Source organism: Rhizobium leguminosarum (genome assembly GCF_002953715.1).
Classification (GTDB): Bacteria; Pseudomonadota; Alphaproteobacteria; order Rhizobiales; family Rhizobiaceae; genus Rhizobium; species Rhizobium leguminosarum_V.
In genome coordinates, this window is sequence record NZ_CP025012.1 from 1,397,270 (window position 1) to 1,508,140 (window position 110,871).

114 protein-coding genes, 4 tRNA genes and 3 pseudogenes (2 of these 121 only partly in view) are annotated in these 110,871 nt (G+C 60.4%); 84 read left to right on the top strand and 37 right to left on the bottom strand.

The genetic code is table 11. The features are described from left to right. Positions 1-1,546, top strand: partial view of an acyl-CoA dehydrogenase family protein gene (locus CUJ84_RS07100; protein ID WP_027685117.1) — the 3' portion only. Its footprint begins 113 nt before the window's first position; only the last 1,546 of its 1,659 coding nucleotides appear in the window; its start codon lies beyond the left edge, outside the window; it ends in the stop codon at positions 1,544-1,546. 54 nt (positions 1,547-1,600) lie between these two features. On the opposite strand, the pseudogene CUJ84_RS07105 reads toward CUJ84_RS07100, so the two are convergent. Both CUJ84_RS07105 and CUJ84_RS07110 read right to left on the bottom strand, forming a co-directional pair. Next, positions 1,601-1,814 (bottom strand): annotated as a pseudogene (locus CUJ84_RS07105) (type II toxin-antitoxin system VapB family antitoxin). Between the two features lie 145 nt (positions 1,815-1,959). After that, positions 1,960-4,821, bottom strand: coding sequence for an Rne/Rng family ribonuclease (locus tag CUJ84_RS07110; RefSeq protein ID WP_105005701.1), 2,862 nt, complete (start codon positions 4,819-4,821; stop codon positions 1,960-1,962). 624 nt (positions 4,822-5,445) lie between these two features. Between CUJ84_RS07110 and CUJ84_RS07115 the strand changes: the two genes are divergently transcribed. The 3 genes from CUJ84_RS07115 to prfB all read left to right on the top strand — a co-directional run bounded on the left by CUJ84_RS07115 (position 5,446) and on the right by prfB (position 10,756). Further along, positions 5,446-6,702, top strand: a complete 1,257-nt coding sequence (locus CUJ84_RS07115) for an N-acetylmuramoyl-L-alanine amidase (RefSeq protein ID WP_105005702.1) — start codon at positions 5,446-5,448, stop codon at positions 6,700-6,702. A 360-nt stretch (positions 6,703-7,062) separates the two neighbouring features. Beyond that, entirely contained in the window at positions 7,063-9,522 is a 2,460-nt protein-coding gene (locus CUJ84_RS07120; protein WP_027685114.1) for a penicillin-binding protein 1A, read from the top strand. 102 nt (positions 9,523-9,624) lie between these two features. Further along, positions 9,625-10,756 (top strand): peptide chain release factor 2 gene (prfB, locus tag CUJ84_RS07125; protein WP_105005703.1). Its coding sequence is split into 2 segments (ribosomal slippage): positions 9,625-9,693 and positions 9,695-10,756, totalling 1,131 coding nucleotides; the frame shifts between segments, so codons are not numbered across the junction. A gap of 55 nt (positions 10,757-10,811) precedes the next feature. Here the strand turns inward: prfB and CUJ84_RS07130 are convergent. The 3 genes from CUJ84_RS07130 to CUJ84_RS07140 are packed head-to-tail and all read right to left on the bottom strand — an operon-like array spanning position 10,812 to position 13,159. Then, the gene (locus CUJ84_RS07130) at positions 10,812-11,831 is read right to left on the bottom strand and encodes an alpha/beta hydrolase family protein (protein ID WP_105005704.1); all 1,020 of its coding nucleotides are present in this window, start codon (positions 11,829-11,831) and stop codon (positions 10,812-10,814) included. Positions 11,832-11,865: 34 nt separating this feature from the next. After that, positions 11,866-12,381, bottom strand: a complete 516-nt coding sequence (locus CUJ84_RS07135; protein ID WP_105005705.1) for a hypothetical protein — start codon at positions 12,379-12,381, stop codon at positions 11,866-11,868. Positions 12,382-12,385: 4 nt separating this feature from the next. After that, the gene (locus CUJ84_RS07140; protein WP_027685110.1) at positions 12,386-13,159 is read right to left on the bottom strand and encodes an NAD kinase; all 774 of its coding nucleotides are present in this window, start codon (positions 13,157-13,159) and stop codon (positions 12,386-12,388) included. A 158-nt stretch (positions 13,160-13,317) separates the two neighbouring features. On the opposite strand from CUJ84_RS07140, the gene CUJ84_RS07145 reads away from it, so the two are divergent. Then, positions 13,318-13,393: transfer RNA gene (locus tag CUJ84_RS07145), tRNA-Thr, on the top strand. A 202-nt stretch (positions 13,394-13,595) separates the two neighbouring features. Continuing rightward, positions 13,596-14,015 (top strand): hypothetical protein, encoded by a 420-nt coding sequence (locus tag CUJ84_RS07150; protein ID WP_199788817.1) that lies wholly within the window; start codon positions 13,596-13,598, stop codon positions 14,013-14,015. A gap of 32 nt (positions 14,016-14,047) precedes the next feature. On the opposite strand, the gene CUJ84_RS38260 is transcribed toward CUJ84_RS07150, so the two are convergent. The 4 genes from CUJ84_RS38260 to rlmB form a co-directional block, all read right to left on the bottom strand. Then, positions 14,048-14,185 carry a hypothetical protein gene (locus CUJ84_RS38260; protein ID WP_199788785.1) on the bottom strand — a complete coding sequence of 46 codons (138 nt, stop codon included), beginning with the start codon at positions 14,183-14,185 and terminating at the stop codon, positions 14,048-14,050. 64 nt (positions 14,186-14,249) lie between these two features. Beyond that, positions 14,250-14,408, bottom strand: coding sequence for a hypothetical protein (locus CUJ84_RS38265; RefSeq protein ID WP_003558513.1), 159 nt, complete (start codon positions 14,406-14,408; stop codon positions 14,250-14,252). A 122-nt stretch (positions 14,409-14,530) separates the two neighbouring features. Beyond that, a complete protein-coding gene (locus CUJ84_RS07155; protein WP_105005707.1) occupies positions 14,531-15,223 on the bottom strand; it encodes an AprI/Inh family metalloprotease inhibitor in 693 nt (230 codons plus the stop codon). Between the two features lie 26 nt (positions 15,224-15,249). Then, a complete protein-coding gene (gene rlmB, locus CUJ84_RS07160; RefSeq protein ID WP_105005708.1) occupies positions 15,250-16,140 on the bottom strand; it encodes a 23S rRNA (guanosine(2251)-2'-O)-methyltransferase RlmB in 891 nt (296 codons plus the stop codon). 202 nt (positions 16,141-16,342) lie between these two features. On the opposite strand from rlmB, the gene CUJ84_RS07165 reads away from it, so the two are divergent. The 13 genes from CUJ84_RS07165 (at position 16,343) to rpoC (ending at position 32,036) form a co-directional block, all read left to right on the top strand. Next, positions 16,343-16,427: transfer RNA gene (locus CUJ84_RS07165), tRNA-Tyr, on the top strand. Positions 16,428-16,451: 24 nt separating this feature from the next. Then, positions 16,452-16,525 (top strand) — tRNA-Gly (locus CUJ84_RS07170). Positions 16,526-16,872: 347 nt separating this feature from the next. Then, complete coding sequence (gene tuf, locus CUJ84_RS07175; protein WP_012757012.1) at positions 16,873-18,048, top strand: elongation factor Tu; 1,176 nt, start codon at positions 16,873-16,875, stop codon at positions 18,046-18,048. A 508-nt stretch (positions 18,049-18,556) separates the two neighbouring features. Then, positions 18,557-19,450, top strand: coding sequence for an NAD-dependent epimerase/dehydratase family protein (locus CUJ84_RS07180; protein ID WP_027685043.1), 894 nt, complete (start codon positions 18,557-18,559; stop codon positions 19,448-19,450). A gap of 168 nt (positions 19,451-19,618) precedes the next feature. Further along, positions 19,619-19,694, top strand: a tRNA-Trp gene (locus CUJ84_RS07185). A gap of 195 nt (positions 19,695-19,889) precedes the next feature. Further along, positions 19,890-20,090 carry a preprotein translocase subunit SecE gene (secE, locus tag CUJ84_RS07190; RefSeq protein ID WP_003547514.1) on the top strand — a complete coding sequence of 67 codons (201 nt, stop codon included), beginning with the start codon at positions 19,890-19,892 and terminating at the stop codon, positions 20,088-20,090. 17 nt (positions 20,091-20,107) lie between these two features. Then, positions 20,108-20,638, top strand: a complete 531-nt coding sequence (gene nusG, locus CUJ84_RS07195) for a transcription termination/antitermination protein NusG (protein ID WP_003547516.1) — start codon at positions 20,108-20,110, stop codon at positions 20,636-20,638. 176 nt (positions 20,639-20,814) lie between these two features. Continuing rightward, on the top strand, positions 20,815-21,246 hold the full coding sequence (rplK, locus tag CUJ84_RS07200; RefSeq protein ID WP_003547518.1) for a 50S ribosomal protein L11: 432 nt from the start codon (positions 20,815-20,817) through the stop codon (positions 21,244-21,246). Between the two features lie 4 nt (positions 21,247-21,250). Beyond that, complete coding sequence (gene rplA / locus CUJ84_RS07205; protein WP_012757015.1) at positions 21,251-21,952, top strand: 50S ribosomal protein L1; 702 nt, start codon at positions 21,251-21,253, stop codon at positions 21,950-21,952. A gap of 328 nt (positions 21,953-22,280) precedes the next feature. Continuing rightward, the gene (rplJ, locus tag CUJ84_RS07210) at positions 22,281-22,799 is read left to right on the top strand and encodes a 50S ribosomal protein L10 (protein WP_003547522.1); all 519 of its coding nucleotides are present in this window, start codon (positions 22,281-22,283) and stop codon (positions 22,797-22,799) included. Between the two features lie 58 nt (positions 22,800-22,857). Next, entirely contained in the window at positions 22,858-23,235 is a 378-nt protein-coding gene (gene rplL, locus CUJ84_RS07215) for a 50S ribosomal protein L7/L12 (RefSeq protein ID WP_003547523.1), read from the top strand. 262 nt (positions 23,236-23,497) lie between these two features. After that, positions 23,498-27,637: a DNA-directed RNA polymerase subunit beta gene (rpoB, locus tag CUJ84_RS07220; protein WP_105005709.1), complete on the top strand. Its 4,140-nt coding sequence runs from the start codon at positions 23,498-23,500 to the stop codon at positions 27,635-27,637. A gap of 190 nt (positions 27,638-27,827) precedes the next feature. Beyond that, entirely contained in the window at positions 27,828-32,036 is a 4,209-nt protein-coding gene (gene rpoC, locus CUJ84_RS07225) for a DNA-directed RNA polymerase subunit beta' (protein WP_105005710.1), read from the top strand. 139 nt (positions 32,037-32,175) lie between these two features. Here the strand turns inward: rpoC and CUJ84_RS07230 are convergent, their stop codons facing one another. Next, a complete protein-coding gene (locus CUJ84_RS07230) occupies positions 32,176-32,469 on the bottom strand; it encodes a hypothetical protein (RefSeq protein WP_003547528.1) in 294 nt (97 codons plus the stop codon). A 493-nt stretch (positions 32,470-32,962) separates the two neighbouring features. Between CUJ84_RS07230 and rpsL the strand changes: the two genes are divergently transcribed. The 32 genes from rpsL (at position 32,963) to CUJ84_RS07390 (ending at position 52,617) form a co-directional block, all read left to right on the top strand. After that, positions 32,963-33,334 carry a 30S ribosomal protein S12 gene (gene rpsL / locus CUJ84_RS07235; protein WP_003547537.1) on the top strand — a complete coding sequence of 124 codons (372 nt, stop codon included), beginning with the start codon at positions 32,963-32,965 and terminating at the stop codon, positions 33,332-33,334. Positions 33,335-33,411: 77 nt separating this feature from the next. Continuing rightward, positions 33,412-33,882, top strand: a complete 471-nt coding sequence (gene rpsG, locus CUJ84_RS07240; protein ID WP_003547538.1) for a 30S ribosomal protein S7 — start codon at positions 33,412-33,414, stop codon at positions 33,880-33,882. A 29-nt stretch (positions 33,883-33,911) separates the two neighbouring features. After that, positions 33,912-36,011, top strand: coding sequence for an elongation factor G (fusA, locus tag CUJ84_RS07245; protein ID WP_027685041.1), 2,100 nt, complete (start codon positions 33,912-33,914; stop codon positions 36,009-36,011). A 68-nt stretch (positions 36,012-36,079) separates the two neighbouring features. Then, the gene (tuf, locus tag CUJ84_RS07250; protein ID WP_012757012.1) at positions 36,080-37,255 is read left to right on the top strand and encodes an elongation factor Tu; all 1,176 of its coding nucleotides are present in this window, start codon (positions 36,080-36,082) and stop codon (positions 37,253-37,255) included. Positions 37,256-37,409: 154 nt separating this feature from the next. Further along, the gene (gene rpsJ / locus CUJ84_RS07255) at positions 37,410-37,718 is read left to right on the top strand and encodes a 30S ribosomal protein S10 (protein WP_003547547.1); all 309 of its coding nucleotides are present in this window, start codon (positions 37,410-37,412) and stop codon (positions 37,716-37,718) included. Between the two features lie 39 nt (positions 37,719-37,757). Then, positions 37,758-38,399, top strand: coding sequence for a 50S ribosomal protein L3 (rplC, locus tag CUJ84_RS07260; RefSeq protein ID WP_003558542.1), 642 nt, complete (start codon positions 37,758-37,760; stop codon positions 38,397-38,399). Between the two features lie 13 nt (positions 38,400-38,412). After that, positions 38,413-39,033 (top strand): 50S ribosomal protein L4, encoded by a 621-nt coding sequence (rplD, locus tag CUJ84_RS07265; RefSeq protein WP_012757020.1) that lies wholly within the window; start codon positions 38,413-38,415, stop codon positions 39,031-39,033. Then, positions 39,030-39,323 carry a 50S ribosomal protein L23 gene (locus tag CUJ84_RS07270; RefSeq protein WP_003547550.1) on the top strand — a complete coding sequence of 98 codons (294 nt, stop codon included), beginning with the start codon at positions 39,030-39,032 and terminating at the stop codon, positions 39,321-39,323. Before rplD ends, CUJ84_RS07270 begins: the two co-directional genes overlap by 4 nt. 11 nt (positions 39,324-39,334) lie before the next feature. After that, positions 39,335-40,171 carry a 50S ribosomal protein L2 gene (gene rplB, locus CUJ84_RS07275; protein WP_003547551.1) on the top strand — a complete coding sequence of 279 codons (837 nt, stop codon included), beginning with the start codon at positions 39,335-39,337 and terminating at the stop codon, positions 40,169-40,171. Positions 40,172-40,186: 15 nt separating this feature from the next. Continuing rightward, positions 40,187-40,465, top strand: coding sequence for a 30S ribosomal protein S19 (gene rpsS, locus CUJ84_RS07280; RefSeq protein ID WP_003547552.1), 279 nt, complete (start codon positions 40,187-40,189; stop codon positions 40,463-40,465). 2 nt (positions 40,466-40,467) lie between these two features. Then, positions 40,468-40,857 (top strand): 50S ribosomal protein L22, encoded by a 390-nt coding sequence (rplV, locus tag CUJ84_RS07285; RefSeq protein WP_003547553.1) that lies wholly within the window; start codon positions 40,468-40,470, stop codon positions 40,855-40,857. Then, a complete protein-coding gene (gene rpsC, locus CUJ84_RS07290) occupies positions 40,857-41,588 on the top strand; it encodes a 30S ribosomal protein S3 (RefSeq protein WP_003547554.1) in 732 nt (243 codons plus the stop codon). The genes rplV and rpsC overlap by 1 nt, the downstream gene beginning before the upstream one ends. Before the next feature lie 36 nt (positions 41,589-41,624). Then, the gene (gene rplP / locus CUJ84_RS07295) at positions 41,625-42,038 is read left to right on the top strand and encodes a 50S ribosomal protein L16 (protein ID WP_003547555.1); all 414 of its coding nucleotides are present in this window, start codon (positions 41,625-41,627) and stop codon (positions 42,036-42,038) included. 12 nt (positions 42,039-42,050) lie between these two features. Continuing rightward, the gene (rpmC, locus tag CUJ84_RS07300) at positions 42,051-42,251 is read left to right on the top strand and encodes a 50S ribosomal protein L29 (protein WP_003558545.1); all 201 of its coding nucleotides are present in this window, start codon (positions 42,051-42,053) and stop codon (positions 42,249-42,251) included. 12 nt (positions 42,252-42,263) lie between these two features. After that, complete coding sequence (gene rpsQ, locus CUJ84_RS07305; RefSeq protein WP_003547557.1) at positions 42,264-42,503, top strand: 30S ribosomal protein S17; 240 nt, start codon at positions 42,264-42,266, stop codon at positions 42,501-42,503. 259 nt (positions 42,504-42,762) lie between these two features. Beyond that, positions 42,763-43,131, top strand: coding sequence for a 50S ribosomal protein L14 (rplN, locus tag CUJ84_RS07310; RefSeq protein ID WP_003573790.1), 369 nt, complete (start codon positions 42,763-42,765; stop codon positions 43,129-43,131). Positions 43,132-43,142: 11 nt separating this feature from the next. Further along, positions 43,143-43,451, top strand: a complete 309-nt coding sequence (gene rplX, locus CUJ84_RS07315) for a 50S ribosomal protein L24 (RefSeq protein ID WP_003547559.1) — start codon at positions 43,143-43,145, stop codon at positions 43,449-43,451. Continuing rightward, positions 43,444-44,001, top strand: coding sequence for a 50S ribosomal protein L5 (gene rplE / locus CUJ84_RS07320; protein ID WP_018067987.1), 558 nt, complete (start codon positions 43,444-43,446; stop codon positions 43,999-44,001). The genes rplX and rplE overlap by 8 nt, the downstream gene beginning before the upstream one ends. Before the next feature lie 32 nt (positions 44,002-44,033). Continuing rightward, positions 44,034-44,339, top strand: a complete 306-nt coding sequence (gene rpsN, locus CUJ84_RS07325) for a 30S ribosomal protein S14 (protein WP_003547561.1) — start codon at positions 44,034-44,036, stop codon at positions 44,337-44,339. 12 nt (positions 44,340-44,351) lie between these two features. Next, positions 44,352-44,750, top strand: a complete 399-nt coding sequence (gene rpsH, locus CUJ84_RS07330; RefSeq protein ID WP_018067986.1) for a 30S ribosomal protein S8 — start codon at positions 44,352-44,354, stop codon at positions 44,748-44,750. A gap of 42 nt (positions 44,751-44,792) precedes the next feature. Continuing rightward, the gene (rplF, locus tag CUJ84_RS07335) at positions 44,793-45,326 is read left to right on the top strand and encodes a 50S ribosomal protein L6 (RefSeq protein WP_003547563.1); all 534 of its coding nucleotides are present in this window, start codon (positions 44,793-44,795) and stop codon (positions 45,324-45,326) included. 12 nt (positions 45,327-45,338) lie between these two features. Continuing rightward, entirely contained in the window at positions 45,339-45,701 is a 363-nt protein-coding gene (gene rplR, locus CUJ84_RS07340) for a 50S ribosomal protein L18 (protein WP_003547564.1), read from the top strand. Positions 45,702-45,832: 131 nt separating this feature from the next. After that, complete coding sequence (rpsE, locus tag CUJ84_RS07345) at positions 45,833-46,405, top strand: 30S ribosomal protein S5 (protein WP_105005711.1); 573 nt, start codon at positions 45,833-45,835, stop codon at positions 46,403-46,405. 14 nt (positions 46,406-46,419) lie between these two features. Next, positions 46,420-46,629: a 50S ribosomal protein L30 gene (rpmD, locus tag CUJ84_RS07350; protein WP_003547566.1), complete on the top strand. Its 210-nt coding sequence runs from the start codon at positions 46,420-46,422 to the stop codon at positions 46,627-46,629. A 16-nt stretch (positions 46,630-46,645) separates the two neighbouring features. Next, the gene (gene rplO, locus CUJ84_RS07355; protein WP_003547567.1) at positions 46,646-47,122 is read left to right on the top strand and encodes a 50S ribosomal protein L15; all 477 of its coding nucleotides are present in this window, start codon (positions 46,646-46,648) and stop codon (positions 47,120-47,122) included. A 235-nt stretch (positions 47,123-47,357) separates the two neighbouring features. After that, on the top strand, positions 47,358-48,698 hold the full coding sequence (gene secY / locus CUJ84_RS07360) for a preprotein translocase subunit SecY (RefSeq protein ID WP_027685039.1): 1,341 nt from the start codon (positions 47,358-47,360) through the stop codon (positions 48,696-48,698). Beyond that, on the top strand, positions 48,695-49,345 hold the full coding sequence (locus CUJ84_RS07365; protein WP_033179506.1) for an adenylate kinase: 651 nt from the start codon (positions 48,695-48,697) through the stop codon (positions 49,343-49,345). Before secY ends, CUJ84_RS07365 begins: the two co-directional genes overlap by 4 nt. Positions 49,346-49,567: 222 nt before the next feature. Then, positions 49,568-49,936, top strand: coding sequence for a 30S ribosomal protein S13 (gene rpsM, locus CUJ84_RS07370; RefSeq protein WP_003573772.1), 369 nt, complete (start codon positions 49,568-49,570; stop codon positions 49,934-49,936). Between the two features lie 133 nt (positions 49,937-50,069). Beyond that, positions 50,070-50,459, top strand: coding sequence for a 30S ribosomal protein S11 (gene rpsK, locus CUJ84_RS07375; RefSeq protein WP_003547577.1), 390 nt, complete (start codon positions 50,070-50,072; stop codon positions 50,457-50,459). 97 nt (positions 50,460-50,556) lie between these two features. After that, on the top strand, positions 50,557-51,567 hold the full coding sequence (locus CUJ84_RS07380) for a DNA-directed RNA polymerase subunit alpha (RefSeq protein WP_003547579.1): 1,011 nt from the start codon (positions 50,557-50,559) through the stop codon (positions 51,565-51,567). A 123-nt stretch (positions 51,568-51,690) separates the two neighbouring features. Beyond that, entirely contained in the window at positions 51,691-52,113 is a 423-nt protein-coding gene (gene rplQ, locus CUJ84_RS07385) for a 50S ribosomal protein L17 (RefSeq protein ID WP_003558556.1), read from the top strand. 84 nt (positions 52,114-52,197) lie between these two features. Next, positions 52,198-52,617 carry a DUF2809 domain-containing protein gene (locus CUJ84_RS07390; protein WP_105005712.1) on the top strand — a complete coding sequence of 140 codons (420 nt, stop codon included), beginning with the start codon at positions 52,198-52,200 and terminating at the stop codon, positions 52,615-52,617. Positions 52,618-52,730: 113 nt separating this feature from the next. Here CUJ84_RS07390 and msrQ read toward each other — a convergent pair whose 3' ends face one another. Both msrQ and msrP read right to left on the bottom strand, forming a co-directional pair. Then, on the bottom strand, positions 52,731-53,387 hold the full coding sequence (gene msrQ / locus CUJ84_RS07395; RefSeq protein WP_105005713.1) for a protein-methionine-sulfoxide reductase heme-binding subunit MsrQ: 657 nt from the start codon (positions 53,385-53,387) through the stop codon (positions 52,731-52,733). Continuing rightward, positions 53,387-54,334: a protein-methionine-sulfoxide reductase catalytic subunit MsrP gene (gene msrP, locus CUJ84_RS07400; RefSeq protein WP_105005714.1), complete on the bottom strand. Its 948-nt coding sequence runs from the start codon at positions 54,332-54,334 to the stop codon at positions 53,387-53,389. Before msrP ends, msrQ begins: the two co-directional genes overlap by 1 nt. Before the next feature lie 334 nt (positions 54,335-54,668). Between msrP and ilvD the strand changes: the two genes are divergently transcribed. Then, positions 54,669-56,507: a dihydroxy-acid dehydratase gene (ilvD, locus tag CUJ84_RS07405; protein WP_105005715.1), complete on the top strand. Its 1,839-nt coding sequence runs from the start codon at positions 54,669-54,671 to the stop codon at positions 56,505-56,507. A gap of 170 nt (positions 56,508-56,677) precedes the next feature. On the opposite strand, the gene CUJ84_RS07410 is transcribed toward ilvD, so the two are convergent. Then, positions 56,678-57,031, bottom strand: coding sequence for a lysozyme inhibitor LprI family protein (locus tag CUJ84_RS07410; RefSeq protein WP_105005716.1), 354 nt, complete (start codon positions 57,029-57,031; stop codon positions 56,678-56,680). Between the two features lie 23 nt (positions 57,032-57,054). After that, on the bottom strand, positions 57,055-57,435 hold the full coding sequence (locus tag CUJ84_RS07415; protein WP_105005717.1) for a YkvA family protein: 381 nt from the start codon (positions 57,433-57,435) through the stop codon (positions 57,055-57,057). 257 nt (positions 57,436-57,692) lie between these two features. On the opposite strand from CUJ84_RS07415, the gene CUJ84_RS07420 reads away from it, so the two are divergent. Beyond that, positions 57,693-59,096: a DegQ family serine endoprotease gene (locus CUJ84_RS07420; RefSeq protein WP_105005718.1), complete on the top strand. Its 1,404-nt coding sequence runs from the start codon at positions 57,693-57,695 to the stop codon at positions 59,094-59,096. Then, on the top strand, positions 59,093-60,409 hold the full coding sequence (locus CUJ84_RS07425) for a replication-associated recombination protein A (RefSeq protein ID WP_105005719.1): 1,317 nt from the start codon (positions 59,093-59,095) through the stop codon (positions 60,407-60,409). The genes CUJ84_RS07420 and CUJ84_RS07425 overlap by 4 nt, the downstream gene beginning before the upstream one ends. Positions 60,410-60,422: 13 nt before the next feature. On the opposite strand, the gene CUJ84_RS07430 is transcribed toward CUJ84_RS07425, so the two are convergent. Together CUJ84_RS07430 and CUJ84_RS37865 are read right to left on the bottom strand one after the other, a co-directional pair. Further along, the gene (locus tag CUJ84_RS07430) at positions 60,423-60,731 is read right to left on the bottom strand and encodes a DUF1883 domain-containing protein (RefSeq protein WP_017963919.1); all 309 of its coding nucleotides are present in this window, start codon (positions 60,729-60,731) and stop codon (positions 60,423-60,425) included. 102 nt (positions 60,732-60,833) lie between these two features. Further along, complete coding sequence (locus tag CUJ84_RS37865) at positions 60,834-60,992, bottom strand: hypothetical protein (protein ID WP_158686908.1); 159 nt, start codon at positions 60,990-60,992, stop codon at positions 60,834-60,836. Positions 60,993-61,127: 135 nt separating this feature from the next. Here CUJ84_RS37865 and CUJ84_RS07435 point away from each other — a divergent pair, with 135 nt between their 5' ends. Further along, the gene (locus tag CUJ84_RS07435) at positions 61,128-62,123 is read left to right on the top strand and encodes an alpha/beta fold hydrolase (protein ID WP_199788786.1); all 996 of its coding nucleotides are present in this window, start codon (positions 61,128-61,130) and stop codon (positions 62,121-62,123) included. A gap of 42 nt (positions 62,124-62,165) precedes the next feature. On the opposite strand, the gene CUJ84_RS07440 is transcribed toward CUJ84_RS07435, so the two are convergent. Both CUJ84_RS07440 and CUJ84_RS07445 read right to left on the bottom strand, forming a co-directional pair. Continuing rightward, a complete protein-coding gene (locus CUJ84_RS07440; protein WP_105005720.1) occupies positions 62,166-63,170 on the bottom strand; it encodes a ketopantoate reductase family protein in 1,005 nt (334 codons plus the stop codon). Between the two features lie 148 nt (positions 63,171-63,318). Continuing rightward, complete coding sequence (locus CUJ84_RS07445) at positions 63,319-64,170, bottom strand: oxidoreductase (protein WP_105005721.1); 852 nt, start codon at positions 64,168-64,170, stop codon at positions 63,319-63,321. Between the two features lie 125 nt (positions 64,171-64,295). On the opposite strand from CUJ84_RS07445, the gene CUJ84_RS07450 reads away from it, so the two are divergent. Continuing rightward, positions 64,296-65,183, top strand: a complete 888-nt coding sequence (locus CUJ84_RS07450) for a LysR family transcriptional regulator (protein ID WP_105005722.1) — start codon at positions 64,296-64,298, stop codon at positions 65,181-65,183. A gap of 169 nt (positions 65,184-65,352) precedes the next feature. After that, on the top strand, positions 65,353-66,327 hold the full coding sequence (locus CUJ84_RS07455; protein WP_199788818.1) for an alpha/beta hydrolase: 975 nt from the start codon (positions 65,353-65,355) through the stop codon (positions 66,325-66,327). 40 nt (positions 66,328-66,367) lie between these two features. Here CUJ84_RS07455 and CUJ84_RS07460 read toward each other — a convergent pair whose 3' ends face one another. The 3 genes from CUJ84_RS07460 to CUJ84_RS07470 form a co-directional block, all read right to left on the bottom strand. Then, positions 66,368-66,985, bottom strand: a complete 618-nt coding sequence (locus tag CUJ84_RS07460; RefSeq protein ID WP_105005724.1) for a carboxymuconolactone decarboxylase family protein — start codon at positions 66,983-66,985, stop codon at positions 66,368-66,370. 63 nt (positions 66,986-67,048) lie between these two features. Beyond that, entirely contained in the window at positions 67,049-68,584 is a 1,536-nt protein-coding gene (locus CUJ84_RS07465; RefSeq protein WP_105005725.1) for a sensor histidine kinase, read from the bottom strand. A 133-nt stretch (positions 68,585-68,717) separates the two neighbouring features. Continuing rightward, a complete protein-coding gene (locus CUJ84_RS07470; RefSeq protein ID WP_105005726.1) occupies positions 68,718-69,122 on the bottom strand; it encodes an Imm6 family immunity protein in 405 nt (134 codons plus the stop codon). Between the two features lie 393 nt (positions 69,123-69,515). Here CUJ84_RS07470 and CUJ84_RS07475 point away from each other — a divergent pair, with 393 nt between their 5' ends. The 12 genes from CUJ84_RS07475 to CUJ84_RS07530 all read left to right on the top strand — a co-directional run bounded on the left by CUJ84_RS07475 (position 69,516) and on the right by CUJ84_RS07530 (position 85,475). Continuing rightward, on the top strand, positions 69,516-70,562 hold the full coding sequence (locus CUJ84_RS07475; RefSeq protein WP_105008115.1) for a LacI family DNA-binding transcriptional regulator: 1,047 nt from the start codon (positions 69,516-69,518) through the stop codon (positions 70,560-70,562). 9 nt (positions 70,563-70,571) lie between these two features. Next, positions 70,572-72,185, top strand: a complete 1,614-nt coding sequence (locus CUJ84_RS07480) for an acyl CoA:acetate/3-ketoacid CoA transferase (protein ID WP_105005727.1) — start codon at positions 70,572-70,574, stop codon at positions 72,183-72,185. Beyond that, on the top strand, positions 72,178-72,957 hold the full coding sequence (locus CUJ84_RS07485) for an enoyl-CoA hydratase/isomerase family protein (RefSeq protein ID WP_105005728.1): 780 nt from the start codon (positions 72,178-72,180) through the stop codon (positions 72,955-72,957). The genes CUJ84_RS07480 and CUJ84_RS07485 overlap by 8 nt, the downstream gene beginning before the upstream one ends. After that, positions 72,957-74,477: an aldehyde dehydrogenase family protein gene (locus tag CUJ84_RS07490; protein ID WP_105005729.1), complete on the top strand. Its 1,521-nt coding sequence runs from the start codon at positions 72,957-72,959 to the stop codon at positions 74,475-74,477. The genes CUJ84_RS07485 and CUJ84_RS07490 overlap by 1 nt, the downstream gene beginning before the upstream one ends. 88 nt (positions 74,478-74,565) lie before the next feature. After that, the gene (locus CUJ84_RS07495) at positions 74,566-75,828 is read left to right on the top strand and encodes an ABC transporter substrate-binding protein (RefSeq protein ID WP_018241678.1); all 1,263 of its coding nucleotides are present in this window, start codon (positions 74,566-74,568) and stop codon (positions 75,826-75,828) included. 125 nt (positions 75,829-75,953) lie between these two features. Further along, the gene (locus CUJ84_RS07500; RefSeq protein WP_105005730.1) at positions 75,954-76,907 is read left to right on the top strand and encodes a carbohydrate ABC transporter permease; all 954 of its coding nucleotides are present in this window, start codon (positions 75,954-75,956) and stop codon (positions 76,905-76,907) included. Continuing rightward, positions 76,904-77,848: a carbohydrate ABC transporter permease gene (locus tag CUJ84_RS07505; RefSeq protein ID WP_105005731.1), complete on the top strand. Its 945-nt coding sequence runs from the start codon at positions 76,904-76,906 to the stop codon at positions 77,846-77,848. Before CUJ84_RS07500 ends, CUJ84_RS07505 begins: the two co-directional genes overlap by 4 nt. Positions 77,849-77,851: 3 nt before the next feature. Beyond that, a complete protein-coding gene (locus CUJ84_RS07510; RefSeq protein ID WP_105005732.1) occupies positions 77,852-78,967 on the top strand; it encodes an ABC transporter ATP-binding protein in 1,116 nt (371 codons plus the stop codon). Between the two features lie 15 nt (positions 78,968-78,982). Next, positions 78,983-80,533 carry a GMC oxidoreductase gene (locus CUJ84_RS07515; RefSeq protein WP_105005733.1) on the top strand — a complete coding sequence of 517 codons (1,551 nt, stop codon included), beginning with the start codon at positions 78,983-78,985 and terminating at the stop codon, positions 80,531-80,533. 1 nt (position 80,534) lies between these two features. Beyond that, on the top strand, positions 80,535-82,190 hold the full coding sequence (locus CUJ84_RS07520; protein WP_105005734.1) for a GMC family oxidoreductase: 1,656 nt from the start codon (positions 80,535-80,537) through the stop codon (positions 82,188-82,190). Between the two features lie 24 nt (positions 82,191-82,214). Next, positions 82,215-83,384: a Gfo/Idh/MocA family protein gene (locus tag CUJ84_RS07525; protein ID WP_105005735.1), complete on the top strand. Its 1,170-nt coding sequence runs from the start codon at positions 82,215-82,217 to the stop codon at positions 83,382-83,384. Positions 83,385-83,390: 6 nt separating this feature from the next. Then, a complete protein-coding gene (locus CUJ84_RS07530) occupies positions 83,391-85,475 on the top strand; it encodes an FAD-dependent oxidoreductase (RefSeq protein WP_105005736.1) in 2,085 nt (694 codons plus the stop codon). Positions 85,476-85,522: 47 nt separating this feature from the next. On the opposite strand, the gene CUJ84_RS07535 is transcribed toward CUJ84_RS07530, so the two are convergent. The 3 genes from CUJ84_RS07535 to CUJ84_RS07545 form a co-directional block, all read right to left on the bottom strand. After that, positions 85,523-85,705: a hypothetical protein gene (locus CUJ84_RS07535; RefSeq protein WP_105008116.1), complete on the bottom strand. Its 183-nt coding sequence runs from the start codon at positions 85,703-85,705 to the stop codon at positions 85,523-85,525. 97 nt (positions 85,706-85,802) lie between these two features. Beyond that, positions 85,803-86,597, bottom strand: coding sequence for an exodeoxyribonuclease III (gene xth / locus CUJ84_RS07540; RefSeq protein ID WP_105005737.1), 795 nt, complete (start codon positions 86,595-86,597; stop codon positions 85,803-85,805). A 79-nt stretch (positions 86,598-86,676) separates the two neighbouring features. Further along, the gene (locus CUJ84_RS07545) at positions 86,677-87,174 is read right to left on the bottom strand and encodes a hypothetical protein (RefSeq protein WP_105005738.1); all 498 of its coding nucleotides are present in this window, start codon (positions 87,172-87,174) and stop codon (positions 86,677-86,679) included. Between the two features lie 270 nt (positions 87,175-87,444). On the opposite strand from CUJ84_RS07545, the gene CUJ84_RS07550 reads away from it, so the two are divergent. After that, positions 87,445-87,978 (top strand): hypothetical protein, encoded by a 534-nt coding sequence (locus CUJ84_RS07550; RefSeq protein WP_105005739.1) that lies wholly within the window; start codon positions 87,445-87,447, stop codon positions 87,976-87,978. 26 nt (positions 87,979-88,004) lie between these two features. Here the strand turns inward: CUJ84_RS07550 and CUJ84_RS07555 are convergent, their stop codons facing one another. From CUJ84_RS07555 to CUJ84_RS38270, 3 genes are all read right to left on the bottom strand, one after another. Beyond that, entirely contained in the window at positions 88,005-88,628 is a 624-nt protein-coding gene (locus tag CUJ84_RS07555) for a response regulator (RefSeq protein WP_105005740.1), read from the bottom strand. A 2-nt stretch (positions 88,629-88,630) separates the two neighbouring features. Further along, entirely contained in the window at positions 88,631-89,992 is a 1,362-nt protein-coding gene (locus CUJ84_RS07560; RefSeq protein ID WP_105005741.1) for a sensor histidine kinase, read from the bottom strand. A gap of 62 nt (positions 89,993-90,054) precedes the next feature. Further along, positions 90,055-90,231: a hypothetical protein gene (locus CUJ84_RS38270; RefSeq protein WP_165403638.1), complete on the bottom strand. Its 177-nt coding sequence runs from the start codon at positions 90,229-90,231 to the stop codon at positions 90,055-90,057. Between the two features lie 174 nt (positions 90,232-90,405). Here CUJ84_RS38270 and CUJ84_RS39170 point away from each other — a divergent pair. Continuing rightward, positions 90,406-90,522 (top strand): annotated as a pseudogene (locus tag CUJ84_RS39170) (ubiquinone biosynthesis methyltransferase UbiE); the annotation flags it as partial. 100 nt (positions 90,523-90,622) lie between these two features. On the opposite strand, the gene CUJ84_RS07570 reads toward CUJ84_RS39170, so the two are convergent. After that, on the bottom strand, positions 90,623-90,889 hold the full coding sequence (locus tag CUJ84_RS07570; protein ID WP_105005742.1) for a hypothetical protein: 267 nt from the start codon (positions 90,887-90,889) through the stop codon (positions 90,623-90,625). Positions 90,890-91,187: 298 nt separating this feature from the next. Here CUJ84_RS07570 and CUJ84_RS07575 point away from each other — a divergent pair, with 298 nt between their 5' ends. From CUJ84_RS07575 to CUJ84_RS07590, 5 genes are all read left to right on the top strand, one after another. Further along, positions 91,188-91,586 carry a DUF1236 domain-containing protein gene (locus CUJ84_RS07575; RefSeq protein ID WP_027685001.1) on the top strand — a complete coding sequence of 133 codons (399 nt, stop codon included), beginning with the start codon at positions 91,188-91,190 and terminating at the stop codon, positions 91,584-91,586. A gap of 161 nt (positions 91,587-91,747) precedes the next feature. Then, the gene (locus CUJ84_RS38275; RefSeq protein WP_199788787.1) at positions 91,748-91,915 is read left to right on the top strand and encodes a hypothetical protein; all 168 of its coding nucleotides are present in this window, start codon (positions 91,748-91,750) and stop codon (positions 91,913-91,915) included. After that, positions 91,912-92,493, top strand: a complete 582-nt coding sequence (locus tag CUJ84_RS07580; protein ID WP_105005743.1) for a BA14K family protein — start codon at positions 91,912-91,914, stop codon at positions 92,491-92,493. The genes CUJ84_RS38275 and CUJ84_RS07580 overlap by 4 nt, the downstream gene beginning before the upstream one ends. A gap of 121 nt (positions 92,494-92,614) precedes the next feature. Beyond that, on the top strand, positions 92,615-92,929 hold the full coding sequence (locus CUJ84_RS07585; RefSeq protein ID WP_027684999.1) for a hypothetical protein: 315 nt from the start codon (positions 92,615-92,617) through the stop codon (positions 92,927-92,929). Between the two features lie 72 nt (positions 92,930-93,001). Then, the gene (locus CUJ84_RS07590; RefSeq protein WP_105005744.1) at positions 93,002-93,886 is read left to right on the top strand and encodes a hypothetical protein; all 885 of its coding nucleotides are present in this window, start codon (positions 93,002-93,004) and stop codon (positions 93,884-93,886) included. 49 nt (positions 93,887-93,935) lie between these two features. Here CUJ84_RS07590 and CUJ84_RS07595 read toward each other — a convergent pair whose 3' ends face one another. Then, positions 93,936-94,829: a LysR family transcriptional regulator gene (locus CUJ84_RS07595; RefSeq protein WP_105005745.1), complete on the bottom strand. Its 894-nt coding sequence runs from the start codon at positions 94,827-94,829 to the stop codon at positions 93,936-93,938. A 160-nt stretch (positions 94,830-94,989) separates the two neighbouring features. Between CUJ84_RS07595 and CUJ84_RS07600 the strand changes: the two genes are divergently transcribed. After that, positions 94,990-96,003, top strand: coding sequence for a L,D-transpeptidase family protein (locus tag CUJ84_RS07600; RefSeq protein ID WP_105005746.1), 1,014 nt, complete (start codon positions 94,990-94,992; stop codon positions 96,001-96,003). 31 nt (positions 96,004-96,034) lie between these two features. Here CUJ84_RS07600 and CUJ84_RS07605 read toward each other — a convergent pair whose 3' ends face one another. Beyond that, the gene (locus CUJ84_RS07605; RefSeq protein ID WP_105005747.1) at positions 96,035-96,826 is read right to left on the bottom strand and encodes a phenylalanine 4-monooxygenase; all 792 of its coding nucleotides are present in this window, start codon (positions 96,824-96,826) and stop codon (positions 96,035-96,037) included. Between the two features lie 123 nt (positions 96,827-96,949). Here CUJ84_RS07605 and CUJ84_RS07610 point away from each other — a divergent pair, with 123 nt between their 5' ends. Beyond that, a complete protein-coding gene (locus CUJ84_RS07610; protein ID WP_105008117.1) occupies positions 96,950-97,411 on the top strand; it encodes an Lrp/AsnC family transcriptional regulator in 462 nt (153 codons plus the stop codon). 108 nt (positions 97,412-97,519) lie between these two features. Here CUJ84_RS07610 and CUJ84_RS07615 read toward each other — a convergent pair whose 3' ends face one another. Beyond that, on the bottom strand, positions 97,520-97,999 hold the full coding sequence (locus CUJ84_RS07615) for an Lrp/AsnC family transcriptional regulator (RefSeq protein WP_105005748.1): 480 nt from the start codon (positions 97,997-97,999) through the stop codon (positions 97,520-97,522). A gap of 129 nt (positions 98,000-98,128) precedes the next feature. Between CUJ84_RS07615 and hppD the strand changes: the two genes are divergently transcribed. The 5 genes and pseudogenes from hppD to CUJ84_RS07640 all read left to right on the top strand — a co-directional run. Beyond that, the gene (gene hppD / locus CUJ84_RS07620; protein WP_105005749.1) at positions 98,129-99,238 is read left to right on the top strand and encodes a 4-hydroxyphenylpyruvate dioxygenase; all 1,110 of its coding nucleotides are present in this window, start codon (positions 98,129-98,131) and stop codon (positions 99,236-99,238) included. Positions 99,239-99,299: 61 nt separating this feature from the next. Next, positions 99,300-100,661 carry a homogentisate 1,2-dioxygenase gene (hmgA, locus tag CUJ84_RS07625; protein ID WP_105005750.1) on the top strand — a complete coding sequence of 454 codons (1,362 nt, stop codon included), beginning with the start codon at positions 99,300-99,302 and terminating at the stop codon, positions 100,659-100,661. A gap of 40 nt (positions 100,662-100,701) precedes the next feature. Beyond that, complete coding sequence (locus CUJ84_RS07630) at positions 100,702-101,727, top strand: fumarylacetoacetate hydrolase family protein (RefSeq protein ID WP_105005751.1); 1,026 nt, start codon at positions 100,702-100,704, stop codon at positions 101,725-101,727. Then, positions 101,724-102,356: a maleylacetoacetate isomerase gene (gene maiA, locus CUJ84_RS07635; protein WP_105005752.1), complete on the top strand. Its 633-nt coding sequence runs from the start codon at positions 101,724-101,726 to the stop codon at positions 102,354-102,356. The genes CUJ84_RS07630 and maiA overlap by 4 nt, the downstream gene beginning before the upstream one ends. 93 nt (positions 102,357-102,449) lie before the next feature. Then, positions 102,450-102,796 (top strand): annotated as a pseudogene (locus tag CUJ84_RS07640) (hypothetical protein); the annotation flags it as partial. Here CUJ84_RS07640 and CUJ84_RS07645 read toward each other — a convergent pair. The 3 genes from CUJ84_RS07645 to CUJ84_RS07655 all read right to left on the bottom strand — a co-directional run bounded on the left by CUJ84_RS07645 (position 102,724) and on the right by CUJ84_RS07655 (position 108,312). After that, complete coding sequence (locus CUJ84_RS07645; RefSeq protein WP_245457536.1) at positions 102,724-103,368, bottom strand: hypothetical protein; 645 nt, start codon at positions 103,366-103,368, stop codon at positions 102,724-102,726. The pseudogene CUJ84_RS07640 and the gene CUJ84_RS07645 overlap by 73 nt on opposite strands. 223 nt (positions 103,369-103,591) lie before the next feature. Next, positions 103,592-104,293, bottom strand: a complete 702-nt coding sequence (locus CUJ84_RS07650) for a DUF1353 domain-containing protein (RefSeq protein ID WP_245457537.1) — start codon at positions 104,291-104,293, stop codon at positions 103,592-103,594. Positions 104,294-104,496: 203 nt separating this feature from the next. Next, positions 104,497-108,312, bottom strand: a complete 3,816-nt coding sequence (locus CUJ84_RS07655) for a vitamin B12-dependent ribonucleotide reductase (protein WP_105005754.1) — start codon at positions 108,310-108,312, stop codon at positions 104,497-104,499. A 121-nt stretch (positions 108,313-108,433) separates the two neighbouring features. Between CUJ84_RS07655 and CUJ84_RS37870 the strand changes: the two genes are divergently transcribed. Further along, entirely contained in the window at positions 108,434-108,715 is a 282-nt protein-coding gene (locus CUJ84_RS37870; protein WP_155257504.1) for a hypothetical protein, read from the top strand. A 186-nt stretch (positions 108,716-108,901) separates the two neighbouring features. Here the strand turns inward: CUJ84_RS37870 and CUJ84_RS07660 are convergent, their stop codons facing one another. From CUJ84_RS07660 to CUJ84_RS07670, 3 genes are all read right to left on the bottom strand, one after another. After that, the gene (locus tag CUJ84_RS07660) at positions 108,902-109,492 is read right to left on the bottom strand and encodes a hypothetical protein (RefSeq protein ID WP_105005755.1); all 591 of its coding nucleotides are present in this window, start codon (positions 109,490-109,492) and stop codon (positions 108,902-108,904) included. A 296-nt stretch (positions 109,493-109,788) separates the two neighbouring features. Continuing rightward, positions 109,789-110,283 carry a xanthine phosphoribosyltransferase gene (gene gpt / locus CUJ84_RS07665; protein ID WP_105005756.1) on the bottom strand — a complete coding sequence of 165 codons (495 nt, stop codon included), beginning with the start codon at positions 110,281-110,283 and terminating at the stop codon, positions 109,789-109,791. Positions 110,284-110,463: 180 nt separating this feature from the next. Further along, positions 110,464-110,871, bottom strand: the end of a protein-coding gene (locus tag CUJ84_RS07670; protein ID WP_105005757.1) for a universal stress protein. The gene runs 435 nt beyond the window's last position; 408 of the gene's 843 nt are visible here — the last part of the coding sequence; its start codon lies off the right edge, out of view; it ends in the stop codon at positions 110,464-110,466.

Below are 110,871 nucleotides of genomic sequence, written 5' to 3' on the forward strand. Positions count from 1 at the left end.
CCTGCCGCGCGGCATCCGCGAAGACCTGGAAAACATGGGCCGCTACGTCACCTCGCCGGAGGCGCAGGAGATGGCGCGCATGGCGAACCAGGGCGCGCCGCAGCTGCGCACCCACGGTCCGCGCGGTGAGCGCGTCGACGTCGTCGAGTTTCACCCCGCCTGGCATGCCCTGATGCGCCGCTCCATGTCGGTCGGCCTGCATTCCTCCGTCTGGGATCCCCAGGCCGATACCGAGGCCAAGGACGAGGCCCATAAGGTTCGCGCCGCGCGGTTTTATCTGACGTCTCAGCTGGAATCCGGCCATCTCTGCCCCCTGACGATGACGAGCGCCTCCGTTGCGGCGCTCTCGGCCTCGCCCGCGGTCCAGAAGGACTGGGCGCCCAAAATTCTCTCGCGCAAATATGATTCGTCGAACAAGCCCGCCATGCAGAAATCCGCCGTGACCATCGGCATGGGCATGACGGAAAAGCAGGGTGGCACGGATGTGCGCGCCAACAGGAGTGCTGCCGAAAAGGTCAGCGAGGGCATCTACCGGCTGTCCGGGCACAAGTGGTTCATGTCCGCGCCGATGAGCGATGCCTTCATCATGCTGGCGCAGACGAAGGAGGGCATGGGCTGCTTTCTCGTGCCGCGCCTTCTGGAGGATGGTTCCGCCAATGGGCTGCAGTTCCAGCGGCTGAAGGACAAGGTCGGCAACCGCTCCAACGCCTCTTCCGAGGTCGAGTTTACAGACACGTTCGGTTTCCTGCTCGGTGGTCCGGATGCCGGCATCCGCACGATCCTCGACATGGTGACGCTGACCCGGCTCGACTGCGCGCTGGCCTCGTCAGGCATCATGCGCGCCTCGCTCGCCGAAGCCGTGCACCACACCCGCGGCCGCAGCGTCTTCGGCAAGATGCTCGTCAACCAACCGATCATGACGCGCGTGCTCGCCGACATGGCGCTCGATGTCGCCGCCGCGACGGCACTGTCCTTCCGTCTAGCCGGCGCCTTCGACAAGGCGCGCGGCAATGCCGAGGAAGCGGCCTATGCCCGCGTCATGACGCCGGTCGCCAAATACTGGTGCTGCAAGATCGCGCCCGCGCTGATCTACGAGGCAATGGAATGCATCGGCGGCAATGGCTACATCGAAGAACGGCCGATCGCCCGCCATTACCGCGAGGCTCCCGTCAACGCCATCTGGGAAGGCTCCGGCAACGTTATGGCGCTCGACGTGCTGCGCGTGCTCAACCGCGGCAAGGATCTGTTCGAAACGGTCTTCGCCGGCCTAGCCCGCGATCTCGGCCCCGCCGGCAAGAAGACGATCGACGTGCTGCGCGCCGCAATCGCGCTGTGTGAACAGGATGAGGGCGCGGCGCGCCTGCTCGTCGAGCAGCTGGCGCTCGCTGCCGGTGCCGCCGAACTCTATCGGCTGGGCGCTGGGCGCATTGCCGATGCCTTCATCGAGACGCGTCTTGCCGGCGGCTGGCGCTCTACCTACGGCATGCTCGATTCCCGCTTCGACGCCAGCTACATCGTCGACCTGCTCTATCCGCCGGCGGCCTGATCGCCGCGGGGTCAGACGATCCCTGAGGCCGAGACGCTCGGCCATCGGATTGTCCTACGACGATCGCCGTTTATCGTCCGGCCGGTCACGGCGTATCGCGCCGAGGTCGCCTTCCCATCCCTGCGAGATCTGCGATCGCATTTTTCCGGCGGTGCCTCTCAACGAGGCGTCGCAAGGCCTGGTCGACGGTGGCCTTTTTTGTCGCCAATCCCGTGGCGGTCATTGCCGCGTCGAGCAAGGCATCATCGATACCGATATTCGTCCGCATGATCGCGCGCCATGGGTATGATTATCATAGAGATACACATCCACGTCACGGCGGTTCAAGCTCGGCGACGATGTCATCGCCATAAACGAAAATCCGGCCGCGTCGCCGCGGCCGGATTTCAGTCTTTACGTCCGAAAATCAGCGTTCAGAAGAAGCCACGGCGCTGCCACCAACCGGCTTTCTTCGGCTTGCCGTCATCGCCTTCGCCATTCTCGACGCGGGTGGATTTCACCGTCGGCTCGGAGGAAGAGATGTTGGATTCGCGGTTGGCGCGAACCGGCTTTGCCTCTTCCTGAACTGATGTTTCGAGATCGGCGGAGGCTTCAACCAACTCCGGCTCGGCCTCGGCCACAGGTGTCGTCTCCGCTGCCGGTTCCTCGACCGGCGCTGCGGCCGGTTTGCGGCGGCCGCGGCTGCGAGCGGGCTTCACATCTTCGGTTATGACGGTTGCGCTCTCGACGGCCGCCATCGCGGCCTGGCCTTCGTCGGCCTGTTCGGCAATCGCCTCGACCGCTACGGCTTCGCTCGGAGCGCCCTCGTTCGAAGCGTCGTCGCCTTCGTCCTCGTCGCCGCCATTGTCTTCACCGGCTTCGCCGGCCGTCAGTTCGGAGCCATCTTCGGCGCGATTGCGACGACCGCCACGCTTGCCGCGACGGCGCCGCTTGCGGCGCTGCGATTCCTCGCTTTCAGCGCGTGTCTCAGGCGTAGCTTCGGTGTTTTCATCACCTTCGCCGCCCTCGTCGTCACCGTCCTCATCCTCGTCACCGGCTTCGCCTGCTGCCGATGCCGGCTGCTCGGCATTGCCGTTGCGTCCACGGCGGCGCCTGCGGCGCTTGCGCTTGCGGTTGCCATCAGCTTCACCTTCCGAGCGTGCTGCGACGGGCCGTTCGGCAACGGCCGGCTTTTCCTCGAGTTCCTCGTCTTCCTCCTCATCCACTTCGATGACGATATCGTCGTCGTCATCCTCAGGAATGGCTGCGAAGTTGAAGAGCGTTTCGATCTTGACCGGGTTTTCCACCGGGTCGCCGCGATCGATCGCGAAATGCTGTGCGCCGACCGAACCATCCGCATCGATGACGATAGCGACGCCGAAACGGCTTTCGTAATCGATGATCGTCTGGCGCTTGTGGTTGAGCAGATAGAGCGCGATGTCATGCGTGGTGCGCACGGTGATGTTGTGCGTGGTGTTCTTCAGCAGATATTCCTCGATACCGCGCAGGACATGCAGCGCGACGGAGGACTGCGAGCGCACATGGCCGGTGCCGCCGCAATGCGAGCAGACCTGCGTGGTCGATTCGAGAACCGACGCGCGGATGCGCTGTCGCGACATTTCGAGCAGGCCGAAATGCGAGATCCGGCCGACCTGGATGCGGGCGCGGTCGTTCTTCAGGCATTCCTTCAGCTTCTTCTCGACAGCGCGGTTGTTGCGCTTCTCTTCCATGTCGATGAAGTCGATAACGATCAGGCCGGCAAGGTCGCGAAGGCGAAGCTGGCGGGCGACTTCGTCTGCAGCCTCGAGATTCGTCTGCAGCGCTGTGTCTTCGATCGAATGTTCGCGGGTCGAGCGGCCAGAGTTGACGTCGATCGAGACCAGCGCCTCGGTCTGGTTCATGATCAGGTAGCCGCCGGACTTCAGCGTCACCTGCGGCTGCGGCATGCGGTCGAGCTGAGCCTCGATGCCGGAACGCGAAAAGATCGGATGGATGTCGCGGTAGGGCTGAACCACCTTGGCATGGCTCGGCATCAGCATCTTCATGAAGTCTTTCGCTTCACGATAGCCTTCTTCACCGGAAACGATGACTTCGCTGATATCCTTGTTGTAGAGGTCGCGAATCGAGCGCTTGATCAGCGAGCCTTCCTCATAGACGAGGCAGGGAGCGGTGGACGCCAGCGTCAGCGTGCGCACATTCTCCCACAGGCGCATAAGATATTCAAAGTCACGCTTGACCTCGACCTTGGTGCGGTTGGCACCGGCGGTGCGAAGGATGACGCCCATGCCCTGCGGCACCTCGAGCAGGCGCGCGATTTCCTTCAGGCGCTTGCGGTCGGCAGGATTGGTGATCTTGCGGGAAATGCCGCCGCCGCGCGCCGTGTTCGGCATCAGGACGGAATAGCGGCCGGCGAGCGAGAGATAAGTGGTAAGGGCTGCACCCTTGTTGCCGCGCTCTTCCTTGGCGACCTGCACGAGCAGAATCTGGCGGCGCTTGATGACTTCCTGGATGCGGTACTGCTTGCGCGGCTTGCGCTGCACGCGGTCCGGCACTTCTTCCATCGCGTCTTCGGCGCCGACGGATTCAATGACTTCCTCTTCGCCGTGATCGTCATCATCGTCGTCATCATCGTGGCGACGCTTGCTGGTATCGACGTCTTCGGAGATCGAGTCGGTTTCCACCATCGCGGCCATCGCGCCGCCCGTCGAGCCGTCATCCTCGTTGTCGACAGTCGAAGCGCCTTCGGCTTCAACGTCTGTGGGAACAGCATCTTCGGTCGCGGTCGTTTCGGCGGCCGGTTCTACGACCTTCTTGCGGCTGCGACGCGGCCTTGCCTTCTTCACCGGCGCTTCCTCGGCGGCCGCGGTCTCTACCGCTGCCGTCTCTTCCGTCACGGCAGCCGTTTCCGGCGCCTCTGCCGGCACGATGCCGACATCCGGCTGATCCTGCTTGGAAAGATCGACCATCGGTGCGGTTTCGACATGCTCGACGTCCTCGTCGCGGCGATGCTCCTCGGCTTCGGCCCGAAGCAATGCCTGACGGTCGGCAAGCGGTATCTGATAATAGTCGGGATGGATTTCGGCGAAGGCCAGGAAGCCGTGCCGGTTGCCGCCGTAATCGACGAAGGCGGCTTGCAGCGAGGGCTCGACCCTCGTTACCTTTGCAAGATAGATGTTGCCGCGGATCTGCTTCTTGTGCTGGGACTCGAAGTCAAATTCTTCTATGCGGTTCCCGCGAACGACAACGACGCGCGTCTCTTCCTCGTGAGACGCATCGATAAGCATTTTGTCTGCCATGTAAGCTGTGCTCCTCGGCGTGGCCGCGAGAGCGCATTCCCGACTGCTGTTGAAACAGAAAGAATGCGGTCCGCAGTGGCCGCGCCGGATAATGAAAGTCGCGCCTGATGCGAGGGGGAGGGCAGCAGCCAGACCGCAGCCGGAACCATTTCGGTCCGGGGCCTGTACACTTCAGATAAAACCTGCTGCGAAACCATCAACAACCAAGCGTGATCGACAAATACGAAGACCCGTTCGGGTCCGATGAGTTTGCTCCCTGAGAGCGTGGTGGCTGATCCACCAATGAATTCCGGCAATAAGCCGGAAAATCAGGATCCAGTTCTAGGGATTAAGCGCATGAGACGGCGGACGATGACCGGTGTGGCGCCAGGTCCTGATCTGGCTGGCAGCCTTTGCGGCGACTCTATCCCGTCAACACTTTACCCTGAAATTCGTTGTATGTTTTCTGTGTCACAATAGCAAGGGAAAAGCCAAATGTGCCATAATATTGATGGATTTCGCAACGCATAGAAACTGGGGATAAAGTGATCGCGATTCGGCAGGCTGCAGCGGGTGTTTCGTCACAGGGACGCTGGCCGCAGCGGCGTTGGGTCCATCGCAATGCAAATAGGGTGTGGCAGTTTATTGTTTAAGAGGGCTCGGAGCGCGGCGAAATCCGCAACGCGGCGATCGACAATCGCAAGGCGGGTTCTGGCGGCACTTTTGGCCGCTAGTCTCTTGCCGGTCGTTGCCAACTCTGTCGAGGCCGGGGATCCGCTGCTTGCCTATGGCGCGCGCATCGTCGGCGACGATGCAAGGACGCGCATCGTCATCGATTTCGATCGCGAGCCGCGCTTCTCGGTCCACTATATCGCCAATCCGGAACGCATCGTCGTCGACCTTCCGGCGACCGCCTTCGGTTTTCCGGCGAAGGATCTTGCCGCCCGCGGCCTGTTCAAGGATATCCGCTACGGCAAGATGGACGAGGAGAGCGCCCGTATCGTGCTGACGACGACTGGACCGGTGAAGCTGGCGCTTGCCAAAGTGCAGGCCGACGAGGCCGGCAAGGGGCATCGCCTCGTGCTCGATGCCGAGATGATCGACAAGCGAGCCTTTGCCGAACTGGTGAAGACACAATCCTGGAGCGATCGGACTGAGGCGGCTCAGACGACGAGCGCCATTCCAGCACCGGAAAAAGCCGCCCCCGGCGATTTCGTCATCGCCGTCGATGCAGGCCATGGCGGCATCGACACCGGCGCGATCGGCGTCGACACCAAGACCGAAGAAAAGCAGGTGACGCTTGCCTTTGCCAAGGCTTTGACCGACCGGCTGAACAAGGAGCCGGGCATCAAGGCTTTCCTGACGCGTGAGGATGACGAGTTCCTGTCGCTTTCGCAGCGTGTGCTGATTGCCCGCCAGAACCATGCCGGCCTTTTCATTTCGCTGCATGCCGACACGTTGAAGCAGAAGGATATCCGCGGCGCCACCGTCTACACGATCTCCGACAAGGCATCCGACAAGCTCGCCGCCGACCTTGCCGAACGGGAAAACCTCTCCGACCAGATCGCCGGCAAGGAGACGGTCGCCGAGCCCCCCGAGGTCGCCGACATCCTGCTCGATCTGACACGGCGCGAGACGCAGGCCTTCTCGATCTCGCTGGCCGAGAGCGTGCTGAATTCTTTCAAGGATCAGGTCGGCACCATCAACAATCCGCACCGTCACGCCGGCTTCCGCGTGCTGCAGGCCCCTGACGTGCCCTCGATCCTTCTCGAGATCGGGTTCCTCTCAAATGCCGAGGACGAGAAACTGCTGCTCGACGAGGCCTGGCGCGGGAAGATCGTCGGTCTCTTGACCGACGCAGTCAAGCGATACCGCGCCGCCGTCATGGCGAATGGCGGCTAATCCACGCGCCCCAAATTCTGTAGTGGTTGCAGCTCGACGACATGCATAAAAACAAAGACTTGAAGTGCGCCTCCTGAATCAAGTTCTGAGCAAGATGCCTCAGATTGGCGGCGGGCGCGGGCGTGGCTTGGATGTGACAGTTCTAATGAAACGCGGCGGCAGCGGTGAATGCGGCGCAGACAGCCCTATTTTGCTCACATTCGCGCCGTTACTCCGGCTTATGTTTCGCAGCCTGAGGCGCGGAATCGGCTTGTGGCGATAGCGCTCATAGAGTAAGTCGCGCAACGTGCAAATTGCCTTGATCTGTGCAATCGTTGCGGCTGCGCCGATTGAAGATCGAAGAGACCGGTAGCTGAAAATATGGTTAGACTTTTTGGATATTTCTTCGGAATGGCCTGCGTCCTGTTTCTGGTCGCGGCGGCGGGTATTGCCATCTATCTCGCCAATGTCGCGAAGGATCTCCCGGACTATGCCGTTCTGAACAGCTATGCGCCGCCGGTGACGACCCGCGTCCATGCCGGAAACGGCGCTCTGATGGCCGAGTACGCCAAGGAAAAGCGTCTCTTCCTGCCGATTCAGGCTATTCCCGACCGCGTGAAGGCCGCTTTCCTGTCGGCCGAAGACAAGAATTTCTACAATCATCCGGGCGTTGATCTCACAGGCCTCGGCCGCGCAATTCTCGTCAACCTGCAGAATTTCGGTTCCGGCCGCCGCCCGGTCGGTGCCTCCACAATCACCCAGCAGGTGGCCAAGAACTTCCTTTTGAGCTCGGACCAGACGATCGACCGCAAGATCAAGGAAGCGATCCTTTCCTTCCGTATCGAGCAGGCCTACAGCAAGGACAAGATCCTCGAACTCTACCTGAACGAGATATTCTTCGGTCTGAATTCCTATGGCATCGCCGGCGCAGCACTCACCTATTTCAACAAATCCGTCACCGAACTGACCGTCGCCGAAGCCGCTTATCTGGCATCGCTGCCGAAAGGCCCGGCCAATTATCATCCGTTCCGCCATCCGGAAGCTGCGCTCGAGCGCCGTAACTGGGTGATCGACCGGATGGTCGAGAACGGCTATGTCAGCCAGAGCGACGGCGAGGAAGCCAAGAAGCAGCCGCTCGGCGTCACCGCCCGCACCACCGGCCCCTCGCTCTTCGCGTCGGATTATTTCGCCGAAGCTGTGCGCCGTCAGCTGATCGACCAGTACGGCGAAAAGGTTCTCTATGAGGGCGGCCTTTCGGTGCGCACGTCGCTCGATCCGCAGATGCAGCTCGCTGCCCGCAAGGCGCTGCAGGACGGTCTGGTCACTTACGACGAGCGCCGCGGTTTCCACGGCCCGATCAAGCAGATCGATGCGAGCGGTGATTGGGGCAAGGCGCTTGCCGATATTCCCACACTGTCCGACGTGCCGGAATGGCGGCTTGCCGTCGTGCTCGCCGTATCCGACTCGACCGTCGACATCGGCCTGCAGCCGGCCAAGGATGGCAGCGGCAAGGTTGCGGCCGACCGTCAACGCGGCACGATCGACGCTAAGAACATGCAATGGGCCTTCCGTTCGGCCGACGGCGCCCGCAAGACCACGAAATCGCCGGTCGGCGCCGTGTCCCCTGGTGACGTCGTTTATGTCGCAAAGCTCGGTGACGACGCGTCGACCTCCTATCGCCTGCAGCAGCCGCCGAAGGTGCAAGGTGGCCTGGTCGCGATGGACCCGAAGACCGGCCGCGTACTCGCCATGGTCGGCGGCTTCTCCTACGCCCAGTCCGAATTCAACCGCGCCACCCAGGCGATGCGCCAGCCGGGCTCCTCGTTCAAGCCTTTCGTCTACGCGGCGGCGATGGACAATGGTTATACGCCGGCTTCGGTCATCATGGACGCGCCGATCGAAATCGTCTCGGGCGGCCAGGTCTGGAGGCCGGAAAACTACGGCGGCGAATCCGGCGGCCCGTCGACGCTGCGTTCGGGCATCGAGCATTCGCGCAATCTGATGACGGTGCGCCTCGCCAACGATCTCGGCATGAACATCGTCGCGGAATATGCCGAGCGCTTCGGCATCTATGATCACATGCTGCCGGTTCTCTCCATGTCGCTCGGCGCCGGCGACACGACGGTATTGCGCATGGTCTCGGCCTATTCGGTCATCGCCAATGGCGGCAAGCAGATCAAGCCGACATTGATCGACCGCATCCAGGACCGCTACGGCAAGACGATCTTCAAGCATGAGGAGCGTCTGTGCGAGGGCTGCAATGCCGGTGACTGGCAGAACCAGGAAGAACCGAATGTCGTCGACAATCGCGAAACCGTTCTCGACCCGATGACCGCCTACCAGATCACCTCGATGATGCAGGGCGTCATCCAGCGCGGCACCGCCGCCGGCAAGATCGATCTCGGTGGCCGCGACGTCGCCGGAAAGACCGGCACCACCAACGACGAGAAGGATGCCTGGTTCGTCGGCTTCACGCCGGATCTGGTTGCAGGCCTCTATATGGGCTTCGATACGCCGGCCCCGCTCGGCCGCGGCGGCACCGGTGGCGTCTTGTCCGCCCCGATCTTCAACGAATTCATGCAGGCTGCCGTCAAGGACACGCCGGAATCGAAGTTCGTCATTCCATCAGGCATGAACCTGATTTCGATCGACCGTAAGACCGGCATGGCGGCTGGCGACGGCAATCCGAACACCATCATCGAGGCCTTCAAGCCCGGCACCGGCCCAGCCGACAGCTTCTCCGTGATCGGCATGGACAGCACCATGGCGCCGGAGGAAATCCTGAAGACCTCGCCACAGGCGAACCAGGCCGTCCAGACCGGCACGCCCGGCCTGTTCTGACCGAGGCCTGAATTTTGCCCGCCCGCCGCGGCCCTTTACATCCGCGGCGGGCGTCTCTATGTCACCAGCACCTGAAGAAGACCGAGACAGAGAAGCAGGAAAATGCGAGCGGAAATCGAAAACGTGGTCGATGAAACCAAGCAGGCTATCACCCTGCTGAGGAGGCATCTTTGACTGGGACCAGGCGATAAGACGGCTGGACTGGTTGAACAACAAGGCAGAGGATCCGAACCTCTGGAACGACGCTTCCGAAGCGCAGAAACTGATGCGCGAACGGCAGCAGCTCGATGACGGCATCAACGGCGTCAAACAGCTCGAACAGCAGCTGAACGACAATATCGAGCTGATCGAACTTGGCGAGGAAGAGGGCGACCAGAGCATCGTCAAAGAAGCCGAAGACACGCTGAAGGCCCTGAAGGCCGAGGCCGCGCGCCGCCAGGTGGAAGCCATGCTCTCCGGCGAAGCCGATGGCAACGACACCTATCTCGAAGTCCATTCCGGCGCTGGCGGCACCGAAAGCCAGGACTGGGCGAACATGCTGTTGCGCATGTACACCCGCTGGGCCGAACGCCAACGTTTCAAGGTCGAGCTTCTCGAAGTCCATGATGGCGAAGAGGCGGGCATCAAGTCCGCGACCCTGCTCGTCAAGGGTCACAATGCCTATGGCTGGCTGAAGACGGAATCGGGCGTGCACCGGCTGGTGCGCATCTCGCCCTACGACAGCAATGCGCGTCGCCACACCTCCTTCTCGTCGATTTGGGTCTATCCGGTTGTCGACGACTCGATCCAGATTGAGATCAACGAAAGCGACTGCCGCATCGATACCTACCGTTCGTCGGGTGCCGGCGGCCAGCACGTCAACACCACCGATTCGGCCGTGCGCATCACGCATATCCCAACGGGCATCGTCGTGCAGTGCCAGCAGGAGCGTTCGCAGCACAAGAACCGCGCCAAGGCCTGGGACATGCTGCGTGCCCGCATGTATGAAGCCGAACTGAAGAAGCGCGAGGACGCTGCCAGCGCCGAAGCCGCTTCCAAGACGGAGATCGGCTGGGGCCACCAGATCCGCTCCTACGTGCTGCAGCCCTATCAGATGGTCAAGGACCTGCGCACCGGCGTTGCCAGCAGCGCGCCGGACGACGTTCTCGACGGCGACCTCAACGAGTTCATGGAGGCAGCACTTGCCCACCGCATCAGCGGCGCCGCCGACGCGGTCGTCGATGATGTCGACTAATAGGCTTTAGTCAGATCGAGACGCGAAAGCCCCGGAAACGGGGCTTTTCCATTGCTCAAGCCATCGCGCTGATGTCGTTGTCTTGAAACAGCGCCGCCGACAGATCGGCGATCTCGTCATGAACGACTGCGCGCTCGATGCCCGGGGGATCGGTAAAGAGTTCTGCCGCAAAGGCAAGGCCGAGCGCCGTGCCCTCTGGCACGAAGACATAATGTCCAAGGCCGCCGCTGAAGATTTTAAGGGCGCTGCGCCGGAGCCGCGCATGCAGCCACGACGAACATTCTTCGGCCGGTGCCGCCTTGTCGGCATCACCGACGAGGATAAGGGCGGGCGCATCGACAGTTTTCAGGCTTTCCTCGCTGAAACCGAGAACGGACCGACCCGGCGCGCAAACGAGTGCGGCCTTGATTCTGTCGTCTCGGTAGGACTTCGACATCCGGGACCACGAATCGCGAAACACATCGCTGGTGCGCAGCAATGCCGGGATATGATCGGCAAGGTCGGGAAATTCCCTGGGTCCACGCGCGCCACCCGGCTTCATCCTCGATGGTTCGAACTGCGAGAACTGGGCGACGGCTCCAAGAAGCAGCATCACGCTATAGGCTCCGGCCGAAAATCCCGCTGCGAAGACACTATTCGTATCGATATGGCCAGCGAGATCGCTGAGCCACTCGTCGCAGTGGTCGAGCATGTAGCTTAGGTCAGGCGCCCGCTCCCAAAGGCAGGCAAAGCCTTCAGCGCGATAGGGCTCGATGCCAGTATTGCCGTGATGGCTGACGCCGAGCGCTGCAAATCCGCGATCGACCAGGCGTCGCGCCAGCCACTCCAGCCCGGCCGCGGATCCGCCGGTACCATGCGACAACAGCACGAGGGGATAGGGCACGGCTTCCGGCCGGATGGGTGCATCACGGGCGACGGCCGCTTTCTGGAACCAGCTTCTTTCCGGTATCTCGCTTTCCCGCGTGTCATCGGCAGCGGGATACCAGAGGGACCAACTGATGGGCCTGGGGCCGGCTGCGTCCCAGTTCGACCTTTTCTTGTCGTAGAGGACGCCGTCGCGAAAGCCGAGTTTCATCTCTCGGATGCCTCTCTGAACGATTCCTCGCCGTTCAATTCGTCGCCTTCTCCACGGTGATGTCGCCGAATTCGTCGATCAGCACGGTCCAGCCATCCGGCTCCGCGGCAGGGTCGGTCTTCAGATAGACCGTGGCGAAGAGCCCCGGTTCCTTGATGATGCCGTTCGAATTCTCGGGGCGTATATCGGTAACGTAAGGCTTCAGGTCGCTGAACTCCTGCAGCTCGATGGTCGAGGCGATCGCCGGGCCGGTCTCGGTCTGGGCAATCTGCTGCAGGTAGACCTTTGAGGTCCTGTCCGGCTGGCGGACGGCAAAGAGCTTGTAGTAGCCGTGGCGCTGCACGGCCTTTCCCTCGGGATTAGCGACGCTCTCGGCGCCCGTCGGCACCCGCTCGACATCAGGTGCGTTGCCGTCGTCCTCCCAGTAGCCGGTGCTGGTCGCGAAAATCACCGATGCCGGTAGGATGGCATCCTGCACCGGCGCGGCCTCCGCTGCAATGCTCCATCCCGCAAGCAGGAGGCTGGTCATCAATATCCGTCGCATTGCCATCCTCTCAATCCTTGAACTGCTCTGCGAGAATACGGTCGGACCAGGTTCGGTCGGGATCAGAAAGGATGCGCGCCGTCACATGTTCCGACTGGGCGATGCGGATATGCAGCACCGACTTGACCTCGGTATTGTCGGCCACTGCGTTCACCGGTCGCTTCTCCGGCTCGAGAATGTCGATATCGACGGTCACCTTGTTCGGAAGCAGAGCGCCCCTCCAGCGCCGAGGCCTGAAAGCGCTGACCGGCGTCATGGCGAGCAGCGGCGCCTCGAGCGGCAGGATCGGGCCATGGGCGGAAAGATTATACGCCGTCGATCCGGCAGGTGTCGCCACCATCAGCCCGTCGCAGATCAGTTCTTCCAGACGGACGCGCCCATCCACCATCACCCTCAGATTCGCGGCCTGATAGGACTGGCGAAAAAGATAGACCTCGTTGATGGCGAGCGCCGTCGAGTTGGTGCCGTCGGCGTTGGCCGTCGTCATCTGCAATGGCCGGAAGACGTTTTCGACGGCGACGCAGATTCGCTCCTGAAGCTCTTCGGTGCGATAGTCGTTCATCAGGAAGCCGACCGAGCCGCGATTCATGCCGTAAACCAGTTTGCCGGAGTTCATGGTGCTGTGCAGCGTCTGCAGCATGAAACCGTCGCCGCCGAGCGCGACAATGACATCGGCTTCGTCAGCCGGGACGTCACCATAGATGCGAATCAACTCCTCGCGCGCGGCAAGCGCCTCCGTCGTTGGTGAGGCGAGAAAGGAAAGCGTCTGAAATGAACGGCCCATGCAATGCCCTTTATGATGCTGCCCTAGCTAAAGGATAAAGGCCTTGCGCGACAAGGACGTTTTCTATCGCAAAGCGTTTTGAACTGCTGCCGAACTGTCCGCGCGGCCGCGGATTTTCCCTTTACAGAATTACAGAATCTGCTAGTTGGGCAACTATTGCCCTTGTAGCTCAGTTGGTAGAGCACCTGATTTGTAATCAGGGGGTCCCGGGTTCGAACCCTGGCGGGGGCACCAGCCTACGCTCTGTGAGCTTCGGCTCGGCGAGCCGAAGAGAGCAGCTAAGCGAAGGCGGATTGGTTCGAGAACGCTCCGGTTAGCTACACCATCTTTCCCCAGAATACCGCCGTTCTAAACCATAGCCTGGGTTCGACGTTGCTTCGCTCGATCGCACCGGCAGATTTTTTCAAATTAGCTCGTATCGCTTGATGAACCGCGTCTGAAGGGCTGCTTCACCGCCAATTCAGCCGGGCCTGCTTATCTTCGCCTCATCATCAATGAGGAAACAGCCATGAAGCTCGCACATCTCTTTCTCGCCGCAACCATTTCCGTCGGTGCGGCTTTCGCGTCCGTCGCACCGGCGGCCGCCATGCCGGCCGAGCGGCCGGCGGTGACTGCGCAGGGCGATATCGTTCAAATTCGTGATGGCTGGCGAGGTGATCGCGACCGCGACGACCGTGGCTGGCGAGGTGATCGCGGCCGTGACGACCGTGGCTGGCGCGATGAGCGCGACTGGCGCCGGTCCGACTGGCGCGATAATCGCCGTCACTGGCGGCGGTGGCGTGCAGAGCGTTGGCAGGAGCGCCGCGAGTGGCGCGATCGCGATCGCGGTATGCCGTTCTGGCTCTACCGCAGCTGACAATAACGGCCCGGATCACCCGGGTCGTTATTTTAATGAGTGACGGGTTCGTTGACGCTCGCCTCGATCCTGTCGCTATTGCCAGTCTGTCCGGCGCCGGAGGGCGACATCATTGCGATGCTGAGCACGGAGACAATCATGAAGGCGACGACGGCGATCATTATACGCATAAGCGTTCAATCCTCGTTCGATTCCGGGATTAACGCATGATCGCCGTCCGCGTTCCTGCCAGTATTATTGTACCTGTCCCGGCGTCGCGGGGCCGGGCGCCGTCGGCGACAGAGGATCGGGCTGGTGGATGGGGTGCGACGTGTCTACCCAGATGATGCTGATGATAATCACGACGAAGACCGCGATGAAGAGGATACCGAAAATCAGCGGTCGAATGGCCATGATGGGGATCGTTCCTTCTTACTTCTGAGCCGGTCGCTGCAACCGATCATTGCCCGATCATAGTGCTCCGGGGCGTCATTCCAAGGCAAAAGTGGATTTTTCTGGAGCCGACTGACTGCGGGTTAGCGGCGAACGAGCGAAAGCGGCTTGCCGCCTTCCTCCTTCGATTTGTCGAAATTGCCGTCAGCGCGCATGTCGAAGCCAAGCGACGAACCGTCTGGGCCCATCAGCGTCAGCCCGAAACCCTCGATATGCCAGACTGCAAGTTTCAGTCTGGCGACATTAGCGGCGCAGTCCCCCGAAAGTGACAGCGGCACGTTGCCGTCCGCATCGACACGGCCGTTGAGCGTCAAGCCGCAAAGCCTTTCGCCGTTCGGTCTTTGCATCGTCCATATCCCGGCAAGGCTGGTGAAACGCGGCAGGCGATCGACGCCGTCAGCTGCGGCGATCAGCAATAGCGGCGCACCATCCTCCGTCTTCATCGGCGAACCTTCGTTCTCGACGAAGCGAGCGAGCACCTTGCGCGTCGCGTCGATCAGGATGACGCCGCCACTGCCGTCGAAATTCCAGGAATAGGCTTCGGCAAGTGCCGGCAGCGGCTTGATGCAGGAGTCCTGACCGGAGACCGAATAGCCGCCGATCGCTTCACCGGTTTCCAGCGTCAACTGGCAACCGGCCGCACCGTCTTCCGGCGCGACGAGATAGGTTCCGGCCTGCGCTTTGAGAATATCGGGATCGATATCCTGTCCATATGCCAGTCCATAGACAAGCAGCACCGCTGCCGGAGCCACCAGTCTAGGGATGAAACGGACCATGACAACTACCCTTTGCCGCAGCCAGCCTATGCCTTCAAGTGGAGCCGCGCCGCATAAAGCGCGATCGCCGCCGCATTCGAGACGTTGAGCGATTTGATCGCGCCCGGCATGTCGAGACGGGCAAGTGCGTTGACGGTTTCCCGCGTCTTCTGCCGAAGCCCCTTGCCCTCCGAGCCGAGCACCAGCGCCACCTTCTCGCCGGAGAAGGTGCCTTCGAGCGGCGCCGGACCTTCCGAATCGAGGCCGATGGTGGAGAAGCCGAGCTTGTGCAATTCGCCGAGCGCATCGGCGAGATTGGTAACCTGTATATAAGGTATCAGTTCCAGCGCGCCGGAGGCAGACTTGGCGAGCACGCCCGATTCGGTCGGGCTATGTCGCTGTGTGGTGATCACCGCACCCGCATTGAAGGCGACGGCCGAGCGCATGATCGCGCCGACATTGTGCGGATCCGTGACTTGGTCGAGGACGAGCAGGAGGGGGCTGTCCTTCAGCGCTTCGAGCCGGCGTACCGGAAGCGGCCTTGTTTCCAACATCACGCCCTGATGGATCGCCTCAGGGCCGAGCACCTTGTCGATCTCCTGCGGCGAGACGATCTCGAAGGGAATGCCGAGCGCCTCGACGTCGACTTCGAGGCGCGCGAGTGCGTTCTGCGTCACGAACAGCTTGATCTTCTTGCGCTCGGGATTGTCGAGCGCCGCGCGCACCGTATGCAGGCCATAGAGATGCACCTGGTCGGGCGCAAGCGCCGGCGGCTTCCAGTCTTCGCCGCCGCGCTTTCGCTTCTGCGGCTGAGGCGTCGGAATCTCCCCGCGTTCGCGCTTGGCGTCACGGTGGGCGCGCCGCAGAGTGGCGTAATGCGTATCCTTGGCGGATGGGTCTGTCGCGGTCTTGCCGCCGGATTTGTTGTCTTTGCTCATGCAGCTTTATAGCCATGGCGCTCGCTGCCGCATAGGCTTTCTTTCATATGCCGGCTTTCGGTGGCGAATGAAATTTTTCGTGTTTTTTCCGTTGTCATCGTGTTGACAGACTGAAATGCTCCGGTCATATACGCGGCGCAGACGACGGGCGGCAATGCTTCGAAGTCTGACGAACTTGGTCTTGCGATCCGGACGAAAAACTGGAGAGATGCCCGAGTGGTTAAAGGGGACGGACTGTAAATCCGTTGGCTCAGCCTACGTTGGTTCAAATCCAACTCTCTCCACCATTCGTCATCGGATCGGACCACCCCGCGGGTATAGCTCAATGGTAGAGCAGCAGCCTTCCAAGCTGAATACGCGGGTTCGATTCCCGCTACCCGCTCCAGTTTCCGTTAAGCCACCTTATACGACCGCTGCCGCGGTCGTCCCGAGATGTCTCCGGCGCTGGCGGAGAAGCTGACGATTGCGGTTATCGGCTGGCAGGGAAGGGCGCTCGACGCCGAACGTCTATGGCGTGTCTCAGGCGGTTCATGCGATTTTCTCTAAGATTTCAGCGATTTTCGAGGGGGCTTTGGCGAATCGCCTTGCAGGCGGCGAATTGTCTCCCATATGCGCTGTCAGGCCAAGTTTGGCGTCTGCAATTAAGTCTTGCGCAATGTCGCCGAAAGCCTTAAACGGCGGCACTAAACCGGTTCGCCGGGGCCACCATTTTCGTTCACAGGAAGCATTCAAATGGGAAAGAGTAAGTTTGAGCGCAACAAGCCGCACGTCAACATTGGCACGATTGGCCACGTTGACCACGGTAAGACGTCTCTGACGGCAGCGATCACGAAGTACTTCGGTGAGTACAAGGCGTACGATCAGATCGACGCGGCTCCGGAAGAAAAGGCCCGTGGCATCACCATCTCGACGGCGCACGTTGAGTATGAGACGCCGGCCCGCCACTACGCGCACGTTGACTGCCCCGGCCACGCCGACTACGTCAAGAACATGATCACCGGTGCTGCCCAGATGGACGGCGCGATCCTGGTGTGCTCGGCTGCTGACGGCCCGATGCCGCAGACGCGCGAACACATCCTGCTGGCTCGTCAGGTCGGCGTTCCGGCAATCGTGGTGTTCCTGAACAAGGTCGACCAGGTTGACGACGCCGAGCTTCTCGAACTGGTCGAGCTCGAAGTTCGCGAACTGCTGTCGTCCTACGACTTCCCGGGCGACGATATCCCGATCGTCAAGGGTTCGGCGCTTGCTGCTCTCGAAGATTCGGACAAGAAGATCGGCGAGGATTCGATCCGCGAACTGATGGCCGCTGTCGACGCCTACATCCCGACGCCTGAGCGTCCGATCAACCTGCCGTTCTTGCTGCCGATCGAAGACGTGTTCTCGATCTCGGGCCGCGGCACGGTTGTGACCGGCCGCGTCGAGCGTGGCATTGTCAAGGTTGGCGAAGAAGTCGAGATCGTCGGCATCCGCCCGACGACGAAGACGACGGTGACCGGCGTTGAAATGTTCCGCAAGCTGCTCGATCAGGGCCAGGCCGGCGACAACATCGGCGCGCTGATCCGCGGCGTTACCCGTGATGGCGTTGAGCGTGGCCAGATTCTGTGCAAGCCGGGTTCGGTCAAGCCGCACAAGAAGTTCATGGCTGAAGCCTACATCCTGACGAAGGAAGAGGGTGGCCGTCATACGCCGTTCTTCACCAACTACCGTCCGCAGTTCTACTTCCGCACGACCGACGTGACGGGCATTGTGACGCTGCCGGAAGGCACCGAGATGGTGATGCCGGGCGACAACGTCACGGTATCGGTCGAGCTGATCGTTCCGATCGCGATGGAAGAAAAGCTGCGCTTCGCCATCCGCGAAGGCGGCCGCACCGTCGGCGCCGGTATCGTCGCGTCGATCGTCGAGTAACTTTCGAGTTATCCGCAATTATGAAGACCCCGCTGGAAACAGCGGGGTTTTTCATTTTCATGGCTTCCTGTAGGTTTAACAGGTGTTGTAAAAATATCGTTAAATTGGCCTGTCACAGTATTTTGTTCATCTCACGTTCAGAAACCGGTTTGTGATTGGACCATTGTAGTCCAGACTCCTTCTTGCAAAGAGGAGAGCCCGGATGATTCCAAAGGCCACATTCGCTGCGACGATATTCGCGATGTATGTTTTCACGATGTTTTTCATCGCTGCAATACCGCAAGAAGTTGTTCAGTCTGCCGTAGTGCAGATTGGCGAGGTAAGTGTCGTCAAGTGACGACCTTTGCCGAACATCGCAGGGTTCTGCGATGTTCGGAAATGATCGGCCAGGTGCTCCCGGATAGGATGCTCCTGGCGACGCGGGGGTGAACCCTTGCATGACGCTCGCTTGCTCTTCGCGCGGAAGCGTCTATCTATGCCTCCGATTTCATGACGCGGAGGATATTCCATGAAGAGACGTATTCTATTCACCGGCGGTTCGGGCAAGGCAGGTCGCCATGCGGTGCCGTGGCTCGTCAATGCCGGCTACGAGGTTCACAACCTCGATCTCGTGCCGCTGGATAGCCCCGGCGTCACCAATCTCATCGCCGACATCACCGATAGCGGTCAGGTCTTCAACGCGCTTTCGATGCATCGCGATTTTCCCGATCTCGATGCGGGCAGGGGCGTGCAGCCCTTCGACGCCGTCGTGCATTTCGCCGCCATCCCGCGCATTCTGATCAAGCCCGATAACGAAACCTTCCGCATCAACACGATGGGCACCTATAATGTCATCGAGGCGGCGGTGAAGCTCGGCATCAGGAAGATTATCGTCGCATCGAGCGAGACGACCTACGGCGTCTGCTTCGCCGAAGGCCATCGCGATTTCCACCAGTTCCCGCTGGAGGAGGACTACGACGTCAATCCGATGGATTCCTACGGCCTTTCCAAGGTCGTCAACGAAAAGACGGCGCGCGCCTTTGCCGAACGTTCCGGCTTCGACATCTATGCGCTGCGCATAGGCAACGTCATCGAGCCGCACGAATACGAGAGGTTTCCGACCTTTTTCGCCAATCCCGAGATGCGCAAGCGCATCGCCTGGAGCTATATCGACGCCCGCGACCTCGGGCAGATCTGTCATCTCTGCATTGAGAAGGACGGCCTCGGCTATCAGGTCTTCAACGCCGCCAACGACACCGTCTCGGCCAATACGCCGTCGAAGGAGCTCGCGAAGCGATTCTTTCCGAACGTGCCCTTCACCCGCGAGATCGGCGAATATGAGGGCCTGCTCTCCAACCGCAAGATCCGCGAGGTGCTGGGCTTTAAGGAAGAACACGATTGGCGGAAATATGTGAAGGTCTGAACGGACCTTGGTCAGGCGATTGAAAAGCCGATCGTTCGCATATCCAGAGAATGGCTTTGAAAATCGAAAATCGTGCTTGCCAATCCCGTGCCGTCGTCTTAAAGGGAGCGCCATGCTTTTCAGCAGCGATTTGCGGGCCTTGGCCCAGGCGCTGAATGATCGGTATGAAGGGGTATAGCTCAGTTGGTAGAGCGGCGGTCTCCAAAACCGCAGGTCGTAGGTTCGAGCCCTACTGCCCCTGCCATTTTCCTGGATGCGGGACAGCGCGCACATGCTCGCGGCATTTCCGGCCGGGGATTGTTTGGTGGTAAGTAATTTCGTTAAACTTCGGTTTCCCTCTTGTGTATTCGGAAATCGGTGTTTATTTAGGGTTCAACAGACACGCGGTGCGTGGGGCTGATAGTTTCAGCTTTACGCGCCGTAATTGCGTGGGCAGTCGATGGCATCCAAATCCAATCCGTTTGCGTTTCTGCAGCAGGTTCGCTCCGAGACGTCCAAAGTTACATGGCCGTCGCGCCGCGAGACCATGATCTCGACGGTCATGGTGCTGGTGATGGTGGTTTTCGCCGCGCTGTTTTTCTTTGCCGCTGACCAGCTGATCGGCTGGGCTCTGAGCTTCGTGCTGAATACCGGCAACTGATACGGGTGGAAATGAAAATGGCGGCACGTTGGTACATCGTCCACGCATATTCCAATTTTGAAAAGAAGGTGGCTGAAGATATCGAGAACAAGGCTCGCCAGAAGGGGCTTGAGCACCTGTTCGAGAAGATCCTCGTCCCGACCGAAAAGGTGGTGGAAGTGCGTCGCGGACGCAAGGTCGATTCGGAGCGCAAGTTTTTCCCGGGCTATGTCATGGTCCGTGCCAACCTGACGGACGAAGCCTACCATCTGATCAAGAATACGCCGAAGGTCACAGGTTTCCTCGGCTCCGACAATAAGCCTGTTCCGATTCCGGACTACGAAGCCGAGCGCATTCTCGGTCAGGTCCAGGAAGGTGTCGAGCGGCCGAAGGCCTCCATTACCTTCGAGATCGGCGAGCAGGTCCGCGTTTCCGACGGCCCATTCGCGTCGTTCAATGGCACGGTTCAGGATGTGGACGAAGAGCGTTCGCGCCTGAAGGTGGAAGTGTCGATCTTCGGCCGCGCAACGCCGGTCGAGCTGGAATACGCTCAGGTCGAGAAGGTCTGATCGCAGAAACTGGAGGCTGGCCCTTGCGGCCTGTTTCCTGCGGACCTTGTCCGCACCCGCGTGGAAGGTGAGGGGTCTTAGCCGGACCCTAATGATCCGCACCACGCAACCGCAGCCGCCGGAGAGATCCGGCATCACGGGCCGGGCGACCGGTCGTTCATGAAAGGCAGAGAGATATGGCTAAGAAAGTTGCAGGCCAGCTCAAGCTTCAGGTCAAGGCAGGATCGGCAAACCCGTCCCCGCCGATTGGTCCGGCGCTTGGTCAGCGTGGCATTAACATCATGGAATTCTGCAAGGCGTTCAATGCCGCCACGCAGGAAATGGAAAAGGGCATGCCGATCCCGGTCGTCATTACCTATTACCAGGACAAGTCCTTCACCTTCGCAATGAAGCAGCCGCCGGTCAGCTACTGGCTGAAGAAGGAAGCGAAGATCACATCCGGTTCCAAGACGCCCGGCAAGGGCGCCAAGGCCGGCTCCCTCACCAAGGCTCAGATCAAGTCGATCGCAGAAGCCAAGATGAAGGATCTGAACGCAGCGGATATCGAAGGTGCAATGGCGATGATCGAGGGCTCTGCCCGCGCCATGGGCCTGGAAGTGGTGGGTTAAGATCATGGCTGGTAAGCGCACGCAGAAGATCAATGAAGGTGTTGATCCCACCAAGCTCTACGCTCTGACCCTGGCCATCGGCATGGTCAAGGAACGGGCTGTCGCCAAGTTCGACGAAACCATCGAAGTCTCGATGAACCTCGGCGTTGACCCGCGCCATGCGGACCAGATGGTTCGCGGCGTCGTCAATCTGCCGAACGGCACCGGCCGTACGGTTCGCGTTGCCGTCTTCGCTCGTGGCGCCAAGGCTGACGAAGCCAAGGCTGCTGGTGCCGATATCGTCGGCGCCGAAGAGCTCGTCGAAATCGTCCAGGGCGGCAAGATCGAATTCGATCGCTGCATCGCCACCCCCGACATGATGCCGCTCGTCGGCCGTCTCGGTAAGGTTCTCGGCCCCCGCGGCATGATGCCGAACCCGAAGGTCGGCACCGTCACCATGGACGTCGCCGGAGCTGTCAAGGCTTCCAAGGGCGGCGCTGTCGAGTTCCGCGTCGAGAAGGCTGGCATCGTCCATGCCGGCATCGGCAAGGCCTCTTTCGACGCCAAGGCTCTGGAAGAAAACATCCGTGCCTTTGCGGACGCCGTCATCAAGGCGAAGCCGGCGGGCGCCAAGGGCAACTACGTCAAGCGCGTGGCGATTTCCTCGACCATGGGTCCGGGCGTCAAGATCGAGCCCGGCTCGGTCACCGGTGCGCCGGCTGCATAAGTTTATTGCCGGGCTTTAAGTCCGGCGACTGAATTTCCGGCCTCGCAAGGGGCCGGAATATTCCGGAGAAATCCGGAATCCTGTCCGAGATTGCAGGTGGTTTTCCCTTAATCACTTTGCCTGCATGAGACGGGTAAGACCCGAATTGCATGAAGTTCGCTTCTAGGAACTCGGTTCGAGCCTTGGATGCCTTGTGCCTCTTTAGCCTTGATGGGGCGAGAGCGCGGGGGGACAGGATCCTCAAGCGTCGCTTGGGATCTCGCATGATCCCAGGAGGCAAAAGGCAACCGGCGGGCCCGTTTTTGGTCCCGCCAACTGGAGATAGGCAGTGGAAAGAGCGGAAAAACGCGAATTCGTCACGGAACTGAACGAAGTCTTCAAGGCTTCGGGCTCAGTTGTCGTGGCCCACTATGCTGGTGCTACAGTCGCGCAAATGAACGATTTTCGTTCGAAGATGCGCGCAGCTGGCGGCACCGTCAAAGTCGCGAAGAACCGCCTGGCCAAGATCGCCCTTCAGGGTACGGAAGCGGAAGGGATGTCCAATCTCTTCAAGGGTCAGACGCTGATTGCATACAGCACCGATCCCATCACCGCTCCGAAAGTCGTCATGGATTTCGCCAAGACCAATGACAAGATCATTGTTCTGGGCGGCGCCATGGGAACAACCACGCTCAACGCCGATGCAGTCAAGTCGCTTGCGACCCTGCCTTCGCTCGATGAGCTGCGTGCGAAGCTGCTGGGCATGATCCAGACACCGGCTACCCGCATCGCTGGGGTTGTTGCAGCACCGGCAAGCCAGCTTGCCCGCGTGTTTGCGGCCTACGCCAAGAAGGACGAAGCCGCGTAAGGCGGTTTTTCGCTGTTTATAATCAACCGGTTCGAACCGAACAAAAGGAACTAGTAAAATGGCTGATCTCGCAAAGATCGTTGACGACCTCTCCTCGCTGACCGTTCTGGAAGCTGCAGAACTGTCGAAGCTTCTTGAAGAAAAGTGGGGCGTTTCCGCTGCTGCTCCGGTAGCTGTTGCTGCCGCTGCCGGTGGTGCCGCTGCTGCTGTCGTTGAAGAAGAAAAGACCGAATTCGACGTCATCCTCGTCGAAGCTGGTGCCAACAAGATCAACGTCATCAAGGAAGTCCGCGCCATCACGGGTCTCGGCCTCAAGGAAGCCAAGGACCTCGTTGAAGCCGCTCCGAAGGCTGTCAAGGAAGGCGTCAACAAGGCTGAAGCCGCTGACATCAAGAAGAAGCTTGAAGACGCTGGCGCCAAGGCCGACGTCAAGTAATCTTAAACTGCTTTGGGAGGCAGTATTTCTACTGCCTCCCATTTGCCGTTTTTCTGAACGAATTACCCAAAAGCCGCGTCGAAACGGCTTTTGGGTAATGGGTTCTTCAAAAGGATGGTCTCGCACCGAGGGCAGCACAGCAATCCGAGCTGAGCGTTTTCTGGGGTCGGACGAGATTGAACTACTCATTGATTGACGGGATCGACTGGCCATCGGTTCCCGTCCGTTGCAGGCCCGGGTGCAAGATTTTGAAGGAGCGACGATGGCTCAGACCCTTTCGTTCAACGGTCGCAGGCGCGTACGCAAGTTTTTTGGTAAGATCCCCGAAGTCGCAGAAATGCCGAACCTCATCGAGGTTCAGAAGGCGTCCTACGACCAGTTTCTAATGGTTGAAGAGCCGAAGGGCGGCCGACCCGACGAAGGTCTTCAGGCCGTTTTCAAGTCGGTTTTCCCGATCACCGATTTCTCCGGCGCATCGATGCTGGAATTCGTGTCCTACGAGTTCGAACCGCCGAAGTTCGACGTTGACGAATGCCGTCAGCGCGACCTGACCTATGCCGCGCCGCTGAAGGTGACTCTGCGCCTCATCGTGTTCGATATCGACGAAGATACCGGCGCGAAGTCGATCAAGGACATCAAGGAGCAGTCCGTTTACATGGGCGACATGCCGCTCATGACCAACAACGGCACGTTCATCGTCAACGGCACCGAGCGCGTGATCGTCTCCCAGATGCACCGTTCGCCGGGCGTCTTCTTCGACCATGACAAGGGTAAGAGCCATTCTTCTGGCAAGCTGCTCTTTGCTGCGCGCGTCATCCCCTATCGCGGTTCCTGGCTCGATATCGAATTCGACGCCAAGGACATCGTCTACGCCCGTATCGACCGCCGCCGCAAGATCCCCGTGACGTCGCTGCTGATGGCGCTCGGCATGGACGGCGAGGAAATCCTCGACACCTTCTACACGAAGTCGCTCTACAAGCGCGACGGCGAAGGCTGGCGCATTCCCTTCAAGCCGGAAACGCTGAAGGGTGCCAAGGCGATCACCGAGATGGTCGACGCCGATACCGGCGAAGTCGTCGTCGAAGCCGGCAAGAAGCTGACCCCGCGCCTGCTGCGCACGCTGTCCGACAAGGGCCTGAAGGCACTCAAGGCCGCCGACGACGATCTTTACGGCAATTACCTTGCCGGCGACATCGTCAACTACTCGACGGGTGAGATCTACCTCGAGGCCGGCGACGAAATCGACGAGAAGACACTTGGCATCATCCTGGCGAACGGTTTCGACGAGATCCCGGTTCTCGGCATCGATCACATCAATGTCGGCGCCTATATCCGCAACACGCTGACAGCCGACAAGAACGAGAACCGTCAGGACGCTCTGTTCGACATCTACCGCGTCATGCGTCCGGGTGAGCCGCCGACCATGGAATCGGCCGAAGCCATGTTCAACTCGCTGTTCTTCGATGCGGAGCGTTACGACCTCTCCGCCGTCGGCCGCGTCAAGATGAACATGCGCCTCGACCTGACCGTCGAAGACACCGTCCGTATCCTGCGCAAGGACGACATTCTGGCCGTGGTCCGGATGCTGGTCGAACTGCGCGATGGCAAGGGCGAGATCGACGACATCGACAACCTCGGCAACCGCCGCGTCCGTTCGGTCGGCGAGCTGATGGAAAACCAGTACCGTCTCGGCCTGCTGCGCATGGAGCGCGCGATCAAGGAACGCATGTCCTCGATCGAGATCGACACGGTCATGCCGCAGGACCTGATCAACGCCAAGCCGGCCGCCGCTGCCGTTCGCGAATTCTTCGGTTCCTCGCAGCTCTCGCTGTTCATGGACCAGGTCAACCCGCTCTCGGAAATCACCCACAAGCGCCGTCTTTCGGCTCTTGGCCCGGGCGGTCTGACCCGCGAGCGCGCCGGCTTCGAAGTCCGCGACGTGCATCCGACCCACTATGGCCGCATCTGCCCGATTGAAACGCCGGAAGGCCCGAACATCGGTCTCATCAACTCGCTTGCGACCTTTGCCCGCGTCAACAAGTACGGCTTCATCGAAAGCCCGTACCGCCGCATCGTCGACGGCAAGGTGACGAACGACGTGCTCTACCTCTCCGCCATGGAAGAGGCGAAGTACTATGTCGCCCAGGCCAATGCCGAGATGAATGCTGACGGTTCCTTCGTCGACGAATTCGTCGTCTGCCGTCACGCCGGTGAAGTTATGCTCGCCCCGCGCGACAGCATGAACCTGATGGACGTCTCGCCGAAGCAGGTCGTTTCGGTCGCAGCCGCGCTCATCCCGTTCCTGGAAAACGACGACGCCAACCGCGCGCTCATGGGCTCGAACATGCAGCGTCAGGCAGTGCCGCTGCTGCGTGCCGAAGCTCCGTTCGTCGGTACCGGCATGGAGCCGGTGGTCGCCCGTGACTCCGGCGCCGCCATCGGCGCCCGTCGCGGCGGCGTGGTCGACCAGGTCGACGCGACGCGTATCGTTATCCGCGCCACGGAAGACCTCGAAGCCGGCAAATCCGGCGTCGATATCTACCGCCTGCAGAAGTTCCAGCGTTCGAACCAGAACACCTGCGTCAACCAGCGCCCGCTGGTCACCGTCGGTGACGAGGTCAACCGCGGCGACATCCTCGCCGACGGCCCGTCGACCGATCTCGGCGACCTGGCGCTCGGCCGCAACGCGCTCGTCGCGTTCATGCCCTGGAACGGCTACAACTACGAAGACTCGATCCTGCTCTCCGAGCGTATCGTTGCCGACGATGTGTTCACCTCCATCCACATCGAGGAATTCGAAGTGATGGCGCGCGACACCAAGCTTGGTCCTGAGGAAATCACCCGCGATATTCCGAACGTTTCGGAAGAAGCGCTGAAGAACCTCGACGAAGCCGGCATCGTCTATATCGGCGCCGAAGTTCAGCCGGGCGATATCCTCGTCGGCAAGATCACACCGAAGGGCGAGAGCCCGATGACGCCGGAAGAAAAGCTTCTGCGCGCCATCTTCGGCGAAAAGGCCTCCGACGTGCGCGACACCTCGATGCGCATGCCGCCCGGCACTTACGGCACGATCGTCGAAGTTCGCGTCTTCAACCGCCACGGCGTTGAAAAGGACGAGCGCGCGATGGCGATCGAGCGCGAGGAAATCGAGCGTCTGGCAAAGGACCGTGACGACGAGCAGGCGATCCTCGACCGTAACGTCTACGGCCGTCTGATCGAGATGCTGCGCGGCCAGGCTTCCATTGCCGGCCCGAAGGGCTTCAAGAAGGGCAGCGAGCTTTCCAACGCCGTCGTCTCCGAATATCCCCGCTCGCAGTGGTGGATGTTCGCGGTCGAAGACGAAAAGGTCCAGAGCGAGCTCGAAGCGCTCCGCGGTCAGTACGACGAATCCAAGTCGCGCCTCGAACAGCGCTTCATGGACAAGGTCGAAAAGGTCCAGCGCGGCGATGAAATGCCTCCTGGCGTCATGAAAATGGTCAAGGTCTTCGTCGCCGTAAAGCGCAAGATCCAGCCGGGCGACAAGATGGCCGGCCGTCACGGGAACAAGGGCGTGGTCTCGCGCATTGTGCCGGTGGAAGACATGCCGTTCCTCGAAGACGGCACGCATGTCGACGTCGTTCTGAACCCGCTCGGCGTGCCTTCGCGCATGAACGTCGGCCAGATCCTCGAGACGCATCTGGGTTGGGCTTGCGCCGGCATGGGTCGCCAGATCGGCGAACTGATCGATGCATACAAGGCCAATGGCAACATTGAGCCGCTGCGCAAGACCATCGGCGATGTCGTCGGTACCGGCCCGAAGGCCGAACAGGTGCATGAGTTTGACGATGACTCGGTTCTGCGTCTCGCTGACCAGTGGAAGCGCGGCGTTTCGATTGCGACGCCTGTTTTCGACGGTGCGAACGAAGCCGACGTCAACGACATGCTGCGTCTGGCAGGTCTCAAGGATAGCGGTCAGTCGACGCTCTATGACGGCCGTACCGGCGAGCAGTTCGACCGCCAGGTGACCGTGGGCTACATCTACATGCTGAAGCTCAACCACTTGGTCGACGATAAGATCCATGCTCGTTCGATCGGTCCTTACTCGCTCGTGACCCAGCAGCCGCTGGGCGGCAAGGCGCAGTTCGGCGGTCAGCGCTTCGGCGAAATGGAAGTCTGGGCGCTCGAAGCATACGGCGCGGCCTACACGCTGCAGGAAATGCTGACGGTGAAGTCGGACGACGTCGCCGGCCGCACCAAGGTCTACGAAGCCATTGTCCGCGGAGACGACACGTTCGAAGCCGGTATTCCGGAAAGCTTCAACGTTCTCGTCAAGGAAATGCGCTCGCTGGGCCTCAGCGTCGAGCTCGAGAACACCAAGCTTGACGAGGCGCAGGCAGCTCAGCTGCCCGACGCGGCCGAGTAAGCACTTGATAGGGCGTGCGCTGCCAATGCAGCGCACGCCGGTCCCGCCGGGCGCCGTATCCGTGTCGGCCCGGAAGGGAAGTTTCGCCGCATCTAGCGGTTATTCTCGTTTAAGCGAGGGAGGCGGCTCCCGGGAATTTGCCGCCGACCATCGCATTTTAAGGGCGCTTTAGCCCATGAAGGAGACAGGCATGAACCAAGAGGTCATGAATCTTTTCAATCCGCAGGTGCCTGCACAGAATTTCGATTCTATTCGGATTTCGATCGCGTCTCCGGAGAAGATCCTCTCCTGGTCTTACGGTGAGATCAAGAAGCCGGAAACCATCAACTACCGTACGTTCAAGCCGGAACGCGACGGTCTGTTCTGCGCGCGCATTTTCGGGCCGATCAAGGACTACGAATGCCTGTGCGGCAAGTACAAGCGCATGAAGTACAAGGGCATCATCTGCGAAAAGTGCGGCGTCGAAGTCACGCTGTCGCGTGTTCGCCGTGAGCGCATGGGCCATATCGAGCTCGCCGCTCCCGTTGCCCACATCTGGTTCCTGAAGTCGCTGCCGAGCCGCATTTCGACGCTGCTCGACATGACGCTGAAGGATGTCGAGCGCGTCCTTTACTTCGAAAACTACATCGTCACCGAGCCGGGCTTGACCGCCCTGAAGGAGCACCAGCTCCTCTCGGAAGAAGAGTACATGCTCGCCGTCGACGAATACGGCGAAGACCAGTTCACCGCGATGATCGGCGCCGAAGCGATCTACGAGATGCTGGCCTCGATGAACCTCGAGAAGATCGCTGGCGATCTACGCGCCGAGCTTGCCGACACCACGTCGGATCTCAAGCAGAAGAAGCTGATGAAGCGCCTGAAGATCGTCGAGAACTTCATGGAGTCGGGTAATCGTCCGGAATGGATGATCATGAAGGTCGTTCCGGTCATCCCGCCGGACCTGCGTCCGCTGGTTCCGCTCGACGGCGGCCGTTTCGCGACGTCGGATCTGAACGATCTCTACCGCCGCGTCATCAACCGTAACAACCGTCTGAAGCGCCTGATCGAGCTTCGTGCGCCTGGTATCATCATCCGCAACGAAAAGCGCATGCTGCAGGAATCCGTTGACGCGCTGTTCGACAACGGCCGTCGCGGCCGTGTCATCACCGGCGCCAACAAGCGTCCGCTGAAGTCGCTCTCCGACATGCTGAAGGGCAAGCAGGGCCGCTTCCGCCAGAACCTTCTCGGCAAGCGCGTCGACTATTCCGGCCGTTCGGTCATCGTCACCGGTCCGGAACTGAAGCTGCACCAGTGCGGCCTGCCGAAGAAGATGGCGCTCGAGCTCTTCAAGCCGTTCATCTATGCCCGCCTCGACGCCAAGGGTTACTCCTCGACCGTCAAGCAGGCCAAGAAGCTGGTCGAAAAGGAAAAGCCGGAAGTCTGGGATATCCTCGACGAGGTCATCCGCGAGCATCCGGTTCTCTTGAACCGCGCACCGACGTTGCACCGCCTGGGCATCCAGGCCTTCGAACCTATCCTGGTCGAAGGCAAGGCGATCCAGCTGCATCCGCTCGTCTGCACGGCCTTCAACGCCGACTTCGACGGCGACCAGATGGCCGTTCACGTGCCGCTGTCGCTCGAAGCCCAGCTCGAAGCCCGCGTGCTGATGATGTCGACCAACAACATCCTGCATCCGGCCAACGGCGCGCCGATCATCGTTCCCTCGCAGGACATGGTTCTCGGCCTCTACTATCTGTCGATCCTCAACCAGAACGAGCCGGGCGAAGGCATGGCTTTCTCCGATCTCGGCGAGCTGCATCACGCTCTCGAAAGCAAGGTCGTGACGCTGCACACCAAGATCCGCGGCCGCTTCAAGTCGGTCGACGAGGATGGCAAGCCTTACTCGAAGATCTATGAGACGACGCCTGGCCGTCTGCTCATCGGTGAACTGCTGCCGAAGAATGGCAAGGTGCCCTTCGATATCTGCAACCAGGAAATGACCAAGAAGAACATCTCGAAGATGATCGACACGGTCTATCGCCATTGCGGCCAGAAGGACACGGTCATTTTCTGCGACCGCATCATGCAGCTCGGCTTCGCCCACGCCTGCCGCGCCGGCATTTCGTTCGGCAAGGACGACATGGTCATTCCGGATGCCAAGGCCAAGATCGTTGCCGACACCGAAAATCTGGTGAAGGAATACGAGCAGCAGTACAATGACGGCCTCATCACCCAGGGCGAGAAGTACAACAAGGTTGTCGACGCCTGGGGTAAGGCGACCGAAAAGGTCGCTGAAGAGATGATGGCACGCATCAAGGCGGTCGAATTCGATGAGAAGACCGGTCGCCAGAAGCCGATGAACTCGATCTACATGATGAGCCACTCCGGTGCCCGCGGTTCTCCGAACCAGATGCGCCAGCTGGGCGGCATGCGTGGCCTCATGGCCAAGCCGTCGGGCGAAATCATCGAGACCCCGATCATCTCGAACTTCAAGGAAGGCCTGACCGTCAACGAGTACTTCAACTCGACCCACGGCGCCCGTAAGGGTCTGGCAGACACCGCCCTGAAGACCGCCAACTCCGGCTACCTGACCCGCCGTCTCGTCGACGTCGCGCAGGATTGCATCGTCACGCACGTCGATTGCGGAACGCAGACGGGCCTCACCATGACCGCCATCGTCGATGCCGGCCAGGTGGTTGCCTCGATCGGCGTCCGTATCCTCGGCCGCACGGCGCTCGACGACATCGATCATCCGGTCACGGGTGAGCGCATCGTCGATGCCGGCAGGATGATCCTCGAGCCCGACGTCGTCGAAATCGAGAAGGCCGGCATCCAGTCGATCCGCATCCGCTCGGCACTGACCTGCGAAATCCAGACGGGCGTCTGCTCGGTCTGCTACGGCCGCGACCTCGCGCGCGGTACGCCGGTCAATATGGGCGAAGCCGTCGGCGTTATCGCTGCTCAGTCGATCGGCGAGCCGGGTACCCAGCTCACCATGCGTACCTTCCACCTTGGCGGTACGGCAACCGTGGTCGACCAGTCGTTCCTCGAAGCCTCGTACGAAGGTACGGTGCAGATCAAGAACCGCAACATCCTGCGCAACTCCGATGGCAACCTCGTTGCCATGGGCCGCAACATGACCGTCCAGATCTTGGACGAACGTGGTGTCGAGCGGTCGTCGCAGCGTGTGGCCTACGGTTCGAAGCTGCATGTCGACGAAGGCGACAAGGTCAAGCGCGGCCAGCGTCTGGCAGAGTGGGACCCCTACACCCGTCCGATGATGACGGAAGTGGCTGGTACCGTTCAGTTTGAAGATCTGGTCGACGGTCTCTCCGTTCTGGAAGCGACCGACGAATCGACCGGCATCACCAAGCGTCAGGTTATCGACTGGCGTTCGACCCCGCGCGGCTCGGACCTCAAGCCGGCGATCGTCATCAAGGATGCCAGCGGCAATATCGCGAAGCTCTCCCGTGGTGGTGACGCCCGCTTCTTCCTCTCGGTCGATGCGATCCTGTCGGTCGAACCGGGCACGAAGGTCTCCCAGGGTGACGTTCTCGCCCGTTCGCCGCTCGAAAGCGCCAAGACCAAGGACATCACCGGCGGTCTGCCGCGTGTTGCCGAGCTGTTCGAAGCCCGTCGTCCGAAGGACCACGCCATCATCGCAGAGATCGATGGTACGATCCGTCTCGGCCGCGACTACAAGAACAAGCGTCGCGTCATCATCGAGCCGGCGGAAGACGGTGTCGAGCCTGTCGAATACCTGATCCCGAAGGGCAAGCCCTTCCACCTTCAGGAAGGCGACTATATCGAAAAGGGTGACTACATCCTCGACGGTAACCCGGCTCCGCACGACATCCTGGCGATCAAGGGCGTGGAGGCTCTGGCCTCCTACCTCGTCAACGAGATCCAGGAAGTCTACCGCCTGCAGGGCGTCGTCATCAACGACAAGCACATCGAGGTGATTGTCCGTCAGATGCTGCAGAAGGTGGAAATCACCGATGCAGGCGACTCGACCTATATTGTCGGCGACAATGTCGACCGGATCGAGCTCGAAGACGTCAACGATCACCTGATCGAGCAGGGCAAGAAGCCAGCCTACGGCGATCCGGTTCTTCTCGGCATCACCAAGGCGTCGCTGCAGACCCCGTCCTTCATCTCGGCCGCGTCGTTCCAGGAAACGACCAAGGTGCTGACGGAAGCTGCAATCGCCGGCAAGACCGACGGCCTGCAGGGTCTGAAGGAAAACGTCATCGTCGGCCGCCTCATCCCGGCCGGTACCGGCGGCACCATGACCCAGATCCGCCGCATCGCTACGTCGCGCGACGAGATGATCCTCGAAGAGCGCCGCAAGGGCTCCGGCGCAGCCGTTGCCACGCCGATGCTGCAGGACATGGCCGAAAAGGCTCCGGCTGCGGAATAATCCGCGGCTGAAGTCGACGAATTGAAAAACCGCCCGGAGCGATCCGGGCGGTTTTTGTTTTATCTGCTTGATTGGTCTGGCGGGGAGGGAGGCGCTGCTTCCGCTTATGCTGCCTTGACAGCGTCAGCGGCGGCTCCCTTCAGTTGAACCGGATGATCGCGACTTCGCCTTCGACGGCGCCCTGATAGGCAGATGCGTGCGGCTCTTCGGCCGGGACCTCGGTCAGCATGCCGATCTGGTCGAGATCGGCCTCGATGAAGCCTTCCTCGGCGAGGGCGTTCAAGGCTTCGCGTACGGCAGTGTCGTCGTCAGGCGCCTTCAGCATGATATGCAGGTCGATGCCTTCGCTGGCGTCGGACTCGTAGCCCTTGCCGATGATGATGAAGATCATCGGGCCGTCGAAATTATTGTCGTTATCAGGTGTCGTGATCATCGCCTGTCCTTCGGCTCTTTGACGATTCGGTCGCTCGAATCCTGCTGTGAGGGCCGAACGCCGCAATTGCTGATTCCTTAACTGCTTTTGCTGCAATGCCCAAGTTTTTATCTTGGTGCATAGCCGTGAATTCGTCTAGAAGGATGAAACAGGGCGTTCGGTCGCCATATCAAGGCGATACGGCGAGTTTATTTCTTAACCGGCCTTGACGAGACGGGTGGAAACCAGTAGTACCCCGGCCATCAGATCCCATGTGAGGCTTGGCTGTTCGGGGCGACGCGCCCTGAAGTTCACCTCAAACAAGGTTCTAAACGCACGTTGAAGTCATGATGCTGCACGCACGACGCATATTTTGCGTCCTCTGCTCCTTGTGGTCCATCTGCGGAAGCGGATCGGGCCATATTTTGCGCATTGACGGAAAGTGCGTCACTGCCGGAGACGGCGCGAGTTCAAGCCCGCAAGGGTACTGAGATAAAACGTAAGGGATGGTTGAATGCCTACCGTAAACCAGCTGATCCGCAAGCCTCGCCAGGCGAACGTAAAGCGTAACAAGGTTCCCGCACTCCAGGAGAACCCGCAGAAGCGCGGCGTTTGCACGCGCGTCTACACGACGACGCCGAAGAAGCCGAACTCGGCTCTGCGTAAGGTCGCAAAGATCCGCCTGACCAACGGCTTCGAAGTCATTGGTTACATCCCCGGCGAAGGTCACAACCTTCAGGAACACTCCGTCGTCATGATCCGTGGCGGCCGCGTTAAGGACCTTCCGGGTGTCCGTTATCACATCATCCGCGGCGTTCTCGATACCCAGGGTGTCAAGAACCGCAAGCAGCGCCGCTCCAAGTACGGTGCGAAGCGTCCGAAGTAATTCGGTTTTTGAATAATCCGGCGCTGCGCGAGGTCCTCCGCGTCATGAAGCGCCTTAACGGTTGAAGAGACAAAACTATGTCCAGACGTCATAAAGCAGAAAAGCGCGAGATCAATCCGGACCCGAAGTTCGGCGATCTCGTCGTCACCAAGTTCATGAATGCCATCATGCTCGACGGCAAGAAGTCCGTCGCTGAAAACATCGTCTACGGTGCGTTCGACGTTGTCCACGGCAAGTCCAAGCAGGAGCCGCTCACGGTTTTCCATTCTGCGCTTGAGAACATTGCCCCGCACGTTGAAGTTCGCTCGCGTCGTGTCGGTGGTGCGACCTATCAGGTCCCCGTCGATGTTCGTCCGGAGCGCCGTCAGGCTCTTGCCATTCGCTGGCTGATCGCTGCTGCCCGCAAGCGCAATGAAACGACTATGGTTGACCGCCTTTCCGGCGAACTGCTCGATGCGTCCAACAACCGCGGCTCCGCCGTCAAGAAGCGCGAAGACACGCACAAGATGGCTGACGCCAACCGCGCGTTCTCGCACTATCGCTGGTAATTCCGAACGGTATCGAAAGGCAGTCCACAATGGCTCGCGAATATAAGATCGAAGACTACCGTAATTTCGGTATCATGGCGCATATCGACGCCGGCAAGACCACGACCACCGAGCGTATTCTTTATTACACCGGCAAGTCGCACAAGATCGGCGAAGTCCACGACGGCGCAGCCACCATGGACTGGATGGAGCAGGAGCAGGAGCGTGGCATCACGATCACCTCTGCTGCCACCACGACCTATTGGAAGGGCCGTGACGGCAAAATGCGCCGCTTCAACATCATCGACACTCCCGGCCACGTCGACTTCACCATTGAAGTCGAGCGTTCGCTGCGCGTTCTTGATGGCGCCATCGCGCTGCTCGACGCCAACGCCGGTGTTGAGCCGCAGACGGAAACCGTCTGGCGCCAGGCCGAAAAGTACAATGTCCCGCGGATGATCTTCTGCAACAAGATGGACAAGACCGGTGCGGACTTCTACCGCTCCGTCGAGATGATCAAGACCCGTCTCGGTGCAACGGCTGTCGTCATGCAGCTGCCGATCGGTGCAGAAACCGAATTCAAGGGCGTCATCGACCTGGTCGAGATGAACGCACTCATCTGGCGCGACGAGTCGCTTGGCGCCCAGTGGGATGTCGTCGAGATCCCCGAGGACATGAAGGCCAAGGCTGAAGAATATCGCGAAAAGCTGATCGAGACGGTCGTCGACATCGACGAAGCCGCCACCGAAGCTTACCTCGAAGGCATTCTGCCCGACAACGATCAGATCCGTGCGCTGGTTCGCCGCGGCACGATCGACGTCAAGTTCCACCCGATGTTCTGCGGCACTGCCTTCAAGAACAAGGGCGTGCAGCCGCTGCTCGACGCCGTTGTCGACTACCTGCCGTCGCCGATGGACATCCCAGCGATCAAGGGCATCGACTTCAAGACGGAAGCCGAAATCGAGCGTCATGCCGACGACAGCGAGCCGCTTTCCATGCTCGCCTTCAAGATCATGAACGACCCCTTCGTCGGTTCGCTGACCTTCGCCCGCATCTACTCCGGCAAGCTCGAAAAGGGCACGTCGGTCATCAACACGGTCAAGGACAAGCGCGAGCGCGTCGGCCGTATGCTGCAGATGCACTCCAACTCGCGTGAAGACATCGAAGAAGCCTTCGCAGGCGACATCGTCGCTCTCGCCGGCCTCAAGGAAACCACGACGGGCGACACGCTCTGCGATCCGCTGAAGCCGGTTATCCTCGAGCGCATGGAGTTCCCGGAGCCGGTCATCCAGATCGCCATCGAGCCGAAGACCAAGGGCGACCAGGAAAAGATGGGCCTCGCACTCAACCGCCTGGCTGCTGAAGATCCGTCCTTCCGCGTCAAGACCGACCAGGAATCAGGCCAGACCATCATCGCCGGCATGGGCGAACTGCATCTCGACATCATCGTCGACCGCATGCGTCGTGAGTTCAAGGTCGAAGCAACCGTCGGCGCGCCGCAGGTTGCCTACCGCGAAACTATCACCCGGACGCATGAAGAAGACTACACGCACAAGAAGCAGTCCGGCGGTACCGGCCAGTTCGCGCGCGTCAAGATCGTCTTCGAACCGAACCCGGATGGCGACGAATTCAAGTTCGAATCGAAGATCGTCGGCGGTTCCGTTCCGAAGGAATACATCCCCGGCGTCCAGAAGGGCATTGAAAGCGTTCTGTCTTCGGGTCCGCTCGCGGGCTTCCCGATGCTCGGCGTCAAGGCGACCCTCATCGACGGCGCCTTCCACGACGTCGACTCCTCGGTTCTCGCCTTCGAAATCGCATCGCGTGCCTGCTTCCGTGAAGCAGCCAGGAAGGCCGGCGCTCAGCTGCTCGAGCCGATGATGAAGGTCGAAGTCGTCACCCCGGAAGATTATGTCGGCGACGTTATCGGCGACCTGAACTCCCGTCGCGGTCAGATCCAGGGCCAGGAAAGCCGTGGTATCGCCGTCGTCATCAACGCGAACGTCCCGCTCGCGAACATGTTCAAGTACGTCGACAACCTGCGCTCCATGTCCCAGGGCCGCGCCCAGTACACGATGACCTTCGATCACTATTCGCCGGTCCCGTCGAACGTCGCAACTGAAATCCAGGCAAAGTATTCCGGTCAGAAGTGACCGGAATACCAATTGACCGATAACAAGAATTAGATCCCTTCGGGGACTAGCAAAACGGAGACCCGAAAATGGGAAAGAGTAAGTTTGAGCGCAACAAGCCGCACGTCAACATTGGCACGATTGGCCACGTTGACCACGGTAAGACGTCTCTGACGGCAGCGATCACGAAGTACTTCGGTGAGTACAAGGCGTACGATCAGATCGACGCGGCTCCGGAAGAAAAGGCCCGTGGCATCACCATCTCGACGGCGCACGTTGAGTATGAGACGCCGGCCCGCCACTACGCGCACGTTGACTGCCCCGGCCACGCCGACTACGTCAAGAACATGATCACCGGTGCTGCCCAGATGGACGGCGCGATCCTGGTGTGCTCGGCTGCTGACGGCCCGATGCCGCAGACGCGCGAACACATCCTGCTGGCTCGTCAGGTCGGCGTTCCGGCAATCGTGGTGTTCCTGAACAAGGTCGACCAGGTTGACGACGCCGAGCTTCTCGAACTGGTCGAGCTCGAAGTTCGCGAACTGCTGTCGTCCTACGACTTCCCGGGCGACGATATCCCGATCGTCAAGGGTTCGGCGCTTGCTGCTCTCGAAGATTCGGACAAGAAGATCGGCGAGGATTCGATCCGCGAACTGATGGCCGCTGTCGACGCCTACATCCCGACGCCTGAGCGTCCGATCAACCTGCCGTTCTTGCTGCCGATCGAAGACGTGTTCTCGATCTCGGGCCGCGGCACGGTTGTGACCGGCCGCGTCGAGCGTGGCATTGTCAAGGTTGGCGAAGAAGTCGAGATCGTCGGCATCCGCCCGACGACGAAGACGACGGTGACCGGCGTTGAAATGTTCCGCAAGCTGCTCGATCAGGGCCAGGCCGGCGACAACATCGGCGCGCTGATCCGCGGCGTTACCCGTGATGGCGTTGAGCGTGGCCAGATTCTGTGCAAGCCGGGTTCGGTCAAGCCGCACAAGAAGTTCATGGCTGAAGCCTACATCCTGACGAAGGAAGAGGGTGGCCGTCATACGCCGTTCTTCACCAACTACCGTCCGCAGTTCTACTTCCGCACGACCGACGTGACGGGCATTGTGACGCTGCCGGAAGGCACCGAGATGGTGATGCCGGGCGACAACGTCACGGTATCGGTCGAGCTGATCGTTCCGATCGCGATGGAAGAAAAGCTGCGCTTCGCCATCCGCGAAGGCGGCCGCACCGTCGGCGCCGGTATCGTCGCGTCGATCGTCGAGTAATTAGCGGCTGGGCCACCTGGCCCAAGGAAAGGATAGGGACGCCGATCTCGGTGTCCCTCTCGATCTTTGAAACCGGTGGCCCGCTAACGTAACTGAAGGTAAGTCGTGTCCCTAAGTGGTGACACGCGGATAACAGACACAAGGATAAAGTCGAATGAACGGCCAGAATATCCGCATCCGCCTGAAGGCGTTCGATCACCGGATTCTCGACGCCTCCACGCGTGAGATCGTATCGACGGCTAAGCGCACCGGTGCAAGCGTCCGGGGCCCCGTTCCGCTTCCGACCCGCATCGAGAAGTTTACGGTCAACCGGTCCCCGCATATCGACAAGAAGAGCCGCGAACAGTTCGAGATGCGCACGCATAAGCGCCTTCTCGATATCGTTGACCCGACCCCGCAGACGGTAGACGCGCTGATGAAGCTCGATCTCGCCGCCGGTGTCGATGTTGAGATCAAGCTCTGAGACCTCGGGTCTTCGGGCTGAGTGAGAAGGATTGAACCGATGCGTTCAGGTGTGATTGCACAGAAGGTGGGAATGACCCGCGTCTATAACGACGCCGGCGAGCATGTCCCGGTAACGGTACTGCGTATGGAGGCCGTCCAGGTCGTTGCCACGCGCACTGTCGAAAAGAATGGCTATACCGCAGTTCAGCTCGGTGCCGGCCAGGCGAAGGTAAAGAACACGTCGAAGGCGATGCGCGGCAACTTTGCCATTGCCAACGTCGAGCCGAAGGCCAAGGTCACGGAATTCCGCGTTTCGGAAGACAACCTGCTGGAGATCGGCACGGAGATCAAGGCGGGCCACTTCGCAGCTGGCCAGCTGGTCGACGTGACGGGTACGACGATCGGCAAGGGTTTTGCCGGCGCCATGAAGCGTCACGGCTTCGGCGGTTTGCGCGCCACGCACGGTGTGTCGGTTTCGCACCGCTCGCACGGTTCGACTGGCTCGCGCCAGGATCCGGGCAAGGTTTTCAAGAACAAGAAGATGGCTGGTCACATGGGCCAGACGCGCGTCACGACGCAGAACCTGGAAGTGGTTTCGACCGATGAAGATCGCGGTCTGATCCTGATCAAGGGTGCTGTCCCTGGTTCCAAGGGTGCCTGGATCATCGTGCGCGACGCCGTCAAGTCGGCCGCGAAGTAAGGGAGCCAGATCAATGGAATTCAACGTCAAGACCCTCGAGGGAAAAGACGCCGGGAAGGTTTCCCTTTCGGACGCGATTTTCGGCCTCGAGCCCCGCGAAGACATTCTCGCCCGCGTCATCCGCTGGCAGCTTGCCAAGAAGCAGCAGGGCACTCACAAGGCAAAAGGCCGCGCTGAAATTTCGCGCACCGGCGCCAAGATGTACAAGCAGAAGGGTACGGGCCGCGCCCGCCACCATTCGGCTCGCGCTCCGCAGTTCCGCGGCGGCGGCAAGGCTCACGGCCCGGTCGTGCGCAGCCATGAGCATGACCTTCCCAAGAAGGTTCGCGCGCTCGGCCTTCGCCACGCCCTTTCGGCCAAGATCAAGGCCGATGACGTCATTGTCATCGACAACCTGGTTGCCGCTGAAGCCAAGACCAAGTCGCTCGCGTCCGTTTTCGAGACGCTCGGCCTGACCAACGCCCTCTTCATCGGCGGCGCAGAGCTTGACGGCAACTTCAAGCTCGCAGCTCAGAACATCCCCAACATCGATGTTCTGCCGATCCAGGGCATCAACGTTTACGACATCGTGCGCCGCGGCAAGCTCGTGCTTTCCAAGGCTGCGGTTGAAGCGCTAGAGGAGCGATTCAAGTGACCGATCTTCGCCACTACGATGTGATCGTCTCTCCGGCGATCACCGAAAAGTCCACGCTGGTATCCGAAAACAACCAGGTTGTTTTCAATGTCGCCAAGCAGGCGACTAAGCCGGAAATCAAGGCTGCGGTCGAGGCGCTGTTCGGCGTCAAGGTCACGGCTGTCAACACTCTGCTGCGCAAGGGCAAGACCAAGCGGTTCCGCGGTTTCGTCGGCAAGCAGAAGGACGTGAAGAAGGCTGTTGTGACGCTGGCTGAAGGCCAGACGATCGACGTCTCCACCGGTCTCTGAGGTATAAGAAAATGGCATTGAAAACATTCAATCCGATCACCCCGAGCCAGCGCCAGCTGGTCATCGTCGACCGTTCGGCCCTCTACAAGGGCAAGCCGGTCAAGGCGCTGACGGAAGGTCTGACCAAGAGCGGCGGTCGTAACAACCTCGGTCGCATCACTGCCCGCTTCATCGGCGGTGGTCACAAGCGCACCTATCGTCTGATCGACTTCAAGCGTCGCAAGTTCGACGTCGAAGGCACGGTCGAGCGTATCGAATACGATCCGAACCGCACGGCTTTCATCGCGCTGGTGAACTATGCCGACGGCGAAAAGGCTTATATCCTCGCTCCTCAGCGCCTCGCTGCCGGTGACAAGGTTATCGCTTCCGAGAAGGCTGTCGACGTCAAGCCCGGCAACACCATGCCGCTGCAGTTCATCCCGGTCGGCTCCATCATCCACAACGTGGAAATGAAGCCGGGTAAGGGTGGGCAGATCGCTCGCTCCGCCGGTGGCTACGCACAGCTCGTCGGCCGCGACCAGGGCATGGCGATCCTTCGCCTGAACTCCGGTGAACAGCGTCTCGTTCATGGCTCCTGCCTTGCTTCGATCGGCGCCGTCTCCAACCCTGACCACGCCAACATCAACGACGGCAAAGCCGGTCGTACCGTTTGGCGCGGCAAGCGTCCGCATAACCGCGGTGTTGTCATGAACCCGGTCGACCATCCGCACGGCGGTGGTGAAGGCCGCACCTCCGGTGGTCGCCATCCGGTGACACCGTGGGGCAAGCCGACCAAGGGCAAGCGCACCCGGTCGAACAAGTCGACCGACAAGATGATCATGCGCTCGCGTCATCAGCGTAAGAAGTAAGAGAGGAAGTCTCCAATGGCTCGTTCAGTATGGAAAGGTCCGTTCGTTGACGGCTATCTTCTCAAGAAGGCTGAGAAGGTTCGTGAAGGCGGTCGTAGTGAAGTGATCAAGATCTGGAGCCGTCGCTCCACGATCCTGCCGCAGTTCGTCGGTCTCACCTTCGGCGTCTACAACGGCAGCAAGCATATCCCGGTCAGCGTCAATGAAGACATGGTCGGTCACAAGTTCGGTGAATTCTCTCCGACCCGCACCTACTACGGTCACGGCGCGGACAAGAAGGCGAAGAGGAAGTAACAATGGGCAAGGCAAAAGCCGAACGCCGGCTGAAGGACAACGAGGCGCAAGCAGTCGCCCGCACGCTCCGCGTCAGCCCCCAGAAGCTCAACCTGGTTGCTGCGGCTATCCGCGGCAAGAAGGTCGAGCGCGCACTCGCTGAGCTGGAGTTCTCCCGCAAGCGCATCGCAGGCGCCGTCAAGAAGACGCTCGAATCTGCGATCGCCAACGCTGAGAACAACCACGATCTCGACGTCGACTCGCTGGTCGTCGCCGAGGCCTATGTCGGCAAGTCGATCGTCATGAAGCGTTTTCACGCTCGTGGCCGCGGTCGCGCGTCGCGCATTGAAAAGCCCTTCGCGCATTTGACGATCGTCGTTCGTGAAGTGCAGGCAGCAGAGGAGGCCGCATAATGGGTCAGAAAATCAATCCAATCGGTTTCCGCCTCGGCATCAACCGTACCTGGGATAGCCGCTGGTTTGCGGACAATGCCGAGTACGGCCAGCTGCTGCACGAAGACCTGAAGATGCGCAAGTTCGTCATGAGCGAACTGAAGCAGGCCGGGATCTCCAAGGTGGTCATCGAGCGTCCGCACAAGAAGTGCCGCGTCACGATCCACTCGGCACGTCCGGGCCTGATCATCGGCCGCAAGGGCGCAGACATCGACAAGCTCCGCAAGAAGCTGTCGGAGATGACGAATTCGGAAACGCACCTCAACATCGTCGAAGTGCGCAAGCCCGAAGTCGATGCGACGCTGGTCGCTCAGTCGATCGCCCAGCAGCTCGAGCGTCGCGTGGCTTTCCGCCGCGCCATGAAGCGCGCCGTTCAGTCCGCGATGCGTCTTGGCGCCGAAGGCATCAAGATCACCTGCGCTGGCCGTCTCGGCGGCGCTGAAATCGCCCGTACGGAATGGTACCGCGAAGGTCGTGTGCCGTTGCACACGCTGCGCGCCGACATCGACTACGGCACGGCTGAAGCAGAAACCGCGTTCGGCATCTGCGGCATCAAGGTCTGGATCTTCAAGGGCGAAATCCTTGAGCATGATCCGATGGCTTCCGAGCGCCGCGCGATGGAAGGTGACGCCCAGGGTCCGGCAAGCCGTGATCGTGACCGCGACAGAGACCGTCGCCGCGACAACGCTTGATAGCGCGCGTGGCAGAGAAGTTCGGAGAATAAGAAAATGTTGCAGCCAAAGCGTACCAAGTACCGCAAGCAGTTCAAGGGCCGCATCAAGGGCGTCGCCAAGGGCGGTTCTGACCTGGCATTCGGCGAATTCGGCCTGAAGGCACAGGAACCCAACCGCGTCAACGCGCGCGAGATCGAAGCGGCCCGCCGCGCGATCACGCGTTATATGAAGCGCGCCGGCCGTGTATGGATCCGCGTGTTCCCGGACGTTCCGGTAACCAAAAAGCCGACCGAAGTCCGTATGGGTAAGGGTAAGGGCTCCGTTGAATACTGGGCATGCAAGGTCAAGCCCGGCCGTATGATGTTCGAGATCGACGGTGTCAGCGAAGAAATCGCCCGTGAGGCGCTTCGCCTCGGCTCTGCCAAGCTCTCGGTCAAGACGCGCTTCGTTCAGCGCATTGCAGAGTAAGGGATTGAGCTCATGAAAGCCTCAGACGTTCGCGCGTTCACCGCCGACCAACTCAAGGACGAGCTTGCCAAGCTGAAGAAGGAGCAGTTCAACCTGCGCTTCCAGAAGGCGACCGGCCAGCTCGAAAAATCCTCGCGCATCAACGAAGTCCGCAAGGACATCGCCCGCGTGAAAACCATTGCCCGCCAGAAGGCGGCAGAAGTTAAGGCCTAAAGGAAGAAAAATATGCCGAAGCGCATCCTGCAGGGCGTCGTCGTTGGCGACAAGAACGAGAAGACGGTAGTGGTTCGTGTCGAGCGTCGTTTCGCTCACCCGCTGCTCCAGAAGACCGTTCGTCGTTCCAAGAAGTACAAGGCCCACGACGAGAACAACCAGTACAAGATTGGCGATACCGTATCCATCGAGGAATGCGCGCCGATCTCCAAGGACAAGCGCTGGACGGTGATTTCCGCCCAGGGCAAGTAACAGAATTTTGCGCGAGGCCTTGCGTCTCGCCGAAATATCTGTATGAAGCAGCGTCAGAACGCTCGAAAGCCGGGCGTTCTTTTGCTTTGAGCGCACGGAAGGTCCCGTTCGGGAAACCACCCTGGCACGATCGATCCCGCGCTATTCAGCTATTGCCGCGTCTGTGCTGCCGTCATGGCAGCTCGGCCGGCGAAAATTTTCATAAGCCGGAGTAGGGGGCTAGCCCAACCATTCCGGTAAACCAAGAAGGCGACCTGATATGATTCAGATGCAAACAAACCTCGACGTCGCGGATAATTCCGGCGCACGTCGTGTCATGTGCATCAAGGTGCTGGGCGGCTCGAAGCGCAAGTATGCCTCGATCGGCGACGTCATCGTCGTTTCGATCAAGGAAGCGATCCCGCGCGGCCGTGTGAAGAAGGGTGACGTGATGAAGGCGGTTGTCGTTCGCACCGCCAAGGACATCCGTCGTCCGGATGGCTCCGTCATCCGCTTCGACACCAACGCAGCAGTCCTCATCGACAACAAGAAAGAGCCGATCGGCACCCGTATCTTCGGACCGGTTCCGCGCGAACTTCGCGCCAAGAACCACATGAAGATCATCTCGCTGGCTCCCGAAGTACTGTAAGGAGCGAAGCGATGCAGAAGATTCGTAAGGGCGACAAGGTCGTCATGCTCGCTGGCAAGGACAAGGGCCGTACCGGCGAAGTTGTCCAGGTCATGCCGAAGGAAGATCGTGCCGTTGTTCGTGGCGTCAACGTCGTCAAGCGCCATCAGCGCCAGACGCAGACCCAGGAAGCCGGCATCATCAACAAGGAAGCCCCGGTTCACCTGTCCAACGTTGCAATCATCGACAAGGACGGCAAGCCGACCCGCGTCGGTTTCAAGGTTGTTGACGGCAAGAAGGTCCGTGTGGCCAAGCGTTCTGGAGAAGTGATCGATGGCTGAGGCAAAATATGAGCCGCGGCTCAAGAAGGAATATGTCGAGCGCATCCGCAAGGCGATGCAGGAGCAGTTCTCCTACGCCAACGAGATGATGATCCCGAAGCTCGACAAGATCGTGATCAACATGGGTGTCGGCGAAGCGACCGCTGACTCGAAGAAGCCGACGGTAGCTGCCGCCGACCTCGCAGCGATCGCCGGCCAGAAGCCGGTCATCACCCGCGCACGTAACTCTATCGCAGGCTTCAAGGTCCGCGAACAGATGCCGATCGGCGCGAAGGTCACCCTGCGCGGCGCCCGCATGTACGAGTTCATGGACCGTCTCGTGAACATCGCGCTCCCGCGCGTTCGCGACTTCCGCGGCCTGAACCCGAAGAGCTTTGACGGCCGTGGCAACTTCGCCATGGGCATCAAGGAGCACATTGTGTTCCCTGAGATCAACTACGACAAGGTTGATCAGATGTGGGGCATGGACATCATCGTTTGCACGACGGCGACGACCGACGACGAAGCACGGGCTCTTCTGAAAGAGTTCAGCTTCCCGTTCCGTCAATAACCGTAACGACGAGCGTAGAAAAGGAACCTGACATGGCGAAGACAAGCGCAGTTGAAAAGAACAAGCGCCGCCGTACTACGGTCGCCAACCAGGCCGCTAAGCGGGCTGGTTTGAAGGCGATCATCATGAACCAGGCTCTTCCGATCGAAGAGCGGTTCAAGGCCTCGATCAAGCTGGCATCCCTGCCGCGTGATGGATCGAAGACCCGTATTCGCAACCGTTGCGAAGTTTCGGGGCGTCCGCGCGCATATTACCGCAAACTGCGCATGTCGCGTATTGCGCTGCGTGAACTCGGCAATCTCGGCAAGGTGCCGGGTATCGTCAAGTCGAGCTGGTAAGGAGCAGGTTACATGACAATGACTGATCCGTTGGGCGATATGCTCACTCGCATCCGTAACGGCGCTTCCCGCCGCAAGTCGTCGGTCTCGACGCCTGCTTCGAAGCTCCGTGCACGTGTTCTCGATGTTCTGCAGTCCGAAGGCTACATCCGTGGCTATTCCCTTGTCGATTTCGGCAATGGCAAGTCGGAACTCAGCATCGAGCTGAAATATTATGAAGGCGCATCGGTGATCCGTGAGATCGGCCGTGTGTCCAAGCCGGGCCGCCGGGTCTATGTCTCGGTCAAGTCCATTCCGCAGGTTGCGAACGGTCTCGGCATCACCATCCTTTCGACTCCGAAGGGTGTGATGGCCGATCACCAGGCTCGCGAACAGAACGTTGGTGGCGAGGTTCTTTGCTCGGTCTTCTAAGATCGGGCATGGATCTCCATAGCGAACAGACAGGATTGAAACATGTCTCGTATCGGTAAAAAGCCCGTTCAGGTGCCTGCTGGGATCACGGCTACGGTCGATGGCCAGAAGGTGACTGCAAAGGGCCCGAAGGGCGAGCTGTTTTTCGTTGCTAACGACGAAATCAGCCTCAAGCTTGAAAATAACGCCGTCGTCGTGACGCCGGTGAACCAGACCAAGGATGCGCGCTCAAAGTGGGGCATGTCCCGCACGATGATCGAAGGCATCTTCAAGGGCGTCAAGGACGGTTTCGAGCGCAAGCTTGAAATCAACGGCGTCGGTTACCGCGCCGCCATGCAGGGCAAGAACCTGCAGCTGGCCCTCGGTTTCAGCCACGACGTGATCTACGAGCCGCCGGTCGGTATCTCGATCGTTGTTCCGAAGCCGACGGAAATCGTCGTCAGCGGCATCAACAAGCAGCAGGTCGGTCAGGTTGCCGCCGAAATCCGCGAATATCGCGGTCCCGAGCCCTACAAGGGCAAGGGCGTCAAGTACGCTGACGAGCGGATCGTCCGCAAAGAAGGCAAGAAGAAGTAAGGATCACGCGAAATGGCTAGCAGGAAAGAAGCACTTGCACGTCGTGCCAACCGCGTGCGCCGTCATCTCAAGTCGGTGGCCAATGGCCGTCCGCGCCTGTCGGTTCATCGCTCCTCGAAGAACATCTACGCCCAGGTCATCGATGACGTGGCCGGCAAGACGCTTGCGTCTGCCTCCACCCTCGAGAAGGATCTGCGCGGTTCTCTGAAGACCGGTGCCGATACCGCCGCCGCAACCGTTGTGGGCAAGCTCCTCGCAGAGCGCGCCTCCAAGGCCGGTGTTACGGAAGTCGTGTTCGACCGTGGCGCCTTCATCTATCACGGCCGCATCAAGGCTCTCGCCGAAGCGGCCCGCGAAGGCGGTCTCACCTTCTGATCAGTTTCCGGCCGGACGCCTCAAGCGCCGGCCGGATTTTCGCCGGACCGCAGGCACTCTCCGAAAGGGGAGGCTGATGCGGTCCACATTTGTTTGCCGATTGCACCCGGAAAAGAAAAAGGAAGAGGACAATGGCACAGGAAAGAAGGCCGCAGCGGGACGACCGCCAGAGCCGTGAAGAGCGCGATAGCGAATTCGTCGACAAGCTTGTCGCGATCAACCGCGTCGCCAAGGTCGTCAAGGGCGGCCGTCGTTTCGGTTTCGCAGCACTCGTCGTCGTCGTCGGCGACCAGAAGGGCCGCGTCGGCTTCGGCCATGGCAAGGCACGTGAAGTGCCGGAAGCCATCCGCAAGGCAACCGAAGCCGCCAAGCGCGAACTGATCTTCGTACCGCTGCGTGACGGCCGTACGCTGCATCACGACGTTCATGGCCGCCATGGCGCCGGCAAGGTTCTGCTGCGCTCGGCCAAGGTCGGTACCGGCATCATCGCCGGCGGCCCGATGCGCGCCGTATTCGAAACACTCGGCATGCACGACGTCGTCGCCAAGTCGACCGGTTCGTCGAACCCCTACAACATGGTTCGCGCCACCTTCGACGCTCTGAAGCACCAGGTTCACCCGAAGGACATCGCAGCTCAGCGCGGCATCAAGTATGCAACGCTGCAGGCTCGTCGTGGCGCCTCCGGCAACGCCTCTGAAGAATAAGAGGAGTTTGACAGATGGCCAAGGCTACCAAGAAGGCTGAAGCGAAGACTGTCACGATCGAACAGATCGGCAGCCCGATCCGCCGTCCGGACGTCCAGCAGCGCACGCTGATCGGTCTCGGACTGAACAAGATGCACCGTCGCCGCACGCTGGAGGATACTCCTTCGGTTCGTGGCATGATCCGTGCTGTCCAGCATCTCGTTCGCGTCGTCGACGAGAAGTGAGACGGAGGAAACGCTCATGAAACTCAATGAAATCAAGGACAACGAAGGCTCGACCCACAGCCGCAAGCGCCTCGGCCGCGGTATCGGTTCGGGCTCGGGCAAGACAGGTGGTCGCGGCGTAAAGGGTCAGAAGTCCCGTTCGGGCGTCGCCATCAACGGCTTCGAAGGCGGCCAGATGCCGATCTATCGTCGCCTGCCGAAGCGCGGCTTCAACAACATTTTCGCTTCCGATTTTGTTGTCGTATCGCTGGCCCGTATCCAGACGGCGATCGACGCCGGCAAGCTCGATGCCAAGACGACCGTTGACGCGGCTGCCCTCAAGGCAGCCGGTGTCATCCGCCGCGTCAAGGACGGCGTTCGCGTTCTCGCCGACGGCGAGATCAAGGCCAAGATCACCATCGTCGTTGCAGGCGCCTCCAAGCCTGCCGTCGAGAAGATCGAAAAGGCCGGCGGCACCGTGACGCTGCTTTCGGCTCCGGCTGCAGCCGAATAAATAATCTGATGATATATCGCCCGGGGTGCTTCACACCGGGCGATTTTGCTCCCATATGTGGGCCTCACAAAAACTTGGCTGGCGCGCCCGCGTCATGCCGGTAAGACTCGAAAACAAGGGTGAGGCAAGGGGTTGCGCCGCAATCCGTCCTGAGCCCGGTTTTGAATAAATTCATACTGATTCCGGGTCCGGTCTGTCCCCCAGAGACGCCGGAATTGGTAGCGCGGAGAAACGCATGGCTTCTGCAGCGGAACAATTGGCATCCAACCTCAATTTTTCGACCTTCGCCAAAGCCGAGGATTTGAAGAAGCGCCTGTGGTTCACACTGGCAGCTCTCCTCGTCTACCGACTCGGCACGCATATTCCGCTTCCGGGTCTCAATCCCGAAGCCTATGCCCAGGCTTTCCGCGGCCAGTCAGGCGGCATTCTCGGCCTTTTCAACATGTTCTCGGGCGGCGCTGTTCAGCGCATGGCGATCTTCGCGCTCGGCATCATGCCCTATATCTCCGCTTCGATCATCGTGCAGCTCATGACCTCGGTGGTGCCGGCGCTCGAAAACCTCAAGAAGGAAGGCGAGCAGGGCCGTAAGATCATCAACCAGTATACCCGCTATGGTACCGTCATCCTCGGTGCGCTTCAGGCCTATGGCATTGCCGCCGGCCTTGAAAGCGGCCAGGGCCTCGTTGTCGAGCCGGGCTGGTTCTTCCGTGTTTCCACCGTTCTGACGCTGCTCGGCGGCACGATGTTCCTGATGTGGCTCGGCGAGCAGATCACCTCGCGCGGCATCGGCAACGGCATCTCGCTGATCATTTTCGCCGGCATCGCCGCCGGCCTTCCCACAGCTCTTGCCGGCACGCTCGAACTCGGCCGCACCGGTGCGTTGTCGACCTTCCTCATCCTGCTCGTCATCATCGTCGCGATCGCCGTCATCGGCATCATCGTCTTCGTCGAGCGCGCCCAGCGCCGGCTGCTGATTCAGTATCCGAAGCGTCAGGTTGGTAATCGGATGTTCCAGGGCGATACCTCGCACCTGCCGCTGAAGCTCAACACGTCAGGTGTCATTCCGGCGATCTTCGCGTCGTCGCTGCTGCTGCTGCCGGCAACGGTCGCGGGTTTCGCCAACACCACGGCAATGCCCTCCTGGGCGACATCGATCGTCGCGGCCCTCGGCCATGGCCAGCCGCTCTACATGGTGCTGTACGGCGCGCTGATCGCCTTCTTCGCCTTCTTCTATACGGCCATCGTCTTTAATCCGAAGGACACGGCCGACAATCTGAAGAAGCATGGCGGCTTCATTCCCGGCATCCGTCCGGGCGAGCGCACTGCCGAATATATCGACTACGTGCTGACCAGAATCACGGTGATCGGCGCGCTCTATCTCGTCTTCGTCTGCATCCTGCCGGAGATATTGGTGTCGCAAACCGGCATTCCATTAGCCCTTGGTGGGACTTCGCTTTTGATCGTGGTTAGCGTAACTCTTGATACGGTTGCACAGATCCAGGGTCACCTGATCGCGCAGCAATACGAAGGCCTGATCAAGAAATCGAAGTTGCGTGGAGGAAAGAGGGGGCGATGAGACTTATCCTTTTGGGGCCGCCGGGCGCGGGTAAGGGAACCCAGGCCCAGCGGATCGTGGAAAAGCACGGCATTCCGCAGCTTTCCACGGGAGACATGCTGCGTGCTGCTACCGAAGCTGGCACGGAGGTGGGGAAACGCGCCAAGGCGGTCATGGACGCCGGCAAACTCGTCTCGGATGAGATCGTCATCGCCATCGTCTCTGAGCGAATCGATCAGCCCGATTGCGCCAACGGCTTCATTCTCGATGGTTTTCCTCGCACACTCGTGCAGGCCGATGCCACCGAGGGGATGCTAAAGTCCAAGGGTCTTGACCTCTCAGTGGTTATAGAGTTTCGCGTCGACGACAAGGAACTCATCCGTCGGGTGGATGGTCGTTATACCTGCGTTCAGTGCGGCACTGTCTATCATGACACCGACAAACTCCCGGCCAAGGAAGGTGTTTGCGATAAGTGCGGTTCGACTCACTTCAAACGCCGTCCTGATGACAACGCCGAGACCATGATCAAGCGTCTCGAGGTCTACTACAAGGAAACCTCGCCGCTGATCGGCTATTACCACGCCAAGGGCAAACTCAAGTCCGTGGACGGTATGGCAGAGATCGATCAGGTGACGGCCGAGGTCGAAAGCATTCTTTCCAAGCTTTAAGGCTTTGAAAATAAACTTGGCGGAACGGTTGCTTTTCAGCAGTGATTCCGCTAAACACCGCGCCAACTCGCGACATTCCATGCGATCGGCGCGGATTTCCCAGGGAAGTCCGGGTGCGGTCGTTTTGACATGTTACGGACGTAAATCTGAACGGGCGGTTCTCAAGAGCCGCATAACGAAGCCCACTTGCCGGATGGCAACTGGAATGCAAGGAGAACAGGCGTGGCACGTATCGCTGGCGTCAACATCCCGACTGCGAAGCGCGTTGTTATCGCGCTGACCTACATTCACGGGATCGGTCCGAAATTCGCACAGGAAATCGTCGAAAAGGTCGGTATCCCGGCCGAACGTCGTGTGCATCAGCTGACGGACGCAGAAGTCCTTCAGATCCGCGAAGCCATCGACCGCGACTATCAGGTCGAAGGCGATCTTCGTCGTGATACCGCGATGAACATCAAGCGTCTGATGGACCTCGGCTGCTACCGCGGCCTGCGTCATCGCCGCGGCCTTCCGGTTCGCGGTCAGCGCACGCACACCAATGCCCGCACCCGCAAGGGTCCGGCAAAGGCAATCGCTGGTAAGAAGAAGTAATTTCCGGGAAACCGGGGTGGGGAGGCTGGCGGTCTGCGCCGGCCTCTTTTGAGTTTGGAGCGGGACCATATAGGCGCCGTTCCGGTGTAGCCGCTGGCATTACGGCGGTGAAGAGATCAACGAAAGGAATACCATGGCTAAGGAAGCCGTCCGCGTTCGCCGTCGCGAGCGCAAGAACATCTCGTCGGGTGTCGCTCACGTCAACTCGACCTTCAACAACACGATGATCACCATCACCGACGCGCAGGGCAATGCGATCGCCTGGTCGTCGGCTGGCGCCAAGGGCTTCAAGGGCTCGCGCAAGTCGACCCCGTTCGCCGCCCAGATCGCTGCCGAAGACTGCGCCAAGAAGGCCCAGGAGCACGGCATGAAGTCGCTGGAAGTCGAAGTTTGCGGTCCGGGTTCGGGTCGTGAATCGGCTCTGCGCGCGCTCCAGGCTGCAGGTTTCATGATCACGTCCATCCGCGACGTGACCCCGATCCCGCACAATGGCTGCCGTCCGCGCAAGAAGCGCCGCGTCTGATCATCGCTCTCGTCACCGGTGAGCGCCTTCGCGCTCCCGGTGGTTTTCAAGCTCGGTTGCCACGATTGGATGGTGGCAACGAACGGAAGGCAAACTCATGATTCAGAAGAACTGGCAGGAACTGATCAAGCCGAACAAGGTGGAGTTCTCTTCGAGCTCGCGCACCAGGGCGACGCTTGTTGCCGAACCGCTGGAACGCGGTTTCGGCCTCACCCTCGGCAACGCGCTTCGCCGCGTTCTGCTCTCCTCGCTGCGCGGTGCTGCCGTCACGGCGGTGCAGATCGACGGCGTGCTGCATGAATTCTCCTCGATTCCGGGCGTCCGCGAAGACGTGACGGACATCGTGCTCAACATCAAGGAAATCGCCATCAAGATGGATGGCGACGATGCGAAACGCATGGTCGTGCGTAAGCAGGGCCCGGGCGTTGTCACGGCTGGCGACATTCAGACGGTCGGCGATATCGAAATCCTCAACCCCGAGCATGTCATCTGCACGCTCGACGAGGGCGCCGAGATCCGCATGGAATTCACCGTCAACAACGGCAAGGGGTACGTTCCGGCCGAACGCAATCGTGCGGAAGATGCTCCGATCGGTCTCATCCCGGTCGACAGCCTCTATTCGCCGGTCAAGAAGGTGTCCTACAAGGTTGAAAATACCCGCGAAGGACAGGTTCTCGACTACGACAAGCTGAACATGACCATCGAAACCGATGGTTCGATCACCGGCGAAGACGCCGTCGCTTTTGCGGCGCGCATCCTCCAGGATCAGCTTGGCGTCTTCGTCAACTTCGACGAGCCGCAGAAGGAAACCGAAGAGGAAGCAGTCACCGAACTCGCTTTCAACCCGGCTCTCCTGAAGAAAGTGGACGAACTCGAACTGTCGGTCCGTTCGGCAAACTGCCTGAAGAACGACAACATCGTCTACATCGGCGATCTCATTCAGAAGACCGAAGCAGAAATGCTCCGCACACCGAATTTTGGTCGCAAGTCGCTGAACGAAATCAAGGAAGTTCTCGCTTCCATGGGCCTGCACCTCGGCATGGAAGTGCCGGCATGGCCACCCGAGAACATCGAAGATCTCGCCAAGCGTTACGAAGACCAATACTGAGAAAACAAAAGGCAGGCTCTTTCGGCTGCCTTTCCCCGTCAAACAGCAGGCCGATCGCCTGCATGTGCCAGGAAACGGCAGGCCCACTTAGCGTAAGGGCACCTGCATTAAAGGAGAATAGCAATGCGCCATGGTAAAGCCGGCCGCAAGCTGAATAGAACTGCAAGCCACCGCAAGGCGATGTTCGCCAACATGGCGGCTTCGCTGATTACCCACGAGCAGATCGTCACGACCCTGCCGAAGGCCAAGGAAATCCGTCCGATCGTCGAGAAGCTCGTCACCCTCGGCAAGCGCGGCGACCTGCACGCTCGCCGTCAGGCGATCTCGCAGATCCGCGATGCCGCTGTCGTCTCGAAGCTGTTCGACACGATCGCAACGCGCTACGCCACCCGCAACGGCGGCTACCTGCGCATCATGAAGGCCGGCTTCCGCCAGGGCGACAATGCCGCCATGGCTGTGATCGAATTCGTTGACCGCGATGCCTATGCCAAGGGCGCAGCCGACAAGGCCCGCGTCGCCGCTGAAGAGCAGGCCGTCGCCGCTTAAGTCTTCTGCTTCGGCGGAAACAGAACAGCCGGGCTGCAAAGCCCGGCTGTTTTTGTTTCTGATATGGTGACGGGACCGGCTCCATTGCGCAAAATCATTCAGGCTCGCTCTCCGCAGTTCCTTCGTCTCGCCGCCCTGTTTCTCGTCATCGTTCTCGGGCTGGTGCTCCGCCGGTTTGGCTATGCAGCCGATCTGCCCTTCATCGTCGTCAAATATGGTGGATCGGCACTCTGGGGAGCGATGGTCTATCTGCTCGTGGCGCTCTTTGTCGTAAGGTCACGGCCGGTAGCAATTGCTGTCACGGCGCTGTTCATAGCGATCTCAGTGGAATTGTTCCGGCTCTATCACACGCCCTGGCTCGACGCGTTTCGGCTGACCACGGCAGGCGCCCTGCTGCTTGGGCGCGTGTTTTCGCTTTGGAACATGCTGGCTTATGCAATCGGCATAGCTGCGGCCTGCGCCTTCGATCCGGCACGCCGGACTGCGTTGCGTCCTCGCCGCTAGAGCGCCGCGCGTCTTTTCAGACGCGCTAAGGACGCTCTATCACTTTGAATCTGCGCATAATCCTTTCCGAAAATCGATTCCGATTTTCGGGGTTATGCGCTAAACCTGCCGTCTCACGAAACAGACGCTACTGCGCGATTGCGCGTCCGTCCTTTGCCCTTCTGCCTGTTGCGTGCGATCGGCCGATAGGAGCGATAGAGGATGAGCGCGATGATCAGCCCGACATAGATATATTGCTCGAGGTCGAGGATCTTGGTCGAGAGCGCGAAGTGCAACGCCCCGCAGGCGGCGATGATGTAGACGAGGCGGTGCAGCCAGATCCAGTTCTTGCCGAGGCGGCGGATCGAGAGATTGTTGGATGTCACCGCCAGCGGGATGAGCATCGCAAGCCCGGCCATGCCGAACATGATGAAGGGGCGCTTCAACACGTCGTTGATGACGGCGGAAATATCCATCGCCTGGTCGAGCACCATGTAGACGGTGAAATGCATCAGCGCGTAATAGAAGGTCAGCAGGCCAAGCGCCCGGCGATAGCGCAGATAGTTCCAGCCGAAGAGCTCACGGGCAGGGGAAACGGCGAGCGTTGCGATCAGGAAACGGATCGTCCAGAGCCCAAGGAAAAGCTCGAAAGTCTTGACCGGATCGGCGCCGAGCTGATCGGTCGCGCCGAGATAGAACGTCCAGGCCGCAGGCAAGAGCCCGACGACATAAAGCAGCCAGACCGAGGCGGGTTGCCAGCGCTTCGGGATGGCGAGCGACAGTTCCGCCATCAGAAATTCGCCTTCAGGTCCATGCCGGCATAAAGGCTTGCAACTTCGTCGGCATAGCCGTTGAAGGGCAGGGTGGGATGGCGGCTCGCGCCGAAGAAGCCGCTCTCGCCGATACGCCGTTCGCTGGCCTGGCTCCAGCGCGGATGGTCGACCTCAGGGTTGACGTTGGCGTAGAAGCCATACTCCTGCGCGTTGGTGACCTGCCAGGTATTCTTCGGTTGCTGATCGGTGAGCGTGATCCTGACGATCGACTTGATGCCCTTGAAACCGTATTTCCACGGCACGACGAGGCGGATCGGCGCGCCGTTCTGGTTCGGCAGCGTTTCGCCATAGAGCCCGACGGCCAGCAGCGTCAGCGGATGGCGCGCCTCATCCAGGCGCAGACCCTCGACATAGGGCCAGTCGAGCGACTGGAAGAAGCCCTTCTGCCCAGGCATCTCCTCTGGCCGCACCACGGTTTCGAAGGCGACGTATTTGGCGCTGCCGAGTGGCTCGACCTTGTCGAGCAGCGATGCCAGCGGAAAGCCGTCCCAGGGGATGACCATCGACCAGGCCTCGACGCAGCGCATCCGATAGGTGCGCTCCTCGATCGGGAATTCCTTCATCAGCGCCTCGAGGTCGAAGGTACCTGGCTTGTTGACCATGCCGTCGACCTTGATCGTCCAGGGCAGCGGCTTGAAATCGCCGGAAAGAGCTGCGGGATCGCCCTTGTCGAGGCCAAACTCATAGAAATTATTGTAGGTCGTGACGTCCTTGATTGGCGTCGGTTTCTCGTCGACCTTGTATTTGCTCTCAACGGCGGAGAGGGCCGCAGCACTCGCCTTGCCGGCGCTGTAGAGTGCCATGGCGCCAAGTGCTGCCGCGCCGAGGAATTCACGACGGCGCACATAGATCTGGCGTGGCGTGATCTCTGATGACGCGATCTTCGGTGGGCGATAGGTTGGCATGTCGAAATCTCCTCGGCGGATTTCTGCAATATAGTCTTTAATCGAACCGCCCGCATGTTCGGATGAGTGTCTAAGCCTTGAATATTACAGACGTGAAGCCAATTTTTTGTGTTCGGCCGTGATGGAATAGGCTGTAACGAAACGTCGCGCCGTACCGTATATGATCTATGGGCCTCATGGGGCTTGGCCCATGCGTACCGGATTTGGCCTTCGCGGTAGTGACAGCCCCCGTCGATTGGATTAGGACAATTCCAAAAAGCAGCGTTTGCCCGGCCCGCAGGCTCCATGCCGCCCGGCTTTGCCTGATAATTCCGACACGTTGAGGAAGACACCGATGCCAGCTTACCGTTCGAGAACCACGACCCATGGCCGCAACATGGCGGGCGCCCGCGGCCTTTGGCGCGCCACGGGCATGAAGGATTCGGATTTCGGCAAGCCGATCATCGCGGTGGTGAATTCCTTCACCCAGTTCGTGCCCGGCCACGTGCATCTGAAGGACCTTGGCCAGCTCGTTGCTCGCGAAATCGAGGCAGCCGGCGGTGTCGCCAAGGAATTCAACACGATCGCCGTCGATGACGGCATCGCCATGGGCCATGACGGCATGCTTTATTCGCTGCCCTCGCGCGAACTGATCGCCGACAGCGTCGAATACATGGTCAATGCCCATTGCGCCGACGCCATGGTTTGCATCTCCAACTGCGACAAGATCACCCCCGGCATGCTGATGGCGTCGCTGCGCCTCAATATCCCGACCGTCTTCGTCTCGGGAGGTCCGATGGAAGCCGGCAAGGTCGTGCTGCACGGCAAGACGCATGCGCTCGACCTCGTCGATGCCATGGTCGCCGCAGCCGATGACAAGATCAGTGACGAGGACGTCCAGACCATCGAACGCTCGGCCTGTCCGACCTGCGGCTCCTGCTCCGGCATGTTCACCGCCAATTCGATGAACTGCCTGACGGAAGCGCTCGGCCTGTCGCTGCCCGGCAACGGCTCGACGCTTGCCACCCATCTCGACCGCAAGCGGCTTTTCGTCGAGGCCGGTCATCTGATCGTCGATCTCGCCCGCCGTTATTACGAGCAGGATGACGTCAAGGCGCTGCCGCGCACCATTGCCTCCAAGCAGGCCTTCGAGAATGCCATGACGCTCGATATCGCCATGGGCGGCTCGACCAATACGGTCCTGCACATTCTTGCCGCCGCCCATGAAGGCGAGATCGATTTCACCATGGCCGATATCGACGCGCTGTCGCGCCGGGTGCCGTGCCTGTCGAAGGTCGCCCCCGCCAAGAGCGATGTCCACATGGAAGACGTCCACCGCGCCGGCGGCATCATGTCGATCCTCGGCGAACTCGACAAGGGTGGCCTGCTGAATCGCGATTGCCCGACCGTTCATGCCGAGACGCTGGGCGACGCGATCGATCGCTGGGATATCACCCGCACCAACAGCGAGACCGTTCGCAACTTCTATCGTGCCGCTCCTGGCGGCATCCCAACCCAGGTCGCCTTCAGCCAGGAAGCCCGCTGGGACGAACTCGACACCGACCGTGAGAACGGCGTTATCCGCTCGGTCGAACATCCCTTCTCCAAGGATGGTGGTCTTGCCGTGCTCAAGGGCAACCTTGCGATCGACGGCTGCATCGTCAAGACCGCCGGCGTCGATGAATCGATCCTGAAATTCTCCGGCCCCGCCCGCGTCTTCGAAAGCCAGGATGCCTCCGTCAAGGCGATCCTTGCCAACGAGGTGAAGGCCGGCGACGTCGTCGTCATCCGCTACGAAGGCCCGAAGGGCGGCCCGGGCATGCAGGAAATGCTCTATCCGACCAGCTATTTGAAGTCGAAGGGCCTCGGCAAGGCCTGCGCGCTGATCACCGACGGCCGCTTCTCCGGCGGCACCTCCGGCCTCTCGATCGGCCATGCCTCGCCGGAAGCGGCAAATGGCGGCACGATCGGCCTGGTGCGCGAAGGTGACATGATCGACATCGACATCCCCAACCGCACCATCAGCCTGCGTGTCAGCGAGACCGAACTCGCCGCACGCCGCGCCGAGCAGGACGCCAAGGGCTGGTATCCCACAGAAGTGCGCAAGCGCAACGTCACGACCGCCCTGAAGGCCTACGCGGCCTTTGCAACGAGCGCCGATCGCGGCGCCGTGCGCGATCTGAACGCCCGCTGAGCAGCTTCAGCCTACGACCCGCTGATGAAGAGTCAGCGGCTCTACCGACCGGTCGCTTCAGAGCATGATGCCGAAAAGTGTGAGCGGTTTTCGGACGACATCATGCTCTCACTCTATAATGTAGAACAGGATTCAGATTTTAGGCCGACCCGGCCTAAAATCATCCTGTTCTAGAGTGGCCGGTTGATGTTTTTATAGGTCTCGCCGAGCTGCTTCAGCCGCTCGTCATAGGCAGCCTTGATGCAGGCCGCATCCGCCCCGCATTCCTGCCGTTTCTTCAGCCAGGTTGTCTGTTCGTCCTGCAATGTTCCACGCGAGCCCATCGCCAGCAGACCGGAGAGCAGCTCGAAGGTCGTCACCATCTTCACGTCGGCATCGTTGAGCGCGCGGTTGTCGCAGATCGCTTTTTCATCCGGCTTCAATTCCTTAGCATCGCAATCGAAGCTTGCTGCCTGTGCCAGGTGCGATCCAATGAGCAGGATCGCAAAGCCGAGGGCCGCTGTCGTCGTTCTTGTCGTGATCATTCACATGTTCCTATTGCTGCCGGTCAGGCTAGCTTCCGCAGTGCCAGAGCCAGGAAGATGATGCAGATGAGCCAGACGGCAAGGATGAAGATCAGTCCGACCCGGCTGGAGGGACGCTCGATGCGTCTTGTCGCCTCCGTCCGAAGCCCGTTCATCACCTCTGCCGGAACGAGGCGGATCGCCAGCATGATGCCGAGCGGCACGATGAGGAGATCGTCGAGATAGCCGAGGATGGGGATGAAATCGGGGATGAGATCGATGGGCGACAGCGCGTAGGCGGCAACGGCGCCGGCCACCGCTTTGGCATGCCACGGCACGCGGGGATCGCGGGCTGCAAGCCATAGGGCCACGATGTCACGCCTCAGTGACTTCGCCCAGGTTTTGGCTTTTGATATCAGTTGCATGGCCAATCTTCCTGAATCAAATTCATAATGACTTCAACCGGTTTCCAAGACGTCCCCTTGCCTTGTTCTTCCATGCTTCCGCCCTCTTTCCTTTCTAGCGCCGGGCCGCAGAACAGGATGATTTTAGGCCCGTTTGGCCTGAAATCTGAATCCTGTTCTACATTAAAGAGTTAGAGCATGATGTCGTCCGAAAACCGCTCACACTTTTCGGCATCATGCTCTAAAACGTTCCTCAAGAGGATTCAAAAGGGATACCCATGCAAGGCCTGTTCAAGCGCGCCTCCGTCTCGCTATTCGCTCTCATGCTCGTTCTGCCGGCTGCGGCCCATGCGCAGACGGCAAAGACCGTACCCGAGAGCCAGATGCAGATGCAGCTCTCTTTCGCGCCGCTCGTCAAACAGACGTCAGGCGCCGTCGTCAACGTCTATGCGGAAAAGATCGTTCAGCGGCAGTCGCCCTTTGCAGGCGACCCTTTCTTCGAGCAGTTTTTCGGCCAGCAGATGCCGAACCGTTCGGAAAAGCAGTCCTCGCTCGGTTCCGGCGTCATCGTTGAGGCGAACGGCACTGTCGTGACCAACAATCACGTCGTCGAAGGCGCCGATGACATCAAGATTGCGCTGTCGGATGGCCGCGAATTCCCCTGCAAGGTGGTGCTGCGCGATGATCGCGTCGATCTTGCCGTGCTGAAGATCGATACCAAGGAGAGCTTCCCGACGCTGCCGATCGGCAATTCCGATGCGGTCGAGGTCGGCGATCTCGTGCTGGCGGTCGGCAATCCCTTCGGCGTCGGCCAGACGGTGACGAGCGGCATCGTCTCAGCACTTGCCCGCAACCAGGTGGTCAGGAACGAATTCGGCTTCTTCATCCAGACTGATGCCTCGATCAATCCCGGCAATTCCGGCGGCGCCTTGATGAACATGAAGGGCGAACTGATCGGCATCAACACGGCGATCTTCTCGCGCGGCGGCGGCTCGAACGGTATCGGTTTCGCCATCCCTGCCAATCTGGTCAAGGTCTTCCTCACCTCTGCCGATGCCGGCGTCAAATCCTTCGAACGGCCCTATGTCGGCGCGAGCTTCGATGCCGTGACCTCGGAGGTGGCCGAGGCGCTGGGGTTGCACAAGGCCCGCGGCGCGCTCGTCGTCAAGGTCTCGGAAGGCGGGCCGGCGGCCAAGGCCGGGCTGAAGGCCGGCGAGATCGTCACCGCCGTCGACGGCATTTCCGTCGAGCATCCGGATGCGCTGCTCTACCGGTTGACGACGGCCGGTCTCGGCAATTCGGTCAAGCTCACCGTCATCGAGAACGGCCGCGAGGAGCAATTGCCGCTGGTGCTTGCCCGCGCACCGGAAACCTCGCCGCGCGACCAGCGCACGATCGGCGGGCACACGCCGTTTACCGGCGCCGTCGTCGAGAACCTATCGCCGCGGGTCGCCGACGAGCTGCGCATGCCACCGGAATCGGCAGGCGTCGTCGTATCCGAGGTGAAGGACGATTCGCCTGCCGCCCGTCTCGGTTTCGAACCGAAGGATATCATCGTTTCGATCAATGGCACGGATGTGAAGTCGACCAGCGAACTGTCCGAGATCGCCGATAGCGACCCCGGCCTCTGGCGGGTCGAGATAGAGCGCAACGGCCAGCGCATCCGGCAATTTTTCCGATGAGCAACGATCTCTTCGCGCCGCGTGTTCCGGAGGAGGTAGCCGCCAGGCGGCCGCTTGCCGACCGGCTGCGGCCGAAGACGCTTGCCGATGTCACCGGTCAGGAACACCTGACCGGTGAGGATGGCGTGCTGAAGAGGATGATCGAAAGCGGCTCGCTCGGCTCGATGATCTTCTGGGGTCCGCCCGGCACCGGCAAGACGACGGTGGCACGGCTGCTTTCGGGCGAGGCGGGCCTGGCCTTCGAGCAGATATCGGCGATCTTCTCCGGCGTCGCCGATCTGAAGAAGGTGTTCGAGACAGCCCGTTTGCGGCGCATGGACGGCCGTCAGACGCTGCTCTTCGTCGATGAGATCCATCGTTTCAACCGTGCCCAGCAGGACAGTTTCCTGCCCGTCATGGAGGATGGCACCGTCATCCTCGTCGGCGCCACCACCGAGAACCCATCCTTCGAGCTCAACGCCGCTCTGCTGTCGCGGGCCCGTGTGCTCACCTTCAAGTCGCATGACGAGGAGAGCCTCGAGGAACTACTGAAGCGTGCCGAGGCGATCGAGCAGAAGCCGCTGCCGCTGACGGAGGATGCCCGCGTCAGCCTGATCCGCATGGCCGACGGCGACGGCCGCGCGGTGCTGACGCTCGCCGAAGAAGTCTGGCGCGCGGCGCGCGAAGGCGAGAGCTTCGACACGGAAGGCCTGACGCGCATCGTCCAGCGCCGGGCCCCGGTCTACGACAAGGCGCAGGATGGCCACTACAATCTGATCTCGGCGCTGCATAAATCCGTACGCGGCTCGGATCCCGATGCCGCGCTTTACTATCTCGCCCGTATGTTCGATGCTGGCGAGGATCCGCTCTACCTCGGCCGGCGGCTGGTGCGCATGGCGGTGGAGGATATCGGTCTTGCCGATCCGCAGGCGCTGGTGATCTGCAATGCCGCCAAGGATGCCTATGAGTATCTCGGCTCGCCGGAAGGCGAACTGGCGCTGGCCCAGGCCTGCGTCTATCTCGCCACCGCGCCGAAATCGAATGCCCTCTACACCGCCTTCAAGGCGGCAAGCCAGGCGGCAAAGCAGAACGGTTCGTTGCTACCGCCGAAGCATATCCTCAATGCGCCGACCAAGCTGATGAAGGGCGAGGGGTACGGCGACGGCTATCGCTACGACCACGATGAGCCGGATGCCTTTTCCGGCCAGGATTATTTCCCGGAGAAGATGGGACGCCAGATCTTCTACGATCCGCCGGAACGCGGCTTCGAGCGCGATATTCGCAAGCGGCTGGAATGGTGGGCAAAACTTCGCAAGGAGCGTAATCCGCGCTGAAACCTGGCGAACCTCAGGAAGCGCGCGGCGTCTTCTGATTTGCCGGCGCGGCGATCACCTTGACGGACGATTCCGCAAGCCCGTGATGACCTTCCATATCGACGATGACATGCCAGTGGCCGCTTTCCGGAACGGCGATCTTGATCGGCGATTTGCGCGCCACGCCGCCGATATATTTGAAATCGAGAACCTCGGTAAACCGCTGGAAATTCGGCGCCGTCATCAGGCGGACATTGTTCACCGCATTCAACGACACCTCGATAATCGTTCCGGCGCGTTGTTCCTTGAGATCGTAATGGGTGAAGCGGAAATTCGGTTTCATCGGTCTCGTGGCGTCTGAAGTCTCTGCGACGTGATTTTACCAGTATGTCGCTTAAGGAAAAGTTGGAACTCGGCCTTTCAGCTCACGTCTTCGCGCTCCGCCTCAGAGCACGCCGAAAATGACGTAGAGTTCGACGCAGGCGAGCACCACGCCAAAGACGAGTAGCGCCTGGGCGGTGCGCTTATCGCGGATCTGCTTACTGCCGCGGGTGATCCTGTGTGGGCGAGGGAACTGAAAACCGGAGGACCTGACATCTCGCATGGCATTTGACCTTTGCGGTGATGGCGAAAGTCTACTGCTGCGGGCGATAGGAAATCCATTCGGAGCGGGGCACGAAAATATAGGAATGGCATAAAGGCCGATGCTAGAAATTTCGAAGCGTGATGTCGGAAAGACATGATCGCCGCCGTCCTTGCGGTATCGACGCAAACACGGAGCAAGGACATGTCGAAAATGACGCTGATTTCGATGATCGCAACGGCGGCTGCATTCCTCGCCGCGCCCGATATATCAGGTGCTGACGGTGGCACGCCGGCGAATGAGGACAACAAGGCCGTAGTGCCGATCGTCAGGAAGGGAAGCGTGCCGGTCAACGGCATCGATTATTATTACGAGATCCGTGGAGAGGGCGAACCGCTGCTGCTGCTTCACGGCGGCCTCGGGCAGATCGAGATGTTCGCGCCGGTCATGCCTGTTTTCACCGACCACCGGCAGGTGATCGCCGTCGATCTGCAGGGCCATGGCCGCACCCCGCTCGGCAAGCGGCCGATCGAGCTTCCGGCCATCGGCGCCGACCTTGCGATCCTGGTAAAGGAGCTCGGCTACGACAGGGTCGACGTCTTCGGCTATTCCTTCGGCGGCGGGGTGGCTTTGAACATGGCGGCGAACGCGCCCGACCGGGTGCGCCGGCTGGTGATACTGTCGGCGCCCTATGCGCAGAACGGCTTCTTCCCGGAGATGCTGCCGCAGCAGGCGGCCGTCGGCGCCGGTATGGCCGACATGATGAAGGACACGCCGATGTTCCTCTCCTACAAGGCGGTGGCGCCTGACGTTTCCGAATTTCCGAAGCTGCTCGACGCCATGGGCGCACTGATGCGCGAACCTATCGACTATAGCGATGCCCTCGCCAAGCTCACCATGCCGGTTATGCTGATCTATGGCGATGCCGACATGATCCGGCCCGAGCATATGATCGACTTCTACCACAAGCTCGGTGGCGGTCTGCGCGATGCGGGCTGGATGCGGGAAAACATGTCGAAGAACCGGCTGGCGATCCTGCCGGATCTCACCCATTACGAGACTTTCGCCTCGCCCCTTATGGCGAATATGGCAATGACCTTCCTCGATGGCGGCGGCAAGGCGCCGAACTGGGCCGAGCAGGTCGGAAAGTAAGTGAAGACGGCCGGGCTTTCCCGGGTGCCTTTCCCTCTGCGATCAGCTGCCGCGCTGGTTTTCCCGATCCAATTGCGTCACCAGCGCCAGGATCGTTTCCGAGACCGGCGTCGGCACGGCGCTCAGGCGTCCGAGCGCCACCACCATGCCGACCAGCGGCGTGATTTCGAGCGCCTTGCCGCCGATCAGATCCTGCAGCATCGATGTGCGTACGGCGCCGATATGGCGCGATTGTTCGAGCCGCTGCTCGACGGTCATGCTGAAACGCGCGCCCAAGGCCTCGCCGACGGCGCGGACCTCGTTCATCACCTTGCCGACTGTGGTCGAAAGTGCCGGATCTGCCATGATGTCGGTCATCAGCGCCCTGGTCAGCGCGCTGATCGGGTTGAAGGCGGTATTGCCCATCAGCTTGCTCCAGATCTCGTCGCGGATAACAGGCGTCGTCGTGATGTTGAGGCCGGCGTCGATCAGTACCGCGGCGATCGCCTCGAGATCGGGCGAGATCTCGCCCGAGGGCTCGCCGAGCACGAAGCGGCCGTTGTTGGCAAGCTGGATCTCACCGGGATTGATCACCTCTGCACCTTGATAAGCGACGCAGCCGATGACCCGTTCCGGCCCGATCAGCCGCCAAAGCCTGCCGCCGGGATCGAGCTCGTCGAACTGCAGCTCGGCATGCCGGCTCTGGCTATCGCGGTGAAAATACCACCACGGGATGCCGTTAAGGATCATCACGACGCGGGTACCTTCCTTGAGGAGGTGTGCAATGCCTTCGGCAGCGGGTGACAGCTGATGCCCCTTGAGGCCGGTGATGACGAGATCCTGCGGCGGCAATGCCTTGGGATCGTCGGTCGCGGTGAGGCGGGCTTTGACCGGCCTTTCCGCATCGGCTTCGCGCAGGCTGAGACCATTGTCGCGGATGGCGTCGAGATGGGCTCCACGCGCGACGACGGAGATGGTGGCGTCGTTTCCGGCTTGGCTTGCAAGCTTGACGGCGATAGCGCCGCCGAGTGCGCCAGCGCCATAGATGCAGATGGACTTGATGGACATGCTCGCCTCTTCATGGTGGTGATCGAACCTAGATCTAGGCCATTCCAGACGTGAGGCGAATGCTAATTTGCCGCATCATGCGTTTTCCTGCGGTCAGAGCGGCGCTGCCGCCACATCCCGAGATCTGGGATGCGGCGGGCAATGCCTTTCAGGCCAAGGCCGTTGCATCGCTTGGAAAATCCGTGGACAGCGCGAGTTCGCGCCAGGCGGCAAGTTCCTTTTCGACGCTGGCATGCTGCTGCTCGATGACGGCCACCGTGTCGCTGCCGAACGGCATCCGCAGCGGCGGATTGGCCGAGTTGACCATCGTCATGATGCCGGTGGCGAGCCTGGTGGGATTGCCGGGCTGCGCATGGTTGGAGTCGGCGGCGAAACTGCGCATGTTGCCGGCCGGCGTGCCTTCGTAATCGGCGATGGAGGCCGGGCTGATCGCCAGCGACGTGTCGGCGAGGAAGTCGGTGCGGAAGAAGCCGGGCTCGACGATCGTCACCTTGATGCCGAAAGGTTCGAGTTCGGCGGCCATCGATTCGGACAAGCCTTCGACAGCGAACTTCGTCGAGCCGTAGACGCCCCAGCCGGGATAGCCGAAGTAACCGCCGATCGAGGAAAAGTTCAGGATATGGCCGGAGCGCTGGCGGCGCATATAGGGCAGCACGGCACGCGTCACCTTCAGGAGCCCGAAGACGTTCGTGGCATAGAGCCTTTCGATCTCTTCGGCAGTGGCTTCCTCGACAGCGCCGAGCAGGCCGTAGCCGGCATTGTTGGCGAGAACATCGATGCGGCCAAAGCGGGCGATGCCGGCAGCCGCAGCGTCTTTCGCCTGGGTCTCGCTGGTGACGTCGAGGGTGACGGCAAGCAGGTTCGGATGATCACCGAACTGCTCGGTCACGGTCTTCGGGTTGCGGGCGGTGGCGATGACGGCATCGCCTGATGCAAGGGCTTCCTTGGTCATCAGCGCGCCGAAGCCGCGGGATGCACCAGTGATGAACCAGACTTTCATGACGAATTCCTCTCGATAACTGTTCGTTGGCGTCGCATCTCTCTGCTGACGAGTTGAATTTGACCGAAAATCCGTTGCTGTATAAGATTTGTTATTTTTGAAACTATGATGAGTGAATTTCAGCAATGCGAGCCACCGAACTGTCCGAACTTGCGGCCTTCGCGGCTGTCGCGCGGCATAAGAGCTTCCGCAAGGCGGGCGAGGAGCGGGGCGTCACCGCTTCCGCAATCAGTCATGCCGTGCTCAATCTCGAAGACCGGATCGGCATTCGCCTGCTCAACCGCACGACGCGCAGCGTTTCACTGACCGAGGCCGGCGAACTCCTGGTCTCGCATCTCGATCCGGCCTTCGGCGAGATGGCAGCAGCGCTCGATGCCCTGAACCGCTACCGCGACACCCCGTTCGGCAAGGTGCGGATCAACGTGCCGAATTCGATCGGCCCCTTCGTCATCGGCCGCATCATCGGCCCGTTGCTCAAAAGCAATCCCCATTTGCAGTTGGAGATCAACGCGACTGACAGGCTGGTCGATATCGTCGAGGAGGGCTTCGATGCCGGCATCCGCTTCGGCGAGCGCGTAACGGAAGGCATGATCGCGCTGCGCATCAAGCCGCGCATCCGCTTGGTCGTCGTCGGTTCGCCCGCCTATTTCGAGACCCGGCCGAAGCCGACGATACCCCACGAACTCAAGCGCCATCTCTGTATTCAGAACATGTTTCCGTCGGGTGCGCGCTATGCCTGGGAGTTCGAGAAGGATGGCCAGACCGTCAGCTTTCAGCCGACCGGACCGCTGTCGCTCGACGACCACGAACTGATGATGCAGGCGGCACTCGGCGGTGTCGGCCTTGCTTATATCTGGGAGCCGCGCGTGGAAAAGGCGATCGCCAGCGGCGAGCTGATCCAGGTGCTGGACGACTGGTGCCAGCCGGAGGAACCGCTCTATCTCTACTATCCGAGCCGTCGCCACATGTCGGCGGGCTTCAGAGCAGTCATCGACGCGATGAGAGCCGAGTAAAAAGGTCGGGATTCGCATCCGTCACCCTTTTGACTCCGACGCGTGAACTGGCCAAAGATACTGCCATAGCCGTCATGGCCCGCATCATCGGGAGAGGTTGATGAACCGTCGGATTTTGCCAACTGCCAATCGAAGAAGACCAAAGCGGCCCAGCGGTCTCTTTCCTGCATTGGCTGCACTGATGCTGCTCGCCTCGGCGGCGGCCGGGCGAGACATTGGACCGCAAAGCCAAGTCTCGCGCGAGCAGGTCGAAAAATTCATCGGCCTCTGGAAAGATCACTTTGCCGGCGCCGATAGCCTGCAGCAGCGGCGGACAGCCTTCAGGACGCTGATGGAGACGACGCCGGGGCCGACGCGCATCCAGGTTCGGCAAGTCGATGCCGACGGCGTCGATGCCGAGTTGATGTGGCCCGCTCGTCTTCATCATCCGATCGGCCAAAGGGTGATCCTCTATGTACATGGCGGCGGCTTTTCCAGCGGCTCGATCCGCACGCACAGCCTGCTCGCGGGATCTCTCGCCAAGGCCGCGTCCAGCGACGTTCTTCTCGTCGAATATCGGCTGATGCCCGAATATGCTTATCCCGCGCAGATCAACGACGCGCTGACGGCCTATCGTTGGCTTCTCGACAACGGCTATCGCAACGAGAACATCATCGTCGCCGGAGATGGCGCCGGCGGCAATATCGCGATCGAGACGGTGCTGCGGCAAATGCAGGCGGCGAAACCACTGCCGGCGGCCGTAATTGCCCTGAGCCCCATCACCGATCTTGCCGCGACGGGCGGCTCGATGACATCAAATGCCGGAAACGACCCACTGCTCGGCAAGGCTGAGATCGAGACGCTGCGCAAGACCTATCTCCGCAGCCGGTCTCCGACCGATCCCCAGGCATCACCGCTCTATGCCGACATGGCCGGCTTTCCGCCGCTGCTGCTGCAGGTCGGATCCGGCGAAGTCCTGCTGGACGACACGCTACGGCTCGCCGACAAGGCGCGCCAGGCGGGAGTGGATGTCACCACCGAGGTCTGGCCGGGCATGCCGCATCAGTGGCAGCTGTTTCCCTCGCTGCTCGACGATGCCGATCGGTCGAGCCAGAATATCGCCGAGTTTGCGATCCGGTATTTTGCGGACAAACCGCAGGAATAGGGGCCGCAGGACCAGGCGTCCTAGCGCCTCCGTCATCGCATCATTGCGCGCGAGACGGTGACGGCGCCAGAGGCCGCTCGACCTCCCGGCCGACGCTGAGCGTCTTTCTCACATTCGGCTCCAGCCGCTCGATATAGGCGTGGTCGGGTGCAGCACCCAGCGCATCCAGCATTTTCGAGAAGAAACACCGGGCCGCTGCCGCAGCCGTGACGTCAAAGACATCGGCATCGCTCAGCCCGTGTTTCTTCAGGCCGTCTATATCCTGCTGCGTCACCGACGTCGCATCGCGCGTCACCTTGGCGGCAAAGGCCATGATCGCGCGCTCGCCGGCATCGATCGGCGCCTTCTCCGTCTCGTTGACAACGGCCGTCAGCCCGTCGCTGGTGAAACCCTCGCGCAGCAGCACCGAGCCGTGCGCCAGCATGCAATAGGAGGATTTGAGCTCCTTGGCCGCCGCCAGCGTCACCAGTTCGTAGCGCCGCAAGCTCATATGGCCGCGAATGCTCGAAAGCAGCGCCGCCCAGCTCTCCATCACCTCCGGCCGATGGCCGAAGGCCCGATACATGTTCGGCAGATAACCATAATTCGCCTCGGCCGACGCATACATCGACGTCGTCTTCTCGCTGGCGGATGCATTAGGGGTGTGAATGAAAGCCATGGCATGATCCTCCTCTATTGTAAGAAGGATAGGGTAGATATCCAGGACAGCAATCCTGAAACATCAGGCAGCGTCATTGGTCGCGGAAGCGTTACCACTTCTCTTGATGGGAAGGGTTACGGTAAACGTCGATCCGCATCCTCTTGCGCTTCGAACCTCTATCGAGCCGTTATGCAGTTCAACGATCTGCTTCACCAGGTTGAGGCCGATACCCGTTCCGGCAATCCCGGTCGACGTCCGGGCACGAAAATAGCGTTGGAACAGCCGGGGCACGTCTTCTGGATCGATCCCCACTCCATCATCGCTGATCGAAACTTTGATGTTTCCCGTCTCTGCCCATGCCGTGACGCGAATTTCGGAGGTCCCAGGCGCGTATTTGACGGCATTGGAAAGCAGGTTGGTAAAGACCTGCGCCAAAGTGCGGGGATCGGCATCGATGAACTCCGGCAGCCTATCGATATCCAACACAAAGCTGTGCGACTTTGCGATCGTCGACTGCCGCTCACAACAGGTTTTTATCAATGATCTCAATGCGCAGGCGTCGTAGTTGATATCGATCCTGCCGGTATCGAGGCGTCCCGCTGACAGGATGCTCTCCATGAGATCGACGATCCGGTTCACCGATGCGCGGATTTGATCGACCTTGTCGCTGAGAAATTCGGGCTCGACCGCCCCCTTTTTTCGCAGCAACCGCTGGGCAGCAGCGTCGATGATTGCAAGCGGGGTCCTGAATTCATGGGATGCCATCGCCACGAATTGCCGCTGCAATTCGTTGATGTTCCGCTCCTGCGCCAGCATGCGCTCGAGTTCCCGCGCCTGCCGCTCGACTTCCGCCGTTCGGCTCTTAACCGTCGCTTCGAGCTGATCGTGATGCCGGCGCAGCTCTTCGGCAAGTCGAACTGTCTTGGTGACGTCCTCGTGGGTTGCCACGTATCCACCGTTTTGCATCGGATTGTGGGTGATCTTGATAACCCGCCCATCGGCCAGGACGATGTTCTGGCTGGCCGGCGCACCGCGGGCTGTCGCCTCAAAGACCACGTCAAAATAGGTAGCGGTATCGACCGGGCCATTTCCCTCCCGGCTGCGATAGGCCAGGATATCGACAAGCGGCGTTCCCGGTTGCGTCAGACGGTCAGGCAGATTGTACATCCGCGCGTAGGAGGCGTTGCACAATATCAAGTTCTTGGTCGAATCGAACATGCACAGCCCATGCGGCATGTTGCTGAGGGCTGCGTCGAACCGGCGATGTTGTTCGGTCAGGCTGTCTTCGACCCGAATGAGAGTCGAGATGTCTTCGTAACTGAGTATCCAGCCTCCATCCCTCGATGGGGCGCAGGTCAACGAGACCATCCCTCCGTCGGAAAGGGCAAACTGAGACGTGGGCCGTCCACCGACCGTCGACCGCCGGGATGCCACTGCACGGCAGTCTGCGGTGCCCGGCAATCCGTCGATATTCATGCCTTTGCGGATGGCTCCTTGCGGAAGGCCGAGAATATCAAGCGTGCGTGAATTGAAAGCCGTCACCGTACCGGCAGGATCAAGGAGAACGATGCCCTGAGGCAGGCTCTCCAGAATGGATTCAAACGAGTGTGACATCATCCGGCCCTGCTTCAGATCTGCGCGTTGCACGTATCCGTAGCATTCGTCAGAAACGATAAAGTTTCGCTAATCTCTATCGGCGGGAGTTTCTTGAGAGCAATTCCAGCAAAAGTGCGCCGCGATTCTGCGTCACTTAGCCGAGTTGGGCAAGTTGCTCGTGCAGAAAATCAAGGCTGTCCTCGCCCACCTCGTTGATGTCACTCGGCATGGGCTCGCCGGTCTCCTGGTAAACGAGCCAGGCGACGTACATGACTGCCGTCGTCAGCGCATTCCAGCCGTCTTCGCTGGGCTTTCCGACCGCCTCGGAGAGCCGACAGAGCGTCCCGCGCTCATCGTCGCTGTAGACGAGATCGGTGAAGTCTCGGCCACTCAGGCGTCCGCCACCACCCCAATTGCGGATTGCCGCCAAGGCGGCCTCTGCTTCGGGCGCGTAAGGTTCGGTGTGCTCGATTTGCGTGACCAAAAACGCGGCGACGGCTGCCAAGCGCCGCGCCTGTTCGCGTGGCGGCAGAAGGCTCAGCTCGGCGCGCAATTTCATGTCACCATGGTCTCCACTGGGCTTGTCGCAACGTCTGTTAACACAGAATAGAAACCCTTCCTGCTTTTACCAGAAGGTCCGCCGATTGCGCCGCATTGATCGCTTCGAAAGAAATACCGGGCGAGCCTCAATCTTCCACATTTTTGCTGCCAATGCATCGGTCGGTCGTGCGCCACGCACGATTTTGCAGGTCGAAAAATATCGACAGATGCCTCTCAGTCATGATCATCTTTAGATCGTTCCAATTTACAGGATGAGATTCCGGCAATCGGTGAGGTAGAAATTTGCCGCAGATGCTCCTAATGGATAACAGTATGTATAAATTTCACTTGACAGAATTGGAACGTTCCAAATATTTAAGGCGATCGGTCGATGTGGCGACGGGAGGAAGATGTGACAAAGGCGCGGGTAACCGTCATTGACATTGCGAAGGCCGCAGGCGTCTCGAAATCGACGGTTTCGCTGGTGCTTCAGGGCTCCTCGCTGGTCAATGAGGGGACGCGTGCCAAGGTCAATGCGGTGATGCGCGAGCTGGGCTACGTCTACAATCGCGGCGCAGCCAATCTTCGCCAAGCCAGTGCCAAATCGAGGATCATCGGCGTCGTCGTGAACGACCTGACGAACAGCTTCTTCGCGGAACTGGCGGTCGGCGTCGATATGGTCGTTCAGTCGGCCGGATTTGTGCAGTTCCTGTCGAACACCAGCGAGAGCATCGACAGGCAGCGCGAGGTTGTCGCATCGATGCGGGAGCATGGCATTTCGGGGCTCATCGTGTCGCCGGCGCGCGCCACCGATGCCGCAGACTTCAAGCCACTCGTCGCCGCAGGAATTCCGGTGGTGGTCGTCGTCAGAAACCTGCCTGGCGCCAAAGTCTCGTCCGTCGTCTCCGACAACCAGGCTGGCATGATGTCTGCGGTCAAGCACCTGGCGGAGCTTGGTCACAAGCGCATCGCTTTTCTCGGCGGCTTTCCCGACACCGCTGTCTTCGATGACCGCCTTGCCGGTTACCGAAGCGGCATAGAGGCAGCCGGGCTCGACTGTCAGCAAGAACTTGTCATCTCGTCGGCGCCTTCGCGAGCCGGCGGGGTGGAGGCGATCGGAAAAGCAATCGTTCTTGCTGACAAACCCTCAGCAGCCGTCTGCTTCAACGATGCCGTAGCCTTCGGTGTTTGCGACGGATTGCGTGCGCGCCGCCTGGAGCCCGGCTCCGACTTCGCGGTCGTGGGTTTCGACGACGTCATCGAGGCTCAGGCAGCGGTTCCCGCGCTCACGACGGTTTCGGTCGATCCGCAGGGCATTGGGCGCCGCGGCGCGCAGCTGCTTCTCAAACAGATCAATGCGGGCAAGGCTGAGGCGGAGACGGTGATAACAGCGGTTCGGCTGGTTGTTCGCGAGAGCTGCGGAGCCCGCAAGAGCGTAAAAATCGAAACAGGACTCTGAGTAAGGCCCATGAAGAAGCATCTCACCCCGACCGAAGCAGCCGCGCTGATCCCGGATGGCGCTGTTGTAACGGTATCGTCCTCGAGCGGTCTCGGTTGCCCGGACCTCATGCTGAAGGCGATTGGCGAACGTTTCGATGCGACCGGCCATCCCCGTGATATCACGACCCTTCATCCCATCGCCGCCGGCGATATGAGCGGCATCAAGGGCGTCGACCATATCGCCAAGAAGGGGCTGCTCAAGCGCATCATCGGTGGCTCTTATCCGTCAGGCCCGTCGTCATCAGACCCGCCGCTGATCTGGCAAATGATCACCAACAACGAAATCCCTGCCTACAATATTCCCTCGGGTATTCTCTTCGATATTCATCGCGAGGCCGCCGCGAAGCGGCCGGGTGTCCTGACCAAGATCGGCATCGATACATTCGTCGATCCCGAGCGGCAGGGTTGCGCGATGAACGGCCTGGCGTCGGAGCATCCGGTGGTCAAGCGTGTGCGCTTCGAGGGCGACGACTGGCTGTTCTTTCCCTCGATCGTTCCGGAGGTCGCGATTATCCGCGCCACCACCGCCGACGAGCGCGGCAACCTGACATACGAACATGAAGGCGCCTATCTCGGCGGCCTCGATCAGGCGCTGGCCGCACGCAACAACGGCGGCATCGTCATCGCGCAGGTCAAGCGAATCACCAAGGAAGGCTCACTGAAACCCCATGACGTCCGGGTGCCTGGAATGCTGGTCGATTATGTGATCGTCGATCCGGAGCAGAAGCAGACGACGCAGACGCAATATGATCCGGCAATTTCCGGGGAGATCTTCCGCCCGCTCGATAGTTTCAGCGTTCCGGAGTTCAATGTTCAGAAAGTCATTGCGCGTCGTGTCGCGCAGGAACTTCAGGCGGGAGGCTGCGTCAATCTCGGCTTCGGCATATCGGCCAACGTGCCACGAATTCTGCTGGAGGAAGGGCTCCATGGCGCGGTCACCTGGGTCATCGAGCAAGGCGCGGTCGGTGGCGTGCCGCTGCTCGACTTCGCCTTTGGCTGCGCCTCCAACGCCGACGCCTACATGCCGTCTCCCTATCAGTTCACCTATTTCCAGGGTGCAGGCTTCGATGCATCGCTGCTGTCTTTCCTCGAGATCGGCAAAGACGGTTCGGTCAACGTCTCCAAGCTTTCCTTCCGGCCGCATGTGACGGCTGGCGCCGGAGGCTTCGTCGACATCACGGCGCGGGCGAAGAAGATCGTCTTCTCAGGCATGTTCAATGCCGGAGCGAAGCTTTCGATCGCCGATGGAGCTCTTCTCATCGAGAAGGAAGGCAAGCTGAAGAAGCTCGTGAACGAGGTCGAACATGTCACCTTCAGCGGCAGGCGCGCGATCGAGCAGGGGCAGGACATCACCTATGTCACCGAGCGGTGCGTGATGAAGCTGACGCCCGACGGCGTCGTCCTCACCGAGATTGCGCCAGGCGTCGATCTCCAGGCCCACATCCTCGATCAGTCGGAGTTTCCGCTGGTCATCGCGCCCGAGCTGAAGGTCATGGACGCCGCGCTTTTCCGGGAGGCAAACATCGGTCTGTCGCTTCCAGAAAAAAGCGCACGGACGCTGGAGGGCAGCTTCCATGGCTAGCGGAACAGTCAGAATTGACGTCGATGGACATGTTGCGACGCTGACGATTTCTCGTCCGGAGAAGCTGAACGCGCTCGACCTCGACATGCTCAAGGCGTTGGCTGACGCGGCCGACGAGGTGGAGGCGAACGCCAATGTGCGCGCTGCCGTTCTCACCGGCGAAGGAAAGGGCTTTTCCGCAGGAGGCGATATCAAGGCCTGGGGCGGAATGTTGCCTCAGGAGTTCGGTCATCTCTGGGTTCGGCACGGCCATCGCATCTTCGAAAGACTGGCGACGCTCAGGATACCGCTGGTCGCGGCTCTGAATGGCCACGCCCTCGGAGGAGGGCTTGAACTTGCAGGGGTTGCGGACGTTCGCCTCGCCGAGGAACAGATCAAGATCGGTCTGCCGGAGACCGGCCTTGGAATGGTGCCGGGCTGGTCCGGGACCCAGCGTCTTGTGCGCCGGTTCGGGGCGCAAGCCGTCCGGCGGATGGCGTTGGGCGGCGAAATATTCACCGCCGAGGAGGCACGCCTGCTCGGGATTGTCGACGCGGTCGTTCCCACAGGAAACGCGCTCGCCGCCGCCCGGGAATATGCGCAGCGGATCGCCGCAAGGGGGCCGGCTGCGACCGAGATCGCGAAGTTGATGATTGCATCGGCGAACGGCGAAGACAACGGAACCGCGGTCGAAGCCCTGGGCTCGATCCTCGCTGCGAAGACCGGCGATCTGAAGGAGGGCGTCGCATCATTCAGCGAGAAGCGCCCGGCAACGTTCAAGGGAGAATGGTAATGACGGTTCTCGTCAACCCCACCGCGCTCAGCGACCACAAAGCGCGTGATTTCAAGATGCTCATCGATGGCAAATGGGAGGCTGGTGCCTCCGATCCGATCGAGCGTGTCGCGCCGAGCCATGGTGTCGTGGTCAGCCGGTTTCCGACCGGCAGCAAGAAGGACGCCGAACGTGCGATCGCTGCGGCACGCAAGGCGTTCGACCTCGGGCCGTGGCCCCGGATGACCGCTTCCGAACGTTCCGCCATCCTGCTCAAGGCTGCCGACCTGATCGCGGCGCGCGCAGAGGAACTGGCATTTCTCGATGCTATCGAGGCAGGAAAGCCGATCACGCAGGTGCGGGGAGAAATTGCAGGCTCCGTTGACATATGGCGCTACGCGGCGGCTCTTGCCCGCGACCTCCACGGTGAAAGCTACAACACGCTCGGCGATGGCACGCTCGGCGTCGTCTTGCGCGAAGCGATCGGCGTAGTGTCGATCATCACGCCTTGGAACTTTCCGTTCCTGATCGTCGGCCAGAAGCTGCCATTCGCCTTGGCCGCTGGCTGCACGACCGTCGTCAAGCCCTCGGAACTGACCTCAGGATCGACGCTCCTGCTGGGAGAGATCCTGCAGCAGGCCGACATTCCGGATGGCGTCGTCAACATTGTCACCGGTACGGGACCCGAGGTTGGCGCGGTCATGACGTCTCATCCTGACGTCGACATGGTGTCCTTCACCGGCTCGACCGGCGTCGGAAAGCTGACCATGTCGAATGCCGCACAAACGCTGAAGAAAGTCTCGCTGGAACTGGGTGGGAAGAACCCGCAGATCGTGTTTCCGGATGCCGATCTCGATGCGTTCATCGATGCCGCGGTCTTCGGCGCATACTTCAATGCCGGTGAGTGCTGCAATGCCGGCTCGCGGCTGATCCTTCACAAGTCAATCGCTTCCGATGTCGTCAAGCGGATTGCAGAATTGTCGAAGGCAGTGAAGGTCGGTGACCCGCTCGACCCTTCGACGCAGGTCGGCGCCATCATCACGCCTGAGCATCTGGAGAAGATATCAGGATACGTCGCCGGTGCGCGGAGCAACGGTGCCCGGGTATCACATGGCGGCGAGACGCTCGATCTCGGCATGGGGCAGTACATGTCGCCGACGATCCTCGAAGAGGTCACCCCTGATATGGCCGTGGCGCGCGAGGAAGTTTTTGGTCCGGTGCTTTCGGTCCTGACATTTGAGACATCCGCCGAAGCCATCAGGATTGCGAATTCCATCGACTACGGCCTGTCGGCGGGTGTCTGGAGCCGCGATTTCGACACGTGCCTGACGATCGGCCGGTCAGTGCGGGCAGGGACGGTCTGGATGAACACCTTCATGGACGGCGCCTCGGAACTTCCCTTTGGCGGTTACAAGCAAAGCGGCCTCGGCCGTGAGCTCGGTCGCCATGCGGTTGAAGATTACACCGAGACCAAGACACTCAACATGCATATCGGCAAACGCACCAGCTGGTGGATGCCGCAGACGGAAAAGCTGGCTTAGCCGGCGGCCGAACTACGCTCGAGGAGGGCGGGTGATTGGTGCGGGAATGGGTCCCGCATCTTCCAAACTTGAACTGGGAGGTTCTTCGATGAACAGGTTTTTGACCACGACCGCAATGATCGCATTGGCTTTGGCCGGCGCTAGCGTGTCCGTACGCGCCGCCGACGTGAAGGAAGTGCAGATGCTGCACTGGTGGACGTCGGGCGGGGAGGCCGCGGCGCTGAACGTTCTGAAGCAGGATCTTTCGAAGGAGGGGTTTGCCTGGAAGGACGTTCCGGTTGCCGGCGGTGGCGGCGATGCGGCGATGACGGCGCTGAAGGCGATGGTTGCGGCCGGCACCTATCCGACGGCTTCGCAGATGTTGGGCTATACCGTGCTCGATTATGCCCAGGCTGGCGTCATGGGCGATTTGACGGAGACGGCGAAGAAGGAAGGCTGGGACAAGTCGGTTCCGGCAGCGCTGCAGAAGTTCTCGGTCTATGACGGCAAGTGGGTCGCAGCCCCCGTCAACGTTCACTCGGTCAACTGGCTGTGGATCAACAAGGCTGTGATGGACAAGATCGGCGGCACCCAGCCGAAGACCTTCGACGAGCTGATCGCGCTGCTCGACAAGGCCAAGGCCGCCGGCGTGATCCCGCTCGCCCTTGGCGGCCAGAACTGGCAGGAAGCGACGATGTTCGATTCCATCGTGCTGTCGACCGGCGGTCCGGAGTTCTACAAGAAGGCCTTCAACGACCTCGACGAGGAATCGCTGAAGTCCGACACGATGAAGAAGTCGTTCGATAACCTCGCCACGATCATCAAATATGTCGACCCGAACTTCTCGGGCCGCGACTGGAACCTGGCGACCGCCATGGTCATCAAGGGTGACGCGCTGGTGCAGGTGATGGGCGACTGGGCCAAGGGCGAATTCGTCGCCGCCAAGAAGACGCCGGATACCGACTTCCTGTGCTACCGCTTCCCCGGCACCGACGGCAGCGTGGTCTACAACTCCGACATGTTCGGCATGTTCAACGTCCCAGACGACCGCAAGGCGGCCCAGGTGGCGCTGGCAACGGCAACGCTGTCGAAGAGCTTCCAGTCTGCCTTCAACGTCGTCAAGGGATCGGTGCCGGCGCGTACCGACGTTCCCGATACCGACTTCGACGCTTGCGGCAAGAAGGGCATCGCCGACCTGAAGGCAGCCAATGAAGGCGGCACGCTGTTCGGCTCGCTGGCGCAAGGCTACGGCGCTCCTCCGGCGATCGCCAACGCCTACAAGGATGTCGTCTCGAAGTTCGTCCACGGCCAGATCAAGACCTCCGACGAAGCCGTCAAGCAGCTCGTCCAGGCGATCGACGACGCTCGCTGAGATCACGTGTGATGACAAATGCTTCCCCGCCTGCTTGCGGGGAAGCTTCGGGCTCCGCGATCATGCGCGGATGATCATGCGGGGCCGATTGCCCGGACGATCATGCAGGCAGGAGATGACATTCCATGAGCACCGTTGCGACCACCGATCCGGTTCTGACGCCGAGGCAATCGACGGGGATTTCGTTGAGGGGCCGGCTGCAGGATGCGCTGCCGAAGATCGTGCTGGCGCCGAGCTTCGTCATCACCATCATCTTCGTCTACGGCTTCATCGTCTGGACGGCCTATCTGTCGTTCACCAATTCCAAGACATTCCCCTCCTATGCGCTGACCGGAGCGCGCGCCTATCAGCGGCTGTGGCGCTGGACCTTCGAGAGCGATCCACCGTCTTCCTGGTACACCTCGATCACCAACATGGCGATCTTCGGCTTCCTCTATATCGGCATCTGCCTGGCGCTTGGTCTCTTCCTCGCCATCCTGCTCGACCAGAAGATCCGCGGCGAGGGACTGCTGAGACCCATCTTCCTCTATCCGATGGCGCTGTCCTTCATTGTGACAGGCGTTGCCTGGAAATGGTTCCTCGATCCCGGCCTCGGGCTGGAACAGACGCTGCACCACTTCGGCTGGACGAGCTTCCACTTCGACTGGATCAAGAACAAGGACTTCGTCATCTACACCGTCGTCATCGCCGGCGTCTGGCAGGCGTCGGGCTTCGTCATGGCGATGTTCCTCGCGGGCTTACGCGGTATCGACGGCGAGATCATGAAGGCGGCCCAGATCGACGGCGCCTCGCCATTCCAGCTCTATCGGCGCATCGTCATCCCGCTGCTGCGGCCGATCTTCCTGTCGGCCTTCATCGTGCTCGCCCATATGGCGATCAAGTCCTATGACCTGGTGGTGGCGCTGACCTCGGGCGGCCCCGGCGGCTCGGCCTGGCTGCCGTCGAACTTCATGTATGAATACACTTTCAAGCGCAACGAGATGGCCGTCGGCTCGGCCAGCGCCATCATCATGCTGATGACGATCTCGGCGATCATCGTTCCCTATCTCTATTCCGAACTGAAGGAGAAGGCGCGATGAGCAGCGTGACCTCTCCGATAGCAACCTCGCAGAACAGCAACAACACCCGCTGGATCGGCCGCACCGTCATCTACGGCCTGCTGCTGGTCTTCGCCGTCCTCTATCTGATGCCGCTCTTCGTCATGCTGACGACCTCGTTCAAGACCATGGACGAGATCCAGAACGGCAACATGCTGGCGCTGCCGCAATCGCCGACCTTCGATCCCTGGATCAAGGCCTGGGGCGAGACCTGCGTCGGGCTCACCTGCGCCGGCATCAAGGGTTACTTCTGGAACTCGATCAAGATGGTCGTGCCGGCTGTCGCGATCTCCACCATCATGGGGGCGTTGAACGGTTATGTGCTGACCAAATGGCGCTTTCCCGGCCACACGCTGGTGTTCGGGCTGATGCTGTTTGCCTGCTTCATCCCGTTCCAGTCGGTGCTGCTGCCGATGGCAACGATCCTCGGCAGTCTCGGCCGCTTCGGCATGACGCTGCAGAATGCCACGGGCTGGAACTTCGGCTTCGGCAATCCGACCGTCAATCTGGTCTTCGTCCATGTCGTCTATGGCCTCGGCTTCACGACGCTGTTCTTCCGCAATTTCTACGAGGCCTTTCCGACCGAGCTGGTCAGGGCCGCCCAGGTCGATGGCGCCAGCTTCTTCCAGATCTTCCGCCGCATCATGCTGCCGAACTCGCTGCCGATCATCGTCGTCACCGTGATCTACCAGTTCACCAATATCTGGAACGACTTCCTGTTTGCGTCTGCCTATGCCGGCACCGGTGAATCCATGCCGATGACGGTGGCGCTGAACAACGTCGTCAACACCTCGACCGGGGTGGTCGAATACAATGTCAACATGGCGGCGGCGATGATCGCAGCCGTGCCGACGCTCATCGTCTATATCCTCGCCGGCCGCTACTTCGTGCGCGGTCTGATGGCGGGCGCTGTCAAAGGGTAATCCATGGCCTTCCTCGAAATCTCCGGTCTCAGAAAACGCTTCGGCGCCGTCGACATTCTCAAGGGGATCGACCTCGAACTCGAAAAGGGCGGCTTTCTCGTGCTGGTCGGCCCGTCCGGCTGCGGCAAGTCGACGCTGCTCAACACCATTGCCGGGCTGGAGACGATCACGTCTGGCGATATCAAGATCGACGGGCGCGACATCAGCGGCCTGCATCCTTCCAAGCGCGATATCGCCATGGTGTTCCAGTCCTACGCGCTCTATCCGAACATGACGGTGGCGGGCAACATCGCCTTCGGCATGGAGATCCGCGGCGTGCCGAAGGAGGAGCGTGTCAAGGCGATCGGCCAAGTCTCCGACATGCTGCAGATCGGCCATCTGCTCGACCGCAAGCCGAGCCAGCTCTCCGGCGGCCAGCGCCAGCGTGTCGCCATGGGGCGGGCGCTGGTGCGCAATCCGCAGGTCTTCCTGTTCGACGAGCCGCTCTCCAATCTCGATGCCAAGCTGCGCGTCGACATGCGCACCGAGATCAAGCGGCTGCATCAGCGCATGGGCACCACCTTCGTCTATGTCACCCATGACCAGATCGAGGCGATGACGTTGGCGACCAAGATCGCCGTGCTGAAGGATGGCGTGCTGCAGCAGTTCGGCACGCCGGCCGAGATCTATAACAGCCCGTCCAATATCTTCGTCGCCGACTTCATGGGCTCGCCGGCGATGAACCTCTTGACCGCCACCGTCGAAAACGGCGCCGGCGGGCTGGAAGTCTCGCTGGAACGGCCGAATGCCGCCCCGCTGAGATTGCCGGTCATATCAGGCAATGACGGCCTGACCGCCTATACCGGCAAACAGGTGATCTTCGGCATCCGCCCGGAGGCGCTGACCGATCCCGATGGCGCCGACCGCAAGGCGCGCTCGCTGACCGAGGGCGATTGCCTGATCGAGGTGGTCGAACCGGCCGGATCCGATACCTTCGCCGTCACCAAGCTCGGCGGCAAATCCGTCGTCGCCCGCCTGCGCGCCGATACCGGCATCGCGCCAGGACAAAACACCCGCCTCGCATTCAATCTCGACAAGGCCGTCTTCTTCGATCCCGAGAGCCAGGCGCGGATCGTGTGATGGCCAGGTGCTAACATGAGCAGTTCACCTGACATCGTCATCATCGGTTCAGGCATCGGCGGTGCCACCGTCGCGGCCGGCCTGGCGGTGACCGGCGCGCAGATATTAATCCTCGAAGCCGGCGACCATATCGCCGACCTTCCTGTCAATCGCGACCAACGCGCGATCTTCCAGCGGGGACATTTTCGACCGAAGGAAACCTGGTACGAGGCGAACGGCAAGGGATTCAATCCCGGCAATTATTACAATGTCGGCGGGAATTCGAAGTTCTATGGCGCAGTATTGTCGCGCTATCGCAAGCAAGATTTCGACGTCATCGAACACCGCGAGGGTGTTTCTCCAGCCTGGCCGTTTCCGTATGAGGTGCTGGAGCCGTGGTACTGCCAGGCCGAACGCATGTACCAGGTCCGCGGCAGTCTCGGCGAAGATCCCACGGAACCGCACCATTCGGCGGCCTACGCCTACCCGCCCGTCCCGGACGAGGCGCCGATCGCCGATATCAGGGCGCGCCTCAAGCAGAAAGGCCTGCATCCGTTTTCCCTACCGCTCGGCCTGGATCTTGACGCCTGGCTCTCCAAAGCACCCACTCCATGGGATGCGCATCCAAACGCACGCGACGGCAAGATGGATGCCGAGACTGCAGCCCTCGCAGTAGCGCTCAGACACGAGAACGTGCGGCTCGAAACCAATGCGCGTGTGACGAGGCTCGACACGGAAGCGGGGAGCCGAATCGACCGGGTGACCTACATCAAGAACGGGCAGACGGTAACTGTTTCGCCTGAGATCGTGATCCTCTCCGCCGGGGCGGTCCAATCATCCGTGCTTTTGCTGCGTTCGAAAAACGACCGCTTCCCAAAAGGTCTGGCGAACTCTTCCGACCAGGTGGGCCGCAACTTCATGAATCACAATGCGTCCGCCGTCATCGGGGTCTCGCCGCGGTTCAGGAACACCTCCATCTACCAGAAGACGTTTGCCTTCAACGACTTCTATCTCTCCGACGGGGAGGGCGGACCGCCCCTCGGCAACGTGCAGCTCCTCGGTCGCATCTCTGAAAAGGTTCTCAAGGGCTCTCTGCCACAGGCTCCGGAATGGCTTCTGCGCTTCATCACCGGCCATGCCATCGACTTCTATGCGATGAGCGAGGACGTTCCCAATCCCGAAAGCCGCGTCATGGTGGATGGAGACCGGATTATTCTCCAATGGCAACGAACCAACTGGGACGCCCATCTCGCCCTTGTCGCCAGGCTGAAGGCTATACTGAAGTCGATCGGGTTTCCGATCGTGCTGGCGAGACCCTTCGACAAGCGCACGCCGTCGCATCAGTGCGGAACGATCCGCATCGGAAACGATCCCGCGACGGCGCCGCTGAACGCCTATTGCCGGGCTTATGATCACGAAAATCTCTTCGTCGTCGACGCCAGTTTCCTCCCCACCTCGGCCGCGGTGAATCCTGCGCTCACCATCGCCGCTCAGGCGCTGAGAGTGGCAGATCACATTGCGTCGAAGGACTTTGCAGGCATGACACAGGCGCTGGCGGTCGCCAGGCCGGATGCAACAGGACAGTAAAATGGGATTCGATTACATCATCACTGGCGCCGGTCCGGCAGGATGCGTTCTTGCAAGCCGGCTGAGCGAAGATCCCGATGTCAGCGTACTCCTGCTCGAAGCGGGTGGAGGCGACTGGAATCCGCTCTTTCACATGCCGGCGGGCTTCGCCAAGATGACCAAAGGCGTCGCCAGCTGGGGATGGGAAACCGTTCCCCAGAAGCACATGAAAGGCCGGATGCTTCGTTATACGCAGGCAAAGGTCATCGGCGGTGGCTCGTCCATCAATGCCCAGCTCTATACACGCGGAAACGCGGCGGATTATGACCTCTGGGCTCGTGAAGACGGTTGCGAGGGCTGGGACTATCGTTCGATCCTTCCCTATTTCAAACGCGCGGAGGACAATCAGCGCTTCGCCGACGACTACCACGCCTATGGCGGTCCGCTGGGGGTCTCGATGCCGGCTGCGCCGCTGCCGATCTGCGACGCCTATATCCGTGCGGGGCAGGAACTCGGCATTCCCTACAATCACGATTTCAACGGCCGCCAGCAGGCGGGCGTGGGATTTTACCAACTGACGCAGCGCAACCGCCGCCGGTCGTCGGCTTCGCTCGCCTATCTCTCGCCGATCAAGGACCGCAAGAACCTGACGGTCCGGACCGGCGCCCGCGTCGCGCGCATCATCGTGGAAGGAGGCCGTGCGACAGGCGTCGAGATCGTGACCTCGCGCGGACAGGAGATCGTCCGCGCCGAACGCGAAGTGCTGATTTCCTCCGGCGCAATCGGATCGCCGAAGCTGCTTCTGCAGTCCGGCATCGGACCGGCCGACCATCTGCGCTCTGTCGGCGTCAATGTGCTTCACGATCTGCCGGGTGTCGGCGGCAACCTCCAGGATCACCTGGATCTTTTCGTCATCGCCGAATGCACGGGCGATCACACCTATGATGGCGTCGCAAAACTCCACCGCACGCTTTGGGCCGGGATTCAATACGTCCTGTTCCGGACCGGTCCTGTCGCCTCATCGCTCTTCGAGACCGGCGGCTTCTGGTATGCCGATCCCGAGGCCCGTTCTCCTGATATCCAATTCCACCTTGGCCTGGGATCGGGTATCGAAGCCGGTGTCGAGCGGCTCAAGAATGCCGGCGTGACGCTTAACTCCGCCTATCTGCACCCACGGTCGCGGGGGACCGTCCGTCTGTCATCCTCGGACCCCGCTGCCGCGCCCTTGATCGACCCCAACTACTGGTCCGATCCCCACGACAGGACGATGTCCCTGGAGGGGCTCAAGATTGCGCGCGAGATCATGCAGCAGGCGGCGCTGAAGCCCTTTGTCATGGCCGAAAGGCTTCCCGGACCGAAAGTCATGACCGACGAACAACTTTTCGACTATGGCTGCGCCAACGCAAAGACCGACCATCATCCGGTCGGCACCTGCAAGATGGGAGCGGGACCCGACGCGGTTGTCGGACTTGATCTCAAGGTCCATGGCCTGGAAGGCCTCAGGGTCTGCGATTCATCCGTCATGCCGCGCGTGCCGTCATGCAATACCAACGCTCCGACGATCATGGTCGGCGAAAAAGGATCGGACCTCATCCGGGGCTTGCCAGCACTTGCCCCCACTATCTTCGCCTACGAACGCAACGATGCGAGGCCTCGGGCCCGCGCCGAAATCCGGTAAGCCATGTCGAGAGGAGAGACGACAATGTCTGAAGTCAGAGTTGCAGTGCTTGGCGCCTCGGGCTGGATGGGAAAGGTCCACACGATGGCCTATCAGACCTTTCCGCACTTCTTCGGAGTGTCGGACGGAACGGCACGGATCGTCGCTCTCGTCGAAGGTCCCTCGAAGACAGCCGGGGATCTTTCCCACAGGGCGCCGGGTGCAAGAATTCTTCAGGATTGGAATCTCGCGGTCGCTGATCCGGGTGTCGATCTGATCGATATCTGCCTGCCCGACCACCTTCATTACCAGGTGGCCAAGGCGGCCTTGCTGGCCGGCAAACATGTCTATTGCGAGAAGCCGTTGGCAAACACCGCCGCCGAAGCGCGGGAACTGGCCGACATCGCCCGGGCGAAGGGTGTCATTACCCGCGTTGGACACGCCTTTCCTCGCAATCCCGTCCATGATCTGGCGAAAGACATCATTCAATCCGGCGAAATCGGCGAGATCAAGCTGTTCCGCGGCTGCCAGCACGTCGACATGTACGGCGATCCGAACGCGCCCTTCATGTGGCGCGCCGATGGAAAGCTTGCGCCGACCGGGATCGTCGGTGATACCGGCTCGCACATCTTCAGCTTCATGGATTTCCTCGTCGGCCGCGTCAGCTCCCTGATCGCCGACAATCTCATCGTGACGCCGCGCCGGCCTGTCGTCGAGGGCCTTGCCTATGGCGAGCAGGTGAAACTGTCAGGCAACGAGTCCTGGGCCGATATCACCAATCCCGATGCGACGAACCTGCTGTGTCGGTTCGAGAACGGCGCCGGCGGGATCGTCGATTTCAGCCGTGTCGCGACCGGCCGCAAGTTCATGCAGACCTACGAAATCTATGGAACGAAAGGCAGCATCGCCTATACCTATGACGAGATAAACCGGCTGCGCTTCTACTCCAACGACGACCGGACGGGGCGGCGTGGTTTCCGGGAGATCGACGTGGGTCCTGAGAACCCCACCTTCAGGGCTTTCCTTCCTCTGCCGAATTTCGGCCTGGGCTACAATGAAAGCAAGATCATCGAGGTGGCCGAGGTGATCCGCTCGATCGTTGCAAACAGGCCGATGTGGCCGACATTCGATACCGGCCATCACATCTGCCAGATCGTCGACGCATGCATGGAGTCCTCCCGGCAAAAGCGCTGGGTCGACATCCCGCTGGGTTGAACGCCGATGACCATAGACGTTCCGCAGGAAATTCTTGACGCACTGACCGATGTCGACATGCCGCGGCTCCCAGCCGAGCCCGGCCCTTCGGACGTGGTCGGGCTCGCCGGCGTCAAGGTGCCGATCTATCGGGCTGGTTGCGTCGTCGTCGGATCCGGCGCGGCAGGTCTGCGAGCCGCGGTGGAAATGAAGCGGCGCGGCGACCATGTCGTCATTATTAGCCAAAGCGCGTGGGGTGGAACCTCGGCCTGTTCGGGATCCGATAAGCAGACCCTTCACACTGCAAATACGGCGGATCAGGGCGACAATTACAAGGCAATGGCTCGAGCCATCCGTAGCGGCGGTGCAATGGACGAGGATACGGCCTATGTCGAGGCTGTGGGCTCGTCGCGGATGATGGCGTCGCTTCAGTTCCTGGGTCTGCCGCTGCCGCAGGATCCGCTCGGCGGGACGCTCAGATATCAGACTGACCATGACGAGGTCGGCCGCGCCACCAGCTGCGGCCCGCGCACCTCGCGCCTGATGGTCAAGGTGCTGGCCGAGGAGACGATCCGGCTCGGAGTGCCGTTCTATAACCAGACCACCGCTGTAAAGATCCTCACCGGTGGCGATGGCGCTGACCGCCATGTTGTCGGAATAGTCGCCATGCGCGCCAGCGACCGCACGGAGGAGAACCCGCTGGGTATCGCGCTGTTCGTCAGTGGCGTGATCGTGCTCGCCGCCGGCGGGCCGGGCGAACTCTATCGCGACAGCGTTTATCCCAACGGCTGCTTCGGTTCTCTCGGATTGGCGCTCGAGGCAGGCGTCGAGCTCGTCAACCTGACCGAAAGCCAGTTTGGGATCGGAACACGCAGGGAAGGGTTCCCATGGAACCTGTCCGGCACCTACGTCCAGGCGATCCCGCATATCTATTCGCTCGATACCGAGGGCGCCGAGCACCACTTCCTGGCAGAATATTACCGCAGCGCGCAGGAGTTGGCGTCGAACATTTTCCGCAAGGGCTATCAGTGGCCATTTCACGCGACGCGCATGCTCGATTTCGGCTCAAGCCTGGTCGACCTTGCCATCTCTCGCGAAACGGCAGCAGGGCGGCGCGTCTTTATGGATTTCAATCGCAATCCCCCATCCGTGCCGGGCGATCTGCCGTTCAGCCTGGAAAGACTGGATGAAGACGTCCGCGCATATCTCGGCAAGGCCGGCGCCGACCAGGACATGCCGATCGATCGTTTGAAGCATATGAACCCGCTCGCGATCGAGCTCTACCGCCGCTACAAGATCGATATTGCCGAAGAACCGCTGGAATTTGCGGTCAACAACCAGCACATGAACGGCGGCATCATGGTCGACACCTGGGGCCGCAGCAATCTCGGCGGCTGTTACGCGGTTGGGGAAGCGGCGGGCACCCACGGCGTGACGAGACCGGGTGGAGCGGCGCTCAATGCCGGGCAAGTCTTCGGCACCCGGGCGGCCGAGCATATCAGCGCTAGCCTCAGGGCGAAGCGGCACCCCACGGGGGATATAACCGATATCGCAGAGGCGGGCATCGCCGACCTCCTTGCCGCCCTGCGCAAGGAGAGCCCGCTCACCGTCAAATCAATCCGCTTGGCAGTTCAGGCACGAATGAGCGAGAAGGCTGGCATCATCTGCGATCAGGAGAGCGTAGGCGGAGCCTTGATCGAAGCGCGGAAGCTGAACGCTGAAATTCGCGCCGACGGCATTGCCTATGGTCGCGCAGCGGAGGCGGTTCGAAGTGTGCAATGGCGGCATATGGCGCTCGCCTCGGAAGCCGTGCTCAGCGCGCTTGATTTCTTCATTCGCAATGGAGGCGGCAGCCGTGGCGCGCGCGCAATATGCGATGCGGAGGGCGAATCTCTACCGCTGGCGCGCTCAGGGCCGCTGCAGGATTATCGCTTTCGGAAGGAACGCGACGCGCATCGCGAGGAGCAGATCATTGCTCGGCTTGACGGCGATGAGATCAGGCTTTCAACGCGTGCGAACCGCACGCTGGATGAAAGCGCCAGGTCCTTCTTCGAGCGAGACTGGCCAGCCTGGCTGACAGGCCGCATCTACGATCTGGGCGCAGACGAATGAGGCGATGCCAGTGATAGGATTGCCTTCGAGAAGGGCAATCCGCTCGATCAATCGGGATTCGCAATGGGAGGCGGAACCCGGACGCGCTCGGTATCATCAGAGCCTTCGGCGATGGCTTCCTCGCTTCTGCGCACCCGCCTTGGCGGATCCTTTCCTTCGATCGGTTTCGGCGACAGCTGATCGTCGGCCTGGATCTCGTCGGTGTTCAGGTAGTTCTTGCTTTCGTTCATATCGGTCACTTCGGTTGGAGAATTGCGGGCCAGGTCCTTCGCATCCGCGCTTTGAAAGCTAACTCTCCGCGACATGACAGGTTCCCTCGCTTGCCGCTCACAGGTCGGCTTCCGCCTCGGAAACGGCGAGCTCGATCATGACCGGCGCGTGGTCGCTTGTATGCTCCCAGCCGCGCGGTTTTCGCCGGACGGTCGCCGATCGAAGCCACGGTGCGATTGCCGGACTGAGCAGGAAGTGGTCGATCCGAAGCCCTGCGTCACGTTCGAAGCTGTTCCGCCAGTATTTCCAGAAGGTGTAGATCCGCTCTTCTGGATGCAGCTGTCGGATGGCGTCGGTCCAGCCCTGGGCGACGAGATGGGCATAGGCCTTGCGCACTTCCGGCCTGAAAAGCGCATCGTCCAGCCAGCGTTCCGGCTTGTAGACGTCGATCTCCGTCGGCATCACGTTGAAGTCGCCGGCGAGGATCGAAGGCACCCCGATATCGAGGAGTTCGATGGCGTATTCGTGCAGGCGACGGAACCAGCGAAGCTTGTAATCGAACTTTGCTCCTGGGAACGGATTTCCGTTTGGAAGATAGAGGCATCCGATCAGGATACCGTCGACGACAGCCTCGATATACCGGCTGTGGGTATCATCAGGATCGCCGGGAAGACCGCGCCGCGTCAGGATCGGGGTTTTGCCCTTCGCCAGGATGGCCACCCCGTTCCAGGATCTCTGTCCATGCGAGACGGCGCCGTAGCCGGCCCGTTCGATCTCCTTTCGTGGAAACCCGGCGTCGTCTGTCTTCAGTTCCTGGAGGCAGACCACATCAGGAGCATCCTCCTTGAGCCAGCGCAGCAGAATCTGCAGCCGTCCATTGATACCGTTGACGTTATAGGTTGCAATTTTCACGATGCCCTCGGAAGTCGAAGCACGGACGGGCTCTAGAAACGCTCGGGGTGATCGAGCGAGCCGACTGTCATTTGGCTCCTCAACGCGTCGCACCGAAGACGAAGCCGATGCCGGCGACGATCGCGACCGCTGTGAGCGGCTGCCGGCGTATGCGATCCTCGAGGTCGTGGAAGAATGTGCGAGCCTCCGCCTTTGCCAGCCGCGCTGTTCCAGAAGCCAGATCCGAAGCCGATTCGGCCACACGACCGGCTTCTTTCTGAAGCGCCCGTATTTCCTGGCGATCGACATAAAATCCTTCGGAGGAGCGGGCAGTTTCACCGGTCGAGCGCAGGGCTTGATCCACGAGCGGAGACTCGTCCTCCAGCTTGGTGGGATCGGGCTCCCGGTTCACACGCTCAGCCGCCTCGACGTCGCTGCGGCCGGAGGGAATTGAGGTGTGGGTGGCTGACACCGGATCGGACGCCGGAAAGGTGTCCTCGATTGCTTTGTCGAGTTCGCCTTTTCGGGTCTGCTTCCGCTGCTCTGCCTGCTCTTTTCGCATGGACTGGACTGCGGGGGATTCATTCGGGTTTGCCATCGGGGTTTCCTCTGTTGCACTTCGACAAACAAAGCGACGACGAAGGGAGAAGTTCCATAGAAATGCTTCCTCGCCTCACAGAGCAGCGAAGATGGGGCTTGCGATCGCTCGGACTTTTCTGGACGCCGAGTATGGCAATCAAGTAAGCCGGACCAAAGTCTTGCCGGCGCCTACTACCTAGGTCGGTTGCAATCTGTCTTCGGAACAGCGAGAAATCTTATGCGTCATATATTGCCTGGGAAACGGCGAACGGACGAACGAGGCCATGGCATGAATATCCGGAAACGCGATTTTCTGAGATTGGGCGGCAGCGCGGCCGTCGCCGTCGTCGCTGCCGCATCACCAGCCACATTGAATCTCGGCGGTTTCCTTCCTGTTCTGGCGGTGGAACGCGCGCAGGCAAAAGACGGTAACAATGGGAATGGCAACGGTGGTGGGAACGGCAACGGTGGTGGGAACGGCAACGGCAATGGGGGAGGGAATGGCAACAGCGGCGGTAGCGGCAACGGGGGAGGGAATGGCAATAGCAATGGCGGTGGCAGCAGCAATGGCTCCGGGAATGGCAATGGTGGGAGTTCCACCGGCAGCACGGGATCCTCTTCCTCTTCTGTAGGGTCGTCAGTAGGATCGGGAACGAGAGCGACGGCAGCGTCCGATGGCTCGATCGACGTCCGTCATTCGAATGGTATCACTGAAGTCCTGCAGCGCGGTCGCTACATTATGAAGGACTCAAAGGGCCGGACGATCATAAATCGGCAGGCGACAGCCAACGATGCCCGCCGGCTGAGCCGCTTTCTTCGCTGAAGCGTGATAGTCAAGCAATAACTCTTTCAGCGCCGTTCGCGCCATTGCAGAGCCGCTTCAGTCCTGTTCGAGGCACCAAGCTTGCTCAGAATCTGAGTCATATGGTGCTTTACAGTCTTTTCCTGCAGGTTGAGACGCAAGCCGATATGCTTGTTTGACAGGCCTTGGGCGACAAGATCCATCACCTCGCGTTCCCGGGGCGTCAGACTGTTCTTGTCGGAGGTTCCGCCATTCAGCGAATTCTCCATGACTTTTGCCGACATCGTCGGCGAGATATATCGCGAGCCACGCAAGACGGTTTGGATTGCTTCGGCGAGGCCACGCGAACCGACACCTTTCAGAACATAACCCATCGCGCCCCGTTGCAGAGCTCCCAGCAAGGTGTCCACCTCCTCCGATACCGTCAACATCAGCACTTTCGTTGTGGGGCTCCGCGCCAGGACGTCACTGACCGCAGACAGCCCGCCGCCGGGCATCGAGACATCGAGAAGCATGATGTCGGGGTGGTTGTCCGAGGCGATCATCGCCGCGTCGTCGCTGCTGGCTCCCTCACCAACGACGACAAAGCCGCTGATCTCCGACAGGCTACGCGTTACACCCTCGCGAAAAAGCGGATGATCGTCCACGACGCCGATGGTGATTGATGTCATCGCTACTCTCCCACTTCCATTGGCTCGAAGATCATGGTCACGGTGGTTCCTCCTTCGCCTGTCTTGATGTCGAAGGATCCTCCCAGGCTGTCGACGCGCTCCCGCAACCCCACGAGGCCGAGGCTCGTTGCTCTCACCTCGGTCGGATCGAAGCCGTCGCCGTGATCGCTGACTTCGACACGAACATGACCCTTGCGCGAGGCAGCCCTGACAGCCTGTTGAACGCCGCCACCGTGGCGGTAACGATAGATACAGATCTTCACGGCAGGAGGAAGTTCCGGTCCATCTTCGTTGATAATCGTTTCGACATGGGTCTCCGTCTTGTGTTGATGCGCTTCGACGACCCGCGTGACGATCTCGGTGATTGAGGATTTCTCGATCTGCGGAAGCACCAGTCCGCTGCAGATATTGCGGATCTCCGTCATCGCCTCGGCAAGGCTCGAGCGTATCCAGGCAAGCTCTTTTTCGCGCGCTTCGGGCGGGGTGGACGCATTGATCAACATGTCGCTGTCCAGGCGCAGTGAGGCATAGGCAATGTGCTGGGCTGGACCGTCGTGCAGATCTGCACCGATGCTGCGCAAATACGTTTCGTTCAGCGCTGCCGCCCGCTGGGAGGCGCGCTGCAGCCGGCGCTGGAGTCCGCGATTTTCCGTCAGCAGTGCAGACAGTTCATCGACCCGTTCTTTGAGATCCTTGCGTTGCGCCTCGATCGTGCGGCTACCCCGAAACACCAGAACGGAGAGAACAAGAAAAAAAGTCGCCGTGAGAGCGGTGACGGCGCCCCAGCTCCGGAGCCTGGCATGGGCCAGACTATCGCCCAGTCCTTCTGCTGTCTCGTAGAACTCAAGGACGGCGACCGCTTGTCCGGACCACGGCTGGAGCACGGGGTTATAGATCTCCATCAGCGGCTTGCCGAGCGCGCGCTCCTTGTCGCTTTCCGGATCGCTGGCGATTTCGTAGCGCGCGACGAGAGATCCTGCGAATGCCTTCTGCAGCTTGTCGCTTATCGCAAACTTCCTGCCCACCAGCTCCTTCTCGTTGGAATAGAGGATGGTGCCGTCGCCTCGCCACAATTTGAACGAAACAAGGCGCTTGCCGAGTGCACCTTGACCGAGCGTCTCGTCCAGAGCCTGAGCACTCGCTTCATCAAGCAGTGACTCTGTTTGCATATCGGGAAGTAGCGGCGCGATCACGCTGTCTACATACAGCGCCGTCGCTGCGCCTGAATTGTGGATGACGGCCTCCTCTATCAGGTGGCTTACAAATAAACCCACCACGAACATGGCGGCGATCGATATGAGCCCACCCGCGATGAAGAACTGCGAGGCGAGTGAGCGGGCATTCCAGCGACGAAGCCAATTCATTTTGATACCGGTAAGAGACTGCCCGATTAACCTACCGCGTCTTTAGCGTTTTCCAAACAGCGTCAGGGCACATTCCTGGTGTCGAAGACCTCGGCGCCTCTTATGCTCTGGGTCAACCCGACGGTATCGCCGGATATGGCTGCGCCGAAGACGTAGAGAAGGGCGGCCAGAACGATGACTAGTGCGAAGACGGACGCGTTACAGGCGCCATTCACTCGGGATCTATGACTCTGACTCATGTTCGGATCTCCTTCAGTATCGGTCGAAACGGCGCGAGTCCGATGCGCGTTCCACCCCAGGGACTTCGGTCGGAGGAGGTTAGGACCAAGGTCTGCCCCCGTAGACATCAGCAGATTCGGGCATATTTTCCTGACCGACCGACTTGGGTTTGGAGGCTTGTGGTGACGATTTCCATGGACATCGAAGGCAGCGCCCGCGCCGCATCTATCGCTTCTCTCGAGCCGGTCGAGGAAGGCGTCGCCGAATTTTACGATAGCCTTCTCGTGCCGATCCTCTTCGAGCCCTATGCCTAGGAGTTGGCGATCGTCGCCGAGCGTTAGCGGACCAATCGCGCGATTTTACAAATGGAATTCCAAAGCTCTGTCCGCCAAGGTGTGACGGCGCGCGGACTCAGCTCGTGCGCTGCGCGTAGGAAGGTTCTTGCATCGCGCGGATGACGTGCCGCTCGATCACCAAACAGGTCTCGTCGTATTCCCGTACCAGGTTCGGATTGAACCGTCGCCTTCGAACGGAGTCGCGCGCTTCGACTGCCATCTGGTAGGCCTCGAAGAGCTCGAGCTGCAACGGGTCGCACGCTGCCATGATCAGCGTCCGCATATGCGGCAAACGCATCGCCAGGCGCCGGCGTCCAGCTTCCCGACGGTTGGATCGTGCCATCTCCTTCAGTCTCCTGCCTCCTGCATAATTCCTCAAATCGGCATCGATTTAAGGATAAATTATGTAGCAATTCAAAGTGTTACAGCGTCCTTTACGCGTCTGAAAAGACGCGTGGCGCTGTAAGCCCGTGTGTGCGGTCTTTCGATCTTGAAATAGCGCCGGCGACGGGCATTGACATGGGTTTGGGACCAAAGGCCGGGGTCTATCAGACTGAGGTCCGGGCCGTGGAACGACCCCGCCTTCAACTAGTTGGTTGGCAGCGGTCGCAAAGGCCGCCTCGAAACAGAAGGAGGAGAAAATGATCTCCAAGCTTATCGTCGGTGCGGCAACTGCCGCGACCCTCATGTCGGGCGTTGCATTCGCCCAGTCCTCGACCGTCAACGGTGCCGCCGGTGGCGCAGTCACTGGGGCGATCGTCGGCGGCCCCGTTGGCGCTGCTGTAGGCGGCGTTGCCGGCGCAGTCGTTGGAACCGTGATCGATCCGCCGCCGCAAAAGGTCGTCACCTATGTCCGCGAGGTTCCGGCACCATCGGCGCGCGTGGTCGTGAAGGAGAAGGTTGTCGTCGGCGAGCCCCTGCCTGAGACTGTTGTCGTAACGCCTATTCCGGATGACCCGACTTATGCCTATGCCGTGGTCAATGATGAGCGTGTCATCGTCGAACCGTCGTCCCGCAAGGTGATCCAGGTTATCAAGTGATCTGATCCTTCACGCGGTCTCTGCCGCGTCCTCCATCCGGAAATCATCGCTCAAAGTCCGGGAACCGCCGCACGACCGACGGCAGCGTCGTCGTGCGGCGAAAAACAGCCGATGCCCCCGGCGGCGATCTCCGCCGCCGGAGCGCCAGCAAGGAGAGGAACATGATCTATTCCGAAGAGAAATCCGGTGGTCTGGCCGTGCCGCTGATCGCCATCCTGCTGGCAATCTTCGGCATTCTCGCCGTGCTTGTCGCCACCGGCGGCCGACATAGCAGTGCCGCCGGCCGTGTCTGGGTTCCACAGGCTCAACAGCAGGGGTCGGGACAATGAAAGCCATCGCATCCGTTGCCTTTGGCATCGTAAGCTCGGTCGGGGCCTGCGTCGCTGCCGCATCTGTCGCATCCTATGTCGTGGCGGATTCCGAACCTCACGCCTTCAAGGAGCTCGCAGCGCGCGATCTATGGACGACGACGCCGGTGAAAGTCGATCCTCGGCAGCAGCCCTATGAACGAATTCCGCCTCTCTATTCCAGCTATGTGACCGAGGCGTCGGCCAGCATGGCGTCAGCGGCGAGGCTGGATTCGGCTCGCCCGCCCGCCGAACTTCAGACACCGCAGCCCAGACTTTCGGCAGCGCATCTTGCCTGGTGTGGGGAACGTTATCGCTCTTTCGATCCCGCGACCAACAGCTATCGATCCTACAGCGGTGAGACCCGCGAATGCTCTTCGCCGTTCCAGCCGACTGTCGCCGAGGCCGATGAAGGCGTCGGCACGAACGTGAATGCACGGGCGGCTGCCCGGTGCGCGGCTCGCTACAAGTCGTATCGACCGGAAGACAATACGTATCAACCATGGGAAGGGCCGCGGCGCAGCTGCGACACGTCTGATCTCGTTGCGGCGAGCAATTGATTATCGGCGGTGGTCGCGCGGTGCGGATGATGCTGCACCAAGCTGGTGAATCGGACTAAAGTCCGTGTTGCAAACGCTACGGTTGTGATACCCGGTTGTATTGGAGTGTTGGAGATCAGGGATGGCAACGGCGCTGATAACAGAAATCCAGCAAGCGCAGACAAGGCTTCCGCTCTTGACCCGAGCGGATCGGGGAGCCCTTATCATTCGCATCCTCCGCGAGCTGAAGACGCATCGGCGGGAGGTCCTCGCAAATGTGCCGGCCGAGCGCTGCGTTTGGATCGACAGGCTGATTGCGTCCGTGTCCTCGACGATACCGGAAATCGTCAACATGCAGGACGCCGAGTTCAATCGTGTCTTGAACGAGTTCGAAAAGCTGATTGCGACGCTCGATGATATTTCGCATGCCGAGAAGCGGTCGAAGACAATTCACTGAGAGGGTCGCCAGCGGGCGGCCAAACGAGCGCCGCATCGGAAACCGATCGCTCAGCGTCAGCGTTCTCCTTCCATGACCGAAACGAAATCCGCCGCTGATCACGACCAGGCGCCGCCCAGTGAAGACGGTGCGAAGCCCGGCGCGGACATTTCTTTCCCTTACGACAGGATGACCGTCGAGCAATTCCGAAGACGCTTCCCCCGTGCTCGCTGGAGTGATGCCCGCAAGGCCTGGTTCGTTCCCGGGCCGACGGCGTCCCGCCGCATCGGACGATGGCTTGCCGAGATCGAGGCCGAAGCCGACGCCCATGCGGATGCGAAGGGCCGCGACGCCTTCGCCTTCGATCCCATCGACAGTCCATATCTCGAACTCGGCAAGGCAGGCTTCCGAATCCGCACGCCATATTCGAAGACCGTCGTCGACGAATTGCGCGAGGTGCCATTCTCACGGTGGGACGGCGATCTCAGGATATGGCACGTTCCTTTCCGGTCCTATGAGGAACTCCGACGCAGATGGCCCGATATTGAGGCAGCGGCTCGCAGAAACGAGCCGGAGGAAAGACGACGCCGGGCCGAGGAGCGGAAGGGGACTGAACAGGATACGCGCAGCAAACTCCGCCCTGCGGAACGAAAGCGTCACCGTTACCCGCTTCAGAGCGACGACCTGCCGCCGATAGGACGTCCTGTGGTCACCACCTATGGAATCGTCGTCTTTACCGAAATCACTGGCGAACTGGTCGACCCGGATGTCGTCGCGGACTTTTATCCCGGCGTTACCGAGGATCACGTCTGGGGATATTGGCGGGTGCCCACACTCGAAGAACTCATCCGCACCTGGCCCGCGAAAATGCTTCCGGTTCAGAACGCCGAGTGGTGGCTGCCGACAATTGAGGAACTGAGGCCGGCCCGCCGCACGGCAAGATCGCGTGAGGCCAGGAAATACGCGAAGACGCCGTGACCGCTGCTTGCCGTTGAAAAGAGGAGTGACATATGCCCGATTCCGATCGTCAGGCTCGGTGGCGCAGGGCGTCCACGAGCGCCACGAAAGCTGGAGAGGACTGCCTTCTGCTGGGATAGTAGAGGTGGTAGCCATCCCAGTGTGGCGAAAAGGCTTCCAGCACGCGTCTCAGACGGCCTTTCGCGACATGAGGAAGAGCGACGTCTTCCGGCACATATGCCAGGCCAAGTCCGTCCACAGCCGCTTCCACACTCTGATAGGAGTTATTAAAGGCAAGCTGTCCCTCCACCCTGATCCTGATCTCTTTCCCGTTGTCTTCGAACTCCCATGCCCAGAAGCCGCCATATGTGGGCAGGCGCTCGTTGATGCAGTTGTGGCGGACGAGGTCCTGCGGATGCTCCGGAACCCCCTTGCCCTCGAAATAGGAGGGTGCGCCGACGACGGCAAACGGGAAATCAGGCCCGATGCGCGTGGAGATCATGTCTTTGGCCACCTGCTCCCCCATCCGGACGCCGCCGTCGAAGCGCTCGGTCACGATGTCGGACAGCCCGTTTTCGCGGATCAGCTCCACCTTGATGTCAGGATTGTTCGGTAGGAAGCGCTGAAGCTTCGGCCAGATGATCCACCTTATTGCGTGGTCTGATGCCGTGATGCGGAGGTTCCCGGCTGGCTTTTCCCTGAACTCGGTGATGGTCTCGAGTTGCGCCTCGATCTCGTCGAAATGAGGCGCCACGCCTTGGAACAACCGTTCTCCGGCGTCGGTGAGCGAAACGGCCCGCGTGGTACGGGTCAGCAGCCGGATTCCGAGCCGCGTCTCGAGCTGGCGGACAACGTGGCTGAGCGCCGATTGAGACACACCCAGCTTCGCAGCCGCCCGCGTAAAGCTCTTCTCTCGGGCGACCGCCAGAAAGGCCATCAGGTCATTGACGCTCTCACGCGGCATTCACGAGCTCCTTCGGATCAAATGGCCGTTGTACTGAATTTGCTGAGGCTGGGCATTGAAATCATCGTGAACAGACGCCGGCGGTTCCGCTGAAGACGCAGCTGTCGCCGAAATTCTTCAGCCGCTCTCGCGCCGTGGAACAAGTTGCAGCGCCGGCCATTTGTCGTCCATGAAAACAGCCCTGCCGATGTCGCTGCTCGCTCTCACCATCTCCGTTGGCGGTGCTAGCGCGCGGGAACTCCGACCCGAAGCAATCAATACCGCTTCGATTGCTTCCATTGAGGCAGGGAAGCCCAAGTCCGCAGATCCAGACCCGGCGATCGTCCGCCTTCAGGTCCTGCTCGACCGTGCAGGCCCGTCTCCTGGCGTGATCGATGGCCTCTCCGGCGAAAACGTCGACAAGGCCGTGGCCGGTTTCGAGGCCATGAACAAACTTCCGGTCGATGGGAGGCTGGATCCAGACGTCGTCTCCCGCCTGGAAGGCAATGCCGCCATCGTTGCCCCGATCGTTGAAAGCTATGTCGTCTCGGCAGAGGATGCCAAGGGTCTCGTCGACAAGATCCCGGAAGACTATGGCGAGAAGGCGAAGATGCAGAGCCTGGGATATACGAGCGTTGCCGAGAAGTTATCCGAGCGGTTCCACATGGGTATCGATCTGGTAACCGCGCTCAACCCGGCTTCGCAGTTTGCTCCCGGCGATGCGGTGTGGGTCGTGACCCCCGGTCCTCCAAGGGAAGGAAAGGTCAAGAAGATCGAAGCCAACAAGAAGACGGGGCAGGTGCTCGCCTTTGCCGATGACGGGTCACTGCTTGCCGTCTATCCCGCGACGATCGGAAGCGAAGACAATCCGGCGCCATCAGGCAAGCACAAAGTCAAGGGCGTCGCGAGGATGCCGGTCTACCGATACGACCCGAAGCGCAACTTCAAACAGGGAAAGAACGACAAGGTTCTGACAATCCCGAAAGGCCCGAACGGTCCGGTCGGAACGGTCTGGATCGACCTGACCGAGCCGACTTATGGAATACATGGAACACCGGAGCCAAAGCTCATCGACAAGGTTGGCTCGCACGGTTGCGTGCGGCTGACGAACTGGGACGCCGAAGAACTGGCCGGCATGGTCAAGCCCGGTGTGCTCGTGGACTTCGTCAATCGAAGTTCGGCGACCCCTAAGTGACGCCTGAGCCTGCCGCCTGATCGTCAACAGTTCACGAAGCTTTGGCTTCGAAAGCCGGGGCGAAATCACCGAGCGATTTTGCCTTGAGGATCGTGGCCTCGATATCCTGCTCGACGATCGCTTCAAGATCGGCGAAGCTGTCGATGACATAGTAGATCGGCTGGAGGATATCGATCCGGTAGGGCGTCCTGAGAACGCTCAGCAGATCGAACGGCCGGAATTCGCACGCCTTGCCTTCCATTGCCGCCTTTGCTTCGCTTGGCGATGAGACGATGCCCGCGCCGAAGCAGCGACGACCGTGCGGCGTATTGATCAGGCCGAACTCGACGGTGAACCAGAAGATGCGGAACAGATGCCATGAATAGCCCTTGCCGAGGCGGACGGCCGTTTCGCCGAAATGCCGGACGAAATTGGCATAGCTCTGGTTGGTGAGCATGGGGCAATGTCCGAAAACCTCGTGGAACAGGTCCGGCTCCTCGATATAGTCGATATGCTCGCGACGGCGAAGGAAGGTTGCGAGCGGGAATTTGCCTTGCGACAGAAGTTCATAAAAGCGCGACGGCGGAATGAGCGCCGGCACGCCTTCGACGCCGAAGCCGGTGGTCTCGTTCAGGCGTCGGTTCACATCGAGAAGCTGCGGCACCTTATCGGGCTTCAGCCCCAGCATTTTGACGCCGTCCAGGTATTCGCGGCAGGCCATATCGGCCAGCAGTTTCATCTGACGCCGGTAGAGTTCGCCCCATATCGCATCTTCGTCAGGGGTGTAGTCATACAAACCGTCCGGGCCGGGCAGTTTGGCGGTGTAGCTGCTTTCCTTGGTCATAGGCTGATCCTCCCAGGCACGGCGCTATTCCTGCCATTATGATCCGGGTTTGGAGGATTTTCTTTTCTTTCATGCTGGTTATTGCCATAGTGATGGAAAATCTTCCCGAATGTGATGCGGAAAATGAAAGAAACTGGGAATTTTCGCCGCAAGCTTCTGCAACTCGTCCAGGCCGACGGCAGCCTTTCGCTGGCGGATCTGGCGGAAAAAGCCGGCATGTCGCAGAGTTCGGCATGGCGGAAGATCCAGGAGCTGGAAGCCGACGGCGTCATCCGCAAGCGGGTGACACTGCTCGATCCTGGCAAACTCGATCTCAAGCTCTGCGTCATCGCGCATGTGACGCTGGAGGATCACCACGAAGAGGCGGTCGCCTCTTTCGCTTCGGTGGTGCTGGAGCGGCCTGAGATCATGGAGTGCTACGCTCTATCCGGCGCCTTCGACTACATGCTGAAGATAAGGGCAAGCGACGTCGAAAGCTACGAAGCCTTCATGACCCGCTATCTCATGCGCAACCCGCATGTGCGCACTGTGGTCTCGAGCTTCGTGCTGCGCGAGCTGAAATTCTCGACCGAACTGCCGATCTAGAGCAATTCCAGAAAAAGTGTGAAGCGGATTTCCGTCCGGAATTGCGTAAGGGATGATGCGACGCTTGTCTCCAAACGAGGCGGCGGGATATCTTGTGCTGTCGACATGTCAGTGACCCGGCAAGAGCACCGGGAAGCCTTCGAATGTCTTCAGCGTGTCGAGGACAATCGACGTCTTCACGTGCTGCACCGACTCGTGGGGCAACAGCACGTCGTTGACGAATTTCGAGAGGTCGGCGAGCCCGCGGGTCGCGACCGTCAGGTGATAATCCATTTCACCGGTCAGCGCATAGGCCTCGAGAACTTCCGGCAACCCGTTGATCAGTTGCGAAAATCGGCGGGCATTGTCTCTGTTGTGGGTCGCAAGCGTCACGGAAATGACCACCAGCATATCCAGCCCCAGCTTCTGCCGATCGAGGTAAGCGCGGTAGCTCAGGATATATCCCTCAGCCTCCAGTCTCGTCCGCCGGCGCGAGCATTGCGACGGTGAAAGCGCAATCCGCTCGCCCAACTCGTTGTTCGTCAACCTGCCGTCCTTTTGAAGTTCCTGGAGCAGGCGCAAATCCAATTTATCGAGCGGCTCATCCATTGCGCGAGATCTCCAAAACACTCACAGATCGTGCATAATATCTTCCTGGGGCATGAAGAATGCAAGAACTTTGCACGCGTTTTGGGCCACACTTTGCATAGAAAAGCTATCTCCTCTGGAGGAAAGAAAATGGGTCCCTTCCCACATGACGCGCCGCCCTCGGAAATCACCGCCGACAATCCGGCGGGCACCGACGGCTTCGAATTCGTCGAATTTGCCCATCCCGAGCCCGAGAAACTGCGCGAGCTCTTCACACGCATGGGCTACGTCGTGGTCGCCAGGCACAAGACGAAAGACATCACCGTCTGGCGACAAGGTGACATCAACTATCTGCTGAACGCCGAACCCGGCAGTCATGCCGCCCGTTTCGTCGCAAATCATGGCCCCTGTGCGCCATCGATGGCATGGCGCGTCGTCGACGCCAAACACGCCTTCGACCACGCCGTGTCAAAAGGTGCTGTTCCCTATGAAGGGGACGACAAGGCGCTCGACGTCCCGACAATTGTCGGCATTGGCGGCTCGCTGCTCTATTTCGTCGAAACCTATGGGGCAAAGGGATCGGCTTTTGAAGCCGAGTTCGACTGGCTTGGCGAGCGCAACCCGCATCCCCAGGGAATCGGCTTCTATTATCTCGACCACCTGACGCACAACGTCTTCCGCGGCAACATGGACAAGTGGTGGGATTTTTACCGCAACCTGTTCAATTTCAAGCAGATCCACTTCTTCGATATCGATGGACGCATCACCGGTCTGGTGAGCCGCGCCATCACCTCACCCTGCGGCAAGATCCGCATTCCGCTGAATGAATCGAAGGACGACACCAGCCAGATCGAGGAATATTTGAAGAAGTACCGGGGCGAGGGCATCCAGCACATCGCCGTTGGAACGGAGGATATCTACGACGCCACCGACAGGCTTGCCGACAACGGTCTGCGCTTCATGCCGGGTCCGCCGGAGACCTATTACGACATGTCCTATGAGCGCGTGAACGGCCATAGCGAGCCGATCGAGCGCATGAAGAAACACGGCATCCTCATCGATGGCGAAGGCGTGGTGAATGGCGGCATGACGAAAATCCTGCTGCAGATCTTCTCCAAAACAGTCATTGGCCCGATCTTCTTCGAATTCATCCAGCGCAAGGGCGACGAAGGCTTCGGCGAAGGCAACTTCCGGGCGCTTTTCGAGTCGATCGAGGCCGATCAGATCAAGCGTGGTGTCATCGGGACTGCAGCGGAGTAAACTCTATAGCGCCGCGCATCTTTCAGACGCGCGGCGCTGGAGTGTTCGGGGAGGAGTGAGCATGGACCAGACATCGATCCAGACGTCGGATGGTGAAGCCGCAACGGCAAACACGCTGAAATATATGCCGGGATTCGGCAATGACTTCGAAACCGAGTCGCTTCCCGGCGCCTTGCCGCAGGGCCAGAACAGTCCGCAGAAATGCAACTACGGTCTTTATGCGGAGCAGCTTTCCGGCTCGCCGTTCACCGCGCCGCGCGGGACCAACGAAAGGTCCTGGCTTTACCGCATTCGCCCGAGCGTGCGTCACACCCGCCGCTTCTCCAACGCTTCCTATCCGCTTTGGAAAACCGCACCCAGCTTCGACGAACATTCGCTTCCCCTCGGCCAGCTTCGCTGGGATCCCATCCCCGCACCCTCGGAGAAGCTGACGTTTCTCGAGGGGGTGCGGACCATCACGACGGCAGGCGATGCCACCACCCAGGTGGGCATGTCAGCCCATGCCTACGTCTTCAATGAGGACATGGTCGATGACTACTTCTTCAACGCCGACGGTGAACTGCTGATCGTGCCGCAGCTCGGCGCCATCAGAGTGTTCACCGAAATGGGCATCATGGACGTCGAGCCCCTGGAAATATGCCTCATCCCGCGCGGCATGATGTTCAAGATTCTGAAGGGCGGTGAGCAGACCGTCTGGCGTGGCTATATCTGCGAAAACTACGGCGCGAAATTCACCTTGCCGGACCGCGGACCGATCGGCGCCAACTGCCTGGCAAACCCGCGCGACTTCAAGACACCTGTCGCCGCGTTCGAGGACAAGGAAACGCCGTGCCGTGTTCATGTGAAGTGGTGCGGAAAATTCTATGTCACGGATATCGGCCATTCGCCGCTTGATGTGGTGGCCTGGCACGGCAACTATGCCCCGTTCAAATACGACCTGCGGACGTTTTCTCCGGTTGGAGCGATCCGCTTCGATCACCCCGATCCGTCGATTTTTTCGGTGCTGACCGCGCCGACCGAAGATGCGGGCACGGCGAATGTCGATTTCGTGATCTTTCCGCCGCGCTGGCTGGTCGCCGAGCACACCTTCCGTCCGCCCTGGTACCACCGCAACATCATGAGCGAATTCATGGGCCTGATCCACGGCCAGTATGACGCCAAGGAGGAGGGCTTCGTGCCGGGCGGCATGAGCCTGCACAACATGATGCTTCCCCACGGGCCGGACGCGCTCGCCTTCGAAAAGGCATCCAATACCGAGCTCAAACCCGTGAAGCTCGATCACACCATGGCCTTCATGTTCGAGACCAGGTACCCGCAGCAACTGACGAAATACGCCGCCGAGCTTGAAACGCTGCAGGATAATTACCTGGAATGCTGGGATGGGCTGGAACGCAAGTTCGACGGAACCCCCGGTATCAAGTGATGCATCAAGTGAAGTCATCCTCCGGCACGGGATCTCGGACATGAAGCTTGCGACGTTAAAAGACTCCACGCGGGACGGCCGGCTGGTCGTCGTTTCCCGCGACCTGACCCGCTGTTCGGAGGTCGGTCACATTGCCCGGACCCTGCAGGCAGCGCTCGATGACTGGGCGCATGTGGCTCCGAGACTTCAGCTGATTGCCGAAGGCATCGAGACCGGCGCCCAGCCGACGATCCGCTTTCACGAACATGACGCTACGTCACCGTTGCCGCGAGCCTACCAATGGGCCGATGGTTCCGCCTACGTCAACCATGTCGAACTGGTGCGCAAAGCGCGCGGCGCCGAAATGCCGGCAAGCTTCTGGACCGATCCGCTGATCTATCAAGGCGGGTCGGACGCGTTCCTCGCGCCGCGCGACCCGATCTTGGCGGCTGACGAGGCATACGGGATCGACATGGAAGGTGAGGTCGCCGTCATCACCGGCGACGTTGCCATGGGTTCCAGCCCGGACTCCGCACGCGGCGCCATCCGCCTGCTGATGCTCGTCAACGACGTGTCGCTGCGCGGTCTGATCCCGGGCGAATTGGCGAAGGGGTTTGGTTTCTTCCAGTCGAAGCCGGCATCGGCATTTTCTCCGGTCGCGGTAACGCCGGACGAGCTCGGAGATGCCTGGGACGGCGGAAAGCTGCATCTGCCGCTGCTGGTCAGCTTGAACGGCAAGCCATTCGGCAAGGCGAACGCCGGCATCGACATGACATTCGATTTTGGCCAACTGATCGCCCATGCCGCCAAAACCCGTAACCTCCTGGCCGGAGCGATCATCGGCTCGGGAACGGTGTCCAACAAGCTCGACGGCGGCCCGGGCAAGCCGGTGGAAGAGGGAGGAAGCGGCTACTCCTGCATTGCCGAAATCAGGATGATCGAGACGATCGAGACCGGATCGCCGAAGACCGCCTTCATGAAGTTCGGGGATCAGGTTCGCATCGAGATGAAGGATAAGGCCGGTCATTCGATCTTCGGGGCGATCGAGCAGACGGTCGAAAAATACCAAGGGGCCGACCGGCTATGAACGAGGTCGTCCTCTACGACTACTGGAGATCATCGGCGAGCTATCGCGTCCGCATCGCGCTCAATCTCTTGGGCGTCGATTATCAGACAGTCCCCATCAACCTGTTGGAAGGGGCGCACAAGACCCCGGAGTATCTGGCGCTCAACCCGCAGGGACTGGTGCCGACATTGGTGATCGACGGAAGAACCCTAACGCAATCGCTGGCAATCATCGAATATCTGGCCGAGCTTCGGCCGGAATACGGATTGCTGCCACCTGACATTGCCGATCGCCAGAAAGTCCGCGCCCTTGCCTATGCGGTCGCCATGGATATCCATCCGATCTGCAACTTGCATGTCGTGTCGCATCTGATGAGCATGACCGAGAAGGCCGATGCCCGCGAGGAATGGATGAAACATTTCATCACCGACGGACTGCGCAAACTGGAATCCATGATCGGCGAAGCCGATGGCGCGTTCAGCTTTGGGGATGCGCCGACGATGGCGGATCTCTGTCTCGTTCCCCAGGTCTACAACGCCCGCCGCTGGAGAGTGGAGTTGACCGCTTTCAAGCGCATCGTCGATATCGACGGCAGGTGCGCAGACCTGCCGGCCTTCCAAGCGGCGCATCCTGACCGCGTGCGACCGTAGCGGCAGACCAGTCGCAACTAAATCCGAAGACTCACTGCCTCTCCTGCAGCTCTCGCATCAATTGACGGCAGCGTATCGGATCGCGTGGACTGGGACCTGCCCTCGCCACCGGCAAGCGCGCCGCCCCCGCCAGGCGCCGCACCGCAGGAGAGCGCAACACCCGCCGACATGCCGTCAGACCCCAGCGCTTCCGAGGAGGTGGCGGCCTCCGAACCCGGCGACCTGACCACGGAGGCGGTTGATTTCGTCAACCGATACAATGACGAATGGTCGAAAGACAGTGCCTCGGCGTTGGCCTTTATGAAGGGCGTCTATGCCGACGAGGTCTCCTTCTTCGGAAACTCGGTCAACGCTGGCCGGAGCGCATCTACAGCGTCAAGCCGGGCTCCGTGACTGCCAGCTGTGCCGGAAAATGCGAAATGTCAGGAATTGTCGAGTGGTCCTCGTCAATCGCGTCGTAAGTGATGCCCACGGTCTGCGCCTTGGCGGCCGTCAGCCACGCGATGCCTTCAGGTGGTGCCGACATCACGTAGGCGATGGCAGTCTCGGACAATCCCAGCTGGTTGAGATAAGCTCCGACCAGCGCATTGGCGACGCCGCTCTCGCTGGCCTTCCCGTCGACCACGCGATAGGCGGCATGGAAGCCGATATTGGATTCGGGCTGAAGAAACCGAGGCGATCCGGCAAGCCAGGTGAGGGCGCAAGCTGAAGCACACAAGGTCCCCGGCGGGGTGGCCGTCGCAAAGCCTCGAAGGCGGATGGCACGCCCGATCTCGATCTCGGCTTTGAGATCCCCGCCCTCGCTGTTCAGAAAAACAAGGGCCTTGCTGGAGGCCGTGGCCAGGTTTCTGAAGACGATTTCGTCACCGTCATTCAAGACGCCCGTGACGGAGATCAGGTCCGTATCATTCTCTAACAGCTGTCGCGTGATCTCTGCCGCAGACAGAGGAAATGACAATAGAAACAGCAACCCAGCAACGATTCCCCCGCGTTTGTGGTTACTATTGAACATTGCGACGAATGTTCTTGCAAGCCTGGGCTGATCACCGAGGTACGTGACCACCTGCGGGAGATTGGCGTCGTGCCGTCAGCGTGATCGCCCCCAAGGCGGGGGAGAAAGATGCTGCAATACAAGAAGCGCGCTCCATACGGGATGTCGATGGTTGCTCCCTGGCTTCTGGTGCTTGCCTATACCTATCACCGAGCGTGCGCGTCATCGAGGATATGTGGGCATTTCAAAATGCCACTCTGCCGACCTCGACAGCGTGCGACGGGCGTCGCAGCGAGCCGGCGGCTCCTGCGATGTTTAGGTTGCGTCTCTTCGCCTCGTCGGTCGTTGATCCCGCGAGGAACCTCTCGATCTCACGCAGATGCCCTGGCTTGACGGCGTCGTCCTCGCATTGGCCATAGTGCCCCTTCCAGATATTCGCGGCGATTGGGCTGTTCACTGCCTCGGTGATCGCTCGTTTCGCAACGTCGTTCTCGGAAACGAGGTTTTTCTTCATCAAGGTGTGGATCGCTTCGCCAAGAACGACGGCCGAATCGTGGAAGTTGATATGCTCGACCGCGGTGTAGATTGGATCTCGTCGTCCGTCATCGAGGCAATGGTGCGCGGTGAAAATCCAATCATGAATCATGTAGGCGGGTGCATACCCCCACGGATTGAAGCCCTTGAACGGTTGAACGATCTTCGGCACGGAGCCGCCGTCGGTATACATGACGCTTGGAACGATCGGAGCCGAATTGACGCCTGGACGACGAAACGTCAACGGGGCATGAGGGTCGGGCACGAATACGAATTTCCCGTCGCCGGCCCTGTCGCCTTCTCCGACCCACATGACGATCAACGTTCCAGAGAAGGTGCCAGCCTGCAGATCGCCGAAATCGATGGTCGTGCAGCTCGCAAGCACGGACGCCATTGATGCCGCGATTAGCATTACCGACCTCTTTCGTCGGCTTGGTCTTCGGCGAATCGAGTTTGCAATCCCAGCCAGGTTCGTCATCAGTGAGTCGCTCCCCTCTCACGTTGACAATTTCCAGGCACCTTGAGCGCCTGGAAAATCTGCGTTTTTATATGCCTGTTGGGGTTGGGCTCTTGCTTCGGGTTTTCACTCCAGAACTAAAGAGCAACAAGCCCTACTCAGCTGCACCCGCTCGTCGCGCCACAAGTATCGCACTTCTCGCAGGTACCATTCCGAACCATCGTGAAGTTCTGGCACTCCGAGCACATGTTGCCGGTATAGCCCTGCATGATCGAGCGCTGGCGGCGTTCGGCTTCGCGCTTCTTGGCTTCGGATTTTGCCGATGCCGCGTCGGCTGCCGCCTTGTCGGAGAAGAGGGCTGTCGCGTCGCTGGTGATTTCCTCGGTCACCTCTTCGGCGATCTCCTCGGCCAATTCCTTGGCGCGCTCCTCGTAGTCGCGCTTGAAGGCGACGATTTCGGAGGTGGAGACGGCGATCGTCGGCTCCAGCTTGCGGGCAGCGCTGCCTGCAAAGACGGTCACAGTGCCGGTGGACGTGGCGCGGGCAGGGGCGGCGGTGGCCGCACCCTTGGGTTCGCCTGCCTGGCGTTCGCCGCCGGTGCCGGACACCAGCGTCGGCTTGTAGCCGCGGGTCCAGCCGGTGGAGAGCAGGTTGGTCTTGCCTTCCTGAATGCCCTTGCCGAGCGCCGTGTTCGAGAAGTCGGACGTATCGACATGCGCCAGGTCGTGGCGGCCGAGATAGGAGACGGCAAGCTCGCGGAAGACATAATCGAGGATCGATGTGGCGTTCTTGATCGCGTCATTGCCGATGACCATGCCGGCCGGCTCGAACTTGGTGAAGGTGAAGGCCTCGACATATTCCTCGAGCGGCACGCCATATTGCAGGCCGAGCGAGATGGCGATGGCGAAATTGTTCATCATCGCACGGAAGGCCGCGCCTTCCTTGTGCATGTCGATGAAGATCTCGCCGATGCGGCCGTCGCCGAATTCGCCGGTGCGCAGATAGACCTTGTGTCCGCCGACGGCGGCCTTCTGGGTATAGCCCTGGCGGCGGTTCGGCAGCTTCTCGCGTTCGCGCGAAACCCGCTCGATCACCCGCTCGATGATCTTCTCGGTGACGGTGACGGCCTGGGCGGCGAGGGGCGCCTGCAGCAGTTCCTCCAGCGCATCCTCGTCGTCCTCGTCCTCGATCAGCGAGGAGTTGAGCGGCTGCGACAGCTTCGAGCCGTCGCGATAGAGCGCGTTGGCCTTGAGGCCAAGCTTCCAGGAAAGTATGTAGGCGTTCTTGCAATCCTCGACGGTCGCCTCGTTCGGCATGTTGATCGTCTTGGAAATCGCACCCGAGATGAAGGGCTGGGCAGCCGCCATCATGCGGATATGGCTTTCCACCGAGAGGTAGCGCTTGCCGATCTTGCCGCAAGGATTGGCGCAATCGAAGACCGGCAGGTGCTCATTCTTGAGGAAGGGCGCGCCTTCCAGTGTCATCGCACCGCAGACATGGATGTTGGCGGCTTCGATGTCCTTCTTCGAGAAGCCGATATGGTCGAGCAGGCTGAAGCTCATGTCGGCGAGCTGTTCGTCGGAAACCTTCAGCGTCTCCTTCAGGAAGTCAGCGCCGAGCGTCCACTGGTTGAAGACGAACTTGATGTCGAAGGCGCTCTTCAGCGCGGCGTTGACGGCCTCCACCTTCTCGTCGGTGAAGCCCTTGGTCTTCAGCGACGACGGATTGACGGCCGGCGCCTGGTTCAGGTTGCCATGGCCGACAGCATAGGCCTCGATCTCGGCGATCTGGCTTTCCGAATAGCCGAGCGTGCGCAGCGCGTCGGGCACGGCGCGGTTGATGATCTTGAAGTAGCCGCCGCCGGCGAGCTTCTTGAACTTGACGAGGGCAAAGTCGGGCTCGATGCCCGTCGTATCGCAATCCATGACGAGACCGATCGTGCCTGTGGGCGCGATGACCGAGACCTGGGCATTGCGGTAGCCATGCTGTTCACCGAGCTCGAGCGCCTTGTCCCAGGCCGATTTGGCGTGGGCGACGAGATCCTGGTCCGGGTTTTCCGAATGGATCAACGCGACCGGGTTGATCGACAGCGCTTCATAGCCGGAGCTCTCGCCATGCGCCGCACGGCGATGGTTGCGAATGACCTTGAGCATGCTCTCGCGGTTCGGCGCGAAATTCGGGAACGGGCCGAGCTCGGCGGCCATTTCGGCCGAGGTCGCATAGCAGATGCCGGTCATGATCGCGGTCAGCGACCCTGCGATGGCGCGGGCCTCAGTGGAGTCATAGGGAATGCCCGACGACATTAGCAGGCCGCCGATATTGGCGTAGCCGAGGCCGAGCGTGCGGTATTCGTAGGAGAGTTCGGCAATGCGCTTCGACGGGAACTGCGCCATCATGACCGAGACTTCGAGCACGACGGTCCACAGGCGAACCGCATGTTCGTAATCGGCGATGTTGATGCGCTTGGTGGCCTTGTCCTTGAACTGCAGCAGGTTCAGCGAGGCAAGGTTGCAGGCCGTGTCGTCGAGGAACATGTATTCCGAGCACGGGTTCGAGCCGCGAATCGGGCCGCCGGCCGGCGAGGTGTGCCAGTCGTTCATCGTCGTGTTGAAGTGGATGCCGGGATCGGCCGAAGCCCAGGCAGCGTAGGAGATGGTTTCCCAGAGATCGCGGGCCCTCAGCGTCTTCATCACGCGGCCGTCCTTGCGGGCGGTCAGGTTCCATTCGCCATCATTCTCGACGGCGCGCAGGAAGTCGTCCTTGATCGAGACGGAGTTGTTGGAGTTCTGGCCGGATACCGTGAGGTAGGCTTCCGAATCCCAATCCGTGTCGTAGGTCTTGAATTGGAGATCCTTGTAGCCCTGGCGGGCGAACTGGATGACGCGCTGGACGTAGTTCTCGGGAACCTGGTCCTTCTTGGCGGCGCGGATTTCGCGCTTCAGGGCAGGGTTCTTGTTGGGATCATAGCAATCGCCATTGTCACCGCCTTCGCAGTTGAAGCAGGCCTTCATGATCGCCTTCAGATGCTTGGCGACGACCTTGGAGCCGGTGACGAGGGCTGCGACCTTCTGCTCTTCCTTGACCTTCCAGTTGATGTATTCCTCGATATCGGGATGGTCGATATCGACGACCACCATCTTGGCGGCGCGGCGCGTCGTGCCGCCCGATTTGATGGCGCCGGCGGCGCGGTCGCCGATCTTCAGGAAGCTCATCAGGCCGGAGGATCGGCCGCCGCCGGAAAGCTTTTCGCCTTCGCCGCGCAGCATCGAGAAGTTGGAACCGGTGCCGGAGCCGTATTTGAAGAGTCGCGCCTCACGCACCCAGAGATCCATGATGCCGCCTTCGTTGACGAGATCGTCCTCGACAGACTGGATGAAGCAGGCATGCGGCTGCGGGTGTTCGTAGGCCGACTTGGACTTGGTCAGCTTGCCGGTGAAGGGATCGACGTAGAAATGGCCCTGGCCGGGACCGTCGATGCCGTAGGCCCAGTGCAGGCCGGTGTTGAACCACTGCGGCGAGTTCGGGGCGACGCGCTGGGTGGCGAGCATATAGGCAAGCTCGTCCTTGAAGGCCGAGGCATCTTCCTCGGAGGAGAAATAGCCGCCCTTCCAGCCCCAATAGGTCCAGGTGCCGGCAAGACGGTCGAAGACCTGGCGCGCATCGATTTCGGAGCCGGTCTGCTCGTCCTTGGACAGGGTCTTCAGCGCAGCATCGTCGGGAACGGAGCGCCACAGGAAGGAAGGAACATCGTTTTCCTCGACCTTCTTCAACCGGGTGGGAACGCCAGCCTTGCGGAAATACTTCTGCGCCAGAACGTCGGTCGCGACCTGGGAGAACTGCGCGGGAACATCGATATTCTCGAGGCGGAACACGATCGAACCGTCAGGGTTCTTGATCTCGCTCGTCGCCTTGCGGAATTCGATATCCGCATAGGCGCCTTGGCCGGCCTTCGTGAAACGACGTTCGATGCGCATGGTCTTGACCTCGTGTTGGCGCCCGGTCCCCGCGACCGGGGCGCAAAATTCCTATCCGGCGGCACTTTGTCGTCGCGCAGCCAGTCTCGTTTCCGTATCGTGACAGGGGTGTCATCCGGAGATGATCTTCCTGTATCTTGTGGTGATGGTGGCTGCAAACACTAAATATAGTATTAACAGCTTATTATCGCCAGCCCCGATGTCACTTTTTTTGGAGGCTGAAAACCGCGCAAAAATCCTGTCGGGCCTGAACCGTTCCCGGTCCATCGCCCTGATTCCGCGTCCTAATTTTCAAAAGGGAACCGGGCTCGTTACCTCCGGTCCTGTCGCCGCCGCAACATCAGGAATAGTAAAGTTTGAAACAGCTGATTCCGTCAAGGGCTGGCTTTTAATTGATTGCTAACCACAACATGTTGTGGATGCGCCTGTGGAGATTGGGGAAAGCCGGGGAGCGCTGATATTACAATGGCTTGCAGGTGTTGCCGGCTAAGGAAAAGGTCGGAACGGCAAAAAAGCGTCCTGCGGCAAATCTTGTGATGGCAATTCTGACGCAAATGGGCATGGCGATTCGCAGAGGAAATCAGGGCTCTTAAATCGCATCGATGGCGATGGTAACGATGGCGACGCCAATCGGCCTGTTCTCTTCGTCCATGACGACGAAGCTCGCCTGCGTTTCGAGATTCTGGGTGGATTCGTTGCGTTCGGCCCGGTCGATGAAGATCTCCCGGGAGCTGTTGGCGAAGGTTCTGAGGTATTTCTCCTCGTCGCCCTGCCAATAGTCGGCGGTGATGGTGCTCTGCCCGACATTCAGCCCATGCGAGTCGGTGACGAAAAATTCGACGATCACCCCTTGCGAGGCGTCCTGCCTGGCTTTCAGATAGTGCGACACGGATTTGTCGAGCAGCAGCGTGACCATGTGCAGGTGGTGCTGATCGACCTCCGACCGGTAGGTCTCGTCGAGCACCCGCATATCCATTTCGCTGACATCGCCGAATTTCGCGTTCTGTTCGGCAATGGCGTTCAGCACCAATGGTGTCTCCACTATCGGTCGGATCCGCTTCTCGACGTAATCGCGCACGAGGGGAATATAGGCAGGCTCAGAGTGGACGGGCATCAGCGGAAACAGAAAGGTCGCCAGCCCGACGGTCACAACCGCTCCGATATGCCCCCACCGCGCCATCTTGTTTCCTTATATCGCATCGTTTGTTGCACGCTTTAAGCGCAATTTGATGCGATTCGCAGCTTCTTACAGCGCCGCGCGTCTTCTTTAGACGCGCTAAGGACGCTGTAACACTTAGAATTGCTGCATAATTTTATCCTTGAATCGATTCCGATTTAAGGCGTTATGCAGTGTTTATGCGAATAAGATAAAATAGATGTGCAGATCCCGATAGCGGATTCAGAAAACCTCGCCGACAAAATCTGGAACAATTTCAAGTGGTAAATGCGAAGGTTGCGCGTTGCGATCGGTGGCGATCAGCGCGCGCCCTTGGCGATCGGCTCCTGATAGGTGAAGCCCATGTCCCAGGGGAAGTAGATCCAGGTATCCTGGCTCACCTCGGTGATGAAAGTGTCGACGGTCGGCACGCCCTTCGGCTTGGCATAGACGCAGGCGAAATGTGCCTTCGGCAGCATGGCGCGCACCTGTGCGGCGGTCTTGCCGGTATCCGTCAGGTCGTCGACGACGAGCACGCCTTCGCCGCCATTTTCCTGAAGTTCGGGTGCTATTCCCTTGAGCAGCACCATGTCACCCTGGTTCACATAGTCATGATAGGACGCGACGCAGACGGTCTCGATCAGCCGGATGTTCAGTTCGCGCGAGATGATCGCTGCCGGAACGAGGCCGCCGCGGGTGATGCAGACGATCGCCTTGAACGTCTGACCAAGGCCCGCAAGCCGCCAGGCAAGCGCGCGCGCATCGCGGTGGAACTGATCCCAGGAAACGGGAAAGGCTTTATCGGGAAGTGACATCGGGCTGCTCCGCGGCATGAAAAAACGACACGCCGTTTGCCGGCGACCGGACGGGCTTGAAGCGGCGATTGGCAAAACGCAAATCGCGCAGCCGGAACTGCGCGAGATGGGCCGAGGCTCGAAGCTGTCATCGGTCGCCGCAATTAGCGGGATTTGCCGGCAAAAGGCAAGAGCAGCCAATCAACGCGATAACAGGGTCAGCGCCGTCATCGATTGCAGCAGGGTCTTGGTCGTGCCGCCGAAGATCATCTGCCAGAGCCAGGAATGCGTATAGGCGCCCATGACGAGAAGATCGATGCTGCTGTCCGAAAGCCTGTTTTCGATGACATGCGATGCGCTCTTGTCGACACTTTGCGCCGTCGAAAGCGTCGTCTTCACGCCATGACGCGCAAGCGTCGCGGCAATGTCGCCACCAGCGGTCAGCGGCGATTGCAGCGCCGTGTCGGCCGGATCGACCGAAAAGATCTCCACCTCGGCGGCGGCTTTGAGGATCGGCAGCGCGTCGAAGGTTGCGCGCGCGGCCTCCTTCGAGCCGTTCCAGGCGATCAGCACGCGCTTGATCGGCTTCGGCTGGCGGATGATATAGGG

Excerpts from the sequence above, each read along its gene's own strand:
- CUJ84_RS07590 (WP_105005744.1), top strand. The coding sequence starts at position 93,002 with ATGACCGAAACGAAATCCGCCGCTGATCACGACCAGGCGCCGCCCAGT.
- rpsJ (WP_003547547.1), top strand. The coding sequence starts at position 37,410 with ATGAACGGCCAGAATATCCGCATCCGCCTGAAGGCGTTCGATCACCGG.
- rplQ (WP_003558556.1), top strand. The coding sequence starts at position 51,691 with ATGCGCCATGGTAAAGCCGGCCGCAAGCTGAATAGAACTGCAAGCCAC.
- CUJ84_RS07515 (WP_105005733.1), top strand. The coding sequence starts at position 78,983 with ATGAGCAGTTCACCTGACATCGTCATCATCGGTTCAGGCATCGGCGGT.
- CUJ84_RS07430 (WP_017963919.1), bottom strand. The coding sequence starts at position 60,731 with ATGAAACCGAATTTCCGCTTCACCCATTACGATCTCAAGGAACAACGC.
- CUJ84_RS07570 (WP_105005742.1), bottom strand. The coding sequence starts at position 90,889 with ATGGCACGATCCAACCGTCGGGAAGCTGGACGCCGGCGCCTGGCGATG.
- rpsN (WP_003547561.1), top strand. The coding sequence starts at position 44,034 with ATGGCGAAGACAAGCGCAGTTGAAAAGAACAAGCGCCGCCGTACTACG.
- hppD (WP_105005749.1), top strand. The coding sequence starts at position 98,129 with ATGGGTCCCTTCCCACATGACGCGCCGCCCTCGGAAATCACCGCCGAC.
- rpsL (WP_003547537.1), top strand. The coding sequence starts at position 32,963 with ATGCCTACCGTAAACCAGCTGATCCGCAAGCCTCGCCAGGCGAACGTA.
- rlmB (WP_105005708.1), bottom strand. The coding sequence starts at position 16,140 with ATGAGCAAAGACAACAAATCCGGCGGCAAGACCGCGACAGACCCATCC.
- CUJ84_RS07490 (WP_105005729.1), top strand. The coding sequence starts at position 72,957 with ATGACGGTTCTCGTCAACCCCACCGCGCTCAGCGACCACAAAGCGCGT.
- maiA (WP_105005752.1), top strand. The coding sequence starts at position 101,724 with ATGAACGAGGTCGTCCTCTACGACTACTGGAGATCATCGGCGAGCTAT.
- msrP (WP_105005714.1), bottom strand. The coding sequence starts at position 54,334 with ATGCCAACCTATCGCCCACCGAAGATCGCGTCATCAGAGATCACGCCA.
- CUJ84_RS37865 (WP_158686908.1), bottom strand. The coding sequence starts at position 60,992 with ATGCGAGATGTCAGGTCCTCCGGTTTTCAGTTCCCTCGCCCACACAGG.
- rpoC (WP_105005710.1), top strand. The coding sequence starts at position 27,828 with ATGAACCAAGAGGTCATGAATCTTTTCAATCCGCAGGTGCCTGCACAG.
- CUJ84_RS07155 (WP_105005707.1), bottom strand. The coding sequence starts at position 15,223 with ATGGTCCGTTTCATCCCTAGACTGGTGGCTCCGGCAGCGGTGCTGCTT.
- CUJ84_RS07495 (WP_018241678.1), top strand. The coding sequence starts at position 74,566 with ATGAACAGGTTTTTGACCACGACCGCAATGATCGCATTGGCTTTGGCC.
- CUJ84_RS07180 (WP_027685043.1), top strand. The coding sequence starts at position 18,557 with ATGAAGAGACGTATTCTATTCACCGGCGGTTCGGGCAAGGCAGGTCGC.
- rplE (WP_018067987.1), top strand. The coding sequence starts at position 43,444 with ATGGCTGAGGCAAAATATGAGCCGCGGCTCAAGAAGGAATATGTCGAG.
- rplP (WP_003547555.1), top strand. The coding sequence starts at position 41,625 with ATGTTGCAGCCAAAGCGTACCAAGTACCGCAAGCAGTTCAAGGGCCGC.
- CUJ84_RS07415 (WP_105005717.1), bottom strand. The coding sequence starts at position 57,435 with ATGCAACTGATATCAAAAGCCAAAACCTGGGCGAAGTCACTGAGGCGT.
- CUJ84_RS07110 (WP_105005701.1), bottom strand. The coding sequence starts at position 4,821 with ATGGCAGACAAAATGCTTATCGATGCGTCTCACGAGGAAGAGACGCGC.
- rpoB (WP_105005709.1), top strand. The coding sequence starts at position 23,498 with ATGGCTCAGACCCTTTCGTTCAACGGTCGCAGGCGCGTACGCAAGTTT.
- rplO (WP_003547567.1), top strand. The coding sequence starts at position 46,646 with ATGAAACTCAATGAAATCAAGGACAACGAAGGCTCGACCCACAGCCGC.
- CUJ84_RS07420 (WP_105005718.1), top strand. The coding sequence starts at position 57,693 with ATGCAAGGCCTGTTCAAGCGCGCCTCCGTCTCGCTATTCGCTCTCATG.
- rplC (WP_003558542.1), top strand. The coding sequence starts at position 37,758 with ATGCGTTCAGGTGTGATTGCACAGAAGGTGGGAATGACCCGCGTCTAT.
- CUJ84_RS07560 (WP_105005741.1), bottom strand. The coding sequence starts at position 89,992 with ATGAATTGGCTTCGTCGCTGGAATGCCCGCTCACTCGCCTCGCAGTTC.
- rpsQ (WP_003547557.1), top strand. The coding sequence starts at position 42,264 with ATGCCGAAGCGCATCCTGCAGGGCGTCGTCGTTGGCGACAAGAACGAG.
- CUJ84_RS07230 (WP_003547528.1), bottom strand. The coding sequence starts at position 32,469 with ATGATCACGACACCTGATAACGACAATAATTTCGACGGCCCGATGATC.
- rplD (WP_012757020.1), top strand. The coding sequence starts at position 38,413 with ATGGAATTCAACGTCAAGACCCTCGAGGGAAAAGACGCCGGGAAGGTT.
- rpsC (WP_003547554.1), top strand. The coding sequence starts at position 40,857 with ATGGGTCAGAAAATCAATCCAATCGGTTTCCGCCTCGGCATCAACCGT.
- CUJ84_RS07545 (WP_105005738.1), bottom strand. The coding sequence starts at position 87,174 with ATGGCAAACCCGAATGAATCCCCCGCAGTCCAGTCCATGCGAAAAGAG.
- rpsK (WP_003547577.1), top strand. The coding sequence starts at position 50,070 with ATGGCTAAGGAAGCCGTCCGCGTTCGCCGTCGCGAGCGCAAGAACATC.
- rplA (WP_012757015.1), top strand. The coding sequence starts at position 21,251 with ATGGCTGGTAAGCGCACGCAGAAGATCAATGAAGGTGTTGATCCCACC.
- CUJ84_RS07380 (WP_003547579.1), top strand. The coding sequence starts at position 50,557 with ATGATTCAGAAGAACTGGCAGGAACTGATCAAGCCGAACAAGGTGGAG.
- CUJ84_RS07510 (WP_105005732.1), top strand. The coding sequence starts at position 77,852 with ATGGCCTTCCTCGAAATCTCCGGTCTCAGAAAACGCTTCGGCGCCGTC.
- rplN (WP_003573790.1), top strand. The coding sequence starts at position 42,763 with ATGATTCAGATGCAAACAAACCTCGACGTCGCGGATAATTCCGGCGCA.
- CUJ84_RS07655 (WP_105005754.1), bottom strand. The coding sequence starts at position 108,312 with ATGCGCATCGAACGTCGTTTCACGAAGGCCGGCCAAGGCGCCTATGCG.
- msrQ (WP_105005713.1), bottom strand. The coding sequence starts at position 53,387 with ATGGCGGAACTGTCGCTCGCCATCCCGAAGCGCTGGCAACCCGCCTCG.
- CUJ84_RS38260 (WP_199788785.1), bottom strand. The coding sequence starts at position 14,185 with ATGCGTATAATGATCGCCGTCGTCGCCTTCATGATTGTCTCCGTGCTC.
- CUJ84_RS07505 (WP_105005731.1), top strand. The coding sequence starts at position 76,904 with ATGAGCAGCGTGACCTCTCCGATAGCAACCTCGCAGAACAGCAACAAC.
- rplV (WP_003547553.1), top strand. The coding sequence starts at position 40,468 with ATGGGCAAGGCAAAAGCCGAACGCCGGCTGAAGGACAACGAGGCGCAA.
- CUJ84_RS38270 (WP_165403638.1), bottom strand. The coding sequence starts at position 90,231 with ATGAGTCAGAGTCATAGATCCCGAGTGAATGGCGCCTGTAACGCGTCC.
- rpsH (WP_018067986.1), top strand. The coding sequence starts at position 44,352 with ATGACAATGACTGATCCGTTGGGCGATATGCTCACTCGCATCCGTAAC.
- hmgA (WP_105005750.1), top strand. The coding sequence starts at position 99,300 with ATGGACCAGACATCGATCCAGACGTCGGATGGTGAAGCCGCAACGGCA.
- CUJ84_RS07410 (WP_105005716.1), bottom strand. The coding sequence starts at position 57,031 with ATGATCACGACAAGAACGACGACAGCGGCCCTCGGCTTTGCGATCCTG.
- rplK (WP_003547518.1), top strand. The coding sequence starts at position 20,815 with ATGGCTAAGAAAGTTGCAGGCCAGCTCAAGCTTCAGGTCAAGGCAGGA.
- tuf (WP_012757012.1), top strand. The coding sequence starts at position 16,873 with ATGGGAAAGAGTAAGTTTGAGCGCAACAAGCCGCACGTCAACATTGGC.
- rplR (WP_003547564.1), top strand. The coding sequence starts at position 45,339 with ATGGCTAGCAGGAAAGAAGCACTTGCACGTCGTGCCAACCGCGTGCGC.
- CUJ84_RS07140 (WP_027685110.1), bottom strand. The coding sequence starts at position 13,159 with ATGGGCCGTTCATTTCAGACGCTTTCCTTTCTCGCCTCACCAACGACG.
- CUJ84_RS37870 (WP_155257504.1), top strand. The coding sequence starts at position 108,434 with ATGATCTTCCTGTATCTTGTGGTGATGGTGGCTGCAAACACTAAATAT.
- ilvD (WP_105005715.1), top strand. The coding sequence starts at position 54,669 with ATGCCAGCTTACCGTTCGAGAACCACGACCCATGGCCGCAACATGGCG.
- CUJ84_RS07595 (WP_105005745.1), bottom strand. The coding sequence starts at position 94,829 with ATGCCGCGTGAGAGCGTCAATGACCTGATGGCCTTTCTGGCGGTCGCC.
- rplL (WP_003547523.1), top strand. The coding sequence starts at position 22,858 with ATGGCTGATCTCGCAAAGATCGTTGACGACCTCTCCTCGCTGACCGTT.
- CUJ84_RS07575 (WP_027685001.1), top strand. The coding sequence starts at position 91,188 with ATGATCTCCAAGCTTATCGTCGGTGCGGCAACTGCCGCGACCCTCATG.
- CUJ84_RS07445 (WP_105005721.1), bottom strand. The coding sequence starts at position 64,170 with ATGAAAGTCTGGTTCATCACTGGTGCATCCCGCGGCTTCGGCGCGCTG.
- CUJ84_RS07500 (WP_105005730.1), top strand. The coding sequence starts at position 75,954 with ATGAGCACCGTTGCGACCACCGATCCGGTTCTGACGCCGAGGCAATCG.
- CUJ84_RS07465 (WP_105005725.1), bottom strand. The coding sequence starts at position 68,584 with ATGATGTCACACTCGTTTGAATCCATTCTGGAGAGCCTGCCTCAGGGC.
- CUJ84_RS07435 (WP_199788786.1), top strand. The coding sequence starts at position 61,128 with ATGATCGCCGCCGTCCTTGCGGTATCGACGCAAACACGGAGCAAGGAC.
- CUJ84_RS07605 (WP_105005747.1), bottom strand. The coding sequence starts at position 96,826 with ATGACCAAGGAAAGCAGCTACACCGCCAAACTGCCCGGCCCGGACGGT.
- rpsS (WP_003547552.1), top strand. The coding sequence starts at position 40,187 with ATGGCTCGTTCAGTATGGAAAGGTCCGTTCGTTGACGGCTATCTTCTC.
- rpsE (WP_105005711.1), top strand. The coding sequence starts at position 45,833 with ATGGCACAGGAAAGAAGGCCGCAGCGGGACGACCGCCAGAGCCGTGAA.
- tuf (WP_012757012.1), top strand. The coding sequence starts at position 36,080 with ATGGGAAAGAGTAAGTTTGAGCGCAACAAGCCGCACGTCAACATTGGC.
- CUJ84_RS07555 (WP_105005740.1), bottom strand. The coding sequence starts at position 88,628 with ATGACATCAATCACCATCGGCGTCGTGGACGATCATCCGCTTTTTCGC.
- CUJ84_RS07485 (WP_105005728.1), top strand. The coding sequence starts at position 72,178 with ATGGCTAGCGGAACAGTCAGAATTGACGTCGATGGACATGTTGCGACG.
- CUJ84_RS07460 (WP_105005724.1), bottom strand. The coding sequence starts at position 66,985 with ATGGCTTTCATTCACACCCCTAATGCATCCGCCAGCGAGAAGACGACG.
- CUJ84_RS07130 (WP_105005704.1), bottom strand. The coding sequence starts at position 11,831 with ATGAAACTCGGCTTTCGCGACGGCGTCCTCTACGACAAGAAAAGGTCG.
- CUJ84_RS07610 (WP_105008117.1), top strand. The coding sequence starts at position 96,950 with ATGAAAGAAACTGGGAATTTTCGCCGCAAGCTTCTGCAACTCGTCCAG.
- gpt (WP_105005756.1), bottom strand. The coding sequence starts at position 110,283 with ATGTCACTTCCCGATAAAGCCTTTCCCGTTTCCTGGGATCAGTTCCAC.
- CUJ84_RS07470 (WP_105005726.1), bottom strand. The coding sequence starts at position 69,122 with ATGAAATTGCGCGCCGAGCTGAGCCTTCTGCCGCCACGCGAACAGGCG.
- CUJ84_RS07480 (WP_105005727.1), top strand. The coding sequence starts at position 70,572 with ATGAAGAAGCATCTCACCCCGACCGAAGCAGCCGCGCTGATCCCGGAT.
- rplB (WP_003547551.1), top strand. The coding sequence starts at position 39,335 with ATGGCATTGAAAACATTCAATCCGATCACCCCGAGCCAGCGCCAGCTG.
- CUJ84_RS07450 (WP_105005722.1), top strand. The coding sequence starts at position 64,296 with ATGCGAGCCACCGAACTGTCCGAACTTGCGGCCTTCGCGGCTGTCGCG.
- secE (WP_003547514.1), top strand. The coding sequence starts at position 19,890 with ATGGCATCCAAATCCAATCCGTTTGCGTTTCTGCAGCAGGTTCGCTCC.
- CUJ84_RS07580 (WP_105005743.1), top strand. The coding sequence starts at position 91,912 with ATGAAAGCCATCGCATCCGTTGCCTTTGGCATCGTAAGCTCGGTCGGG.
- rplF (WP_003547563.1), top strand. The coding sequence starts at position 44,793 with ATGTCTCGTATCGGTAAAAAGCCCGTTCAGGTGCCTGCTGGGATCACG.
- CUJ84_RS38265 (WP_003558513.1), bottom strand. The coding sequence starts at position 14,408 with ATGGCCATTCGACCGCTGATTTTCGGTATCCTCTTCATCGCGGTCTTC.
- CUJ84_RS07530 (WP_105005736.1), top strand. The coding sequence starts at position 83,391 with ATGACCATAGACGTTCCGCAGGAAATTCTTGACGCACTGACCGATGTC.
- CUJ84_RS07585 (WP_027684999.1), top strand. The coding sequence starts at position 92,615 with ATGGCAACGGCGCTGATAACAGAAATCCAGCAAGCGCAGACAAGGCTT.
- CUJ84_RS38275 (WP_199788787.1), top strand. The coding sequence starts at position 91,748 with ATGATCTATTCCGAAGAGAAATCCGGTGGTCTGGCCGTGCCGCTGATC.
- CUJ84_RS07615 (WP_105005748.1), bottom strand. The coding sequence starts at position 97,999 with ATGGATGAGCCGCTCGATAAATTGGATTTGCGCCTGCTCCAGGAACTT.
- secY (WP_027685039.1), top strand. The coding sequence starts at position 47,358 with ATGGCTTCTGCAGCGGAACAATTGGCATCCAACCTCAATTTTTCGACC.
- CUJ84_RS07645 (WP_245457536.1), bottom strand. The coding sequence starts at position 103,368 with ATGTTCAATAGTAACCACAAACGCGGGGGAATCGTTGCTGGGTTGCTG.
- CUJ84_RS07425 (WP_105005719.1), top strand. The coding sequence starts at position 59,093 with ATGAGCAACGATCTCTTCGCGCCGCGTGTTCCGGAGGAGGTAGCCGCC.
- CUJ84_RS07550 (WP_105005739.1), top strand. The coding sequence starts at position 87,445 with ATGAATATCCGGAAACGCGATTTTCTGAGATTGGGCGGCAGCGCGGCC.
- CUJ84_RS07135 (WP_105005705.1), bottom strand. The coding sequence starts at position 12,381 with ATGGCAATGCGACGGATATTGATGACCAGCCTCCTGCTTGCGGGATGG.
- fusA (WP_027685041.1), top strand. The coding sequence starts at position 33,912 with ATGGCTCGCGAATATAAGATCGAAGACTACCGTAATTTCGGTATCATG.
- rpmC (WP_003558545.1), top strand. The coding sequence starts at position 42,051 with ATGAAAGCCTCAGACGTTCGCGCGTTCACCGCCGACCAACTCAAGGAC.
- CUJ84_RS07520 (WP_105005734.1), top strand. The coding sequence starts at position 80,535 with ATGGGATTCGATTACATCATCACTGGCGCCGGTCCGGCAGGATGCGTT.
- CUJ84_RS07660 (WP_105005755.1), bottom strand. The coding sequence starts at position 109,492 with ATGGCGCGGTGGGGGCATATCGGAGCGGTTGTGACCGTCGGGCTGGCG.
- rplX (WP_003547559.1), top strand. The coding sequence starts at position 43,143 with ATGCAGAAGATTCGTAAGGGCGACAAGGTCGTCATGCTCGCTGGCAAG.
- rpsG (WP_003547538.1), top strand. The coding sequence starts at position 33,412 with ATGTCCAGACGTCATAAAGCAGAAAAGCGCGAGATCAATCCGGACCCG.
- nusG (WP_003547516.1), top strand. The coding sequence starts at position 20,108 with ATGGCGGCACGTTGGTACATCGTCCACGCATATTCCAATTTTGAAAAG.
- CUJ84_RS07650 (WP_245457537.1), bottom strand. The coding sequence starts at position 104,293 with ATGCTAATCGCGGCATCAATGGCGTCCGTGCTTGCGAGCTGCACGACC.
- rpmD (WP_003547566.1), top strand. The coding sequence starts at position 46,420 with ATGGCCAAGGCTACCAAGAAGGCTGAAGCGAAGACTGTCACGATCGAA.
- CUJ84_RS07535 (WP_105008116.1), bottom strand. The coding sequence starts at position 85,705 with ATGAACGAAAGCAAGAACTACCTGAACACCGACGAGATCCAGGCCGAC.
- CUJ84_RS07120 (WP_027685114.1), top strand. The coding sequence starts at position 7,063 with ATGGTTAGACTTTTTGGATATTTCTTCGGAATGGCCTGCGTCCTGTTT.
- CUJ84_RS07440 (WP_105005720.1), bottom strand. The coding sequence starts at position 63,170 with ATGTCCATCAAGTCCATCTGCATCTATGGCGCTGGCGCACTCGGCGGC.
- CUJ84_RS07365 (WP_033179506.1), top strand. The coding sequence starts at position 48,695 with ATGAGACTTATCCTTTTGGGGCCGCCGGGCGCGGGTAAGGGAACCCAG.
- CUJ84_RS07630 (WP_105005751.1), top strand. The coding sequence starts at position 100,702 with ATGAAGCTTGCGACGTTAAAAGACTCCACGCGGGACGGCCGGCTGGTC.
- CUJ84_RS07525 (WP_105005735.1), top strand. The coding sequence starts at position 82,215 with ATGTCTGAAGTCAGAGTTGCAGTGCTTGGCGCCTCGGGCTGGATGGGA.